The sequence below is a fragment of the Nocardia arseniciresistens genome (genome assembly GCF_046764875.1).
In the GTDB taxonomy this organism is placed as follows: domain Bacteria; phylum Actinomycetota; class Actinomycetes; order Mycobacteriales; family Mycobacteriaceae; genus Nocardia; species Nocardia arseniciresistens.
Map to the genome: position 1 here is coordinate 57,672 of NZ_JBKORD010000015.1, position 115,343 is coordinate 173,014.

101 protein-coding genes (2 of these 101 cut by a window edge) are annotated in these 115,343 nt (G+C 65.5%); 49 read left to right on the plus strand and 52 right to left on the minus strand.

What is annotated here, in order from left to right; genetic code table 11:
• On the plus strand, positions 1 to 668 hold the 3' portion of the coding sequence (locus tag ACLMAJ_RS26275) for a GNAT family N-acetyltransferase (RefSeq protein WP_412016668.1). 64 nt of this gene lie to the left of the window's left edge; the window shows 668 of its 732 coding nt (coding positions 65-732); its start codon lies beyond the left edge, outside the window; its stop codon occupies positions 666 to 668.
• Between the two features lie 74 nt (positions 669 to 742).
• Here ACLMAJ_RS26275 and ACLMAJ_RS26280 read toward each other — a convergent pair whose 3' ends face one another.
• From ACLMAJ_RS26280 to ACLMAJ_RS26305, 6 genes are all read right to left on the minus strand, one after another.
• Positions 743 to 1,939 (minus strand): N-acetylmuramoyl-L-alanine amidase, encoded by a 1,197-nt coding sequence (locus ACLMAJ_RS26280; RefSeq protein ID WP_412016504.1) that lies wholly within the window; start codon positions 1,937 to 1,939, stop codon positions 743 to 745.
• 181 nt (positions 1,940 to 2,120) lie between these two features.
• Complete coding sequence (trxA, locus tag ACLMAJ_RS26285; protein ID WP_412016505.1) at positions 2,121 to 2,453, minus strand: thioredoxin; 333 nt, start codon at positions 2,451 to 2,453, stop codon at positions 2,121 to 2,123.
• Between the two features lie 35 nt (positions 2,454 to 2,488).
• Positions 2,489 to 3,475: a thioredoxin-disulfide reductase gene (gene trxB / locus ACLMAJ_RS26290; protein ID WP_412016506.1), complete on the minus strand. Its 987-nt coding sequence runs from the start codon at positions 3,473 to 3,475 to the stop codon at positions 2,489 to 2,491.
• A gap of 96 nt (positions 3,476 to 3,571) precedes the next feature.
• A complete protein-coding gene (locus ACLMAJ_RS26295) occupies positions 3,572 to 4,306 on the minus strand; it encodes a hypothetical protein (RefSeq protein ID WP_412016507.1) in 735 nt (244 codons plus the stop codon).
• 137 nt (positions 4,307 to 4,443) lie between these two features.
• Entirely contained in the window at positions 4,444 to 5,004 is a 561-nt protein-coding gene (sigM, locus tag ACLMAJ_RS26300; protein ID WP_412016669.1) for an RNA polymerase sigma factor SigM, read from the minus strand.
• Between the two features lie 347 nt (positions 5,005 to 5,351).
• Complete coding sequence (locus ACLMAJ_RS26305) at positions 5,352 to 9,062, minus strand: murein biosynthesis integral membrane protein MurJ (RefSeq protein WP_412016508.1); 3,711 nt, start codon at positions 9,060 to 9,062, stop codon at positions 5,352 to 5,354.
• Positions 9,063 to 9,112: 50 nt separating this feature from the next.
• Here ACLMAJ_RS26305 and ACLMAJ_RS26310 point away from each other — a divergent pair, with 50 nt between their 5' ends.
• On the plus strand, positions 9,113 to 9,454 hold the full coding sequence (locus ACLMAJ_RS26310; RefSeq protein ID WP_412016509.1) for a hypothetical protein: 342 nt from the start codon (positions 9,113 to 9,115) through the stop codon (positions 9,452 to 9,454).
• 395 nt (positions 9,455 to 9,849) lie between these two features.
• Here ACLMAJ_RS26310 and ACLMAJ_RS26315 read toward each other — a convergent pair whose 3' ends face one another.
• Positions 9,850 to 12,504 carry a DUF6049 family protein gene (locus ACLMAJ_RS26315; protein ID WP_412016510.1) on the minus strand — a complete coding sequence of 885 codons (2,655 nt, stop codon included), beginning with the start codon at positions 12,502 to 12,504 and terminating at the stop codon, positions 9,850 to 9,852.
• Positions 12,501 to 13,037, minus strand: coding sequence for an NUDIX hydrolase (locus ACLMAJ_RS26320; RefSeq protein ID WP_412016511.1), 537 nt, complete (start codon positions 13,035 to 13,037; stop codon positions 12,501 to 12,503). The genes ACLMAJ_RS26315 and ACLMAJ_RS26320 overlap by 4 nt, the downstream gene beginning before the upstream one ends.
• Before the next feature lie 387 nt (positions 13,038 to 13,424).
• Here ACLMAJ_RS26320 and ACLMAJ_RS26325 point away from each other — a divergent pair, with 387 nt between their 5' ends.
• Complete coding sequence (locus tag ACLMAJ_RS26325) at positions 13,425 to 14,888, plus strand: CCA tRNA nucleotidyltransferase (protein WP_412016512.1); 1,464 nt, start codon at positions 13,425 to 13,427, stop codon at positions 14,886 to 14,888.
• 27 nt (positions 14,889 to 14,915) lie between these two features.
• On the opposite strand, the gene ACLMAJ_RS26330 is transcribed toward ACLMAJ_RS26325, so the two are convergent.
• Positions 14,916 to 15,734 (minus strand): hypothetical protein, encoded by an 819-nt coding sequence (locus ACLMAJ_RS26330; protein WP_412016513.1) that lies wholly within the window; start codon positions 15,732 to 15,734, stop codon positions 14,916 to 14,918.
• 181 nt (positions 15,735 to 15,915) lie between these two features.
• Between ACLMAJ_RS26330 and ACLMAJ_RS26335 the strand changes: the two genes are divergently transcribed.
• The 3 genes from ACLMAJ_RS26335 to ACLMAJ_RS26345 are packed head-to-tail and all read left to right on the plus strand — an operon-like array spanning position 15,916 to position 18,252.
• Entirely contained in the window at positions 15,916 to 16,671 is a 756-nt protein-coding gene (locus tag ACLMAJ_RS26335; RefSeq protein ID WP_412016514.1) for a LamB/YcsF family protein, read from the plus strand.
• Positions 16,672 to 16,684: 13 nt separating this feature from the next.
• Complete coding sequence (locus ACLMAJ_RS26340) at positions 16,685 to 17,401, plus strand: 5-oxoprolinase subunit B family protein (protein WP_412016670.1); 717 nt, start codon at positions 16,685 to 16,687, stop codon at positions 17,399 to 17,401.
• Positions 17,398 to 18,252 carry a 5-oxoprolinase subunit C family protein gene (locus ACLMAJ_RS26345; RefSeq protein ID WP_412016515.1) on the plus strand — a complete coding sequence of 285 codons (855 nt, stop codon included), beginning with the start codon at positions 17,398 to 17,400 and terminating at the stop codon, positions 18,250 to 18,252. Before ACLMAJ_RS26340 ends, ACLMAJ_RS26345 begins: the two co-directional genes overlap by 4 nt.
• A 15-nt stretch (positions 18,253 to 18,267) precedes the next feature.
• On the opposite strand, the gene ACLMAJ_RS26350 is transcribed toward ACLMAJ_RS26345, so the two are convergent.
• Positions 18,268 to 19,881 (minus strand): DUF4185 domain-containing protein, encoded by a 1,614-nt coding sequence (locus ACLMAJ_RS26350; RefSeq protein ID WP_412016671.1) that lies wholly within the window; start codon positions 19,879 to 19,881, stop codon positions 18,268 to 18,270.
• Positions 19,882 to 20,045: 164 nt separating this feature from the next.
• Between ACLMAJ_RS26350 and ACLMAJ_RS26355 the strand changes: the two genes are divergently transcribed.
• Positions 20,046 to 20,642 (plus strand): hypothetical protein, encoded by a 597-nt coding sequence (locus ACLMAJ_RS26355; RefSeq protein WP_412016516.1) that lies wholly within the window; start codon positions 20,046 to 20,048, stop codon positions 20,640 to 20,642.
• Positions 20,643 to 20,647: 5 nt separating this feature from the next.
• On the opposite strand, the gene ACLMAJ_RS26360 is transcribed toward ACLMAJ_RS26355, so the two are convergent.
• Together ACLMAJ_RS26360 and ACLMAJ_RS26365 are read right to left on the minus strand one after the other, a co-directional pair.
• Positions 20,648 to 21,946 carry an MFS transporter gene (locus tag ACLMAJ_RS26360; RefSeq protein ID WP_412016672.1) on the minus strand — a complete coding sequence of 433 codons (1,299 nt, stop codon included), beginning with the start codon at positions 21,944 to 21,946 and terminating at the stop codon, positions 20,648 to 20,650.
• A gap of 541 nt (positions 21,947 to 22,487) precedes the next feature.
• The gene (locus ACLMAJ_RS26365; protein ID WP_412016517.1) at positions 22,488 to 22,949 is read right to left on the minus strand and encodes an NUDIX hydrolase; all 462 of its coding nucleotides are present in this window, start codon (positions 22,947 to 22,949) and stop codon (positions 22,488 to 22,490) included.
• A 259-nt stretch (positions 22,950 to 23,208) separates the two neighbouring features.
• Between ACLMAJ_RS26365 and ACLMAJ_RS26370 the strand changes: the two genes are divergently transcribed.
• Both ACLMAJ_RS26370 and ACLMAJ_RS26375 read left to right on the plus strand, forming a co-directional pair.
• Positions 23,209 to 24,000, plus strand: coding sequence for a pirin family protein (locus tag ACLMAJ_RS26370; protein WP_412016518.1), 792 nt, complete (start codon positions 23,209 to 23,211; stop codon positions 23,998 to 24,000).
• A 100-nt stretch (positions 24,001 to 24,100) separates the two neighbouring features.
• The gene (locus tag ACLMAJ_RS26375; protein ID WP_412016519.1) at positions 24,101 to 24,589 is read left to right on the plus strand and encodes a DUF4190 domain-containing protein; all 489 of its coding nucleotides are present in this window, start codon (positions 24,101 to 24,103) and stop codon (positions 24,587 to 24,589) included.
• Positions 24,590 to 24,593: 4 nt separating this feature from the next.
• Here ACLMAJ_RS26375 and ACLMAJ_RS26380 read toward each other — a convergent pair whose 3' ends face one another.
• Positions 24,594 to 25,100 carry a hypothetical protein gene (locus tag ACLMAJ_RS26380; protein WP_412016520.1) on the minus strand — a complete coding sequence of 169 codons (507 nt, stop codon included), beginning with the start codon at positions 25,098 to 25,100 and terminating at the stop codon, positions 24,594 to 24,596.
• Positions 25,101 to 25,248: 148 nt separating this feature from the next.
• Between ACLMAJ_RS26380 and ACLMAJ_RS26385 the strand changes: the two genes are divergently transcribed.
• The 3 genes from ACLMAJ_RS26385 to ACLMAJ_RS26395 all read left to right on the plus strand — a co-directional run bounded on the left by ACLMAJ_RS26385 (position 25,249) and on the right by ACLMAJ_RS26395 (position 28,589).
• Positions 25,249 to 26,100, plus strand: a complete 852-nt coding sequence (locus tag ACLMAJ_RS26385; protein WP_412016521.1) for a Scr1 family TA system antitoxin-like transcriptional regulator — start codon at positions 25,249 to 25,251, stop codon at positions 26,098 to 26,100.
• 10 nt (positions 26,101 to 26,110) lie between these two features.
• Complete coding sequence (locus ACLMAJ_RS26390) at positions 26,111 to 26,497, plus strand: DUF397 domain-containing protein (RefSeq protein WP_412016522.1); 387 nt, start codon at positions 26,111 to 26,113, stop codon at positions 26,495 to 26,497.
• A 64-nt stretch (positions 26,498 to 26,561) separates the two neighbouring features.
• The gene (locus ACLMAJ_RS26395; protein WP_412016673.1) at positions 26,562 to 28,589 is read left to right on the plus strand and encodes a M13 family metallopeptidase; all 2,028 of its coding nucleotides are present in this window, start codon (positions 26,562 to 26,564) and stop codon (positions 28,587 to 28,589) included.
• A 24-nt stretch (positions 28,590 to 28,613) separates the two neighbouring features.
• Here ACLMAJ_RS26395 and ACLMAJ_RS26400 read toward each other — a convergent pair whose 3' ends face one another.
• The 8 genes from ACLMAJ_RS26400 to ACLMAJ_RS26435 all read right to left on the minus strand — a co-directional run bounded on the left by ACLMAJ_RS26400 (position 28,614) and on the right by ACLMAJ_RS26435 (position 37,638).
• Positions 28,614 to 29,690, minus strand: coding sequence for an ABC transporter ATP-binding protein (locus ACLMAJ_RS26400; RefSeq protein WP_412016523.1), 1,077 nt, complete (start codon positions 29,688 to 29,690; stop codon positions 28,614 to 28,616).
• A 28-nt stretch (positions 29,691 to 29,718) separates the two neighbouring features.
• On the minus strand, positions 29,719 to 31,047 hold the full coding sequence (locus ACLMAJ_RS26405; RefSeq protein WP_412016524.1) for an ABC transporter substrate-binding protein: 1,329 nt from the start codon (positions 31,045 to 31,047) through the stop codon (positions 29,719 to 29,721).
• Between the two features lie 19 nt (positions 31,048 to 31,066).
• The gene (locus ACLMAJ_RS26410; RefSeq protein WP_412016674.1) at positions 31,067 to 31,858 is read right to left on the minus strand and encodes a carbohydrate ABC transporter permease; all 792 of its coding nucleotides are present in this window, start codon (positions 31,856 to 31,858) and stop codon (positions 31,067 to 31,069) included.
• Positions 31,859 to 31,933: 75 nt separating this feature from the next.
• Positions 31,934 to 32,860: a carbohydrate ABC transporter permease gene (locus tag ACLMAJ_RS26415; RefSeq protein WP_412016525.1), complete on the minus strand. Its 927-nt coding sequence runs from the start codon at positions 32,858 to 32,860 to the stop codon at positions 31,934 to 31,936.
• 177 nt (positions 32,861 to 33,037) lie between these two features.
• Complete coding sequence (locus ACLMAJ_RS26420) at positions 33,038 to 33,943, minus strand: L,D-transpeptidase (protein WP_412016526.1); 906 nt, start codon at positions 33,941 to 33,943, stop codon at positions 33,038 to 33,040.
• A gap of 359 nt (positions 33,944 to 34,302) precedes the next feature.
• Entirely contained in the window at positions 34,303 to 35,745 is a 1,443-nt protein-coding gene (locus ACLMAJ_RS26425) for a cytochrome P450 (protein WP_412016527.1), read from the minus strand.
• Between the two features lie 18 nt (positions 35,746 to 35,763).
• Positions 35,764 to 36,990 (minus strand): serine hydrolase domain-containing protein, encoded by a 1,227-nt coding sequence (locus ACLMAJ_RS26430; RefSeq protein WP_412016675.1) that lies wholly within the window; start codon positions 36,988 to 36,990, stop codon positions 35,764 to 35,766.
• Between the two features lie 111 nt (positions 36,991 to 37,101).
• On the minus strand, positions 37,102 to 37,638 hold the full coding sequence (locus tag ACLMAJ_RS26435; RefSeq protein ID WP_412016528.1) for a DUF6764 family protein: 537 nt from the start codon (positions 37,636 to 37,638) through the stop codon (positions 37,102 to 37,104).
• Positions 37,639 to 37,865: 227 nt separating this feature from the next.
• Between ACLMAJ_RS26435 and lppU the strand changes: the two genes are divergently transcribed.
• On the plus strand, positions 37,866 to 38,507 hold the full coding sequence (lppU, locus tag ACLMAJ_RS38040; protein WP_423246480.1) for an LppU family putative lipoprotein: 642 nt from the start codon (positions 37,866 to 37,868) through the stop codon (positions 38,505 to 38,507).
• Positions 38,508 to 38,570: 63 nt separating this feature from the next.
• Entirely contained in the window at positions 38,571 to 40,037 is a 1,467-nt protein-coding gene (locus ACLMAJ_RS26450; RefSeq protein ID WP_412016531.1) for an MFS transporter, read from the plus strand.
• A gap of 44 nt (positions 40,038 to 40,081) precedes the next feature.
• On the opposite strand, the gene ACLMAJ_RS26455 is transcribed toward ACLMAJ_RS26450, so the two are convergent.
• Positions 40,082 to 40,756 (minus strand): chymotrypsin family serine protease, encoded by a 675-nt coding sequence (locus ACLMAJ_RS26455; RefSeq protein WP_412016532.1) that lies wholly within the window; start codon positions 40,754 to 40,756, stop codon positions 40,082 to 40,084.
• A 562-nt stretch (positions 40,757 to 41,318) separates the two neighbouring features.
• Between ACLMAJ_RS26455 and ACLMAJ_RS26460 the strand changes: the two genes are divergently transcribed.
• From ACLMAJ_RS26460 to ACLMAJ_RS26500, 9 genes are all read left to right on the plus strand, one after another.
• Positions 41,319 to 42,137 (plus strand): MlaE family ABC transporter permease, encoded by an 819-nt coding sequence (locus ACLMAJ_RS26460; RefSeq protein ID WP_412016533.1) that lies wholly within the window; start codon positions 41,319 to 41,321, stop codon positions 42,135 to 42,137.
• 4 nt (positions 42,138 to 42,141) lie between these two features.
• The gene (locus tag ACLMAJ_RS26465) at positions 42,142 to 43,005 is read left to right on the plus strand and encodes an MlaE family ABC transporter permease (protein ID WP_412016534.1); all 864 of its coding nucleotides are present in this window, start codon (positions 42,142 to 42,144) and stop codon (positions 43,003 to 43,005) included.
• A 7-nt stretch (positions 43,006 to 43,012) separates the two neighbouring features.
• Positions 43,013 to 44,530: an MlaD family protein gene (locus tag ACLMAJ_RS26470; protein WP_412016535.1), complete on the plus strand. Its 1,518-nt coding sequence runs from the start codon at positions 43,013 to 43,015 to the stop codon at positions 44,528 to 44,530.
• Positions 44,527 to 45,555, plus strand: a complete 1,029-nt coding sequence (locus ACLMAJ_RS26475; RefSeq protein WP_412016536.1) for an MCE family protein — start codon at positions 44,527 to 44,529, stop codon at positions 45,553 to 45,555. Before ACLMAJ_RS26470 ends, ACLMAJ_RS26475 begins: the two co-directional genes overlap by 4 nt.
• Positions 45,552 to 46,550 (plus strand): MCE family protein, encoded by a 999-nt coding sequence (locus ACLMAJ_RS26480; RefSeq protein WP_412016537.1) that lies wholly within the window; start codon positions 45,552 to 45,554, stop codon positions 46,548 to 46,550. Before ACLMAJ_RS26475 ends, ACLMAJ_RS26480 begins: the two co-directional genes overlap by 4 nt.
• On the plus strand, positions 46,547 to 47,638 hold the full coding sequence (locus ACLMAJ_RS26485; RefSeq protein ID WP_412016538.1) for an MCE family protein: 1,092 nt from the start codon (positions 46,547 to 46,549) through the stop codon (positions 47,636 to 47,638). The genes ACLMAJ_RS26480 and ACLMAJ_RS26485 overlap by 4 nt, the downstream gene beginning before the upstream one ends.
• On the plus strand, positions 47,635 to 48,738 hold the full coding sequence (locus tag ACLMAJ_RS26490) for an MlaD family protein (RefSeq protein ID WP_412016539.1): 1,104 nt from the start codon (positions 47,635 to 47,637) through the stop codon (positions 48,736 to 48,738). Before ACLMAJ_RS26485 ends, ACLMAJ_RS26490 begins: the two co-directional genes overlap by 4 nt.
• Positions 48,739 to 48,743: 5 nt before the next feature.
• Positions 48,744 to 49,913 (plus strand): MlaD family protein, encoded by a 1,170-nt coding sequence (locus tag ACLMAJ_RS26495; protein ID WP_412016676.1) that lies wholly within the window; start codon positions 48,744 to 48,746, stop codon positions 49,911 to 49,913.
• Positions 49,914 to 50,022: 109 nt separating this feature from the next.
• Positions 50,023 to 50,808, plus strand: a complete 786-nt coding sequence (locus tag ACLMAJ_RS26500) for a hypothetical protein (RefSeq protein WP_412016540.1) — start codon at positions 50,023 to 50,025, stop codon at positions 50,806 to 50,808.
• An 87-nt stretch (positions 50,809 to 50,895) separates the two neighbouring features.
• Here ACLMAJ_RS26500 and ACLMAJ_RS26505 read toward each other — a convergent pair whose 3' ends face one another.
• The 7 genes from ACLMAJ_RS26505 to ACLMAJ_RS26535 all read right to left on the minus strand — a co-directional run bounded on the left by ACLMAJ_RS26505 (position 50,896) and on the right by ACLMAJ_RS26535 (position 57,682).
• Positions 50,896 to 51,504, minus strand: a complete 609-nt coding sequence (locus ACLMAJ_RS26505; RefSeq protein WP_412016541.1) for a ribonuclease H family protein — start codon at positions 51,502 to 51,504, stop codon at positions 50,896 to 50,898.
• Positions 51,505 to 51,514: 10 nt separating this feature from the next.
• Positions 51,515 to 51,985: an SRPBCC family protein gene (locus ACLMAJ_RS26510; protein WP_412016542.1), complete on the minus strand. Its 471-nt coding sequence runs from the start codon at positions 51,983 to 51,985 to the stop codon at positions 51,515 to 51,517.
• 127 nt (positions 51,986 to 52,112) lie between these two features.
• Entirely contained in the window at positions 52,113 to 53,309 is a 1,197-nt protein-coding gene (lhgO, locus tag ACLMAJ_RS26515; RefSeq protein WP_412016543.1) for an L-2-hydroxyglutarate oxidase, read from the minus strand.
• A 55-nt stretch (positions 53,310 to 53,364) separates the two neighbouring features.
• Positions 53,365 to 54,105, minus strand: a complete 741-nt coding sequence (locus ACLMAJ_RS26520) for a hypothetical protein (protein WP_412016544.1) — start codon at positions 54,103 to 54,105, stop codon at positions 53,365 to 53,367.
• A 361-nt stretch (positions 54,106 to 54,466) separates the two neighbouring features.
• Positions 54,467 to 55,258 (minus strand): TIGR03084 family metal-binding protein, encoded by a 792-nt coding sequence (locus ACLMAJ_RS26525; protein WP_412016545.1) that lies wholly within the window; start codon positions 55,256 to 55,258, stop codon positions 54,467 to 54,469.
• A gap of 100 nt (positions 55,259 to 55,358) precedes the next feature.
• Entirely contained in the window at positions 55,359 to 56,714 is a 1,356-nt protein-coding gene (locus ACLMAJ_RS26530; RefSeq protein WP_412016546.1) for a DUF445 domain-containing protein, read from the minus strand.
• A 650-nt stretch (positions 56,715 to 57,364) separates the two neighbouring features.
• Positions 57,365 to 57,682 (minus strand): hypothetical protein, encoded by a 318-nt coding sequence (locus ACLMAJ_RS26535; protein ID WP_412016547.1) that lies wholly within the window; start codon positions 57,680 to 57,682, stop codon positions 57,365 to 57,367.
• 480 nt (positions 57,683 to 58,162) lie between these two features.
• Between ACLMAJ_RS26535 and lon the strand changes: the two genes are divergently transcribed.
• The 3 genes from lon to ACLMAJ_RS26550 all read left to right on the plus strand — a co-directional run bounded on the left by lon (position 58,163) and on the right by ACLMAJ_RS26550 (position 62,894).
• Positions 58,163 to 60,544, plus strand: a complete 2,382-nt coding sequence (gene lon, locus ACLMAJ_RS26540; protein ID WP_412016678.1) for an endopeptidase La — start codon at positions 58,163 to 58,165, stop codon at positions 60,542 to 60,544.
• 211 nt (positions 60,545 to 60,755) lie between these two features.
• Positions 60,756 to 61,826 (plus strand): DNA polymerase IV, encoded by a 1,071-nt coding sequence (locus ACLMAJ_RS26545; RefSeq protein WP_412016679.1) that lies wholly within the window; start codon positions 60,756 to 60,758, stop codon positions 61,824 to 61,826.
• Positions 61,827 to 61,898: 72 nt separating this feature from the next.
• Complete coding sequence (locus tag ACLMAJ_RS26550) at positions 61,899 to 62,894, plus strand: oxidoreductase (RefSeq protein ID WP_412016548.1); 996 nt, start codon at positions 61,899 to 61,901, stop codon at positions 62,892 to 62,894.
• 75 nt (positions 62,895 to 62,969) lie between these two features.
• Here the strand turns inward: ACLMAJ_RS26550 and ACLMAJ_RS26555 are convergent, their stop codons facing one another.
• The gene (locus ACLMAJ_RS26555) at positions 62,970 to 64,514 is read right to left on the minus strand and encodes an MFS transporter (protein ID WP_412016549.1); all 1,545 of its coding nucleotides are present in this window, start codon (positions 64,512 to 64,514) and stop codon (positions 62,970 to 62,972) included.
• Positions 64,515 to 64,639: 125 nt separating this feature from the next.
• Here ACLMAJ_RS26555 and ACLMAJ_RS26560 point away from each other — a divergent pair, with 125 nt between their 5' ends.
• Positions 64,640 to 65,371 carry a TetR/AcrR family transcriptional regulator gene (locus tag ACLMAJ_RS26560; RefSeq protein ID WP_412016550.1) on the plus strand — a complete coding sequence of 244 codons (732 nt, stop codon included), beginning with the start codon at positions 64,640 to 64,642 and terminating at the stop codon, positions 65,369 to 65,371.
• Between the two features lie 3 nt (positions 65,372 to 65,374).
• Here ACLMAJ_RS26560 and ACLMAJ_RS26565 read toward each other — a convergent pair whose 3' ends face one another.
• A complete protein-coding gene (locus ACLMAJ_RS26565) occupies positions 65,375 to 67,225 on the minus strand; it encodes an ABC transporter ATP-binding protein (protein ID WP_412016680.1) in 1,851 nt (616 codons plus the stop codon).
• A 308-nt stretch (positions 67,226 to 67,533) separates the two neighbouring features.
• On the opposite strand from ACLMAJ_RS26565, the gene ACLMAJ_RS26570 reads away from it, so the two are divergent.
• Entirely contained in the window at positions 67,534 to 68,481 is a 948-nt protein-coding gene (locus tag ACLMAJ_RS26570) for a DNA-3-methyladenine glycosylase family protein (RefSeq protein ID WP_412016551.1), read from the plus strand.
• A gap of 108 nt (positions 68,482 to 68,589) precedes the next feature.
• Here ACLMAJ_RS26570 and ACLMAJ_RS26575 read toward each other — a convergent pair whose 3' ends face one another.
• Together ACLMAJ_RS26575 and ACLMAJ_RS26580 are read right to left on the minus strand one after the other, a co-directional pair.
• On the minus strand, positions 68,590 to 68,796 hold the full coding sequence (locus tag ACLMAJ_RS26575; RefSeq protein ID WP_412016552.1) for a hypothetical protein: 207 nt from the start codon (positions 68,794 to 68,796) through the stop codon (positions 68,590 to 68,592).
• Positions 68,796 to 69,083, minus strand: a complete 288-nt coding sequence (locus ACLMAJ_RS26580) for a hypothetical protein (protein ID WP_412016553.1) — start codon at positions 69,081 to 69,083, stop codon at positions 68,796 to 68,798. The genes ACLMAJ_RS26575 and ACLMAJ_RS26580 overlap by 1 nt, the downstream gene beginning before the upstream one ends.
• Positions 69,084 to 69,522: 439 nt before the next feature.
• Here ACLMAJ_RS26580 and ACLMAJ_RS26585 point away from each other — a divergent pair, with 439 nt between their 5' ends.
• From ACLMAJ_RS26585 to ACLMAJ_RS26600, 4 genes are all read left to right on the plus strand, one after another.
• A complete protein-coding gene (locus ACLMAJ_RS26585; protein ID WP_412016554.1) occupies positions 69,523 to 70,437 on the plus strand; it encodes a helix-turn-helix domain-containing protein in 915 nt (304 codons plus the stop codon).
• A complete protein-coding gene (locus tag ACLMAJ_RS26590) occupies positions 70,434 to 70,631 on the plus strand; it encodes a DUF397 domain-containing protein (protein ID WP_412016555.1) in 198 nt (65 codons plus the stop codon). Before ACLMAJ_RS26585 ends, ACLMAJ_RS26590 begins: the two co-directional genes overlap by 4 nt.
• A gap of 13 nt (positions 70,632 to 70,644) precedes the next feature.
• A complete protein-coding gene (locus tag ACLMAJ_RS26595; protein WP_412016556.1) occupies positions 70,645 to 70,866 on the plus strand; it encodes a DUF397 domain-containing protein in 222 nt (73 codons plus the stop codon).
• A gap of 225 nt (positions 70,867 to 71,091) precedes the next feature.
• Entirely contained in the window at positions 71,092 to 71,229 is a 138-nt protein-coding gene (locus ACLMAJ_RS26600) for a hypothetical protein (RefSeq protein ID WP_412016557.1), read from the plus strand.
• Between the two features lie 49 nt (positions 71,230 to 71,278).
• Here the strand turns inward: ACLMAJ_RS26600 and ACLMAJ_RS26605 are convergent, their stop codons facing one another.
• From ACLMAJ_RS26605 to ACLMAJ_RS26615, 3 genes are read right to left on the minus strand one after another with little or no spacing between them, the layout of a single operon-like run.
• Entirely contained in the window at positions 71,279 to 72,025 is a 747-nt protein-coding gene (locus tag ACLMAJ_RS26605) for a succinate dehydrogenase/fumarate reductase iron-sulfur subunit (protein WP_412016558.1), read from the minus strand.
• Between the two features lie 2 nt (positions 72,026 to 72,027).
• The gene (locus ACLMAJ_RS26610) at positions 72,028 to 73,968 is read right to left on the minus strand and encodes a fumarate reductase/succinate dehydrogenase flavoprotein subunit (protein ID WP_412016559.1); all 1,941 of its coding nucleotides are present in this window, start codon (positions 73,966 to 73,968) and stop codon (positions 72,028 to 72,030) included.
• A gap of 16 nt (positions 73,969 to 73,984) precedes the next feature.
• Positions 73,985 to 74,815, minus strand: coding sequence for a hypothetical protein (locus ACLMAJ_RS26615; RefSeq protein ID WP_412016560.1), 831 nt, complete (start codon positions 74,813 to 74,815; stop codon positions 73,985 to 73,987).
• 392 nt (positions 74,816 to 75,207) lie between these two features.
• On the opposite strand from ACLMAJ_RS26615, the gene ACLMAJ_RS26620 reads away from it, so the two are divergent.
• A complete protein-coding gene (locus ACLMAJ_RS26620; RefSeq protein WP_412016561.1) occupies positions 75,208 to 76,416 on the plus strand; it encodes a thiolase family protein in 1,209 nt (402 codons plus the stop codon).
• A 69-nt stretch (positions 76,417 to 76,485) separates the two neighbouring features.
• Here ACLMAJ_RS26620 and ACLMAJ_RS26625 read toward each other — a convergent pair whose 3' ends face one another.
• From ACLMAJ_RS26625 to ACLMAJ_RS26640, 4 genes are all read right to left on the minus strand, one after another.
• A complete protein-coding gene (locus tag ACLMAJ_RS26625) occupies positions 76,486 to 76,773 on the minus strand; it encodes a hypothetical protein (protein ID WP_412016562.1) in 288 nt (95 codons plus the stop codon).
• A gap of 206 nt (positions 76,774 to 76,979) precedes the next feature.
• Entirely contained in the window at positions 76,980 to 77,945 is a 966-nt protein-coding gene (locus tag ACLMAJ_RS26630; RefSeq protein ID WP_412016563.1) for an alpha/beta fold hydrolase, read from the minus strand.
• A 446-nt stretch (positions 77,946 to 78,391) separates the two neighbouring features.
• On the minus strand, positions 78,392 to 80,341 hold the full coding sequence (locus ACLMAJ_RS26635) for an acyl-CoA dehydrogenase family protein (protein ID WP_412016564.1): 1,950 nt from the start codon (positions 80,339 to 80,341) through the stop codon (positions 78,392 to 78,394).
• Positions 80,342 to 80,567: 226 nt separating this feature from the next.
• Positions 80,568 to 81,749: an AAA family ATPase gene (locus ACLMAJ_RS26640; RefSeq protein WP_412016565.1), complete on the minus strand. Its 1,182-nt coding sequence runs from the start codon at positions 81,747 to 81,749 to the stop codon at positions 80,568 to 80,570.
• 172 nt (positions 81,750 to 81,921) lie between these two features.
• On the opposite strand from ACLMAJ_RS26640, the gene ACLMAJ_RS26645 reads away from it, so the two are divergent.
• The 3 genes from ACLMAJ_RS26645 (at position 81,922) to ACLMAJ_RS26655 (ending at position 83,650) form a co-directional block, all read left to right on the plus strand.
• Positions 81,922 to 82,206, plus strand: a complete 285-nt coding sequence (locus tag ACLMAJ_RS26645; protein WP_412016566.1) for a hypothetical protein — start codon at positions 81,922 to 81,924, stop codon at positions 82,204 to 82,206.
• A gap of 433 nt (positions 82,207 to 82,639) precedes the next feature.
• Positions 82,640 to 83,242 carry a C40 family peptidase gene (locus ACLMAJ_RS26650; protein ID WP_412016681.1) on the plus strand — a complete coding sequence of 201 codons (603 nt, stop codon included), beginning with the start codon at positions 82,640 to 82,642 and terminating at the stop codon, positions 83,240 to 83,242.
• A gap of 3 nt (positions 83,243 to 83,245) precedes the next feature.
• A complete protein-coding gene (locus ACLMAJ_RS26655; protein ID WP_412016567.1) occupies positions 83,246 to 83,650 on the plus strand; it encodes an RNA-binding S4 domain-containing protein in 405 nt (134 codons plus the stop codon).
• Between the two features lie 10 nt (positions 83,651 to 83,660).
• On the opposite strand, the gene ACLMAJ_RS26660 is transcribed toward ACLMAJ_RS26655, so the two are convergent.
• The 5 genes from ACLMAJ_RS26660 to ACLMAJ_RS26680 form a co-directional block, all read right to left on the minus strand.
• Positions 83,661 to 84,797 carry a cation:proton antiporter gene (locus ACLMAJ_RS26660; protein WP_412016568.1) on the minus strand — a complete coding sequence of 379 codons (1,137 nt, stop codon included), beginning with the start codon at positions 84,795 to 84,797 and terminating at the stop codon, positions 83,661 to 83,663.
• A complete protein-coding gene (locus ACLMAJ_RS26665; RefSeq protein WP_412016682.1) occupies positions 84,794 to 85,171 on the minus strand; it encodes a hypothetical protein in 378 nt (125 codons plus the stop codon). The genes ACLMAJ_RS26660 and ACLMAJ_RS26665 overlap by 4 nt, the downstream gene beginning before the upstream one ends.
• A 92-nt stretch (positions 85,172 to 85,263) precedes the next feature.
• Complete coding sequence (locus ACLMAJ_RS26670) at positions 85,264 to 87,000, minus strand: fatty acyl-AMP ligase (RefSeq protein WP_412016569.1); 1,737 nt, start codon at positions 86,998 to 87,000, stop codon at positions 85,264 to 85,266.
• Complete coding sequence (locus tag ACLMAJ_RS26675) at positions 86,997 to 92,357, minus strand: SDR family NAD(P)-dependent oxidoreductase (RefSeq protein WP_412016570.1); 5,361 nt, start codon at positions 92,355 to 92,357, stop codon at positions 86,997 to 86,999. Before ACLMAJ_RS26675 ends, ACLMAJ_RS26670 begins: the two co-directional genes overlap by 4 nt.
• Positions 92,354 to 92,596, minus strand: a complete 243-nt coding sequence (locus tag ACLMAJ_RS26680; protein ID WP_412016571.1) for an acyl carrier protein — start codon at positions 92,594 to 92,596, stop codon at positions 92,354 to 92,356. Before ACLMAJ_RS26680 ends, ACLMAJ_RS26675 begins: the two co-directional genes overlap by 4 nt.
• A gap of 131 nt (positions 92,597 to 92,727) precedes the next feature.
• On the opposite strand from ACLMAJ_RS26680, the gene ACLMAJ_RS26685 reads away from it, so the two are divergent.
• The gene (locus tag ACLMAJ_RS26685) at positions 92,728 to 93,678 is read left to right on the plus strand and encodes an MBL fold metallo-hydrolase (protein ID WP_412016572.1); all 951 of its coding nucleotides are present in this window, start codon (positions 92,728 to 92,730) and stop codon (positions 93,676 to 93,678) included.
• A 42-nt stretch (positions 93,679 to 93,720) separates the two neighbouring features.
• Complete coding sequence (locus ACLMAJ_RS26690) at positions 93,721 to 96,405, plus strand: helix-turn-helix transcriptional regulator (protein WP_412016573.1); 2,685 nt, start codon at positions 93,721 to 93,723, stop codon at positions 96,403 to 96,405.
• 76 nt (positions 96,406 to 96,481) lie between these two features.
• On the opposite strand, the gene ACLMAJ_RS26695 is transcribed toward ACLMAJ_RS26690, so the two are convergent.
• Positions 96,482 to 97,459 carry an NAD(P)H-dependent flavin oxidoreductase gene (locus ACLMAJ_RS26695; protein WP_412016574.1) on the minus strand — a complete coding sequence of 326 codons (978 nt, stop codon included), beginning with the start codon at positions 97,457 to 97,459 and terminating at the stop codon, positions 96,482 to 96,484.
• A gap of 346 nt (positions 97,460 to 97,805) precedes the next feature.
• Between ACLMAJ_RS26695 and fadD5 the strand changes: the two genes are divergently transcribed.
• Positions 97,806 to 99,377, plus strand: coding sequence for a fatty-acid--CoA ligase FadD5 (gene fadD5, locus ACLMAJ_RS26700; protein WP_412016575.1), 1,572 nt, complete (start codon positions 97,806 to 97,808; stop codon positions 99,375 to 99,377).
• Between the two features lie 61 nt (positions 99,378 to 99,438).
• Positions 99,439 to 100,044: a cysteine hydrolase family protein gene (locus tag ACLMAJ_RS26705; protein WP_412016576.1), complete on the plus strand. Its 606-nt coding sequence runs from the start codon at positions 99,439 to 99,441 to the stop codon at positions 100,042 to 100,044.
• A 41-nt stretch (positions 100,045 to 100,085) separates the two neighbouring features.
• Here ACLMAJ_RS26705 and ACLMAJ_RS26710 read toward each other — a convergent pair whose 3' ends face one another.
• Positions 100,086 to 101,510: an aminotransferase-like domain-containing protein gene (locus tag ACLMAJ_RS26710; RefSeq protein ID WP_412016577.1), complete on the minus strand. Its 1,425-nt coding sequence runs from the start codon at positions 101,508 to 101,510 to the stop codon at positions 100,086 to 100,088.
• A 64-nt stretch (positions 101,511 to 101,574) separates the two neighbouring features.
• Between ACLMAJ_RS26710 and ACLMAJ_RS26715 the strand changes: the two genes are divergently transcribed.
• Complete coding sequence (locus ACLMAJ_RS26715) at positions 101,575 to 101,913, plus strand: cupin domain-containing protein (protein ID WP_412016578.1); 339 nt, start codon at positions 101,575 to 101,577, stop codon at positions 101,911 to 101,913.
• On the opposite strand, the gene ACLMAJ_RS26720 is transcribed toward ACLMAJ_RS26715, so the two are convergent.
• Positions 101,872 to 102,513 carry a TetR/AcrR family transcriptional regulator gene (locus ACLMAJ_RS26720; protein ID WP_412016579.1) on the minus strand — a complete coding sequence of 214 codons (642 nt, stop codon included), beginning with the start codon at positions 102,511 to 102,513 and terminating at the stop codon, positions 101,872 to 101,874. The genes ACLMAJ_RS26715 and ACLMAJ_RS26720 overlap by 42 nt on opposite strands.
• 132 nt (positions 102,514 to 102,645) lie before the next feature.
• Here ACLMAJ_RS26720 and ACLMAJ_RS26725 point away from each other — a divergent pair, with 132 nt between their 5' ends.
• Complete coding sequence (locus ACLMAJ_RS26725) at positions 102,646 to 103,356, plus strand: class I SAM-dependent methyltransferase (RefSeq protein WP_412016580.1); 711 nt, start codon at positions 102,646 to 102,648, stop codon at positions 103,354 to 103,356.
• Between the two features lie 9 nt (positions 103,357 to 103,365).
• Here ACLMAJ_RS26725 and ACLMAJ_RS26730 read toward each other — a convergent pair whose 3' ends face one another.
• Positions 103,366 to 105,738, minus strand: a complete 2,373-nt coding sequence (locus ACLMAJ_RS26730) for a flippase-like domain-containing protein (protein ID WP_412016581.1) — start codon at positions 105,736 to 105,738, stop codon at positions 103,366 to 103,368.
• 211 nt (positions 105,739 to 105,949) lie between these two features.
• On the opposite strand from ACLMAJ_RS26730, the gene ACLMAJ_RS26735 reads away from it, so the two are divergent.
• Entirely contained in the window at positions 105,950 to 106,849 is a 900-nt protein-coding gene (locus ACLMAJ_RS26735) for a polysaccharide deacetylase family protein (RefSeq protein ID WP_412016582.1), read from the plus strand.
• Between the two features lie 52 nt (positions 106,850 to 106,901).
• Entirely contained in the window at positions 106,902 to 107,765 is an 864-nt protein-coding gene (locus tag ACLMAJ_RS26740; RefSeq protein ID WP_412016583.1) for an SDR family NAD(P)-dependent oxidoreductase, read from the plus strand.
• Positions 107,766 to 107,780: 15 nt separating this feature from the next.
• Here ACLMAJ_RS26740 and ACLMAJ_RS26745 read toward each other — a convergent pair whose 3' ends face one another.
• Together ACLMAJ_RS26745 and ACLMAJ_RS26750 are read right to left on the minus strand one after the other, a co-directional pair.
• A complete protein-coding gene (locus ACLMAJ_RS26745) occupies positions 107,781 to 108,566 on the minus strand; it encodes an SDR family NAD(P)-dependent oxidoreductase (RefSeq protein ID WP_412016584.1) in 786 nt (261 codons plus the stop codon).
• Positions 108,553 to 109,344 carry a 2OG-Fe(II) oxygenase gene (locus tag ACLMAJ_RS26750; protein WP_412016585.1) on the minus strand — a complete coding sequence of 264 codons (792 nt, stop codon included), beginning with the start codon at positions 109,342 to 109,344 and terminating at the stop codon, positions 108,553 to 108,555. Before ACLMAJ_RS26750 ends, ACLMAJ_RS26745 begins: the two co-directional genes overlap by 14 nt.
• 802 nt (positions 109,345 to 110,146) lie before the next feature.
• On the opposite strand from ACLMAJ_RS26750, the gene ACLMAJ_RS26755 reads away from it, so the two are divergent.
• From ACLMAJ_RS26755 to ACLMAJ_RS26775, 5 genes are all read left to right on the plus strand, one after another.
• Positions 110,147 to 110,932 carry a GntR family transcriptional regulator gene (locus ACLMAJ_RS26755; RefSeq protein WP_412016586.1) on the plus strand — a complete coding sequence of 262 codons (786 nt, stop codon included), beginning with the start codon at positions 110,147 to 110,149 and terminating at the stop codon, positions 110,930 to 110,932.
• A gap of 51 nt (positions 110,933 to 110,983) precedes the next feature.
• The gene (locus ACLMAJ_RS26760; protein WP_412016587.1) at positions 110,984 to 111,955 is read left to right on the plus strand and encodes an oxidoreductase; all 972 of its coding nucleotides are present in this window, start codon (positions 110,984 to 110,986) and stop codon (positions 111,953 to 111,955) included.
• Positions 111,956 to 112,542: 587 nt separating this feature from the next.
• Positions 112,543 to 113,511 carry a DUF5996 family protein gene (locus ACLMAJ_RS26765; protein WP_412016588.1) on the plus strand — a complete coding sequence of 323 codons (969 nt, stop codon included), beginning with the start codon at positions 112,543 to 112,545 and terminating at the stop codon, positions 113,509 to 113,511.
• Positions 113,512 to 113,638: 127 nt separating this feature from the next.
• A complete protein-coding gene (locus tag ACLMAJ_RS26770) occupies positions 113,639 to 114,037 on the plus strand; it encodes a hypothetical protein (RefSeq protein ID WP_412016589.1) in 399 nt (132 codons plus the stop codon).
• 5 nt (positions 114,038 to 114,042) lie between these two features.
• A complete protein-coding gene (locus tag ACLMAJ_RS26775; protein ID WP_412016590.1) occupies positions 114,043 to 114,714 on the plus strand; it encodes a TetR/AcrR family transcriptional regulator in 672 nt (223 codons plus the stop codon).
• A gap of 95 nt (positions 114,715 to 114,809) precedes the next feature.
• Here ACLMAJ_RS26775 and ACLMAJ_RS26780 read toward each other — a convergent pair whose 3' ends face one another.
• Positions 114,810 to 115,343, minus strand: partial view of an alpha/beta fold hydrolase gene (locus ACLMAJ_RS26780; RefSeq protein ID WP_412016591.1) — the 3' portion only. It continues 285 nt past the right edge of the window; 534 of the gene's 819 nt are visible here — the last part of the coding sequence; the start codon falls outside the window, past its right edge; it ends in the stop codon at positions 114,810 to 114,812.

A 115,343-nucleotide genomic window follows, 5' to 3' on the forward strand; every position in this document is an offset into this window, starting at 1 on the left:
GTTGTGTGTTCTGGGAGATCGACCCCGCTGTCGCCGAGAACTCGCGGGAGTTCGCCGATCCGGTCTTCGAGAAGGAAGCCTGGCTCTCGACGGTGATGCTGGAATGGGGCTCGTGCGGGCAGGTGGCGAACGTGAACGGCAACGTGGCGGGCTGCGCGTTGTACTCACCGCCTAGCGCCGTGCCACGCGCCACCCTCTTCCCCACCTCGCCGGTAAGCCCGGACGCGGTCCTGCTGACCACGCTGAGCGCCGAATGGCCCTATCCCGATGCCGATGTAGGTCACCGGCTCATATCGGCCGTGGTGGCCGATCTGGTGCGCCGTGGCGTTCGGGCGCTGGAGGCCTTCGGTATCCGCACCGATCCGCCGACCAAGGCGATGTCCGATCGAGTACTCGGGTCGATGACCCTGATGGAGCGCATCGGTTCACCGGTCCGTGAGTCGGGCTCGGCGAGTGCGGCGACTCGGTGCTCGCCCGAAACGTGCATGATCAACGCCGACTTCCTGGAGGACGTCGGCTTCGAGGTGGTGGCGCAGCATCACCGGTTCCCGCGGCTGCGTCTGGAACTCGACTCCGACCACGGCTGGAAGGAAGACGTGGAACGGGCGCTCGATCAACTGCTCGCGGCGGCGGCGCTGACTGTCCCCTTCCGGATCGGCGCGGCCTGACCTCGGGCCACAGACGACTACGCCCCCGCTGACGGAAGTCGGCGGGGGCGTAGCTGTTCGGGAACCAAATTTCACTACACGCGGTCGGCCGCGGCCAGTTCTTCGGCAAGTAGTTCTGCGAAAGTGTATGTGCCCGTTGGTTGATCGTCCTGGCCGAGCAGATACAGCCGCTTCACCGAAATCAGGATGGCCTCGGCGATCACGTCGCGCATCCGCGGGTTGGTGAGCACCGTCGCGTCGTATTCATTTGTGAGATAACCGATATCGACCTGCACGGTCGGCATCTTGGTCAGGCGCAGCAGGTCCCAGGTACGGGCGTGAAGTCGACAGTCCTGCAACGACGTTCGCGCGACAACCTCACGCTGGATGAAGCCGGCAAGCACCTGGCCGATCATCGACACCGAGCCGTGCGAGTTGCCGAAGTGGAAGCTCGCGACGCCGTTCGCCGACGGGCTCGGGTTGGTCCCGCAGCGCAGCGAGATCATCAGGTCGGCATCGAAGGCGTTGGAGGTATCGGCCCGTTCGGCGTCGGAGGGGTTCGCGCCCCACGGCCGGGACAGGAAGGTCTCCATGCCGGTGGCGGCCATCCGGCCCTCCAACCGGCTTGCCAGATCCCACAGGATCTCTGACTCGTAGACGTCGCCGTATTCGGTGGGCACCGGATGCCCCTTGTCCTGGCCACCGAGACCGGGATCGATGACGATGCGCTTCCCCGTCAGCTGTGGCCCGGCCCGGTGCACCACTTCTTCTTCGGCGATGCGGTGCGGATTGCCGCCGGTGACGCGCGCACCGAGCAGTTCCAGCGACCGCAACGTGTCCGGGCCGCAGATGCCGTCAGCGGCCAGCCCGATCTCTCGTTGGAACGCCGTAAGGCCCTCGTGGGTGTGCGGACCGAAGTAGCCATCGACGCGGTGCACGTAGAAACCTAGGTCCTGCAGCCTGCGCTGCAAGGTCGCCACGTCGTCACCGTAGAGCGGCGCGGACAGCTGATAGATCAGTGTGCGGGCACCGAGGCGATAGGACGCCTCTTTGATGGCTCGATAGGTGGCAGGTCCGACAATGCCGTCGACAAGCAGTCCGCGGTGCTGTTGGAAGGCACGAACCGCTGAGTCCACCTGCCGGTCGAAGGACGCGTCGGTGTCCTTCCAGTACTCACGCGCATCGGCGTGATCGGTGCCGAGGGTGTGCAGATGCAGAAACCCGAGACCTGCCAGGCTGCTCCGAATCTCGGCGACGGCCGGACCGGTATCGCCGTGACGAAGTCGGTGCATGCGTGAGAGCCCTTTCCTTCCGTCAACCCAAGTACTCACTCGTGCGACGGCGTACACCGTTCGCACAAGCGGAGGTCCGGTCGATTGTCTCAGACCCGGACGGGAATTCGACAATTCCCGGATCCAGGCATCCTACGGCGCGTCGTTGGATAACGGCGGCCTTTGGGGACTCGAATTCGCGTCAGATGACGCCTTCGAGCTCGCGCAACAGGGCGGCTTTGCCCTTGGCTCCCACGATCTGCTTGACCGGCTTACCACCTGAAAACAGCATCATAGTTGGGAGCGAAAGGATCTGATAATCGCGGGCGGTGCCGGGGTTCGCGTCCACGTCCAGCTTGGCGACGGTCAGCTTGTCCGCGTACGCGTCGGCGATCTCCTCCAGCACCGGGGCGACCATCTTGCACGGGCCGCACCAGTCGGCCCAGAAGTCCACGAGTACGGGCTTCTCGCTGAGCAGCACGTCATCGGCGAAGGACGCGTCGGTGACGGTGACCGTATTGGCACTCTTGGACATGGGCTATCTCCTTGCGATGGAAAAAAGTAATGAGATCAGTTGGCGGGCACGGCAACCGGGCTGCCCGCGTGGTCCAGGGTGTTGGCGCTGATGTCGCCCTGGTCGGCGAGCCAGCGCTCGGCGTCGATCGCCGCGCGGCAGCCGGTGCCCGCGGCGGTGATCGCCTGCCGGTAGGTGTGATCGACCAGGTCGCCAGCGGCGAAGACGCCGGGCACCTTGGTGGCCGTCGACGGGTGCAGCACCTGGACGTAGCCCTCGTCGTCGAGTTCGACCTGGCCACTGACCAGTTCGCTGCGCGGATCGTGGCCGATCGCCACGAACAGGCCGGTCGCGGGCAGCTCCGAGGTCTCGCCGGTGCGGGTGTCGCGCAGCGTCAGGCTTGCCACACTGGTGTCACCGTTGACCGAGGCGATCTCGGCGTTGAGCAGGAACTTGATCTTGTCGTTTGCCTTGGCCCGCTCGAGCATGATGCGTGAGGCACGGAACTCCTCGCGGCGGTGCACGATGGTCACGCTCGCGGCGAACTTGGTCAGGAAGGTGGCCTCCTCCATCGCGGAGTCACCACCGCCGACCACGACGATGTCCTGGCCCTTGAAGAAGAAACCATCGCAGGTGGCGCAGGCGCTGACGCCGCGGCCGAGCAGTTTCTGCTCACCCGGCACATTGAGGTAGCGCGCAGCCGAGCCCATGGCGAGGATCACGGCGTAGGCCTGATGCGTCTCGTCGCCGACGGTCACGGTCTTGATCGGACCGCTGAGGTCGATCGCGTCCACGTCCTCGGTCCGGATGTCCGCGCCGAACCGCTTGGCCTGCTCGCGCATTTCCTCCATCAGGTCGGGGCCCATGATGCCGTCACGGAAACCGGGGAAGTTCTCGACCTCGGTTGTCGTCATCAGGGCGCCGCCGAATTGGGTCCCTTCGAACAGGAGCGGCTGGAGCTCGGCGCGGGCGGCGTAGACGGCCGCGGTGTAGCCGGCGGGTCCGGAGCCGACGATGATCAAGTCGCGAACTGGCGCACTCATGGGGCCCTTCCGAGGGAGAAAACAGGACGTGTCGATTAACAACAGCCTAAACGTTGTTGTTCCCGCGCAAGGGTGTGGTCGAACGTCTCGACCGCTTTATCCGATGTCGGTGAGGGCCAACTGTTGCGGATCGTCGGTGGTGCAACCGATCCCGACGACGATCGCGGTGATCTTGTGCGGACGCGGGCCGGTGACCAGGATCAGCACCGAGGCGTTGCCGTGGAAGGTGGTGTTGGTCGAGCCCAGGACGGTGCGGTCGAGGCCGTTGGCGCGCACGCAGCGGTTCAGGGCCGCCTGGCTGCCCAGCGGACCGGTGACGTCGTTGCGGCCGAGCACGCTGAGCGCGGCGGTGGTGTTCAGATTGTCACCGAGTTCGAGTTCGACATTGCCGGTGGTCGGCTGGGCGGTCGGGGCGTCCTCGTTGCCCCCGAACATCGACAACGCGCCGGCGGCGGAGGCGACGATCACGACGGCGGCCGCCGCGGCGGCGAGCCAACGGAGTCTGCGGGGGCGGCGATCGTCGAGGGAGATCGGTGCCGCGATGCCGTGCGGGCGGACCTCCGGCTCTTCCTCTTCATCGAGCCCGCCGACGAATTGCTCCAGCCGAGCCGCCACGTCGGCGGGCATCGCATGGATGATGTGGTCGTCGCGGCCGAGCGTGCGTAGCCCCTCGCTCACCTCGTCGAGTGAATGCAGATATCCCAGGGCCTCCGGGTCGGCACGTACCACGGGCCACAATTGCTCTCCCAGATCCGGTGCGAGGTTATCGGCATGAAGATCGGCGAGCAGTTCGGCCGAGAACGGAGGCTGCGGAACGGATCTGGTCGCCATCGCACCTCCGGTTTTCTCATCTGACGTCGTGGATGTCCGACATCGCGCTTATGTGTCATTGCGATGGTCCCACCGCAGGTGCGGGGGACAGCATGTATATCGTCTAGTGGTTCGTCACTATTAATGACGCATCTCAACTACTTCCGGTTCCCCGGATCCCGCAAAAATTCCAGGCGCTCTTGCAGGCGCTGTCTCGCGCGTGCACACCGGCTCTTGATCGTGCCCTCCGGCACCCCGAGCATTGCGGCCGCTTCCGCCACGCTATACCCCTCCAGGTCGATAGCGACGAGCGCCGTCCGCTGGTCAGGCGGCAGGGAGAACAGCGCGCGGTCGATGACGAGCGACATCTCGAGCTCGGCCATATTGTCGCGTTCGTCCCTCGGTTCGGGCATGTTCTCCGGCGACAGCGAGATAGCGCGCCGCGTCTTGTTGCGCCTGATCCGGTCCAGGCAGGCATTGACCACGATCGCGTGCAGCCAGCTGCGCACCTCCGCCTCCGCGCGGAACGAGGCGGCAGTGCGGTGTGCGGAGAGCAACGCGTCCTGCAGGCAGTCGGCCGCGTCCTCGCGGGTGTAGGACGTGCGCAGCGCGGTCTGCCAGAGGTGATCGTTGTGCCTGCGCAGCAGCTCCGCGAAGGCATGCCGCTTGCCACGGACGTGGGCGTGCAGCAATTCGATGTCGGTCAGCTCGTCAGGCACGAACGAGCGCTCGCGGTACGCGACCGGCCGCGATGTTCCCCCACGGGACTCGTCGTTCAGTTCGGACAAAAAGGCCAACCCCTTGGACAGCGCTCACGATGGCAAACGGACACAAGCGACCGCTACCGGAGTCTCTCGCAGCATCCAGGACCGAAACACCAGAACCCGGGAAGCTCCCCTGCTGAGAGCGCGGAAACAGATCATATCGTCAGTCGCGATTGGGCAGCAAGCAGACCGATCGGGACGCGAAAGTCCGTGAGGCTGATGGCAACAGAGCCGGAACACCGATCTGCGGCGGCGCGGTGGCAGACACGTGCGCGGCGGACGGCGAAGACGATGCGCGGTGGCTAGGGCGCGGCGTCGAAGCGAATCTCAGCGATCGAGGTCTGGAACTGACCACCGGAGTTCCCGAGTCCGGTGATCCAGACGAGCACATAGCGTGCGGATTGATCGGTGCGCACCGGAATCTCGGTGGTGCCGTCCGTCAAGCGCGCGGAGCCGATCAGTTGGGTCTGGTCGAGGGTCGGCGATGCGGTCGGTGAGGTGCGGATCTCGACCGCGGTGCCCGAGCTCGGCGAAACGATCGACACGTTCGTCAGCTTCGCCGGGCTCGGCAACGTGGCCAGCAGCCCGATTCCCTTCTTGAGGGCCGGGAACTGCTGGAAGTACTGATCCGTGCGCCAAAGGGTGGCCGGATCATGATCGAGGACCGCTTGCACGCCGCCGAGGCCGTCGGGAGTGCCCTGTGGGGAGAACACCGACACATGGGTGACCGAGAGCGGCACGCCGCCCGCCGGGGTCGGCGTCGACCCCGGCGGAAGCGCTGGTGCGGGTGCACTATTCGTGGTGAGACCGATATTGCGCTGCTCGTTGAGCGGTGCGTCGGAGGCACCCGGCGCGAAGACGCTCACCATCCACCAGATCACGATCCCGACGACGAGCGCGGCAAGGATGCCGAGCCCGACCATGATCCACATCATCCGCTGCGAGCGTTCCCGCTCGGCCGCGAGCAGCTCGGGATCGGCCAGCGATTCGTCGACACCGCTCGGTGGGCGCTGACCCAAACGCAGCACCGGGATGAAGTCGGTCTTCTGATCGACCACCGATGCCTGCTCGAGCACGTGCTGCACCGTCGCCGCGGTGCGGACACCCTTGTTCGATTCCAGCGAGCGCACGGCGACCGCGGAGATCTCGAAGGGCACCTCGGGGCGGATCTGTCGTGGCTCGACGGGAGTGCCGTCCGGGCCGAAATCGGCCAACCGCAGTCCGCCGACTGTCGCGGCCGTGCCGGTGACGCCGGAACGGATCGGCCAACGCGCCGTGATCAGCGAGTAGAGCATCGCGCCGAGACCACGCACGTCCGATTGCGCGTCGGAATCGCCGAGAGTGCCGGGGAAGGCGAGCACTGCGTCGCCGGATGCGCTGATCCGAATCCGATCCGGCGAGTCGATCGATAGCGATCCACCACCCCGATGGGCAAGTTCGGCGGCCGATGCGAGGGCACGGACCGCTCTGGCCGCGCCGATCGGCGATGGCACGGTCTCCGCCATCTCACGTAGCGACCGGCCCGGTGTCCACTCGGCAACCACGATGCCGCCGGAACTGCCGCGCACCACGTCGAGGACCCGTGCCAGACCCGGCGAGTTGATCCGGCCCAGGCGCAGCGTGCGCGACAGAATCGCCTGCGGTCCATCGTGGCCGGAATTCTCACCCGACTTCTGATCGGCGTCCACGAACGTCAGCGCGACCTCGCGGTCGAGCTTGATGTCCAGGGCCTGCCAGAACTCGAGCCCGCGCGAACCGCCGTGACCGGCAAGCAGCCGGTACCGGCCGCCCGCGACCGAGGCGCCGGGAATCAGCTTGGGGCCGCGCGGATTCCGACGACTACCCGGGTCGCCGCCCATGGGCGGCAATTGGGGTGGAATCGGAATCATGCCGGTGTCGTACATCGGATCACGTTCCGGAGCGTGGAACTTGTCCTCGCTCGATGCCGGTCTCGCACCACGATCAGGAGGACCGGTATCGGCCTCCTGATTCATATGTGCGGGATCCGACGGGTCCCCGGCAGGCGGGACATCTGTGGAGAGCCCGCCTGCCGTGGCCGCAGAAGAATCAGCGGCCGGGACGCCGCCGCCCACCGCCGCGTCGTCGCTCACCCTTGGTCCTCCTTCGCCCTTATATGTCGAGGCTGCGGCGTATTCGCCACTTGTGCTTGTCTGCCGAACAGGGTACGGGAACTCACCCTTGCCGGTGATGTCAACGGCATCGCCTCTGATCACGGGTAGGACCATGGTTTGAGCATCCATGTATGGGTCGAATTGTGGGTACGCGTACGGATCGGGCCTACGGAACACTTGCGTGGCGTAGATGTCCTCGGCCGGGCTGTCCAGATCGAGGTCGGGGGCAGGTGGCGTGAGGCCGAGACGCCGCGAGATGGCGACGGTGATGCCGACAATCTCGGGGATCCCGGCGAGTCGCATCAGCCCGAAAGCCACCGAGAACATCACGATCGCCGACACCGCGACGCGCATCAGCGAGCCGAGCCCGCCGCCCAGCCGATCGAGCCCGAGCACCTTGTCTACGATCAGCATGACCGCGCCGCCTGCGACCGAGGCGAGTACGACGCGCGTCACCGTCCTGCTGACGTTGGCCATGCGCAGGTCGCCGAGACTGCGGTGCAGCAGATAGCCGCCGATCACGGCGCCCGCAGTGAAACCGAGGCCGGTGGCGACACCGAGGACGATGACAACCTCGTCGCTGCTGCTCGCGACGAGGGGCGCGAGCGCCGAGAACAGAATCTTCACGCCGGTGATGCCGAGGATGATCCAGGTCGGCGTCCACGCCTGCTCCCTGGCGTAGAACACGCGCAGGTGAATCAGCACAAGCGAATACGGGATCAGGGCGAAGGCCGACCAGCTGACCGCGTGGCCGAGGCGAGAGGCATCGTCGGCGAACCGTGCGTAGCCGAACAATCCCTCGCCGACTTGCGGGCCTGCCAACGTCAGGAAGGTGACGACCGGGATCAGGGCGATCATCGTCAGCCTGGTCGCCACCGAAAGGTCGTCCACCACGGCCGGTGTGTCGTTCGCGGCGGCATTGCGGCTCAGGCGCGGCATGATCGCGGTGAGCAGTGTGACGCCGAGAATGCCGTAGGGCAGCTGTAGGAGCAGCCAGGCCTGCGAGTAGATGGCCGGACCGGCCTCATCGGCGTGCGAGGAGATGTTGTTGGCGAAAATCAGGCCGACCTGACTGATCAGGACGTACAGGATGATCGCGCCGCCCATGGTGCCGAATTGCCTGAGCCTGGCGTCGACGCCCCACAGGGGCCGCAGGTTGATGCCTTCCCTGCGGATCGCGGGCAGCAGGCTCACCGCCTGGGTGATCACGCCGAGCGTGACACCGACGCCGAGGACGAGCAGTTTCGGATCGCTCATCCGCACCGGGTTCAGGGTGATCTCGCCCGGTGTCAGTGCGTAGAGGCCGAGGGCGATGAGCACGACGAGGTTGTTCAGCACCGGTGCCCACGCGCCGGGTTTGAATACCTGGCGCGTGTTGAGGATCGCAGTCAGCAGCGCCGACATGCCGTAGAAGAGGATCGCGGGCAGCAGCAGGAAGGTCAGCGCGGTGGTCAGTGCGGTGTTGACCTTGCCGTCGGAAGAGACGAAGACATGTGTCGCAAGGATCGGTGCGGCGGCGGTGGCAAGCAAGGCGGCCGCGGCGAGGACGGTGAAGGCGGCCGTCACCAGTCGCCGGACAAAGGCGGTGCCGCCGTCGGCGTCCTCCTGTTCGGCGCGGACCAGCGTCGGGACCACCATGGCGGTGAGCACCGCACCGAGTACAAGCTCGGTGATCATGTTCGGGATCAGGCTCGCTGAGGTGAACGAGCTGGCGATGGCGGGGCCGAGCACCGTGAGCAACAGCAACTGCTTGCCGAATCCGGTGATTCGACTGACAAGCGTCGCAATCGCGATCGAACCGGAGTCGCGAAGCAGCCGCGCGTTCGCGCTCTGCTTCGGTTGCGCGGCGGTATCCGTCGCGGACCTGGGCTGGGCCGCCATCTCGCGGGTGTTCGGGCGTCTGTCCGCCGTGGCGCGCTGGGCAGGCGCCGGTGGTCGCTGCCGTTGCTGCGGCGGGTACGACTGCGGTCGCGCGCGCGGTGGTGGCGGTGGTGGTGGCGCGAAACGTTCGGGCGGCACCCGCACCGGCTGAGCCGGTGCGGGGCGCGCCTGGTTCGGCGGCAATGGGCGCGCCTGGCCTGGGGGCGGTGGTGGCACCGGGTACTGGCGCTGGCCCGGGTGCGGGTGCGGGCGCGGTGCAGGACGCTGCGGAGGCGGTGGCTGTCGCGGCATGGGTGCGGAAGGCGGTGCTGGTGGTTGTCGCGGCATGGGCGCGGAAGGCGGTGCTGGTGGCATCCGCTGGCCCGGTCGCGCCGGCGGCGCGGGATGGCTGATCCGAGGCATCGGCCTGCCCTGCTCACCGTATGGGTCACCGGAATTCATATCCGGATCCTCGGCGTCCTGCAAACGACGCTCCCAAGGCGCTGCGGGAGCGCGGCGGGCCGGTGGCCCGTCGCGGCGATCGCCTGGTCGATGCTGATGAGCGGATAAGTCATCGTCGCTCATCATGCCTCCTGTACCCGCCGGAACAGTCGCATCCCGACAGTCCGGCGAGCAGCGTTTCGAATATTCCGCTCACCGTGACCCCCGAGTTCTACCGCAACATGATTCTCCACCACTGTGCCATCGCGCACTGCTGGACAGCCAATCGATGCAGGTGAGACCGCTTCGCGCCGGGCATATGAGAGCGCTCCGCGCAGGGCAGGTGGCGGCCCTTCGCGCGGGTCTCTCACGGTGCCTCCTGTTGCTCCTGTTGCCGTAGTACTCGTTGCCGCGCACGCCGGTACCTATTCACCCGGCGCCGGGTGACCGGATCGAAACCCTCGTCGGCCGGATCCGGCTGTCCCTTGAACCGACGCCACAACCGACGTCCGGCCAACAGGAACAGCAGTATTCCGGCACACGCCGTAATTATTGCCAAGGCCTGACCGTATGCGTTCGAACGCACCGAAACCGAGGTGGGATTGCCGAGCGGTATTCCATCGGGCGTGGTAAGCGAGATCGGAATGACCAGGCTGCGACTGTCGGTGACCTCGGTCGGGATCTGGAACGAACGAGTTCCGGTGGGCGGCAACACTTGTTCACCGATATCGGTGATCTTCGTCTCGGCGGGCGCCTCGATCCGGAACTTGATTCGGATCGCGACCGGCAGCTCATTGCGGGCAACCAGCAATAGCGGGCTCTGCTCGGAGGCGAGGGTGTACACGCCGCCCGGTGGCAGCACAGTGACCGATCGATAGAGATTGTCGAGGGTCTTGGTGGTCTGGTCGAGCCGTCGCTGGGCGAAAGTGTCCGGCTGCGCCGCGTCGCCGGTCCGTCGATCGGACAGACTCAGCGTCCGCAGTAGGTCCTCGCGCAGCGGGGCCAGGAAATCGCGCGGCTTCGGCTCGGCCTCGGGCAACTCGACGAGCGAGCGCATCAACTCGGTGATCCGGCGTCCTTGGTCGCGCACCGGAAGCACGAAGCGGCCCGGCACCGCGTCCTCGGCGGCCTGGGGCAGGTAATCCAGTTCGTAGGGTTGCCCATCCGGCGGTTCGGCGAGCAGTTCGTGCAGCGCGCGCGGTGTGGCGAGGCTATTGCGCATCAGCAAGTCCACCTGACGCAGCAGCGCCGCCGCCTCATCCAGGTTGGCTCCCCATTGCTGCGGCGGTACGAGCAGCATCGAGCGCGGCCGATTCGGCTGTGGGTTCAGCGCGGTCCAGGAGATGGCGCCGAGCGCGTCCTGCAACCGTGCGATCCGCGAGTCGTTGGTGACGTCGTAGCGCACCTTCGCGGGCGTGAACGAGGGTGTCGGCGGATTAGAGCCGACCGCGGCGAGCGCCGTCGCCGACCAGATATCGAACGTCGCGGCGTGCATCACCGGATCAGTGGCAGGGCCGGCGGGCGGTGCCGGGTTGCTTGGGTTCGCGCCGGTGTTGGGCACCGCGCTGGTCGGCGCCGGCTCGGATACTTGGCTCTCGGCCTCGTTCGTGCCGGGCAACGAGGTAGTGATCTCCGGCAGCCGGACAACGTCGGGTGCCCCGGAATCCGGCACCACCATGTTCGAGGCGCTCAGACTCGTTGTCGGCTGGCCACCGGTGGTGCGCCCCGCTCCGGCGGTCGCCGGAGTTGAATCGGATGAATCGCCCGAGCTCGCCGAGCCGACCGTGACAGCGGCGGTGTCGGCGAGCACGGCGGTGCCGAAACCGTGGCTGCGCAACAACATTCCGGCGCTCGTATCGATACTGCCGGAATCGGGCATGCTCACACCGCGCACCGACCTGGTGGACAGGATCGAGTCGACGATGTCGGCGGGCGCGTCCAGCGCCCGCGCCGACAGATCCGGATCGTTCACCGCGGCCAGCGCCGTGACATCGACCTGCGCGAAGGGCAACGCCACCGTGCACACCGACGAGGCGAGCGCGCGCAATCGGTCCAGCCAGGTCTGCGCCTGCTCCTCGCCGGTGCCCGGCCTGGTCGCACCGTCAGGGTCGGACGGACTCGCCAGCACCCGATAACCCTTGGTCATCGACTCCACGGTGCCCAGCAGATCCGGATCCACCGCCACGCACACCGCGGTGGCCAAGCTCCGATCGTGACCGTTGTTCGCGCCGAGCGCGGACTCCAGCGCGCCGAGCAACTGATCGAGGCGACCGCCCTTGCCCAGCGACGCGGCCAACTCGTCGTCGGTGAGCTCCGCCTTCCCATTCACCGAACCCGGGATGCCCGCGACGAGTCGTGGTCGGTCGGCAAGCGGCCACAGCAGCGTTGTCGCCACCGGAGCGTCGGACGCGGCGGGTACCGCCGGTTCCGCGGCGCTTCCCGACTCGGCATTCGCCGTGGGCGGAACACCGAGCACCGGCAGCAGGAAGCGGGCGTCATCGAGCCTGGCCTGACTGCCGTATGCCGGTTCACCATTGACATTCAGCAACAGCGGATAGACGCCCGGCTGGGTGATATCCAGCGACGATGTGCTGTCACCACCGCCGGGTCGCAGCGCGATGCTCGTGGTGAACTGCTTGCGCTGACCGGGGCTCAGCCGCTCGACGACATCCTCGAACGGACCCGCAACGTCGTAGTTGGCCTGATCGAGGCGCAAAGTTGAGCGCAGCAGGCTCGGCGAGGCCACCGCATTGGCGCGCTGCACGCGGACGATGACGTTGTCGACAACGCGGTCACCGATATTGGTGATGGTGCCCGACACCGTCAACATGGAATCGCTGAGCGTGGTCACCGCTGTCGGCGTGACCGAATCCAGTGACAACTTCAAGAATTTCGGCGTCGTCGACCCGTTCGACCCGGTCGGTTGTGCCGTCGCCTGCTGCGTGAGCAACATCGGTGCCACCGTCGCCGAGCTGAGAATGGTCAGGACCGCCACGATGATCCGGAACAGTCCACGCGTCATCGCTTGCCGGTCTCCATCCGGTCGATCATCCGATTCGCCAGTTCGGCCAGCCGCCGTTCGTCGGCATAGGCCAGTCGAGAATCCAGCTCGCTCAACGGAACCCACGCCACCTGGGTGACCTCCACGTCGGCGTCGGAAAGTTCGCCACCGACCGATCGCAGCAGATAATGATGCACGGTCTTGTGTACCCGACGACCCTCCGTGACGAACCAGTAATCGATGCTCCCCAGTTCCGCGACCACTAATCCGTTGATTCCGGTCTCCTCGGCCACCTCACGGATGGCCGTCTGCTCGGAGGTCTCACCCTCTTCGATATGTCCCTTGGGCAACGACCAGAGCAATCTGCCTCGGCGATCGGTGCGCCCGATGAGTGCAGCACTCCGCTTTTCCCGGGGACCATCGAGCCCGTCGACGACCAACCCGCCGGCGGAAGTTTCCCGGACCGTACGCATGCGAGGTTTCGCCGCATTGGCGGCCGAACCGCGGCGCCGAGGCTGGCGGCGTCGACTGTTCGCACGATCGGCCGGAGACACCCAGCAATCCTACTGTGCGTAATTTGCAGCGCCTGCGGCTGTGCTTGTTTGGCGACGCCTTCGGCGTCGCGTGTTCGCGGCCCCCTTGGTCTCGCTTCCGAGCAGTCGAGACTCGCGCCTTCGGCGCATGCGCTTCGACTACTCGGAAGCGAGACGTGCCGCGAACTCTAGGGCTCGGTCTCGCTTCGCTCGGAAGACGGGGTCGTGGCGAGTGGGCGCTTTTGGTGGGGATGGTCGCGACCCTGATGGCTGCTTGCCACTGTCGTGCTGGACACGCGTGGGCAACAGTCGGAACGGCGCTGCTATGCGTAGGGCCTTATATATCTGGGGGTGCTGCGTGGGTTGCGCTGGAATATCGGTTGGCAGGGCTCGGTAAGCTGCTGATTCGTGGTTTCGCCCCAGTCTGAGGATGCAGTAGCGCAGGATCGACGTACCCGATTGCTAGCCGCGGCCGCGGTCACCCTCGGGAGGTTGTCCGACGTATTGACGCCGCTCGGTGAGTTGTTCGCTGCGCGCGGATATGAGCTGTACCTGGTCGGGGGCAGTGTGCGCGACGCGGTGCTCGGCCGACTCGGTACCGACCTGGACTTCACTACCGATGCGCGGCCGGAGCAGGTGCAGGAGATGCTGCGCGGCTGGGCCGATCATCTGTGGGATACCGGCGGCCTCGCGTTCGGGACGGTGAGCGCGGCGAAGGACGATCAGCAGCTGGAGATCACCACCTTCCGCAGCGAGGCCTACGATCGGGTCTCCCGCAATCCCGAGGTGACCTTCGGCGACTCGCTCGAGGGTGACCTGGTGCGCAGGGACTTCACGGTCAATGCGATGGCCGTGCGGATCGGGGCGGACGGATCGATGGAGTTCGTCGATCCGCTCGGTGGGATGGACGCGTTGCTGGCCGGGATGCTGGATACCCCTGCGGCGCCGGAGGATTCGTTCGGCGACGACCCGTTGCGCATGCTGCGGGCGGCCCGCTTCGTCGCGCAGCTCGGCTTCGAGCTGCATCCGAGGGTGCGCACCGCGATCGCCGCCATGGCCACCGAGATCGACCGGATCACCGTCGAGCGGGTGCGCACCGAGCTGGACAAGCTGATCGGCGCCGCGCATCCGATCGACGGCATCAACGTCATGTGCGAGACCGGGCTCGCACAGCGGGTGCTGCCCGAGGTACCGGAGATGAAGCTGGAGATCGACGAGCACCACCAGCACAAGGACGTGTACTGGCACTCGCTGACCGTGCTGGAGCAGGCCATCGACCAGGAAGACGGCGATCCCGATCTGGTGCTGCGCTGGGCCGCGCTGCTGCACGACATCGGCAAGCCTGACACCAAGCGCAACGAGGCGGGCGGCGGCGTCAGCTTCCACCACCACGAGGTGGTCGGCGCGAAGATGGTGCGCAAGCGGATGCGCGCGCTGAAATACCCCAAGCAGTTCACCGAGGACGTGGCCCGACTGGTGTTCCTGCACTTGCGTTTCCATGGCTACGGCAAGGGGCAGTGGACGGATTCGGCGGTGCGCCGATACGTCACCGACGCGGGCGATCTGCTGCCTCGCCTGCACAAGTTGGTCCGCGCCGACTGCACCACCCGCAACAAGCGCAGGGCCGCTGCGCTGCGCGCCACTTACGACGAGCTGGAATCGCGGATCTCCGCGCTGCGGGAGCAGGAGGATCTGGAACGGGTACGGCCGGATCTGGACGGCAACGCGATCATGGAATTGCTCGGCCTTTCCGCTGGTCCCGATGTCGGCAAGGCGTGGCGCTTCCTGAAAGAGCTGCGCCTGGATCGTGGACCGCTCAACCGCGACGAGGCCGAGGCCGCGCTGCTGGAATGGTGGAAGACGCAGGGCTGATTCGGCTGCGCCGGTTGATCGGGCGCGTCAGAAGATGATCAGCGTTGTTCCGGTGACGATGGCCGAGCGGATCTGCGCAAGATCGAACGACCCGGTGATCTGCGGCAGTTCGACCTGGAACCGGACCAGGTCGCCCTCGCGGCTCGCGTGCGCGATGCGCGCGTTGTTCGGCAGACTCTCGACCAGGACTTCGGGCGCGGTCAGCATTCGCAATGGCACTCGGATGCCGAGCCAGTTCGCCCTGCGAATTTCGACGGTGAGCAGGTTGTCGTGCACCTCGGCGTCCACCAGCGCGGTGATCAGCCTGCGCCGGTGCGTCGCCTTGATCAGCCCGCTCTCGGCGTCGACCCGTAGCTCCCAGTCGAGCGGCTGCGTATTCAGCCAGCCGACCAATGCTTCGGTGGTTACGGTGCCATCGAGGTCGAGTTGCTGGGTCCGCACTTTCGTCGGCACCCCGGGAATCAAGCGGACGCCGTGCGCGATCACGGTCACGGATTCGATCGGGTGATCGTCCCAGCGCATCCTGGACAACACCGTCTTGGTCTGGAAGTGCGCACCGCGACGACGAACCTTCAACACCTGCAACGTCGCGTGCAGATCGTGTCCGAGCAGCGTGGCGCTGACCTCCTGACCGCCGAACCGGCTCAGGATGCCCTCGCTGAGGACGGTCATCAGCACATCCGGCATCAGCGCTGTGACCGCGCCCGCGCCCAGGTCGGCCACCGGATCGACCCAGGCGGTGGTGAAGGATGCCCACTGCTCGAGCCAGGACTGGTCGAAAAAACGCTTGCCGAGATCGACGGCCCGTAATGGTGACCATGACGTCGGATCGAAATACGTGGCCATGATTGCTCTGAGGGTACTTGCCATCGGAGAACATGCCCATCCGAGCGGGCTCTGCCACGCGGGCGATTTTTCCGTGTCGACCAGGGGTGATGCCGCCCAGACGAGTACGGCGGCTCGAACGTGGCACGCTGAAGTGTGACGCAGGTCTTAGTTGGATCGACCGGATGCCGGAAGGAAGCACATGACGTTGGATCTGAACAGCGATCTCGGCGAGGGATTCGGCGCGTGGACGATGGGCGACGACGCGGCGATGCTGGACATCGTCACCAGCGCCAATATCGCCTGCGGCTTCCATGCCGGTGATCCGTCGATCATGCGCCGCACCTGTGCACTCGCCGTCGAGAAGGGCGTCCGGATCGGCGCGCACGTCGGGTATCGCGATCTCGCCGGATTCGGACGACGTGCGATCGCCATGGAACCGGCGCAGCTGCGCGATGAGGTGCTCTATCAACTCGGCGGTCTCGATGCGTTCGCGCGTGCCGCCGGTGACCGGGTGCGTTACGTGAAACCGCATGGCGCGCTGTATCACTCGGCGGCAGCGGAGCGAAAGCTAGCCGACGCGGTGCTTGCCGCGACGGTCGAATTCGATCCCGAGCTCACGCTGCTCGGACCGGCAGGCACTCACCTCGAGCGCGCCGCCGTCGACGCCGGGATACGTTTTGTCGGTGAGGGTTTCGCCGACCGTGCGTATACGCCGACCGGTGCCCTTGCCGCGCGAGGCGTGTCCGGCGCGGTGCTACAGCCGAACGAGGCTGTCGCCCAAGCGGTATCGATCGCGATGTCGGGTACGGTGCGGACCGTCGACAGGTCCCGGCAGGTACCGGTGTCCGCCTCGAGCATCTGCGTGCACGGCGATTCGCCTGCCGCGGTCGAGATGGCCGGACGCATCCGGGCCGCCTTGGACGATGTCGGCGTTCCGGTAGGGCCGTTCTGCTGAGGCCGGTGCCATGATGGATTCGGTTCTGAGCGAAACCCCTTCCGGTCCCGACCCGGATCGGCTGATTCGTGCGGCGGGCGACCGAGCCCTGCTGATCACTCCGATCGAGCATGCCGATATCGCGGAACTCGTCGCGGCATTGCGGCGTCGGCCGATCTCAGGTGTCCAAGACGTGCTTCCCACAGCGGAAACAATTCTGGTGACGCTGCTTTCGGTTCCGGACGCGCAACTGGTGCGCCGAGAGCTTGCCGCGCTCATAGCCCATCTGTATCAGTATGGGCGCAAGCGAGATTCGCGCATTGTTTCCCGTGGAACACTGCCGGATAGCGACATCGAGGACGACGCGGTGCTGATACTGGTCCGATACGACGGCGCCGATCTCGATGAGGTGGCGCAGTCGCTCGGGCTGAGCACCGCCGAGGTCATCGCCGCGCATACCGGAACGGTGTGGCGGTGTGCGTTCGTCGGGTTCGCTCCCGGCTTCGGCTATCTCGAGTCACCGGACGGTCGGCTGACAGTTCCGCGACGGTCAGCGGCGCGCACCACGATCCCCGCGGGCGCGGTCGCACTCGCAGGCGGGTACACCGCGGTGTACCCGCGCAGCACCCCAGGCGGCTGGCAGCTCATCGGCAGCACCGATCTGGAGATGTGGGACCCCGACAGGGATCCTCCCGCACTCATTCGGGCGGGAGCCGCAGTGCGATTCGTGGAGGCAGGCACGCGCCGATGATTGTCGTCGAACAGGTAGGGCCGCTGGCGACCATTCAGGATTTGGGGCGGCCGGGATGGTTCGATTCGGGTGTGGGGCCGGCCGGTGCGGCCGACCGCGCCTCGTTCCGACTGGCCAATCGACTGGTCGGCAATCCGGAGGCGTACGCGGGAATCGAAGTGCTGCTAGGCGGATTGGTATTGCGAGCCGACCGGCATCGCACCGTCGCGGTGACCGGTGCGCCCGCCCCCGCGACCGTCGACGGCACTCCGGTCGGACACGCGACGGTGCTGGAACTGGCCGCGGGACGAACACTTCGGCTCGGTCTCGCGGGCGCGGGTCTGCGTAGTTATGTCGCGGTGCGCGGAGGCATCGATGTGCCGCCCACGCTCGGCTCGCGCAGCCGCGACACCCTATCCGGAATCGGCCCTCGGCCACTGCGTTCCGGCGACCGGTTGCCGATCGGACCCGCGCCGCACACGCTTCCGAGTGTCGAGTTCGCCCCGATGGCCGAGATGAACACCGACACGCTGACGATCCGAGCCGTCCTCGGCCCACGTGACGACTGGTTCGTCGATGCCGGAGCACTTTTCGGTGGCGAGTGGACCGTATCGACCGATACCGACCGGGTCGGCGCCCGACTGGATCGGCATGCCGGTCCCCCACTGCGCCGCAGTGTCACGCACGAATTGCCTACCGAGGGTATGGCGCTCGGTTCGATTCAGGTGCCCCCGAGTGGTCAGCCGGTGGTGTTCCTCGCCGACCACCCCATCAGCGGCGGCTACCCGGTGGTCGCGGTCGTCGTGGATGCCGATATCGACGCCGTTGCCCAGGCGCGTCCTGGACAGGCTCTGCGGATCCATCGCGCCTGACCTCGAATTACGGCATCAGCGCGGCGGATTCAGCTCGGCGTGCATGAGATACACGTTGTAGCTGTCCCACGCCGAAATGGTGAAGTAGAGATCCTTCTCGGTCGACCACGGATGGATGAAGCCGCCGTAGGACTTCGGGTAATCGGTGGTCGAGACCAGCGGCACCGCGTCGGTCCACGCGCCCTGCGGCGACGCCGCCGAGCGCATCACGATGGCTCCTCGACCCGAATCCAGATAGACCATCTGCCATTGCCCCGACGCCTGGTCGAAGCGCACCGACAATTCACTGGCCATCCCGAGAACCAGTGGAGTGGCCTGATTTTCGGCGGCAGGCGCCCATGTCCCGCCGACCCAGTACTGGTAGGCCGACTTGTTGAGCACCTCGGCTTTGGGCACCCTGGCGAGCCCGATCACGCCGACGCGGCCGTTGGGGGTGCCGAACATGTAGACGTAATCGCCCTGCGGCACCATGGCCGCCACCTGGAAGCGACCGACCCCGAAGAAGTTGTCCCACTTGGCATGCTGATCTTTGGTCCAGGTGCGACCGTTGTCATCGGAGTAGGCGAGGCCACCGTAATTGGTCGACCACAATCCCGGGATCCTGCTCCAATTGTTCACCGACATATAGCTCATGTACTGGCGACTCCCGATCGCGAACCCGGAGGTCGGGATGGTGGTCGTCTCCCAATTCTTGATCTTGCGGCTGCCGAGAAGTTCGGCGGCGTGGCAGCGGCTGTCCTGCACCATCGTGTCGATGCTCAGGCCGTTGTCCAGGTCGTGGTCGGTGCTGTAGCCGAGCACGTTGCTTCGCCAATCCTGGTTTTCGCCACCGGCGCCACTACCGCCCCAGCCGGTGCCGAAGGTGTCGCCGAAGACCACGGCGACCTCACCCGGTTTCGTTTCCCACATCAGACCGAGATCGGTGCCGTCGACCTGCCAGCGCATGTCGGTGCGGTTCGGTGAACCGTGCCCGGTCAGCTGCTCGACCAGCCGCACCGAGTCAACCCGTGGCGTGGCGACCGCCGCGCTGAGCGGACCGGGCTCCGCCGGGTGCACCGCCGGCGGCGGCGCGGCCTGCGGCGGATCGCCCTCACCGCCGGGTACCGGGATGGGAATGGGCTCGATCTCGGGCTTGATCTCGATGCGCGGCAGCACGATCGGCTCACCCCAGCCGGAGCCGCTTCCGGAGCCCGATCCGGAACTCGAGCCAGTGTTCGGCGCGGGGGCGGTCTCCGGTGCCGCGCCCGGATGCGGCTCGGGATCGGTTTCGCTTGCCGGTTCCTGTGGTTTGGGCGAGTCGCGAATATCCGGGCACGGATTTCCACACGGGTCAGCGGGCAGCGGCACCGGATCGATCCTGGTGTTGTCCTGTGGCGGATCGGGCACCGGGACCGGTGTGAGTTGCGGAATCGGTATCGGGATATCGATCTGCGGCGGCAACAGCACTGGTGGTGGCGGTGGGGCGTTCGGGTCCGGCTCCCGGGCGAGTGGATCGAAGCCGGTCTCGCCGCAGCTGTTCACCGGTGGCGGCGCCCACGGATGCGGCGCCGCGCGAACGACGGGCGCAGACGCCACCAGCAGTCCGGCAACGAGCACGCCGAACAACGCGGGAGTGTAGGGAGGGGGCATGCCGATTCGGGATGTCACCTTCACCGTGGTTCTGTCGTCACTTCGCGGAGGCGGGCCGGAACGCTCGCGACCTGTTCGACAGAAATCTCATGTTTTGTTGCCTCCCTGTCGAATCGGGTCGCCGGAAGATCAACTTACCGGACCACGGTGTCCGAATGCGGGACGTGAGCGAATTGAATCGATACCGCACCGAAGGGAACCGAAAGCAGGCCCGCTGCGTCCAAAAAGATATGAACGAGATCGAGTACGTGTTCGGAACGGGCGACGGCACGGTCCATATCTGGTCGACCGAGGCGGATTTGGAGCTGGCACGCTCCGGCATCGCCGATGCTCTGCAATTGGATTTCGACGGCGACGGCCTTACCGATGATGCGCTATGGGATTCCCACGGCACTGGAATCGCCGACGTATCGGCGCTCGATTTGGACGACGACGGCGTCCTCGATCATTTCTATACCGACCCCTCCGGCCTCGGTACCTGGAATCACCTTGTCACCGGCGCGGCGTCCGATGCGGGCAGCGAGCAGCTCGCGTGGATCGAGCGAAGTGGTGCGGAGGAGGAACTCGGTACGGCGTCGCAACACGTTCTCGACCAAGGGCTGGGCAACGAGGAATCGGACTCCGGCGCGCCGCTCGAACATCCGACGGCGTGGTCGGATCCCCTGGCACCGTTCGACCAGGTCGGCGCATTGCACGACCAGCGCGCCGCAGCGGGCGACCATGTCACCGAGCAACTGAATGTCGACGACGGCACGCGGTGAGCCGTTCAGCCGGTTATCGGCTTACGCCGTGAATTGAGTGCGATGGCCGCTATTCCGGCGCAATATATTCCGGCGCCCGTCACCACAACGGCAATCGAGCGCCCGTCGGCAGGGATCACCAGCGCGGTGAGTGCGATCGCCAGCACGAACCCAATGTTGAAGACCGTGTCCTGTAGTGCGAATACCTGACCGCGCCTGGTGTCATCGATATCGATCTGCATGGTCGCGTCACCCGTCAGTTTGATCGTCTGTCCCGCCAATCCGAACAGGAACGCACCGACGAGCAGCAATTGATGTGCGCGATGTGCGCCGGGCCCTGCCTCGGCAACCGCGGTCGGCATGACAAATGCGAATTGGACGAGCGTCGCGGTCAGCAGCCCCGCGATCACCGTCCTCGGCCTACCGAGCCGAGGTATCAGCACCGGTGCGACGATCGCCGCGAGCAGCATCCCCGCCGCGGCGGCGCCGATGGCGACCCCGAAACGTGTCAGCCCATTGTTCATGGTGCTGCCGTCGGCCGGAGCCTGGCGCAGTACCAGCACCATGATCAGCGTGTTGGTGCCGAACACGATCCGGTGCGCGCCGATACCGAGCATCGCGGTGGTGACATGAACCGATCCCCAGACCGCCGCGGCCCCGTGGCGCAGACCGGTGGCGATCGCACGTACCGCGCTCTCCTTGGCCATCGCCCCAGGATCCGGGCCGAGCACCCTGGCATCGAACCCCGCGGCAAGGACAGCACCGATCACCGACCAGATGCCACTGATCGCCACCGCGAGCGCCGAGGCGGCATCCCCCGCGCCGATCAGGCCGATGATCGATACCGCCGCCGCGGCACCGATGCCCGCACAGGCCGAAGCGAACGTGGCGAGCACCGAATTGGCGGGTACCAGCCAATACTCGTCCAGCACCCGCGGCAGCGCCGCCGACACGCCCGACAGCACGAATCGACTGATCCCGACCACCGCGAGCGCAAGCAACAGCAGCGGCTTCTCGCCCGCACCGGCAAGCAATCCGAGACTGACCGCACCGATCAAGATCGCCCGCAGCACATTCGCCACCAGCAACACCGCGCGCCGATCCCAACGATCGAGCAGCGCCCCCGCATACGGACCGATCAGCGAATACGGCAGCAAAAGCACCGCGAAGGCCGCCGCGATCGCGAGCGGATCGGTTTCCCGCTCGGGATTGAACAGAATGGCCCCCGACAAAGCCGCCTGGAACATGCCGTCGCCGAACTGACCAGCGAACCGCACCAGCGCCAACCGCAGCACGCCGGGACTCTGGCTCAACGCGCTCCGCAGCGATAAGTGTCGCTGGGCCGCGGGCACAGAGCTCTCGGAGCGACCACCAGACACGGTGTTGATTTTGCAGCGCCCGCGGCGCCGCGTGTTCGGGGGGCTGTGTTTTTTGGCGACGCCCGCGGCGTCGCGTGTTCGCGGCCCCCTTGGTCTCGCGTCCGAGCGTCCGAGACTCGCGCCTGCGGCGCATGCGCTTCGGACGCTCGGACGCGAGACGGGCCGCGAACTCTAGTGCTCGGTCTCGCTTCGCTCGGAATACGGGGTCGTGCCTAGTGGGCGCGTACATGGGGACCGTTGCGACTTTGGGTGGAGCGCTGCAAAGCGGTCGGATGTGGGATCACCGTGACTGGTTGTGGCGCGTGAGTGGGGACGTTGCGGCTTTGGTGGAGCGCTGCAAAGCGGTCGGATGTGGGATCACCGTGACTGGTTGTGGCGCGTGAGTGGGGACGTTGCGGCTTTGGTGGAGCGTTGTGATCGGTCGGATGCGCGATCGGTCGTGGCGCGTTGGTGGGGATGGTCGCGACTTTGTTGGATGCGCTCGAGGTCAGGAAAGGTGGACCAGCATGCTGACTGTTTCTCGCATGTCGGGGGCCATCGGGAGGTTGTCCAGGGCGGTAGCGTCGATCCATGCGTGGGCGTCGTGCTCGCCGGGAGCCAATGCCACCTGGCCGGGCTCCGCTTCCACCACGAAGCTGTACTTGCGCACCCTGGACTTGGTTCTGGTGGCGTAGTCGAACCCGCCGAGGAAGTCGGTTATGGCGCGCACTCGCAGGCCGGTCTCCTCGAACAGCTCACGTACCACGCACTCGGCGAAGGTTTCGCCTGATTCGACTCCGCCGCCGGGTAGTTCGTACATCCCGCCGCGGTAGTCGTCGGGTACCCGGCGCACTACCAGGAGTTTGCGGTCGCGGAACACGGCGACGCCGATGACGAAATCGGAGATGCCGTCCCGGCGCGCCGCGTCGCGCAGGTGGCGTTCGATGTCGGCGAGCTCGTCTGGTCGCATCTGGTCGTCACCTCCGGTTCCGTTGTGGCACAACATGTTATGAGGGCGGCAACCGGGTGGATAGCCTTCCCGATTCGGTGTCGGGCCGGTCGGAACAATGAGGCGACCTACCGGTTGGTTCTGCTCGCCTGCCGTTCACCCGCTGGTCGCTCGCGTAAAATGCCGGTGCAGGACAATTTACTAGGAATTCGGAGTACCGCGACTTAAGTGCTCCTACCCTGAAAGGCGATCGGTGCACGGTCCCGAGAGGAGGGCCACGATGTCCACACTCACGACACCACACATCGATGTCCATCGTGGCGGCGACCGCATGAAAACGCGCGTGTCCTGGCTGGATTCGAAGCACTCGTTCTCCTTCGGTGAGCACTACGATCCCGATAACACTCACCACGGCCTGCTGCTCGTCAATAACGAGGACATCGTTCGCCCCGGTCAGGGCTTCGAAACCCATCCACATCGGGACATGGAGATCGTGACCTGGGTGCTCGGCGGCAGCCTGGTGCACCAGGATTCGCTCGGCCACAGCGGCATCATCTACCCAGGTCTCGCCCAGCGGATGAGCGCGGGCACCGGCATCCTGCACTCGGAGAAGAACGACTCGTGGCGCCTGGAGGGCAATGGCGCCGAACACGATGAGCCCGTGCATTTCGTGCAGATGTGGGTGGTGCCCGATGAGCCGGGGCTGGATCCGGGCTATCAGCAACTCGAGATCGACGATGTACTGGCGGGCGGCGGCCTGGTGACGGTGGCCTCCGGTCTGTCGCGCTACCGCGATAAGACCGCCATCGCGATCGCCAGCAGCCATGCCGCATTGCACGTGGCCAGGATGGCGGCCGGGGAGCCCGCGGAGACCGAGCAGGCGATCGACCTGCCCGACGCGCCTTATCTGCATCTGTTCGTCGCGCGCGGCGAGGTCGAGATGGAAGGTGTCGGCCCGCTCTACGAGGGGGACGCGGTCCGCCTGACCAGGTCCGGTGGCCAGCGGGTGATCGCGCGCAGGCCCTCGGAGGTGCTGGTATGGGAGATGCACGCGCGCCTCGGCGCGCAATGAGGTACGAGCGGCATTCGCGGCATTAACATCCCAGAGTAGGGAGCGCGATCAGTAGGGGACTGCCGTGTGCGCACGCCCCCGCAGGACTGAGAGGAAGTCCATGTCGCAATATCCACCGCCGGGCCAATATCCACCGCCGGGCCAGTACCCACCGCCGGGTCCCTACCAGGGCCAGCCCAACTATTGGCAAGAGTCGCCCAAGGGCAAGGGCCTGGCGATCACCACACTGGTGCTCGGCATCATCGCCATCCTGAGCTGTTGGACCCTGGTCGGCGGCTACCTCTTCGGCACCCTCGCGATCATCTTCGGCCTGATCGCGTTCGCGAAGACACGTTCGGGCGCGGCGGGCGGCACTGGCATGGCCGTCACGGGTCTGATCCTCGGCGTGATCTCTTTGGTCGCCGCGATTCTGCTGTCGATTGTCGGCTGGAGTTTCTTCGTCAATTCCGGCGGCAAGGACTTCCTGGACTGTGTGAACAAGGCGGGCGACGATCAAACCAAGGTCGACCAGTGCGCGCGGGACTGGAATCCGACGCTGGAGAACAAATACAGCGTGACCATCACGCCCCCGCCCGCACCGACCCGCTGACCCCTCAGCGGCCGGCGCAGGCCCGGGTCGCGGCGACCACCTCGGCGAGTTCGGGGCGAAAGTCGCACTCGGGCGGCGCGATCCACGTTCGGTAACCGCTGTGTTCGTCCGCCGGTGAGGGCAGCACGATGTTGCTGCCCGGCAGCGCGACCGAGGCGCAGACCCGGAACAGGTCCGAAAACAGGGCCGTATCCAGGTAGGAGTTGTCGGTGGGGCCGGTAAGGAAGGTCCAGCGGCCCGAGCGCGGATGCGCGATGATCGGACCGTTTCGCTCGGCGAGGCGCTCGCGCACCGGCCCGCCGAGCACCGCGGGCATCACCACCGCGCCGACCGCGCCCACTTCCAGCATGATTCGCCCGAGCACCGGATCCACCACACCGTAGAGCCTGTGGTCCTTGCGGTAGCAACGGCAGCGTGCGATGGCGTTCTGGATCGCCGCGAAATCCTGCGCGGCCGTCAGCGGCTGGACGCCGGGTCTTCCGGACAATCGGGGGCTACCTGAGATGCTCATGACGAACCTCGCCTCGATGCTCAATGGATCGAAATGAAGGTGGATCGAAATGAATCGTGGAACGGCCGCTGAATCCGACCCTAGACCTGTGCAACATGCTTGACAATAGTCACACGCCGGAGACTCGAGCGGCGTACCATCGCCTGTCATGGCACCCGCCTCGCCGACGGTTGCCCGCTGGGAGCTGGTGCTTCGCCTGCGCGAGCTACGCGAACAACGGGGCTTCGATTCGGCCACCTTCGCCAAACGTGTCGGCTTCACCGCGGCCAATTGGTCGCACGTGGAGAAGGGCCGCCGTGTATTGACCGGCAAAACCATCGGCCCGGTGCTGGAATTGCTCGAGGTCGACGCCGAGGAGCGCGCCGAATTACTCGCTCTGCTCGAGGCCAGCAAACAGCGCGGTTGGTGGGCGAAATCCGCCGCGCTGATCGGCCCGGAGTTGCAGCGGCTCTACGGTATGGAGTCCGGCGCGCAGAGCATTCGCAGTTACGACAGCCTGGTCGTGCCCGGCCTGCTGCAGACCGAGGACTATGCCCGCGCGCTCATCAGCGCCGACGTGATGATCCGGCCGGTGCAGGTCGAGCAACTCGTCGCCATCCGAATGCGTCGCCAGGAGCGGTTGCGCGACAGTGACCCGATCGAGCTGACCGCCGTGATCGGCGAGGGCACCCTGCTACAGCAGACCGGTGGACCGAAGGTGCTCTACGGACAGCTCGAGCATCTGGCCGCGCTCATCGCCGAACTCGACACCATCGAGGTGCGGGTCATCCCGTTCGCCGCTACCGCGGGGGCGGTACTCGGCGGTTCGAGTTTCCATCTGATCGATTTCGAGGGCGAGCAGCTGCCGACCTTCGGCTGGGCGGAGAGCACCGTGTTCGGTGGTGCCGTCGACGACCCCGAAATGGTGCGAGATCTGAGCTTCGCGTACGTGCGCGCATTGGAGCAATCGCTGGACCGTGCTGAGTCATTGGCCCTGATCAGCAGGTATGCCGGAGTGTAAAATTCTGCCCATGGCCACCATTGCTACCTCCCGGTCGGTTTTTACCGGCTGGTTCACATCGACTCGATCCAACAACGGCAACCAATGTGTCGAGGTTTGTTTCGATGGTGACGCGGTTCTCATCCGTGACAGCAAATACCGCCGCGATCCGGCCAGCCGCCCGGCCGAAGAGCCCATCATCATCGTCACCGCGAGCGAATGGACCTCGTTCCTCGACACCCTCGACCCCGGCCGCAGCCACAGCGATCCGACCGCGATCACCACCACCGTCGCCGATGCCGGCCACACCACGCTGCGCTGCGGCGATATCACCCTCACCTACACCCCCGAAGAGTGGACCGCCTTCCTCGCAGGCGTCCGCGACGGCGAATTCAACCGCGCCGACGTGTCGGTCTGAGCCACTCCCCCTGGCCGCACCCTGGCCGGGCGACCCTCGGCGCCCGATCGCTCGGATCGGCATACTGGATATCGTGACTTCCGAGCTGACCAGTCCTTCCGGCATTGATCTGTCCTACCTCGACGCGGGCGTGCGCGTGCAGGACGACCTGTTCGCGCACGTCAACGGCGCGTGGCTCGATACACACCAGATACCGGCCGATCGTGCGGTCGACGGTGCCTTCCGGACGTTGTACGACCAGTCGGAGCAGGATGTCCAGACGATCATCCAGGACGCCGCGGCATCGAAATCCGAGCCGGGCAGCGATGCCCGCAAGATCGGTGATCTGTACTCGAGCTTCATGGACACCGAGGCCGTCACGGCCGTCGGGCTCGCGCCGATCGCGATCGAGTTCGCGGCGATCAAGGAGGCCACCGACCGAGGTGCTTTCGCCGCTCTGCTCGGCCGATTGCAGCGCACCGGCGTCGGCGGCGCGCTCGGCTGCTACGTCGACACCGACGACAAGGACTCCAACCGCTATCTGGTGCACGCGACTCAGTCCGGGATCGGCCTGCCCGACGAGTCCTACTACCGTCAGGACGAATTCGCCGAGATCCGCACCGCGTACATCGCGCACATCGGCCGCATGTTCGCACTGGCCGCCGCCGATCCGCAGCTCGCGGGCCTGCTGCCCGACGACCTGGGCACCGTCGGCCAGCGCGTGTTCGAGCTGGAGCGCAAACTCGCGGCCGGGCACTGGGATGTGGTGCGGCGCAGGGACGCCGAACTCGGCTACAACCTCACCACCTTCGACGCGCTCACAGCCGACTACCCCGAATTCGATTGGGCCGCGTGGACCTCGGCCCTCGCCGACGGCGTCACGGCATCGGGACCCGAGCTTTTCGCGGAACTGGTCGTACGCCAGCCGGACTATGTGCGTACCTTCGCGCAGACCTGGGCGACGGAGTCGACCGCGGACTGGCAGGCATGGGCCGCATGGCGGGTGATCCGCTCGCGCGCTGCGTACCTCACCGACGCGGTGGTCGAGGAGAGCTTCGACTTCTTCGGCCGCACCCTCACCGGTGCGCAGGAGAACCGGGAACGCTGGAAGCGCGGTGTCTCGCTGGTGCAGGACCTGCTCGGCGAGGCTGTCGGCAAAATCTATGTGGCCGAGCACTTCCCGCCGGAGGCCAAGGCGCGCATGGTGGAGCTGGTCGCCAACCTACAGGAGGCCTACCGGCGCAATATCGCCGATCTGGCTTGGATGAGCCCCGCCACCAGGGCAGCCGCATTGGCGAAGCTGGAGAAGTTCACGCCGAAGATCGGCTACCCGGACAAGTGGCGCGACTACTCCGATATCGTCATCGATCCCGCCGATCTGGTTGGCAACTACCGACGCGGCTACGCCGCCGATCACGACCGCGACATGAACAAGCTCGGCGGCCCCGTCGACCGTGACGAATGGTTCATGACACCCCAGACGGTGAACGCCTACTACAACTCGGGAATGAACGAGATCGTCTTCCCCGCAGCGATTCTGCAGCCGCCGTTCTTCGATATGCACGCCGACGACGCCGCCAACTACGGCGGAATCGGTGCGGTCATCGGCCACGAGATCGGGCACGGATTCGATGATCAGGGCGCCAAGTACGACGGCGACGGCAACATGATCGACTGGTGGACCGACGACGACCGCACCGAATTCGGCAAGCGGACAAAGGCTCTGATCGATCAGTACAACGCGCTCTCGCCGAAGGAACTTTCGGACGAGCACACCGTCAACGGCGAGTTCACCATCGGCGAGAACATCGGCGACCTCGGCGGGCTTTCCATCGCGCTCGCGGCCTACAAGATCTCGCTGGCGGGCGGCACTGCCAGGGAGATCGACGGGCTCACCGGCCTGCAACGTGTCTTCTTCGGCTGGGCCCAGGTGTGGCGCACCAAGGCCCGCACCGAGGAAGCGATCCGCCGCCTCGCCATCGACCCGCACTCTCCGCCCGAATTCCGCTGCAACGCAGTGGTGCGCAATATCGACAGCTTCCACGAAGCCTTCGACGTCAAGCCCGGCGACAATTTGTACCTGGAACCGGCCGAACGCGTTCGTATCTGGTAGGCATCCGAGGCGAACGGGGCCGACTCAGCACAGGCGCAGCTCGGTGGCCCCGTCGAAGAAGAAGATCTCGTCGAGCTTGGGACGCAGCCGCAGGTGATCTCCGAGTGCGACCTGGAAGCGGCGGTCGACACGGGCAACCACCTTGCCCGAGCGGCTGTTCCACTCCTCGGTGATGCCGTGGCTGTAGATGAAGGACTCGGCGCCGAGCTCCTCGAGCAGTTCGGCGGCGACCGCGAGGCTGTCGGGCTCGGTGGTGACTTCCCAGGATTCGGGGCGAACGCCCACGACAACGCGGTCGGTCTGCACGCTGTGCGGCAAGGGGATTCGCAGATCACCGAGGACCGCCGCGTTGTCGCGCACCGGCGCGTCGAGCAGGTTCATGCCCGGTGAGCCGATGAAGCCCGCGACAAAGGTGTTCACCGGGTTGTCGTAGAGCTCACGTGGCGCGGCGATCTGCTGCAGCTTGCCGTCGCGCAGCACCGCGACCCGGTCACCCATGGTCATGGCCTCGACCTGATCGTGGGTGACGTACACCGTGGTTGTCCCGAGCCGCTTCTGCAGGGCCGCGATCTGCGATCGAGTGCTCACCCGCAGCTTCGCGTCCAAGTTGGACAGCGGCTCGTCCATGCAGAACACCTGCGGGCGACGAACGATGGCGCGGCCCATGGCGACTCGCTGGCGCTGGCCGCCGGACAGTTTCGCGGGCTTGCGATCGAGCAGCGGTTCCAGCTCCAGCATCCTGGCCGCCTCTTGGACCTGAACCATGGTGTCGGCCTTGCTCATACCAGTATTGCGCAGGGCGAAGCCCATATTCTGCGCGACGGTCATGTTCGGGTAGAGCGCGTAACTCTGGAACACCATCGCCACATCGCGGGCCCGCGGCGGCAGCCCGGTGACATCCTTGCCGCCGATCAGGATTCGGCCCGACTCGACCGACTCCAGCCCGGCGAGCATCCGCAGACTTGTCGACTTGCCGCAGCCGGACGGGCCGACGAGGACGATGAATTCCCCGTCCGCGATATCGATGTCGAGGCTATCGACAGCAGGCGTCGGCGCGCCGGGATACAGATGCGTCACCCCGTCGAAGTGCACTGTTGCCATGCTGTCGATCTCCTGTCCGTTCGGCGAACTACTTGGGCAGCTTCGGAGTGATCTGCCGGTCGATAATGGCTTGTAGCTGACTGGCGACATTGGCGAAAGCCGTGGCCGGGTCCGCGTTCTGGAGCCCGATCTGCTCCAGCCCTGTCCCGATGATCTGATCGCCGCCCGGCACGAACACCCGCGCGTAGTCCTGTGACTTGGTCACCGAAAGCTGCTCGATGGCTACCTTCGAGTTCGGGCTCTTCGCAAGGAAGTCCTGCTCGCTCGGGTCGGTGACGGCCGATTTGCGCACCGGCATGTACCCGGTGCCCTGCGAGAAGTACGCGGTGTTAGCGGAATTGGTGATGAACTCGATAAATTTCAGCGCGTTCACCTTTCGCTGATCGGAGATGCGCGCGGGCACGGCAAGCCCCGCGCCACCGGTGGTGACGCCCGGCCCGTTCGGGTGCGGTAGGAACGCGGTGCCGAATTGCAGCTTGCCCTCGGCGTTCTTCTGGATACCCTTCAGGTCGCCGGTGGAGGCGATGGTGGAGGCGATCACACCGGTGCCGAAATCGACGGCGATCTGCGGCTTGATGCCCGCGTACTTCTTGGTGTGGATCATGTCGCGCAGGAACTGGCCGGCCGCAATGGTTTTGGGGTCGGTGAACTTCAGGGTCCACTGATCGGAGTAGGCGCCGCCGAAGGTCCAGTTGGGGCCCTGGAAGGTCCAGGCCAAGTAGTTCTTGGCATCGCCCCAGCCGTGCGCGAGCTTGCCGTCGCCGACGACCTGCTGCAGCTTCGGGCCCCACTCGTCGAATTCCTGCCAGCTCTGCGGACCGCGGTCCGGCAGACCGGCCTTCGACCACACGTCCTTGTTGTAATAGAAAAGTGGCGTCGAGCGGGCGTAGGGCAGTGCGTAATGCTTGCCGTTGAACACATAGTCCGCGGCCAGCGAATCGACATAGTCGTCGAGCTTTACTCCGGCCTCGCCGAAATGGCCGTCCAGTGGCTCGATGGTGCCGTTGAGCGCGTAGTTGAACCACCAGACATCCGACAGCACAACAACATCCGGCAGCTCGCCGCCGGAAAGGGCCGCGTTGAACTTCTGCGACACTTCCTCGTAGTTCTTGCCAGCGTCGACCAGATTGACCTTCAGGTCCGGGTGCTCGGCCTGGAACCGGTTGATCAGCTCGGCCTCGAGTTCCTTCGAGGTGCCAGGGTGATTCGACCAGAAGGTGATGGTGTTGGCGTCGCCGGACTGCTTGCCGCCACCGCCGCTGCCCGCACACGCGGTGAGCGCCGCACCCGCGGCGACCGCGCCGGCCAAGCCGATGAATCCGCGCCGCGACAGTGCGGGGAATTGTGAAGTGGACACGTGGTATCTCCTATATCGGCTAACCCTTGACCGCACCCGAGGTGAGGCCTTTGATCATGTGGCGCTGAAGCAGCAGGAACACCAGCAGAATCGGCAGCATCGTGAGCAGCGTGCCCGCCATCACCGGCCCCCAGTTGGTGACGCTCGGGTTCTCGGTGTTCTGCAGCAGGGTCAGGCCGACCGGCAAGGTGGCGACCGTGGTGTCGTCGGCCATCAGGAATGGCCAGAGGTATTCGTTCCATTCGCTGACCAGCGTGACAACGGCGAACGCGACCATGGTCGGCCCGGACATCGGTAGCACCACCCTGGTGAGCAGCCGCCACCAGTTGGCGCCGTCCATCCTGGCCGCCTCGATCACCTCGGCCGGTAGCGAGAGGAAATGGTTGCGCATCAGGAAGGTGCCGAATGCGACGCCGCAGAGCGGAATGATGATGCCCTGGAAGGTGTTTCGCCAGCCCAATTGTGCGATCAGTGCGTAGTTGGAGATCACGGTGATCTGGTTGGGCACCATCAGCGCGGCGATGATGACGAGGAAAACCACGTTCTTGCCTGGAAAGCGCAGGAACACCAGCCCGTAGGCACTGAGGATGCCGAGCACGAACTTCACTGCGGCGATGACACCGGTGACGAGCAGCGAGTTACGCAGGAACGTCCAGAACGGCAGCGTGGTGGTGGCTTCCTCGTAGTTCTCCGGATGCCAGCTGTGCGGCCAGTACACCGCGGGCTGGGTGTAGATGTCCGGACGCGCCTTGAACGAGGTGATGATGATCCAGAACAGCGGAACACCGACGATGATCAGCACGCACAGCATGGCGGCGTAGCCGAGCACCTTCACGAGCAATTGCCGCTTCTGGTACGAAGACGTGGTCGGGCCAACGTATTTCACTCACTCGCCCCGATCCATGATCCGCACCTGGATCAGCGTGATGGTCAGCAACACCAGGAACATGATGGTGGCAACCGTCGCGCCGTATCCGGCACGGAAGTTGCGGAAGGATTCCTCGTAGACCTGGTAGACCATCGTCGTGGTCCCGGTGCCGAGTGGTCCCCCTCGTGTCATCACGTTGATGATGTCGAAGACCTGCAACGAGTTCAGCAGCACTGTGATGGACAGGAAGAACGTGGTCGGGCGCAGCTGCGGCAGTAGAACTTTGGTGAAGGTGGTCCACCGGCTCGCGCCGTCCATCTCGGCAGCCTCCATCAGATCGGCCCGAGTGCCTTGCAACGCGGCAAGATAGATGACGAAGGTGTAGCCGAGGTTCTTCCAGATGTAGGTCACCGTCACCATGAACATCGCCCAGTGTGGGTCCTGGTAGAAATCGGGAACCTTGTCGACGCCGATGCGGTGCAGCACATCCTGGACCAGGCCGAAGCTGGGGTCGAAGATGAACTGGAACGCCACACCGATGGCGGCGCCGGAGATCACGAACGGTGCGAAGATCGCCGAGCGGACGATATTGCGGCCGAAGAGCTTACGGTCGAGCAGCAGTGCGAGCGCGAGGCCGAGGACCATGCTGCCGACGACGGCGGCGAGGGTGAAAACCACTGTGTTGGTGACGATCTGCCAGGAATCCGACCGGCCCCACCACTCGCGGTAGTTGTCCAACCCGATATAGGTGACGAAGGGGTCGGAGATGTTCCAGTCGGTGAAAGACAGCCGGATGTTGTCCAGCAGTGGGCGATAGACGAACAGCGTCAGCAGCGCGAGATTCGGTACCAGCAGCACCGCGAACAGCGCGTAGTCCTGCCACGGCCGACCTCTTAGACCGCGACCTCGGGGCTGCGGAAGTACTCGCTCGGGACTGGATCGCACAGCGCGCACTCTACGGATACGAGCAAACGACCGGTTAACATCAACCGCCGCCCCGCTGAACTTTCCGAACACCGACCAAGTGAAGCAAAAGCCGAACACTACGTCGGACTTTTGCCCGAATTGATCGTAGTGTTCGGCTTTCGGCTCGTTTGGGGGCGGGCGAAGGTGAGGGCTAGCTCAGGCGTTCCAGTCGCCAAAGCCGTCCCGGGAGTTGAGGGTGCCGCCGTTGGTGTTCTGGACGATCACCGGGTCGCCCTTCTTGGTGTTCTCCATGAACCACTTGGCGTTCTCGGTGCTCACGTTCAGGCAGCCGTGGCTGGCGTTCGAAACACCCTGCTGGCCGACCGACCACGGCGCGGCGTGCACGAAGATGCCGCTGTTGGAGATCCGTGTCGCGTACTCGACCTCGAGCTTGTAGCCCTCGGGGTCGGTGGTCGGGACGCCGTAGGTGGACGAATCCATCGTCATCTTGCGCAGCTGCTCGCCGACGTAGTAGATGCCGTTCGGGGTCTCGTGCTTGGTCTTGCCCATCGAGGTCGGCATTTCCTGCACGACCTCACCGTTGAGCGTGATCGTGATGGTGTGCGTGGTGTCGTCGGCGGTGCTGATCAGCGCGTCGCCGATCCGGAAGGCGCTGCGGGTTTCCCCGGCCTGCACGGTCACGTCGGTGTTGGCCGGCCAGAAGTCGTTCGGCCGGAAGCGCACCTGCTTGTCGTTGAACCAGGTGAAGTGACCGGGCGCCGCGTTCGACGAGGTGACCTGGATGGCCTTCTCGGCGGTGGCGTGATCGGTGACCGGGTCCTGGAAGTTGATGATGATCGGCTGCGCGATACCGACGGTCTCGCCGTCGGCGATGTTGATCGACGGCGGCGCGAAGTTCGGCTTCGTCGTCGGATCGGTGGCCGCGGCGGATGAAGAGCCGCTTCCGCCGGGCAGCAGTGGAGCGGCTTCGGCGGGCGCGACCAGTACGGCACCGGCCGTCGCGATCGCCGCGGACAACAGGACGCCCTGCCTGATCCGCCGGGCTAGCTGCGCCCTCCGGTCCGAAGATGGCAACGACCTGGTGTTCAAAGCGACATGCATAGGTTTCTCGTCCATTCCATATCTCGATCCGCGTAGCGGAAGGAGATCTTTCATAGGCGCGGAGCCTCTGGAGGCACCCCACGAATGTGTCGCGGAACCAAAGAGGCGGTCCCGCGGTGAAGCGCGGAGCCCATAACATTGCTCCGCGGGGATTTTGACGCACCCGCCCCTGAGGTCCATTCCTACCGTCGGGCGCGGTTCGAAGCCAGTCGCGTTTCAAATTGATTCACCGTGACCATGTGATGTGATGTGCGCCACATATGCCCAGTGTGGTCACCGACTTTCGAGAAAGTTCCCGGTCACATCGGCGAGTCCGGGTGCGCGCGCGTAGCAGATCGCCGGGGAGGTTGCCGCTGACATCAAACGGGTTCGTGACGTAAATCACCCATAACGTCGAATGGGATCGACCGTCGCGGACCGGTCGCGATGTTGTGCGGCACCGATAATGGCGTACGCCCACGCGCGAACCGCGGCGCCAGCCGCAGCCGGACCCGGCCGAGGATCGTGGCAAGAACTATCCGCAGTTCGTAGTCGGCGAGCGACGCTCCGACGCAGCGCCGGTGACCGCCGCCGAACGGCGCGAACTCGAACGGCCCGTAGCGGCGCTCGAGGAACCGCTCCGGCCGGAACCGCTCGGGCTCGGCCCACACTCCCGGATCGGAATGCAGTAGCGGCACCGCGACGCCCATCGTGTCCCCCGCCGCGAGCGGGACCCCCAGCAGCGTGAACGGCGCGGTGACGCGGCGAAGCACAATGGGCACCGTCGGATGCAGGCGCAGCGTTTCCTGACACACCGCGTCGAGGTAGGGCAGGCGGGCCAGCTCCAGCGGCGTGGCATCACCACCTGCGGCTTGTATCTCCGCGCGCAGTCGGCCCAACGTCTCGGGTTCCCGATGCAGGTGAAACAGCGCCCACACCATCGTGGTCGCGGTGGTCTCGTGCCCCGCGACCAGCAGGGTGCGCAGCTGTTCGCAAAGATCGACATCGGAGATCGTGGTGCCGTCGTCGTAGCTGGTTGTCAGCAGCATCCCGAGGATGTCGGCCGATGCGTGGTTGGTAGCGCTGTTCCGCCGTCGGGCGACATCGGCGAGGATCAGCGCGTCGAGCCGGGTGCGTGCCGCGAGGAACCGGTCCCACGGCGCCTGCCCGAACAGTCCGTGGCGCAAGACCGGCAGCAGCATCAGCGGCCCGGAGAATGCGTTGAGGAACTCGGTGACCGCGGCGGTGTAGACGGCCCGCCGCTCGCGGCTGTCCACCCCGAAGACAGCCTCCAGGATTACTCGCAGGGTGATCGCCCTCGCCGCCGCTCGTGAATCGATACGGGTGCCCGGCCGCCAAGGGGTGGATCCTGCTGCGCCGCCGGATATTTCGTTCAGCGTCGAATCGCGGATGAGTTCGCCGTATGCACGGATGCGTGGTCCATGGAAAGCGGGTGCGAGCAGTGCCCTGTCGTTGCGGTGCCGTTCGCCGGCGGCGAGAATGAGCGAGGCGGTGCCGACCAGCGGTTCGATCGGATTCGGTCGTGGCGGTTCGAGCAGCTCTGCCGGTGCTCGGAACATCTCGCGGGCGCCCGCTGGCGATCCGGCGAACAGCACCGAACCGAAGCCGGGGAAGCGCACGAAGAACCGATCGCCCTCGTGCGCACGGCGCCACCGGAAGTACCGCTCGAAATCGATCCCTGCCGCAAGCGCGTGCGCGACAACCAACCTGGGCACCCGCGGCGATGGCGCGGGGTCCAGCACTTGCTCGTCGCGCCTCGGCGTACCGGCGTCCATATCTATAGGTACGAACTTGTCGGTCACGAGGTTCGACTCACCGCGTCACCCCGGCTGCTGTTCGATCGATTCGGCGGCCACGGCCGCCGGTTGGTGTCTGCGCACCGTAGTGCTTGCGATGGCTGCGAGTCGGGCGAGCCGCGCGTCACCGAGCGCGGTCACCATGTTACCGAGCCGGTTGGTGACGAACGCGATCGACATGCCGAGCGAGGGATCGGCATACGCACCCGACCCGCCGATGCCGTAGTGGCCGAAGGCCTTTCGTGGCTGCTGCTTGGACATCAGCACCGGACGGTGATAGCCGAGGGTGAAGCGCAGCGGGATCCCGAGCACGTAGTCGCGGCTCTCGGCAGGCTGTACCTCGTTGATGGTCTCGATCGTCTCCGGCTTCAGCAACTGGACGGTTTCGATGCCCTGTTCGCCGCGATCCACCTCGACTTGCCCGCCGTTGGCGAGCGCGCCGTACATCCTGGCCAGTGCGCGTGCCGAGAACACCCCGTTCCATCCCGGCATCACCGCATCGTGCACCCGTGGATCGCGGACCAACTCGTCGAAGCTCTCCGGCATGCCGGCCTCGGCGAGCCCTCGGATCGGCCGCACCCAGGACAGCACCGATGAGGCGGTGTTCCAGCGGATTCCCGGCGGGCTCAGGTGCGGGAAGATCTTGGCGATCCGGTAGCGCTCGGATTCCGGTACCCGGAACCAGAATTCGTCGGTGCCGAGCGGCACCGCGATCTCCCTGCGCAGCACGTCGGTGAATGGATCACCGGTCACCCGCTGCACGATCTCGGCAACCAGCCACCCGAAGGTGATCGCGTGATAGCCCGACGAGCGGATGCGCCGCGGGTCCGCAGGGCTCTCGGCGAGTGCGCGCACCACCGCGTCATAGTCGAGGATGCCCTCGCGGCCCGGCACCAGGCCGCGCACCCGGTGCAGCCCCGCCCGGTGCGACAGCACATCGCGCACGGTGATGTCGCCTTTGCCGTGTGCGGCGAACTCCGGCCAGTACTCGGCTACCGGTGCGTCGTACTCGATCAGACCGCGCTCGGCGAGCCGGTGGAGCACGGTGGAGGCCACACCCTTGCCGGTGGAGAAGGTGAGCGCCACGCTGCCGCCGTTCCATCGGCGATCCTTGGCAGCCCACCCGGCCCAGATATCGACGACAGGTCGGCCGTCGAGGTAGATCGCCAGCGCGCCGCCGCCGCGTGACGGTTGGGCGAACATGCCGAAGAAATGGTCGGCCAACCGGATGAATCTCGGGTCGACGAGCATTTCCTGTGGTGCGGCCAGTCGCTTGCCTGATGGTTGGGGGCCAGAAACCACGCCGCGCACCTCCTGACCTCGGGGGGCCGACGCGGGCACGAACTCGGCGGCCGGTGATTGTCAGCCTATCGCGGCAGGCACGGTTTGCCAGCGACCGAAAGGCGTAGCAAGGCAGGTGGCGCCCGTTGCCGAACTCCAGGCGAACGCCGAGGACCCCAGGCACACCACGGCATTGTTCGCGGATTCGACCCCTGCCCGCGAACCATCTATGGCAATCGACACAGCGAGGGGCAACCCACCGTGGCCCCGGCCCCCAGGATCGGAAATCGAAGTGAGGGCCATCGCGTCCAGTCCGATGCCGATCGCGATAGGAATCCCGCCGACCCCTTCGCTCGCGCCGACGCCACCGGCGGCGCCGATGCCGAACGCGTTCGCACCCGAGCTCGCCTTCGCGTAACCGACACCGTCGTAACCCGCGGCGCGAGCCCGGCCGGAGGTGTCGCTCGTGGCCCGGCAGGCGGTGCGCCCATCGATAACGGTGACGTCGATTCCTTGGTCCGACGAGCAATGCACGTCGGTTGCTGAAGCCACTGTCGGAAGCAGTAAGGAGGTGCCCATCGCGGCGGTCGTGCAGACAATTGCGCTGATCAGCTTCACGGACAACTCCTTTCACATCGGAATTCCCACCATACTCAGATCGGTTGCTGGGAATGTGATTACGCTGGTCGTGCGCAACATCGTCGCGGCACCGAGAGTTGTCTTCGACTCGACGCGCGCGCCGTACATGGTGTATGCATGGCGTGGTATTTCAAGCTCTGCATTGTCAACTTCGGATTCTGACGGGGGTGTGAGTTCGGAGCGTTACAGCTCGGGAGGACTGTTACGTGTCTGGTCAACTTCACACGGGCCGCCTTGCGGTGGCCGCCATCGCTGCGGTTGCCGCTGTTGCCGCGATCTTTGTGGCGGGATGTGCTTCCACTATCAGCGGTACCGCACAACCCGCGATGAACAACGGAACTGTCGATGCCATATCGACGACGAGCACACCGAAGACGTCGTCCAGGCCGACCACCGGCAAGCCGACGTCGAGCAAGCCTGCGCCGACCTCGGCTGGAGGCGGCAGCACCGACTTCGAGGCCAACGTCGGTGACTGTGTGACCCTGGGCGGCACGGTGGCCGACGCCACCATCGCGAAGGCATCCTGCGGCAGTAGGTCGTCGAACTACAAGGTGATCGGCAAGGCGCCGACCAACACCTCGTGCGTCAGCGACCGCGACAACTACTACGCGGAAACCCTGAACGGAGTCGAGCAGGGCGCGTTGTGCCTCGATATCGATTGGGTCGTCGGTGGCTGCATGGATGTCGGCGGTGAGGATCCCAAGCGCATCGACTGCACCGAGCGAGGCACCCAGCGCGTGAAGGTGACCAATATTCAGCAGGGCGCCGACGATGCGGGCGCCTGCACCAGCGGCACCGGGTTCACCTACCCGTCCAGGCATTTCGTGGTCTGCGTTCAGGAGCTCTGAGGCCAGGGGTATCCCCAGCCCCGGATAGCCCGGTTCGCGTCTTTCGGCGGCTAGGTTATGTGGGTGAGCATCCCGGAGCTTCCCCGCTTGCGTTCGGCCAAGGGCCGATGGATCTTGCTGGCCACCATCCTCGGTTCGTCGGTGGCCTCGCTCGATGCGACCGTCGTGAATATCGCGCTGCCGCGTATCGGTGAATCGCTGAACACCGATGTCGCCGGTCTGCAATGGACACTGAACGGTTACACGCTCACGCTGGCGTCGTTCATCCTGCTCGGTGGATCGCTCGGCGATCGCCTCGGCCGCCGTAAGGTCTTCGTCTGGGGCACCATCGGTTTCGCCATCGCCTCGGTGCTGTGCGGCGCCGCGGTGAACATCGAAATGCTGATCTTCGCCCGCATTCTGCAGGGTGTGGCAGGCGCGATGCTCACACCGGGCAGCCTCGCGCTGATCTCCTCGTCCATCGACAGGCGTGATCAGGGTGCGGCGATCGGTCTGTGGTCGGGTTTCGGTGGTGTCGCCGGTGCGCTCGGCCCGTTCCTCGGCGGCTGGCTCATCGATGTCGCAGGCTGGCAATCCATCTTCTTCATCAATGTGCCGCTGACGCTTGTCGTCGTGCTCGTCACCCTGCGGCACGTGCCGGAGAGTCACGATCCGAATGCCGCCGCGCAACTGGATATTCCTGGCGCGGTGGTAGTTGCGCTCGCCTTGGGCACGTTGACCTTCGGCTTGATCGATGCGACGCCGCTGCTCGTCGTGGCAGGTCTACTGCTGCTCGCGGTGTTCGTGTCGATCGAGATGCGCAGCGATCACCCGCTGGTGCCACCGTCGCTGTTCGAATCGCGGGTATTCACGGCCGCGAACCTGGTCACCTTCGCGGTCTATGCCGCCCTCGGCGGTGTGTTCTTCCTGTTGGTCATGCAATTGCAGTTGGTGGCCGGATACTCGCCGCTGATGTCGGGCGTCGCAACCGTCCCCGTCACGCTGATCATGCTTGTGCTCTCCGCGCCCGCGGGCCGGTGGGCTCAGGTGCACGGGCCGCGCATCCCGATGACAGTCGGCCCGCTGCTCGCCGGCGGCGGGCTGGTTCTGATGCTGCACATCGGACCGGACACCACCTATGTGACCGATGTGCTGCCAGGTGTGCTGCTGTTCGGCCTCGGCTTGTCGGTGCTCGTCGCCCCGCTCACCGGGGCCGTGCTCGGCGCGGTGCCCACCAGCGAAGCAGGTATCGCCTCCGGTGTGAACAATGCCGTCGCCCGCACCGCGCAACTGCTCGCGGTCGCCGCGCTGCCCGGCCTCGCGGGTATCTCCGGATCGCTCAGCGACCCGGTCGAATTCGATCGTGGGTTCGGCGTCGCAATGTGGATATGTGTCGGACTGCTGGCCACGGGCGCGCTGCTTGCCGCGCTGCTGTTGCGGCAGCCGCGCAGCGCGCCTGCGCTCGACAACGTCGATTGCATGCCGCAGTGCGACCTTTCGGGCCCCACGTTGGCCCCCGCCAGCGCAGAAGGGGCCGTCAACGAAAAATGAGCGGGCCTCGCGGCCCGCTCATCTACTTTTCGAAAACCGGCGGATCAGATCGGGTTGAAACCCGCGCCGACCCCGCCACGTGCGTTGATGTCACCCATGATGGCGCTCATGTTGGTGCCGACCTCGGGACCGAAGCATGCGATCGCGAGGTAAGCGTTCACCATGCCGACCAGCGTGGTGCCGACGACGACCGGAGCACCGGAATCGCCTTCCACCACACACATCTGGGACCAGGTCTCGGTATTCGACCCGAAGACGTCGCCCCACGAGATGCCGCAGGTGTTGCCGGTGGTCCGGCCCTCCTTGCAAACGATCATCGGGAACTGGGCGGGTCCGCCGATTCCGGTGATGGTCACGTTGCCGATCCGGTTCACCGGGATGATCGCGCCCGGCGTGAACTGAATGATCGCGTAGTCCAGATCGTGATTGGAGTAGACGAACTTGCCGATTTGGCCTGCGCCGCGATCGGACTCGGCGAACACCTGAGCACCGGGGTCGCCGCAGTGTCCGGCAGTCAATCCGACCAGTCGGCCGGCGCCGTCGTACCCCACTGTGGTGACCGTGCATTCGAACTGATTGTCGATGATGATCCCCGAGCCACCGCCCACGACCGGCGGACCGGGCGCTGCGTCCGCTGCCCCTGCGCCCGTCCCGAGCAGTACCGCACCCAGGGCTACGGCGAAGGCGGCGTTGGCCACCTTGGCGAGTTTGCTGAACATGTCCCTCCAGACGTCGGAAGTCCGCACGATATCAATCTGTCGTACCCATCGTGTCAGTATTCGGCTCCGGGCGCGTCTTGTACTGGCCGTCGGTGGGAGTAGCGCCTGGAGCCCCTCATTTTTCGACATTTTAGCTAGATCGTCTCTTTCTATCGTAATAGCAAGCTTCTATAGATGACATCGTCGGCGTGGTGAGTTTGTGTTTCGGTCACAAGTTCATGGCGTCGCGTTCAGTGCTCTGAAACGAATGCGATTTTCAATGAATATTATCCGCGTAATTGCGCCGAGATACCGAAAAGGGCACTGATCGGCGCAGGCGAACTGTAACTTGTTCTAGACGATGGACGGTTAACTTTGGGACGTGTACCAACGTCCGTGCCGCGTCTCATAGCTTTTCGTGAACAGTGATGACTGTCTATGACTGCAATCACATGACGATGGTGTGTTCTGCACTACTCCGTAGTAAGGTGCGTCAAGCAAAGCAAGTCGTCGGGTTTGATTTCCGGCGTCGAGAGGGGTTAGGCCAGTGCAGTTGACCAAGAGTCCACCTTCGGAGTCACGGATGAGTGACACGGTTGATTGGGCAAAAGGCTACTGGGAAGACCACCCGAAGCGGTCACTCGAGACGTTCGGCCGGCAGATCACCATGGGATTCGCCGCCGTTGCCGAGCTGTTCATCGCAATATTTCGCCGCCGCTTTCCTTATAAAGAGTTCATCAAGCAGTGCGCGTTCATGTCGAGCGTCGCCGCGGCGCCGACGCTGTTGGTAGCCATCCCGATCGGGGTCATCGTTTCCATCCAGGTCGGCGCGGTCGCAGGCCAGGTCGGCGCGACCTCCTTCATTGGCGCGGCCAACGGTCTCGGCATCATCCAGCAGGGCGCTCCGCTGGTCACCTCGCTGATGATCGCGGGCGCCGTCGGATCGGCGATCTGCGCCGACCTCGGTTCGCGCACCATCCGCGAAGAGATCGACGCGATGCGCGTCATGGGCGTGGATCCGTTGCGGCGCCTGGTCGCCCCTCGACTCGGCGCCGCCATGCTGGTCAGTGTGCTGCTCTGCGGCTTCGTCGTCTTCGTCGGATTCTTGACCGGCTACATATTCAATATCTTCGCGCAGGGCGGTACGCCGGGCTCTTATATCGGCACTTTCTCCTCGTTCGCGGTGACCGTCGATCTTCTTGTCGCACTGGTGAAGTCGCTGATCTTCGGATTACTCGCGGCGATCATCGCCTGCGACACCGGGCTGAATACCCGAGGCGGGCCGGGTGGAGTGGCGAACTCGGTGAACTCCGCTGTGGTCAGCTCCGCGATCATGCTGTTCGGAGTGAACCTCCTCATCACCCAGATTTACAACGTACTTCTCCCCCCACAGGTGGTCTGAGCCGGTGTCATCAACATATGTGCCGCCGCTGCTGCGGCCACTTCAGCAACTGAAGAGGTTCGCGCAGAGTCCGGTAGATCTAGTCGCGCGCCTCGGCCACCAGGTGTTCTTCTTCCTGCGGTCGATCGGCTCGATACCGACGGCGCTCAAGCAGTATCCGAAGGAAGTGTGGCGGCTGCTCTCGGACGTCACCTGGGGTAACGGCAGTCTGGTAGTCGGCGGCGGCACCATCGGCGTCGTCTTGATTCTCAGCGCCTTCGGCGGCATGACGGTCGGCATCCAGGGCTACACCTCGCTCAACCTTCTCGGCCTGAGCCCGATCACCGGCGCCATCTCGGCCTTCGCCACCACGAGAGAGCTGGGACCGCTGTTGGCGGCCTTGGCATTTGCCGCACAGGCAGGCTGTCGGTTCACCGCGCAGCTGGGCGCGATGCGCATCTCCGAGGAGATCGACGCGCTCGACTCGATCGCTATCAAGCCGTTGCCCTACCTGGTGAGCACCAGGATGTTCGCGGCGATGGTCGCCATTGTCCCGCTCTACTGCCTCGGCCTTGCCATGGCCTACATCTCCTGCTCGCTGACCGTGCAGCTGATCGGCGGTACCTCCAGCGGTACCTACTCGCACTACTTCTATCAATTCCTCATTCCGACGGACGTGCTCTACTCACTGGCCAAGGCCATGCTGTTCGTCGCGATCACCACGTTCATCCAGTGCTACTACGGCTTCTTCGCCTCGGGTGGCCCCGAGGGCGTCGGCGTGGCGGCCGGGCGGGCGATCAAGATGTCCATCATCCTGGTGGTGTTCGCCGACTTGTTCATGACATTGGCGATCTGGGGAGTCAACCCCGGCATCCGGATTTCTGGGTAGGGCAAGAATGATCATCGATCCGAGTGGGCGCGGGCCCACCATGCGGCAGTTGCTCATCGCGGGCATCTGCGGGCTGGTTGTCTTCGCGCTGATCCTTGGCTTCCTGATGGCCCGCTACCGCGGCTATTTCGTGCCGAAGGTGAACGTGGTCGCCAATCTGACCACCACCGGCGACGGTCTGCCGAGCCAGGCCGACGTGAAGTTCCGCGGTGTGCTGGTCGGGGCGGTCGAAACGGTGAATGTTGCCGCGAAGGGCGAAGAGCAGAAAGTCAAGATCGAGCTGAAGCCGGAGTTCGCCGACGGCATCCCGTCCAACGTGACCGCCCGGGTGGTGCCGAGCAACCTGTTCGCCGTCACTTCCGTGGAACTCGTCTTCAACGGACCCGCCGACCAGTATCTGCACGAGGGTTCACAGATCGAAGAGGACCGCAGCAAGGGCACCCTCGCGCTGCAGGACACCTTGACCACCGTCCGCACCATCCTCGACAAGATCGACCCGGTGCAGTTCGGTCGCGTGCTCGGCACGCTGTCGCAGGCCCTCGACGGCAGCGGCAGGATGCCTGGTTCCACCGTCGAACGGCTGGACCACTGGCTCACCTCGGTCGACCAGTCGATCCCGGATCTCGGTGTGCTGCTGAATGATTTCTCCAGCTCGTTCCATGCGCTCAACCAGTCGGCTCCGGAACTGCTCGACGTGCTCGGCAGCTCGGTGAAGACCGCGCAGACGATCGCCGATCGCCGCACTGAGCTGATCGCGCTGATCTCCAACGGCGCGGGCACGGTCGACACCGTGAACGCGCTGTTCGCCCGAAACGGGGATGTCGGCAAGCGGGTGACCGAGGGCACCAGCGATATGTTCGGTGCGCTCGCCGCCGACGCGGACTCGATCCCCGAGGCGATCGAGAGCATGAACAAATCGCTGCGTAACCTCGCCCAGACCTTCCACTGGGGTCCGCAGAAGCAGATGGTGTGGAACGCGGGTGTCACCCTCACCCCATACAAGCCGTACGCCTTGGAAGACTGCCCCCGCTACGGCGCTATGCCGGGTCCGAGCTGTGTCACCGCACCGACGATCGCCGACCCCGGCTACCTGCCGGAGTCGATGCGACCGCGGGCCCTTGATTCGGCAGCAGGTCTGCCGAGATTGCCGCTGCCGGCCGGTCTTCCGGAGATCCCGGGTGTGACGACTCCGGGTGGGCCCGCGGACACCGCAGGGCAGGACGGGCCGAGGTCTTCGAGTCCGTTCGCCGGCACACCGCTGGAAGGTTTGTTCCCACAGCTGTTCCCGCCCGCGCCCGGCAGCTCGCCCGCTCCCGCGCCCGCGGCCCAGTCGGTGCCCGAGCCGGTGCCGGGGCTGCCCGCGACACCGGCAAGCACCCCGACGGCCGGGCCCATTGCGTACGAAGGAGATTCCGCGATCACCGCGCTGCTCGGCCGTCGCCCGACGACCGCCGAATACCTGTTGCTGAGTTCGGCGCTGCGTGGGGGCACCCTGCGGGTCAGCGAAAGCGGTGAGGGCAAGTGAAAATTGGCAAACCGCTACTCGGCTTCAGTCTGTTCGCGCTGGTCTCGATCCTGGTGACCGTCGTCATCTGGAACACCCTCGCGCGCGTAGTCGAAGGCGACACCAACAGCTACTCGGCCACATTCTCCGATGTACTCGGTCTGCGCGAGGGCGACGACGTCCGGATGGCGGGCGTGCGGGTCGGCAAGATCGAGAAGATCGAGCTCGATGGCAAGAACGACGCCAAGGTGACCTTCATCGTGCAGCGCAACCAGACGCTGTACGACGACACCAAAGCCCTTGTGCGCTACCAGAACCTGATCGGCCAGCGCTATATCGCGCTGGCCCAGGGCAAGGCGGCGAGCCCCGCCGCACTGAAGAACAACGCAAGTATTCCGCTGGAACGCACCGAACCGTCCTTCGACGTGTCAGCGCTGCTCAACGGATTCCAGCCGCTGTTTCAGGTGTTGCAGCCCGACCAGGTGAACAGACTGTCGGAGACCTTCATCCAGGCATTACAGGGTGACGGTGTTTCGTTGAGCGCGTTCATCACTCAGGCCGCGACCCTGGCAACGGATTTCCAGCGCAGGGACGCGATTCTCAGCGATGTGATCACCAACCTCAGCGGCGTGATGGCGGGGTTGGCCAAGCGAGGTGATGAATTGGAGACCTTGGTAACCCAGACCCGGTCACTGATCGGCGGTCTGTACGACCAGGGACAGTCCCTGCAGCAATCCACCGTGCAGATCGCGGATGCGACAAGTTCCCTTGTCGACATGATGGGATTGGTGCAGCCGAAGATGAAGGCGGCGCAGGACTCGACGAGCGCCGCGCTGACGCTGTTGATCGCCAACGGCGCCAAGCTCGACCAGGCGGCTATCGACCTGCCCGGGATGCTCTCGAACCTCGGCAAGGCCACTCAGGACGGCGCTTACGCGAACGCCTACATGTGCCGTCTCGATGTCTCGCTGTACGGCATCCTGCTTCCGCGCGGTCTGCTCCCACAGATCGGCGGCAACGGACAGTCGGCGGTGTGCCGCCCATGATGACGAAGATCAGAACCAGGTTCGGCACCAACAGGAACTTCTGGCTCGGCGTGATCGGCGCGGTGCTCATTATCGGGCTGCTCATCGGCTCGAGCGCCTACAAGATGATCGGTGTCGGCGAGAAGACGGTGAAAGCCGAGTTCGCCCAGACCGCGGGGGTGAAGGTCGGCGACAAGGTCAACGTCGCCGGGGTCCCGATGGGCCGGGTGTCGGGTGCGAAGCTCGAAGGCGGGCACATCCTGCTGTCACTGAGCGTCGATAACGATGTCGATCTCGGTCCCGACGCCAAGGCCTCGATCAAGATGGCCACGCTGCTCGGCGCCAGGTACGTGGATTTGGATCCGGGTGATGGCTCGGGTCTGAAGGACAATCGGATTCCGTTGTCCAACACCGTGGTTCCCTACAACCTGGCCGACGTGGTCGAGATCGGCACCCCGAAGTTCGAGGCGCTCGACACCAAGAAGCTGGCCACCTCGCTCGACATGATCAACAAGCAGATGGGTGATTCGCCGCAGCTCATGGCGCAGGCGCTCGACAGCGTCGGCGCGCTGGCCAAGGTGATCGACTCGCGTAAGAGCGAGGTAGACGGTCTGCTCAAGGATCTCGACCGGGTGACCCAGATTCTGGGCGACAACCGCAACAGCGTGCTGCTGGTGATCACCCAGGGCGAGGCCATCGCCAATCGGGTGATGGAGCGCCAAGGTCTGCTGCGTCAGCTGCTCGATAATGTGTCGACGCTCAGCAGGCAGCTGCAGGAGATCGGCGCCTCCAATGACAACCAGCTCGGTCCGACCATCGTGCAGCTCAACACCATGGCCGAGGGCCTGCAGAAGAACAAGGACAACCTCGACCGGCTGCTGCAGATCATGCCGGTGTCGTTGCGCCAGTTCAACAATGCGTTCGGTAACGGTCCGTACGGTGAGGTCGGTCTGCCATGGGTCTTCCCCGACAACTGGCTGTGCTTCGCCCACCTGATCGAGGGATGCCAGGGATGAACCTGAGGACCATCGCCAAGACAGTCGCGATCAGCGCCGCGGCACTCGCGGTCGGCAGCTGCTCGATCCTGCCGAGTTCGGTGAACAACGCATTGGGTAACCAGATGCACATCACCGCGGACTTCGAGAACATCGCGGGCATGTACGAGGGCAATCCGGTGACGGTGCTCGGGTTGGAAGTCGGCAAGGTCGACAAGATCATTCCGAAGGGCACCTTCGTCGAGGTCCACCTTTCGATCGACTCCGATGTGAAGATTCCGAAAGACGCGATGGCCGCGATTATTTCGCCGTCCATCGTGACTGATCGGCACATCGAGCTGACTCCGGTGTACACCCAGGGCGCCGCCATGTCCGACGGCGCGCACCTGCCGAAGGGGCGCACGAGAACGCCGGTCGAGCTGGATACGATGATCAAGACCATCGATCAGTTCGCCGCCGCGCTGAAGCCGGAACCCGGCAGCGAGGGCATCGGCCCGCTCTCGGGCCGGGTGCTCTACCCGATGGTGAACGGCCAGGGCGAAAAGATGCGCGACACCCTCAATGCGCTCTCCGGCGCACTGAAGGTCGGTGTCGACAACAAGGACGCGGTCTCCAACATCATCGTCAAGCTGAACGAGCTGACCACGATGCTTGCCGAAAATGACCAGTCCGTCCGCGATTTCAGTAACCGGATGACCCAGATGACGGGGCTGCTCGCGGATCAAGCCCCCGGCCTCGATGCGACGCTGCAGCAGCTCAACGACTTCCTCGGCAACACGAGCTCGGTGTTCGCGCAGTATCAGGACCAGTTGTCGAGCTCGCTCGTCGGATTGACCAACGTGACCGACCAGTTGCGCGCCCATGCGCGCGGTGTCACCGAGGTCGTCGATCTCGCCCCGCTGCTCATGCAGAACCTCGATCGGTCGGTGAACAGGGAAATGGGATTCATCCGACTGCACGGAAACATTCAGACCTTCCTCAACGGCGAGCTTTTGAGTGCGTTCTGTGAACGGATTCAGATGAGGTCGGACGGGTGCCGGACCGGGAAGCTCGAGGACCTCGGACCCGACCTGGGAATTACGGCGGCGCTGCTGGGGATGACCAAATGACCAACCGGCTGACGAAGAACGCAAGCCGCTCGCTGATCGCGCTGGCGGTGGCGACCGGTGTCGCCGTGACCTCCGGTTGCGGATTCACCGTGGAGAAGCTGCCGCTGCCGAAGCCGGGCGCGAGCGGCGAAACCTACACCGTGCAAGCGATTTTCGAGAATGCGCTGAACCTGCCCGACCAGGCCAAGGTGAAGATCGGTGGTTCCGATGTCGGAGTGGTCTCCAACATCAGGACCAAGAACTTCGAGGCCATCGTCGATCTGACCATCAGCAAGGACATCGAATTGCCGATCGGCAGCACCGCTGAGCTGCGTCAGGCCACGCCGCTCGGTGATGTCTTCGTTTCGGTGTCCAAGCCCAAGACGGATACGGGCACCCAGATCCTGAAACAGGGCGACACCCTGGGCCTCGACAAGACTTCGGCGGGCGCGACGGTCGAAGAACTGCTCATCTCGGTCTCCATGCTGTTCAACGGCGGCGGCGTCGCGGCGCTGAGCAAGCTGACCTCGGAGTTGGATTCCATCGTCGGTGGTCGCGGTGATCAAGTGGCACACCTGATCACCGAGATGACCGGCGTCGTGGGCAGTTTGAACGACAACACCACCAGGGTCGACAACGTGCTGAACCAATTCAGCGCGCTTGCGACGACCATCGAGACCAAGCGCTCGGAACTCGGTCAGGTCGCCGACACGCTGCCGCAGATGATCGGCGCCGTCGCGGAGAACAACCGCGCCATCGGCGACTTGCTGACCAAGCTTTCGACAACCAGTGCGGCGCTCGGCGATTACGCCAATAGCTCGAGCGGTCAACTCGGCAGTTTGCTCGACAACGTGCACCAGTTGATGGACGCACTGGCCAGGACCGAGCAGAACTTCGGACCGGCGCTCGACGCGTTGCACGAGATGAAGCCCGGTGTCGACGCGTCGTTCCGTGGCAACAGCCTCGCCGTTTACGCGACCGCGACGAACCTCGACCTCAGCGTGCTGAGCGACCCGGCGCACGGCAAGATCCATGATCTTCGTGACGTGGGGGATCTCGCGGGCAGCCTCATCACCGTCCTGCAGTTGATCCAAGCCCGAGTGACAGGGGCATACAAGTGACCTGGCTGAAGAACCTGTTCGGGCGCAAGCTGCTGTTGTCGAGCATCGGCCTGGTGCTGGTGTTCCTTATCGGCGCCACGTATCTGCTGGTGAGCGTCATGCGGGTGAACCCGCTGAAGTCCAACTACACCGTCACGGTGAATCTGGACCGGTCCGGTGGTCTACAGCCGGGCAACGATGTGACGCTGCGCGGCTACCGGATCGGCAAGGTGAGCTCGATCGAGCTCACCGACCGCGGCCAGTCCATCGCCGCCAAGGCCCAGATCGACTCGAAATACAAGATTCCGGTCGATACCGCGATCGCGGTGCAGGCGCTGTCGGGTGCGGGCGAGCAATACGTCGACTTCCGGCCCGGCAGTGAGCAGGGGCCCTACCTCCGCGACGGCTCGGTCATCAAGTTCGATCCGGAGAAGATCAAGACACCGACCCCGATCTGGTCGGTGCTCGATAACTCGAGCGCGCTGATCGCGCAGATCGACCCGACGAAGTTCGGGGCCATCCTCACCGAGCTCGACACCGCCCTCAGCGGTGGCCCGGATCAGTTGCGCGGCATGGTGAATGGGATCAGCCTTGCGATGGCCGGTTTCGATTCGCTGTTGCCGCAGACCCAGAATCTGATCACCAATCTGCGCACCATCGCTGACACCACCTCGAACGCGCAACCCGATCTGGCAACGCTGACCCACAATTCGGGCGCGCTGTTCAATCAGTTCAACAATGCCAACGCCGAATTGCAGACGATCCTCGAACAGGCGCCCGGCCAGCTGTCCTCCCTCGGCGCCGTGCTGGACAAGACCGCGGATCCGATCACGAGTCTGGCCGCCAACTTCGCCGCGATGACCAAGGCCGCGCAGTTGCGCATCCCGGCGCTACAGGCACTGTTCCCCTCGTTGAAGGTCGGACTGTCGGCGGCGGGTGTGCCCGCCCACGACGGCGAGTTCTTCACCATCGCCGACATCTGGGTCCGGCCGATCTGCCAGTACAAGCACACGCCGCTGCGCAACGAGGTCATCCAGGATGGTTCGCTGCCCAAGTGGAACTACTGCGAGAACCCACCGCCGGGGCTGCAGATTCGTGGTTCGGCGAATGCGCCGCGACCGAACGTTCCCGACAATGGCGCCCAGATACCTCCGGGTGTGGATCCGAATGAAGTGACCCTCCCGCCGGTGCGGTGAGTTCGCCGGCCGGGGATACTCGCCCGCAGAGTGCGAACGGTTCGCCGCATGCGGGCTGACAGGCAAATCGGCGCGTCTGAGCGTGCTGGGAAAGTGCAGGATTGTATCGATGTCCAACGATGATGCTGGAACCGACAACCCCGAATCGAAGAAGGACACCGGGGTCGAGGACACCACTGCCGCTGACACCGCCGCCGAGAACAGCCCGGTAGCCGACGACAAAACGGTCGGGCTCGGGAAGTCGGATACCGCGGCTGTTGCCGCGGACGAAGACGCTGTCGCCGACGAGAAGCAAGCTGACGAGAAGCAGGCCGTCGAGACCCCGAAGCAGGATAAGCCGGAGCGGGATAAGCCGGCCGCCGCCGCCAAGAGCGGCTTCGGTGTCGTCCCGATTGTCGCGGCGTTCGTGGCAGGCATCCTGCTGGTTGCGGCGGTGACCGCGGTCGTCGTGTTCTATCGCCAGGCCAGCGACCGCGGCGACAAGCTCGATGCACAGGCCGACGCTACCGCGGCCGCCTGCGAATACGGTCGGGTCATCTCCACCTACGATCCGGACACCATCGACGATTATCTGAAGAAGGTAGACGCCGCCTCGACCGGCGAGTGGAAGGACACCTTCGGCAAGCTCGGCCAGGACCTCAAGGGTGTTGTCGTCGATGCCAAGGCCAAGTCGTCCACTTACGACATGCAGTGCGGCTTCCAGTCCGGTGACAAGGACAAGGCCACCGTGCTCGTGGTGATCGGCCAGACCACCACCAACGTCAATATCGCCGCGGCGGGCAAGCCGCCGAGCCGGGTCGAACTGGTCGTGGTTGCCGGTCTGGAGAAGGACGGCGACAAGTGGCTGGTCAATAAGTTCGACCTGCCGATCCTCAAGCAGCTCGGGAACAACTGACGTAGCCGAAGCGCCTCCGGCGGTGGGATGAGCCACCACCGCCGGAGGTCTTTCGGGCGGTCCTGCGCTCCGTTCGCGCCGACGGACTCAGAACAGGGTTAATGTCTGAGGCGCCGCCGGAGCGACCGGCTTCCCCGCGGACCGCGGCCCGGCAGTCTTTTCATGTGCGGGCTCGGTGACCTCGGCGCTCGTCGTCAATTCGACCACCGTAGCCAGCTCGGGCACCGTCGGCAGTTCCGCGGCGGCCACTTCGCTGCCCGCGGCCGACACCGCGGCCTGTCTTGCCGCTTCGCCCGCCAGCTTGTCGGCCTGCTCGTTGTAGTAGTTGCCGACATGCCCACGGACCCAACGGAATCGGACCGGTCCCGGCCGGGTCGCGATGGCTCTGTCGATCTGCTTGATGAGCTCGACATTCTTCACCGCGCCTCCGGTGGAGGTGCGCCAGCCGTTGACCCGCCAGCCCGAGATCCACTCCGAGGCGCACTTGATCGCGTACAGCGAATCGCTCTCGATGAACAGGGGTTCTTCGCCGGGATGCGCGAGTATCGCCTCCAGCACCGCGCGTAGCTCCGCGACCTGATTGGTCCCTGAAGCCGCTCCCCCGTTTCGTGAGGAGCCCTGATGATTGACCCACGCCCAGCCGATGGCGCCACCGGGGTTGCGGAGGCAGGATCCGTCGGTGCTCACGATGATCATGGCTGGCACCCTACGCAATCCGACCGACAAGATCGGTACCGTGGAATTCCTCTATCTCCCTTCGCAACTGCGACTCGGTTCGTCGCAGCGCCGATTTCACGGCGGAGTTGACCAGACCGAGGCACAGGCGGCCGAGGAGGCCGCTCGGTGGAGCGTACTCCGCCTCGGAGGTGAGCACCGACCGTCCATAGCCGAGTGGATCGAACCGCAGCGTCAATGTTCCCGACAATCGTCCGCGCAGCGTGTAGCCGATCACCACATTGCGCCGGTACTCGGTGATCTCGCAGACCACGGTCGGACGCCACAATGGAACGCGGGCTTTGGTCGTGTACAGCGCGCCGAGGCCGTGGTCGATCTCGCCCGTCGGCTCGAAGCCGGCCACAGCGAACATCCAGTCCGGTACGAACAAGTGGTTGTCGGTGTAGGTGAAGGCCACTTCGATGGGCGCTCCGACGTCACTCGCGTACTTGATGTGGCCCATAGGCCCTCCCTGCTCCACGGCTGTCGCTAAAAGTACTACAGCTCTCCTCTTTATTGGAGCGGTTGCCGGGGAATTGGTTGGTCCGGATCGCGACCGGCCGGTCGCCCGGGTTCGCGGCGGCGTCCGATCAGAGTTGGCCGACCAGATACTCGGCGATCGGCATGGCCGAGGTCGCCGCCGGTGACGGCGCATTGAGCACATGGATCGACCGTGGCGTGCGCTCGATCATGAAGTCGTGCACCAGGGTGCCGTCGCGCAGTACCGCCTGCGCCCGGATACCCGCCTCGCGTGGCCGCAGGTCCGCCACCGTCAGCTCGGGACAGTAACGTCGGCATTCGGCCAGGTAGCCGCGCTTGAACAGCGAGTTGCGCAATTCTCGCGCCCCGGTCCGCAGATGCGCGCGAGCGACCCGATGGACGCCGGGGAAGCCGAGCACCTCCCGCGCGTCGCGCGCATCGATGCTGCCCTTGCGGTAGCCCTCCCTGGCCAGGCCGAGCACCGCGTTGGGACCCACGGTCAGTTGTCCGTCGATGGTGGGGCTCAGGTGCACCCCGAGAAATGGCAGATTCGGATCGGGGATCGGATAGATCAGCGTCCGAACAAGTTCGGCGCGCTCCGGCGGTAATTGGTAGTACTCGCCGCGGAACGGCACGATGCGGAAGTCGGTGCGCAGACCCGCGAGCGCGGCCATCCGATCGGCCTGCAGCCCAGCGCATACCACCAGCGTGCGTGCGGTCCAGGAACCCGACGGACCCGAGGCGGTCACCGCGTCATCGGTCTCGGTGATCGCGTCGATCTCGGCGCCGAGCACGATCCGGCCGCCCGCCGCGCGGATCTCTTCGGCCATGGCCGTGGTGATGCGGGTGTAGTCGACGATGCCGGTACTCGGCACGAACAGTGCGCCGACTCCCGTCACATGCGGTTCGCGGCGGGTCAGTTCGGCCGCGTCGATCAGTTCGACATCGACGCCATTGGCGACCGACCGTTCGTGCAGCGCGAGCATCCGCTCGTACTCGGCGGCGTCGGTCGCGACAAGCAGTTTTCCGCACACGTCGAACGGAATGTCGTGCGCCGCGGCGAAATCCTTTGTCCACTGCGCGCCTCGCCTGCACAGCGTGGCTTTCAGGCTGTCGGGCGGGTAGTAGATGCCGGAGTGGATGACGCCGCTGTTGTGCCCGGTCTGATGTGTGGCGAGCGCGGCGGCCTTCTCGACGAGTACCAGGCTCGCCCCCGGATGGCGTTCGAGAATCCGATGCGCCGTCGCCACGCCGACGATCCCCCCACCGACCACGCAAAAGTCTGTTCCGCCCGATGAGTTACCCATGTGCATACGAAATCAGTTGTCGCCGTGAGCTGCCAGCCCGGGTGTGCGCCTCCGGTCACACGTCGATGGTGCTCGGCGCTGTCTTCAGGCTGGGGCGTGGTGCCGAGTTCATCGGTGCCACTGCGGTTTCGGGTACCGCGGTATCGGCCGTCATCGCGGGCACGGACTCCAGCGGCACGGACTCCTTGGCCGGCGCGGGGTACCGGTTCAGGTGCAGTGCGTGTTGCCCGAGGCCCGGGTCGGAAAACGTCACAGTGACTTGGCCGTGAGTGTCGAATTCGGTGCGCAACCGGGTGGTTGCCGCCGGGTCGACATCGACGCCGCGCTGTTCCTGGATCGGCGCGGACAGCAGGAAATCCGACAGTCCGGTCAATGCGTTGGTGTCGACGGTGAACGCGATGGTGTCGGCACGGATCGACGCCAGTTGCGCACCGACATAAGTGGTTCCGAGTCTGAGTTTTCCTGCCAGCCCCGCCGTGTGGACGGCCGGATCGGCATGCGGTTCAGCGATATTCGAGGACGCGGCAGGGGTATCGGCGGCCGGGGGCACGAGAAGTGCGGGGAGATCGCGGCTGCCGCTGCTCAGCAGCGTCTCGGACACGGTGGGGCCGGTGTCGGCGGTCGTGTCCTGAACGGTTGAGGTGGGTGGTGACGAGAGTTCGCTACCGGTGCGATGGGTGTCGGCCATCTGGTTCACGATGTAAGCACCGGCGACAACGGTGAGACTGAGACTGGCCGTGCCCGCGAGCACGATCGCGGCATGTCTGATGATCTGGGCAGGCTTGTGTGAAGTCACGATGCTTTTCCTTCCCTCCGCCCCTGCTCCCCTTGCAGCGCGCGGCCCGCATCGTTGAAAGCCATACGCTTATCAAGGTTACGGTGTTGCCTGTGGGGCTGCCGCATCGGTGAGAGCAGCATCACAATGCTGTGCGAAAGGCGTCATCAGCGGGCGGATCCACGCATATTTTTTGCGTCATCCATGTTTCCTCCAGCCAACGGGCGGGTAAACCCAGATAGCTGGCGAGCGCCATTCTCGACTGCCAATCGGGACACCTCCGGCCAACGGCGTCCGGCCGTCGACACGTACGGCGCACCCAAGTGTGGCGCTCGCCCGCTCCCCGAATCTTTTGGTCCGGGTGGTTGGCATGGGCAGCGGGTCAGGCGAACTGGCCCGCTGCTCTGCCTTCTCCGGTACCTCCGGCAAAAGCCTGCACGATGCTCAGCCACTCCGCGGCGTCCGCGCCGATCGTCTCGAGCGCCAGATCGTCGCGATGGCGTCGCTGCGTCGCCAACAGGCAGAAGTCGAGGGCAGGGCCGGTGACGCGCTGTGTGGCGTCGGCTGGCCCCCATGACCAGAGTGTCCCATCGGGTGCACTGAGCTCGACCAGGAATTCCTCGGTCGGTGCGGTCTTGCCGTGCACCGAGTAGGCGAAGTTTCTGGTGCGCACGCCCAGGTGGGCGACGGTGCGCAACCGGGAGGTCGGTGGCCTGGTGAGGCCGAGAGCGTCGGCCACATCCTGTCCGTGTGCCCAGGTCTCCATGATCCTCGCGCTGATCATGGACGCCGCGCTCATCGGTGGGCCGAACCACGGAAGCTTGGTGCCGACGGGAACCGCGCGCAAGGCGTCGATGAGGGCGATGCGGCCACGGCGCCAGCGGTCGAGCAGCTCCGGCGCGGGCGTGCTCGCTGCCGCGTCGGCCGCCTCGTCGACGAAGGTCAGCGCCTTCGGTGCGGCCTCGACCAGCAGCTCGGCGAATCCGGCCGCATCGGTGGCTGCGACGATGGCTATCTCATCGGTCCAGGTCAGATGGCCGATCTGATGGGAGATGTCCCAGCCCGCCGCGGGTGTGGGCGTGGACCAGGCTTCCGGCGTCAGCGGCGCGACCATGTTTTCCAGGTCCGCGCATTCCGCGACGAAGTCACCGAGCAGCGCGTCGAGGTCAGCCATCTGTTTCCTTGCGGTCGCGGGCACACCGCTCTGTGCACCTTTGCGCCTCAGCATCGCAGCGGGTTCCGAAAAATGCAAGCACGCGTGCTTGTATTTGGTCCTACCAGCCGAAAAGGAGCATGTGGGTGGCGCCGACGACCAGGCCGAGCAGTGCGCCGTGCAGGTAGAGCAGCCAGGCGTCCTGCTCGACCGAGGCGTAGAACATCTCCATGAACTCACCCGGTGTGAGGGTCTGGAGTTTGCGCGCGGCGAATTCGTCGATCTTCTTCGCCTGCTCGAGTGTGAACTGCTCGTCCTCGACCAGGCTCGGCGCGAGGCCCACCGCGGCGCCGACCGCGCCGACCTTGAGGTTGTCGAACTGGCGGCGTCCGAAGGCCGCACGCACCAGCGAGGTGGTCGGGCCGAGTTGGCGATGGATCTCGTCGGCGATCAACCGCTCGAGCAGTTGACGGGTCTTGTCGCCGTTGGGGCCCTCTAGCAGTTCCTTTGACAGGTTCGGCAGCGTCAGCACCTGGTAGGCCAGGATGTGTGCGAGGTCGGTGGCCGCCTGCGGCTGTCGCTTGGCCAGCAGCGCCTGCCGCCACAGGTACTTGTAGCGCGGTTGCGGATCGCCGGGCTCGAACACCATCTTCACCGCGATGACATTGACGATGACACCGATCGCGGCGCCCGCGAGCAACACGATCACCCAGCCGGGCACCCAGCCGAGCACCGGAATGTGTTCGTGCGCGTGCAGATACAGCGCGAGCAGCAGGCCGAATGGCCCGCCGAGCAGGCCGACCCTGACCATGAACTTCAGCTCGGGTGCGGCGATGGTGGTGGTCAGGTCCTTCAGGATGGTGGGATTTTCCTGTAAGTACCGAATGACAAAACTCTTGATATCGATGAGCTGATCGACATTGTCGCCGAGCGATTCGAACGAACGCCTGCACAGCGCCGGCAGTTCGCGGTCCACCCGCTGGTAGACGAGCTGTCTCATCGCGCGCGGCATATTGCGCCACAGCTCCGGGTTCTCCCGGGTCATCAGCTCGTCGACCAGCGGTTGCACCTGTTTGCTCGCGAGTATCGCGATGTAGTCGGCGATTCCGTCCAAATCCAGTTCATGGATGAAATCCTTCGGGCTGCCGATCCGCATCAACGCCTTGTCGACACAGATACTGGCCATTTTTTCCGCGCGCGCCGGAATGAACCCCTGAAATCCGAGCCTGCGCCCGTCTCCCGAGAACGTCGGAAGCACCTGGACCCGGCGCGGGAAGTACGGATACAACACGTGCAGGCCCGGGATCCGGATACCGCGAAAAATGATCGGCCAGAACAACATCAGGACGCCGGTCCAGTTTGTGAGCCAGCCTGCCAATGCGCTGAAAATGGGAAAGGTAATCAGATCGACGGTGAACTTGGACTGCCCTGTGAGATTTTCCCAGTCGATGAATACACCGGAGGCGATCACTGACATCGCGGGGTCCCCCTAGCGCTGACCGGGTAGTGACATAGCAAGGCCCCAACATTCTCATTGGCTCCGCCGGGGTGTCAACGCGGGTCTGATCCCGGCGTCGACCGGTATCTGGATATGGCGCACCTGGTCGCCGATTCGGTAGATCCGTGGCACAGAGTCAGGGCGGCCCAGAGGTCCTCACGAACGGCGGTCCGCAGTGTCTTCGGATTTGGAGTACCTAGTAGTCGCGCCCAAGTAGCCGCCAGGTTGCAACTCGGCGGCCGCCCGGTGAGTCCGTCGAGTTCGGTTGATGCCGCGCGACTCTGCCCGGAGTCCTTCGACTGTTGGCTGAGGTACGGCCGTGTTTCGAGATCGACCTCGCCGCATTCGACACCGCGGAGGAGGCCGACCTCGTCGACGCCTACGCGCCGATCCGGCATGGATAGACCGCTTATTCATCTTTTGGAGCAGAATGCTCGAACAACTCGACCGCGAATATTCGAAACGCGCGTCGAATGGCCCGGAAAGTCGGGGCGATTCAGATAACTAGCTCAGAGTTTTAGATACGTTCTCGCCGCGATGCTATTTCGACATCGGTTGCTGAGAACCGCATTTGCTCCGCGCAACGGGACAGTGCTGCGCGCAATACCGACAGTGCCAGCTGGGCTTCCCTATTTCATGAGGAGCAACCTGGTCAGTACATACCTTTGGTGCTCCACGTCCCTTCGGAGCGCGTCCATCTTGTCGTCATCTGCAACGGTCTTCAAACCCGTCGCCTCAGCAGGCGGATGCCCCTCGTCGCCCACGGTATCGAGCAACCGATTCAGAAAATTGACAAGCATCCGAAGCCTCCATAGCCGTGTGCCGACAAATTGCCGATCAATAGGTAAATCGCCGAGCGCGATCGTTCCGTTAACACGCTGCCGGACGACGGATGACACCAGTTGTTTTCGCTGCTGTTGGCGTGCGGCCATTGTGGGGTATGTCACGCACAGAGGGTTTCGGTTGCGCACTTACCCGTATCGCTTCGCCCAGGTTCCCGTCTCGAACCTTGGTTATGAGACGCGTTGTGCACCAGCGGTTTCGGGACGAACGCAAAGTCGACGGCGGTGGGGCCGAGGCTCACGGCCTATATAGATGTCACCGGCTGGCAGGCTGGATGATCACCGGTCGCAGTCTGCCGGAGGTGTCCGGGCCCGGCTCGTGCGGTTCCTGCTGCCCGTTCGGGCCTCCGGTCCCGGCGATTTCGTCGGGGCGGGCGTATTCACCATCAGGTCGAACCGGGCCGGTCAGTGGTTGTGCATGAGAACCCGCAATTCGCCAGGAGCGAACGTCGGGGGCAGGCAGGAACAAACGTAGAACTGGCGGGGTTGACTGAGCATCGCTCAACTTTTGGAAGGGTCGAACACGTGACTACACCACAGAACCTGCCGGTCCTGTTCCTGACCGACCCGATCGTGCTGCCGGGCATGGTCGTGCCCATCGAACTGGACGAATCGGCACAGGCCGCCATCGACGCCGCGCGGGCGGCGAAGACCGAAGCGGTGCTGCTCGCGCCGCGACTGACCGAGGGCTATGCCTCCTACGGCGTCGTCGCCACCATCGAACAGGTGGGACGGATGCGCGGCGGTGCTCCGGCCGCGGTACTGAAGGCCGAACGGCGCGCGAAGATCGGCCACGGAGTGACCGGGCCCGGCGCGGCGCTGTGGGTCGAGGCGGAGCCGGTCGACACCCCTGCCGCCGATGGGCGCACCAAAGAGCTCGCCGCCGAATACAAGAAGCTGGTCGTCTCGGTACTACAGCGTCGCGAGGCGTGGCAGATCATCGACGCGGTCAATCAGCTCGCCGAGCCGTCGGCCATCGCCGACACCGCGGGCTACGCTCCGTACCTGAGCAACGACCAGAAGCGTGAACTGCTCGAAACCCCCGATGTCGCAGCGCGTCTTACCACGCTGATCGAGTGGACCAAGGACCACATCGCAGAGGCCGAGGTCACCGAGAAGATCAGTGACGACGTGCGCGAGGGTCTGGAGAAGAGTCAGCGCGAGTTCCTGCTGCGCCAGCAGCTCAACGCTATTCGCAAGGAACTCGGCGAGGACGAGCCCGATGGCGCGGACGACTACCGGACCAGGGTCGAGCAGGCCGATCTGCCCGACGACGTGCGCGCGGAGGCGCTGCGCGAGGTCGGCAGGCTGGAGCGGGCCAGCGATCAGAGCCCGGAAACCGGCTGGATCCGGACCTGGCTCGACACCGTGCTCGAGCTGCCATGGACGGTGAAAACCACCGACAGCACCGACGTTTCGGCCGCTCGCGCGGTGCTGGACGCCGATCACCACGGCCTGGACGAGGTGAAGGATCGCATGGTCGAGTACCTGGCCGTGCGTTCGCGGCGGGCCTCGCGTGGCCTGGAGGTCGTCGGTGGACGCGGCTCCGGTGCGGTCCTCGCACTGGTCGGCCCGCCCGGTGTCGGCAAGACCTCGCTCGGTGAGTCCGTGGCACGTGCCATGGGCCGCAAGTTCGTTCGCGTCGCCCTCGGCGGCGTGCGCGACGAGGCCGAGATCCGTGGCCACCGGCGCACCTACGTCGGCGCGCTGCCCGGCCGCATCGTCCGTGCGATGAAGGAGGCGGGATCGATGAATCCCGTCGTCCTGCTGGACGAGATCGACAAGGTCGGCTCCGACTTCCGTGGCGATCCGGCGGCCGCGCTGCTCGAGGTGCTCGATCCGGCGCAGAACCACACCTTCCGCGACCACTACCTCGATCTGGATCTCGACCTGTCCGACGTGCTGTTCATCGCGACGGCCAACGTCATGGAGACCATCCCCGGCCCGCTGCTGGACCGGATGGAGCTGATCACCGTCGACGGCTACACCGAGGACGACAAGGTCGGCATCGCCCGCGACTTCCTGGTGCCACGGCAGCTGGAACGCAACGCGCTGACCACCGACGAGGTGACCATCACCGATGCGGCACTGCGTGAGATCGCCGCGAACTACACCAGGGAAGCCGGTGTGCGGCAGATGGAACGGCTGGTCGCCAAGGCATTGCGCAAGGCGGCGACTCGACTTGCCGAGGTGGCAAAGGACTCGGATGCGGGCGAATCGGTGCCGACCGATCTGGGTTATGGCGCCGAACTCGGTTACGACGCACTGGTGCGGCCCGACGGCGCGGGGTCCGCTCAGGATGAACTGACGATCGACTTGGGTGATCTGAAGGAGTACCTCGGCCGCCCGCGCTTCACCCCCGACTCGGTGGAACGCACCGCGGTGCCCGGCGTCGCGACCGGCCTCGCGGTAACCGGTCTCGGCGGCGACGTCCTCTACATCGAGGCCAATGGCGCGGAGGGCGAGCGGTCACTCACCCTGACCGGTCAGCTCGGCGACGTCATGAAGGAGTCGGCGCAGATCGCCCTCACCTACGTGCGCTCGCACCTGGAAGAGATCGGCATCGAACCGTCGGTGCTCGATCGGAATATCCACGTGCACTTCCCCGCGGGCGCGGTGCCGAAGGACGGTCCTTCCGCGGGCGTCACGATGGTCACCGCATTGGTGTCGCTGGCGCTGGACCGGCAGGTCCGCGCGGATGTCGGCATGACCGGTGAGGTCACGCTGAACGGCCGGGTGCTGCCGATCGGCGGCGTGAAGCAGAAACTGCTCGCCGCGCAGCGCGCCGGATTGAAGACGGTGTTCATTCCGGCACGCAACGAGCCGGATCTGGACGACGTTCCGGCGGATGTGCTTGCCGCCCTGGATGTCCGCCCCGTCGCCGACGTGGCCGAGATCCTGGCCTACGCCATCGAACCGGTCGCCGAGCCAGCGCTGGGAGGCATGGCCTTCGCGGCTTCCGCCTGATAGATCGAAGGGGCCGTGCACGCTGAACGTGCACGGCCCTTGGCTTCGGGTTGGTCCGCCATCAGCGGGCCACATTCGCCATGAATTCGCGATTGCTGTCGCTCTCGCGCACCCAGGGTGGCCGGGCCGAATTCAGTTCTGTTTTCCGAGCCGCGCAATGGTCTGGGCGGAATACCGGCTGGTTGTCGGTGCGGTGCGGTATGACGGACATATGGCCAGATGGCTGTTGCACGTCGATCTCGATCAGTTCCAAGCGGCGGTGGAGTTCCGTCGCCGCCCGGAGCTGCGTGGTCTGCCGGTCATCGTCGGCGGCAACGGCGACCCGACCGAACCACGCAAGGTGGTGACCTGCGCGTCCTACCCGGCTCGCGCGTTCGGCATCCGTGCCGGGATGGCGCTGCGCAGCGCGCAACGGAAATGTCCGGAAGGGGTCTTCCTGCCGCTGGATATGGCCACCTATGAAGAGGCCTCCGACGAGGTGATGTCGCTGCTGCGGACATTTCCTGGGCGGGTCGAGGTGTGGGGCTGGGACGAGGCGTTTCTCGCCGCCGACACCGATGACCCCGAGCACCTCGCACGCGAGATCCGCAGTGCCATAGCCGAACTGGATCTCACCTGTTGCGTCGGAATCGGTGACAACAAGCTGACCGCCAAACTCGCCACCGGCTTCGCCAAATCCACCGGAAAATCGTCGGCGGAACCGGCCGAAGGCGAGGGCGCGGCGGGGGGCGTCTTCCGGCTCACCGCGGCGAACTGGACCGAGGTGATGGCGCATCGACCGACAAATGCCCTGTGGGGCATCGGAAGTCGGATCGCCGCCAGGATGGCCGAGCTCGGCATCGAGACGGTCGCCGACCTGATGGCGTCGGACCGTCATCGCCTTGCCGCCGAGTTCGGTCCCAACACCGGCCCGTACCTCTGGGTGCTCGGACACGGTAAAGGCGATGCCGATGTGACGACCGAGCCACGAGTGCCGGTGGGCCGCAGCAAGTCCGAGACATTCCCGCACGACCTCACCGATCCGGAAGAAATCCGCGCTCAGGTCGCGCGCTTGGCCACCGAGGTGGCCGAAGAGATGGCCGAGGCGGGACGAATCAGTGCCAGGGTCTCGGTCACTGTCCGCACCAAAACCTTCTACACGCGCAGCAAACAGGAGAAACTCCCTGAGCCGACCGCCGATATCGCCGGGATCGTGGCGACCGCGCTGCGCATCATCGATCGCTTCGATCTCGACCGCCCTATCCGTCTGCTCGGGGTCCGTCTCGAACTCGTCCCGGAATGAACGGCTGCCGCGACCCTCGGTTCGACCGCGAGTTCCGGCCCGCCGCGTGTGGACGCTCGTATGCTCGTCGGCATGGAGTTCTGGGCGATGGTTGCACAAGAATCGGACAGCGGGATCGCGCTGGAGCGCCGGCTGGTCAACGAGGATTTCCTCGGACCTGGCGATGTGACGATCAAGGTGCACTACTCGAGCGCCAACTTCAAGGACGGGCTCGCGATCACCCCGGGCGGTGGCGTGGTCCGGAAATACCCGATCATCCCCGGTATCGACCTCACCGGTGAGGTCGTCTCCTCCGAGGACGACAGCTTCGCGCCCGGCGATCTGGTGGTGGCGCACGGCTACGACATCGGCGTCTCACACCACGGTGGTTTCGCCGAGTACGCCAGGGTGCCCGCCGACTGGGTGGTCAGGCTCGACGGCCTGAGCCCACGCGACGCCGCCGCGCTCGGCACCGCCGGTTTCACCGCGGCATTGAGCGTGCAGGGCCTGCTCGATCGCGAGCTCACTCCGGAGACCGGCGCGGTGCTTGTCACCGGTGCCACCGGCGGTGTCGGCAGCGTTGCCATCGATATCCTGTCCGGTCTCGGTTTCGAGGTGATCGCCTCCACCGGCAAGACCGACGCCGCCGACCTATTGGCCGAACTGGGCGCCAACGAGGTGATCGGCAGGCTGCCGGAGGACCCGGACGCAAAACCGCGCCCGCTGGCCAAGGCCAGGTGGGCTGGTGCGGTCGACAGCGTCGGCGGTAAGTCCCTCGCCTACATTCTCAGTGCGACCGGCTACGGCGGTGCGGTAGCTGTCAGCGGCCTCACCGGCGGCGCCGGTCTCCCCACCACGGTCATGCCCTTCATCCTGCGCGGTGTCGACCTTCTCGGCATCGACTCCGCCTACGTCCCGATCGAAAAGCGCCGTGCCCTCTGGACGCGCCTCGGCAACGAACTTCGCCCCCGGCATCTTTCGACGATCGAGCACTTCGCCCCCATCATCGAAGCCGAAAGGGTGCTGCGCTCCATCCAGGGCGGCACCCACTCCGGCCGCACGGTCTTCGGGGTCGCGGGCGAATTCTGATCACTGGACTCGATCACCGAAGCCCGGCCCGATCGGGGATTCCGATCGAGCCGGGCCTCGGTGTATTCGGCTGGGCTACTTGGTGTTTGCCCGATCGACACAGAGGTTTTCCGCGACAGGGTCTGTTTCCTCGGTCTCGGGTTCCGGGGCGGATTTGCCGTTGCGCATGACGAACAGGGCCAGCACTGCTGCGGCGAGGACACCGGCGCCGCCGGCGATGAAGCTGGCCGACATGGCGGTGGCGAAGGCGTCGCGGGCCGTGGTGACCAGCGCGCTGTCGCCGGTGCCGGCGGCCACCGCGAGTGCGTCGCCGATGGATCGACGAGCGGTTTCCGGAGCGGACTCCGGCATGGCAGCGGTGAAGGTGCTGGACAGGACGCTGCCGAGGACGGCGATGCCGAGCGCGGCGCCCGCCTGCTGGATGGTGTCGTTCAGTGCGGAGCCGACGCCTGCCTGTTCGGCGGGCACCGCTCCCATCAGCGCGGAGATGGCGGCGGGCTGCGCGAGCCCGGCGCCTGCGCCGAGTACGACCAGCGCGGTGGCCAGTGTGCTGAAGTCGCTATCGGCCGACAGGTTGGCCAGCAGCCCGAGACCGACGGTGCTGGTCAGCATGCCGGTCACCGCGAGGGTGCGATTGCCGACCTTACCGCCGAGGCTCGCGCCGATGCCGTTGAACGTGATGGAGGCGAACAGCATCGGGATGAAGGCAAGTCCGGCCTTGGTCGGTGAGTAGCCGAGCACGAATTGCAGGTACTGGGTCAGCACAAGCAGCAGACCGCCATTGGCGACCTGAACAAGAGTCAGCGAGAGGCTGCCACCGGCGAAGTCGCGGTCGCGGAACAGTCGCAGCGGCACCATCGGATGCTCGACGCGCTTTTCCCAGACGACGAATGAGACCAGGCTGATGATGGCGATGGCCGAAGTTGCCAGCGTGCCGATGTGATCGAAACCGCCGGTGGGGAATTCGATGATGGTCCAGACAAGCGCGGTCATGCCGATCGCGGACAGCAGCGCGCCGGGTACATCGGGCTCGGTCCACGGTCCCTTTGATTCCGGCATCAGTACCAGCGCGGCGACGACGGCAATGGCGGCGACCGGGATGTTGATCAAAAACGCCGCGCCCCACCAGAAGTGCGCGATCAGCACGCCACCCAGGACGGGCCCGCCGACGAGTCCGAGCACCGAGGCGGCGCTCCATGCGCTCATGGCCTTGCGCCGCTCCGCGTCGTCGAACACGGTGATCAGGATCGACAGCGTGCTCGGCAACACCAATGCGCCGCCGATGCCCATTACGGCGCGCGCGGCAATCAGCTCGGCGGGGTTGGCGGCCAGCGTTGCCACCACGGAGGCAAGCCCGAAAAGGGCGAGTCCGATGACCATCACCCTGCGCCTGCCGAACCGGTCGGCCAGGCTGCCCGCAGTGAGCAGCGTGCCCGCGAAGACCAGGATGTAGGAGTCGAGGATCCATTGGATGTCCTGGGCGCTCGCGTTCAGATCCTCGGTCAGCGACGGCACCGCGACGGCGAGCACGAAGTTGTCGATGATCAGAACCAGCGTGCTCAGGCACAGCACGATCAGAATCCACCAGCGCCGCGGGTTGCGCGCTTCATTCGTGTCCATCGGAAACTCTCTCTCACCGGCGATGCGAACAATGTTCTCGAGTTGCGAACACTGTACGCATAGAACTTGAGCGTTCGCAATAGAGAACGTTGTGCGCTATGCTGACGGCGTCGAAAGGAGACGACGTGCCCGTCGAGAAGCAGCCGGTCGGATCGGTCTGGACAAGGCCGCGACGCGGCAGGGAACAGCCCGCGCTGACCAGAGAGCAGATCGTGGCGGAGGCTGTCGCGCTATTGGATGCCGAGGGGATGGAGGCACTGAGCATGCGGCAACTCGGTGCCCGCCTCAATGCGGGCGCCACCTCGCTATACCGGCATGTGGCCAACCGCGACGAACTCATCGAATTGGTCGTCGACGAGGTATACGGCGAGATCCGGGTGCCGGAGATCAATGACCCGGCGCAGTGGCGCGCGGCCGCCGAGCAGTGCGCGGCAAGCCACCGGGCCATGATCCTGCGGCACCCGTGGATGGCCTCGACTCTCGGTCAGGTCGGCCTGTCCTACCTCGGCCCGAATGTCATGCGGCTCAACGACCGCATGCTCGCGCTGTTCGAGGTCGGCGGCTTCGCCCCAGTTGAAAGCAGCGACGCGATCGGCGCTCTCATCAGCTACGTCATCGGCATCGGGATCAGCGAGGCCGCGTGGCTGACCTTGCTGGCCCGCAGCGGACAGACCGAATCGGAACTGATCGCCAACCTGCGGCCCGCCGCCGAACAGGCCGCCCATGACTACCCGAGATTGCGGCAGGCGGATGTGCGAGGCGTCTGGGATCAGGACCCGGCGATCGCGCGCGACCGCCAGTTCCGATACGGGCTCGATCGGATCATGGAGGGGCTGGAGTCGCGGCGCGAGCGCTGAGGGTCATGCGGCGGCGGTGACGGGATCTTCCGCGAACTGGGTGCGGTACAGCTCGGCGTAGCGCCCATCGGCGGCGAGCAGCTGAGTGTGCGTGCCGCGCTCCACGATTCGGCCGTCCTCCAGCACCAGGATCTGGTCGGCGGCGCGAATAGTGGATAGCCGGTGTGCGATCACCAGGGCGGTCCGCCCCTGGAGTGCTTCGGAAAGCGCCTCCTGGACAGCGGCTTCCGAGGTCGAGTCCAGCGAGGCGGTCGCCTCGTCGAGGATCACCACGCGCGGCTGCTTGAGCAGCAGTCGTGCGATGGTGAGCCGCTGGCGTTCGCCGCCGGAGAGGCGGTAGCCGCGTTCACCGACCACGGTGTCGAGTCCATCCTGTAGCGACTCGACCAGCATGCGTAACCTGGCCCGCTCCAGGGCGTCCCACAGCTCGGCCTCGGTGGCCGCCGGCCGCGCGAGCAGCAGGTTGGCGCGGACGGTGTCGTGGAACAGATGTCCATCCTGGGTGACGAGGCCGACCGTCTCGCGGATCGAGGTCGTGGTCAGATCCCGCACGTCGGTGCCGTTCAACCGCACCGCTCCGCCGTCCACGTCGTAGAGCCGGGAAACAAGCTGCGCGATAGTGGATTTACCCGCGCCCGAACTGCCGACCAGTGCGACGAGTTGACCGGGCTCGGCTCGCAGCGACACATTGTGCAGCACCTCGACACCGCCACGACTGTCCAGCGTCGCGACATCTTCCAGTGAGGCCAGCGACACCTTGTCAGCCGAGGGGTAGCCGAAGGTGACGTTGTCCAGCTCCACCGCGACCGGGCCATCGGGCACCGCGACCGCGTCGGGCGCGTCCTCGATCAGTGGCTTCAGATCGAGCACCTCGAAGACCCGCTCGAAACTCACCAGCGCCGCCATGATTTCCATCCGGGCGCTCGCCAGTGCGGTCAGTGGGCTGTAGAGCCTGGTCAGCAGCAGCGAGAGCGAGACAACCGCGCCCGCGTCCAGCTGCCCACGCAGCGCGTACCAGCCGCCGAGTCCGTAGACCAGCGCGAGCGCGAGCGCCGAAACCAGCGTCAGCGAGGTGACGAACACGGTTTGCAGCATCGCGGTGCGCACGCCGATATCGCGCACTCGGCGGGCCCGCAGCGCGAACTCGTCGGACTCCTGTTCCGGGCGGCCGAACAGCTTCACCAGGGTCGCGCCCGGCGCGGAGAACCGCTCGGTCATCTGCGTGCTCATGGCCGCGTTGTGACCCGCGGCCTCGCGTTGCAGCCCGGCGAGCCGATTGCCCATTCGACGTGCCGGAATCACGAACACCGGCAGTAGCACCAGCGCGAGCAAGGTGATCTGCCAGGAGATCCGCACCATGACCGCGAGAGTGAGCGCCAGCGTCACCAGATTGGTCACCACGCCCGACAGGGTGTCGCTGAACGCCCGCTGGGCCCCGATCACATCGCTATTGAGCCGACTGACCAGCGCGCCGGTCCGTGTCCTGGTGAAGAACGCCACCGGCATCTTCTGCACGTGATCGAACACCGTGGTGCGCAGATCGAGAATCAGACCCTCACCGATCCGTGAGGACAGCCACCGAACGACCACGCCGAGCGCGGCGTCGAACACGGCAATCGCGCCGATCGCCAGCGCGAGGGTGACCACGACGCGCGGTGCGGATCCGCCGACAATGTCATTCACCACCCGCCCCGCCAATACCGGCGTCGCCACGGCAAGCAGCGCGGAAACCACGCTGAACAGCAGGAACGCACTGATCCTTCGCCGATGTGGCGCGGCGAACCGCAGGATCCGCTTGGCAGTGGCCAGCCGAAACGGCCGCTCCTCCTGGGGCGCGTTCATTCGCCGATACATCTGGCTGTAGGCCACCGACTCGATACTCACGTCGTAACTTCCTCTCGCTCCCCACCCATCAAACCTCTGGCCACCGACACTAAGACCTCAACAAAGGTTCAGAGCAAGCCATTGCGCCGCATAGCCTCCTGTTCCGCGCTCAGCGAAACCGCTGTACCTGTGCTCATTCGCCGACCGACAAAGCCGACACCTGGTGCAGTTCCTGCTCGACGAGTGAGGTTTTCGCGCACCCGCCGCGCCATTCACGGCTAGCGCGGTAATTCGACACCGGCGAGGCGACGCGAGGTCACGCCGCGCACAATGAACGGGTGCGCAAACAGTTGGTCGAGCCGGGTGTGAGCCGAGACGGGTCGACTCGACTGGTTTCCGCCGGCCGGCCCATCGACCTCGCGCCCACCCTCGCTCCGCTGTCGCGGGGGCGCGGCGACCCGTGTCATCAGGTGAGTATCGACGGCGCGCACTGGCACGCGTCGCGGATGCCGACCGGCCCGGTCACCTACCGACTCGTCCAGTCGGACGCTTGCTCGGTGCGGGCACACGCGTGGGGTGCGGGCGCCCAGGAGTTCCTCGATCGCCTCGACGGCATGCTGTGCCTGGACGAGGACCTGTCGGAATTCGTTCCCGAACATCCGAAGCTCGCCGAGGCGCACCGCCGATTTCCCGGTCTGCGCATGCTGCGCACCGGCCTTGTCTTCGAGGCGCTGGTCCCCGCGGTCCTGGAACAAAAGGTGCACACCGTCTCCGCGCGCGCCTCTTGGCGAAAGCTGGTGCGGCAGTTCGGTGATCCAGCGCCCGGCCCCGCGCCGGCCGACCTCCGGCTACCCCCGGATGCTGATACCTGGCGCCGCATACCGTCCTGGGCCTACCATCGCGCCAACGTCGGCCCGCAACGTTCGCAAACGATCGTCCGTGCGGCCCGGCTCGCGGACGCACTGGAACGGGTGGCCGCCCACGATCCGGCAGAGGCCGCCCGCCGCCTGCGGACGGTGCCGGGGATCGGTGTGTGGACCGCGGCCGAGATCGGCCAACGTGCCCTCGGCGACGCGGACGCGCTGTCGGTCGGCGACTTCCATCTTGCCGCGATCGTCGGCTGGACCCTGTTGGGCCACGCCATCGACGACGACGCCATGGTCGAATACCTGGAACCGCTTCGTCCGCACCGCTATCGGGCCATTCGCCTGCTGGAGATCAGCGGTCTCGCGCACAAACCGAAGTTCGGCCCGCGCACCCCACTCACCGATCACACCTGGCACTGACCCGCTACTACCCCGCATCGGCGGACGCGCCCCGCACGGCCCGCGATCGGTGTCGGGCACGAGCGAAGTGTGGCGTCATCGCTAACGGACGTTCGTGCCGGTCGGCGATCAATACGGCAGCGCCCGCTGATCCAGCACACACCTGCCCGCTTCGACGAGTGTGGTGCGGGCTCTGCGGCGGACTCGGCAGCGATCGACGGTGCAGTCGATGTGCAGTTGCATTGCGGCGTGGGCTTGTTCGTTGGTCATGATGCCGGGGTCGCGCCCGCAGATCAGCAGCCCGGCGACGTGCATGTTCAGGTTGGTCTGTTGCATTACGCGACCTCTGCCCGAAGCACGGCGGACCGGAGTCGGCGCTGATGTTGGGCGGGTGGCTCATCCCATGGCGATTGCCGAACGGCCATGCCGACGGCCTCCAGTGCGGTGAGGCCGACCTCGTCGGCGAGCGCACCGATCGTATCCAGAAGGGCTGGCACAACTTCAGCAACCTGCAGTGCTGCCACCGCCTGCGCGCAGGTCAGTGTGCGCCCGGGCAGATAGGACACCACCCAGTTCTCCTGACCTACGCTGCGGGCCTTATGCGAGGTCAAATCGCTGGTCATCAAGGACGACGCTATGACATGTACAGCCATGACTCCTCGTTCCTAAGTGCGATTCAGTTTGTGTGCCCGGAGCTTTCGCAGCTGGAGGGGACAGGGCCTGCTCGGCTCCGGGCACACTTCCAGCACACCATTGGGGCGGTGTCGGGGCGACGTCCTTGGTGGATATCCAAAGATTTGGGGCGAATTCCCAGCAAGAAATCCAGTCGGGAGGGGAGGATTCTCCATAGTGGACGAATGAGCCCTCTGCCCAAGCAAAGTCACGGGGAACCGAGCTTGTGGGTCGCCCTGGGTGTCCCTTGGGTGAGCATCCGAGCGCAGAACGGAGCGTGCTGTGTCAGCGAGTTCAGCAGAAGCGTCAGCGAGTTCGGCTAGAGCGTCATCGAGTTCGGCGGGAACATCGGAAAGGTCGGAAGCATCGTCGACCGGAGCCACGAGTTCCGTGAGAGCGTCAGCGGGATCGGACCGACTATCCGCCGACAGCGCCTCGTCTACCCTGCCGAGACGTCAGCTTGGCAGATATCTCCGTGACTGGCGCACCCAGGCGGGCCTCACCATCGCGGGGGCGTCCAAGCTCATGGAGTGGGGCGCAAGTACTTTGCAGCGCTTGGAAAAAGGCCAGGCCGACCGCATCCGCACTATAGATATCCAAGAGCTGTGCCGCATTTACGGCATACCGGACGAGCTCGCCGACGGTCTCAAGGGGCTCGCCCAGCAGGCGGCGGTCAAGAGCTGGTGGCATGCCTATGGCGACCTGATCCCCGAAAACTTCGATGTCTATGTCGGTTTGGAGGCCTCCGCCCAGCAGCTGAGCTCCTACCAATCCGAACTGGTCCTCGGCCTGCTACAGACCGCCGAATACGCCATGGCGCTTAATAGGCTCGGTTACCCCGGCGACTCCGAAGCGGAGCTGGATCGACGCGTCCAGCTGCGCCTGCAACGTCAGGCCTTGATCACCAGGAAGGTCTCCCCCGCGACCGTCGATGTGGTGCTCAACGAGTCGGTATTGCGCAGGGTGGTCGGTGGCGCCAAAGTGATGGCGGCGCAGCTACGTCATCTTGCCGATTTCAGTACCCGCGAAAACGTTTCACTGCGTATCCTGCCGTTCGCGGCCGGTGTTCCGCTCGGAGTTTCCACCGGACCGTTCACGGTTCTGGAGTTCGGAACCGATAGCAAGGGCCAGCCGATCGAGCCGCCGGTGGTTTACGCGGAGGGTTTCACAGGGGATCTCTACCTCGAAAGACGCACTGATGTACGGCGGTACGATCGGGCTCACGAGTGCCTCCGGCGCAGCGCGCTGGATATTCAACCCAGTAGGCACCTGTTGCGGCAGGTAGCGAAGGAGTATGTGGCATGAGTACGGATCTGGTTGGTGCTCGATGGTTCAAGAGCACGCGCAGCGGCGCGGGCAAGGATTGCGTGGAAGTGGCATTCCTCGACAGCGGCCGGGTCGGCGTCCGCGACAGCAAGAACCCCGGTGGACCCGCGCTATTGTTCGGCCCGGGAGACTGGGACAGTTTTACTGCACGCGTGGCGAGTGACCAATTCTGAAGGAGTCCGAATCGTGAGTATCAATCGTGGCGCGCAGGTTGATCTGGCAGGCGCGGTTTGGCGCAAGGCAGGCACCGGCGCGGGTAAGGACAGTGTCGAAGTCGCCCTGCTGGAGGATGGCCACGTCGCCCTGCGCGACGGCAAGAACCCCGACGGTGACGTACTGATCTTCACCCCCGGCGAATGGGCTGCGTTCACCGCGGGTGTGCACGACGGCGAGTTCGATCGCCCCTGAGAGATGAGGCCGGGCCCGGCGGCAACCCCGCCGGGCCGTGCTGAATTCGCCGTGCTGGAGTGACGAGCGTTGCGTTACCCGCCGTCCGTTGTTGATCACGAAACGGCAGAGATTCGGCAACGAAAGTGTGTTTGCCCCGGCGAAATACCGGGTAGACAACAATTTGTGGATCGTGGGCTGAAAATTACCCACCCCCGGTACAGGAAATTGCGGCCGGGGGATTGGGTGGAATGGCTGATCGTCGCGCTGCTTTTCGCAGTGTCGGCGGTGGGGGTGTTCGTCCTCACCGGCTCGTTCTTGTCGGCGTTGTTCGTCGGAGTGCTGGTGTGGGTCGTCGCTGTCGGAGTAGTAGCTATCTTGTAAGGGTGCGCCGACCGGCCGGGTGTCGACCCGGCCGGTTGTCCCGTCGCGATCAGCGTCGGAACAGCTTGTTGCCCAACCAGACCAGTGGGTCGTACTTCTGATCGGCGACTCGTTCTTTCATCGGGATCAGCGCATTGTCGGTGATCTTGATGTGCTCCGGGCACACCTCGGTGCAGCACTTGGTGATGTTGCAGAGTCCGAGGCCCTGCTCGTCCTGCGCGAGGTCACGGCGATCGGCGACGTCGAGCGGATGCATCTCCAGTTCGGCGATCCGCATGAGGAACCTCGGCCCGGCGAAGGCGGCCTTGTTCTCCTCGTGATCGCGAACCACGTGACAGGTGTCCTGGCACAGGAAGCACTCGATGCACTTGCGGAACTCCTGCGAGCGCTCCACATCGACCTGTTTCATCCGGTAGTCACCGGGTTTCAGATCGTCGGGCGGCGTGAACGACGGTATCTCCCTCGCCTTCTGGTAGTTGAACGACACGTCGGTCACCAGATCCCTTACTACCGGGAAGGCGCGCATCGGGGTGACGGTGATCAGTTCCTCGGGCTGGAAGGTCGACATCCGTGTCATGCACAGCAGCCGTGGTCGCCCGTTGACTTCGGCCGAACACGAACCGCATTTGCCCGCCTTGCAATTCCAGCGCACCGCGAGATCGGGGGCCTGGGTGGCCTGCAGCCGGTGGATGATGTCGAGCACCACCTCACCCTCGTTCACCTGTACGGTGAAATCCTGCAGCTCACCACCATCGTTGTCGCCGCGCCATACGCGGAAATCGGCGTCGTAACTCATTGCTACGCCTCACCTTTCGCGGCAGTAGTCGAACCGGCCGGATGAGCGGCGAGATCGTCAGAGTTGTAATACTTTTCGAGCTCGGTCAGCTCGAAGAGCGCGAGCAGGTCACCGCGCATCGGCAGCTGCTCTTCCGGCGTGACCCGTACCGCCGGCACCGTCTCGCTCGCATCGGCGGGGTCGATCGAGCACACCAGCAGCCTGTTGCGCCAGTCGGCGTCCATCCCCGGATGGTCGTCGCGGGTGTGCCCGCCCCTGCTCTCGGTGCGCAATAGCGCGGCTTGCGCGACACATTCGCTGACCAGCAGCATGTTTCGCAGATCGAGGGCGAGATGCCAGCCGGGATTGAACTGTCGATGGCCTTCGACAAGCACCCCGGCGAACCGGGTACGCAGTTCGGCGAGGCGTTCGATGGCCTGCTCGAGTTCGTGCTCTTTGCGGATGATGCCGACCAGGTCGTTCATTGCCTGCTGCAAATCGGTGTGCAGGGTGTAGGGGTTCTCCCCCGCGCCAGCTGCGGGCGGATCGAACGGTGCGACAGCGGCGTTCGCTGCCGTGGTCAGATCGGCGTCGGCCACGGCCGGTCGCTCGCTCAGTTGCTCGACATAGTTCGAAGCGCCCATGCCCGCCCGTCGGCCGAAGACGAGCAGGTCCGAAAGCGAGTTGCCGCCGAGCCGGTTCGAGCCGTGCATACCGCCCGAACACTCGCCCGCCGCGAACAACCCGGGTACGGTCGCCGCTCCGGTGTCCGGATCGACCTCGATACCGCCCATGACGTAGTGGCAGGTCGGACCGACTTCCATCGGCTCCTTCGTAATATCCACATCAGCGAGCTCTTTGAACTGATGGTGCATCGATGGCAGTCGTCGCCGGATCTCCTCGGCGGGCAGCCGCGAGGCGATATCCAGGTACACGCCTCCATGTTCGGTGCCGCGACCGGCCTTCACCTCCGAGTTGATCGCGCGGGCCACCTCGTCACGTGGCAGTAGGTCCGGGGTGCGGCGCGCGGAATCGTTGTCGCGCAACCACTGATCGGCCTCTTCCTCAGTCTCGGCGTACTGCCCCTTGAAGACCGGCGGAATGTAGTCGAACATGAACCGCTCGCCCTCGGAGTTCTTCAGCACTCCACCGTCGCCGCGCACACCCTCGGTGACGAGGATGCCCTTCACACTCGGCGGCCAGACCATACCGGTCGGATGGAACTGCAAGAACTCCATATTGATCAGCGTGGCCCCGGCCCGCAGTGCGAGCGCGTGCCCGTCCCCGGTGTACTCCCAGGAATTCGAGGTCACCTTGTAGGACTTGCCGATTCCACCGGTGGCGAGCACAACGGCGGGCGTTTCGAACAGCACGAATCTGCCGGATTCACGCCAGTAGCCGAACGCGCCCGCGATCCGATCGCCATCCTTGAGCAGCTCGGTGATGGTGAGTTCGTGAAAGACCTTGATGCGTGACTCGTAGTCGCCGCTTTCCGCGAAATCCTCTTGCTGCAGCGAGACGATCTTCTGCTGCATGGTGCGGATGATCTCGAGGCCGGTGCGGTCGCCGACGTGGGCGAGCCGCGGGTAGGTGTGGCCACCGAAGTTGCGCTGACTTATTCGGCCGTCCGGGGTCCTATCGAACAGCGCCCCATAGGTTTCCAGCTCCCATACCCGGTCGGGCGCCTCCTGGGCGTGCAGCTCGGCCATGCGCCAGTTGTTGAGGAATTTGCCACCGCGCATGGTGTCTTTGAAATGGGTTTGCCAGTTGTCTTTTTCGTTGGCATTGCCCATCGAGGCGGCGCATCCGCCCTCGGCCATCACGGTGTGTGCCTTGCCGAACAACGACTTGCACACCACCGCCACGGAAAGGCCGTGTTCCCTTGCTTCGATTACCGCGCGCAGTCCGGCGCCACCGGCACCGATAACGACGACGTCGTACTTGTGCCGTTCCACTTCTGGCATGGCCGCGAATACTCCTTCAGTTGATGAACCGCAGGTCCGAAATCGTCTCGCTGGCAACCAACATCACGTAGAAGTCGGTAAGCACCAGGGTGCCGAGAGTGGTCCAGGCCAGCGCCATATGGCGGGTGTTCAGCTTGGAGACCTGGGTCCAGAACCAGTACCGCACCGGATGTGCGGAGAAATGCTTGAGTCGCCCGCCCGCGATATGCCTGCACGAGTGGCACGACAGGGTGTAAGCCCACAGCAGGATCACGTTGGCGAGCAGCACGATATTGCCGAGACCGAAACCGAAACCGCCGGTCTTGCCGTGGAACGCGGTGATCGCGTCGTAGGTGTTGATCAGCGAAACCACAATCGCCACATAGAAGAAGTAGCGGTGCGCGTTCTGGATGATCAGCGGCAGCCGGGTCTCGCCGGTGTACTTGGCGTGTGGCTCGGCAACGGCGCAGGCAGGCGGGGAGAACCACACCGCGCGGTAGTAGGCCTTGCGGTAGTAGTAGCAGGTGAGCCGGAAGCCGAGCAAGAACGGCAGCACCACGAAGCCGAGCGGCACGATTGCGGGTAGGTCGCCGAACGGCGTGCCGAAATGTGTCGATCCCTCCACGCACGAGGTGCTCAGGCACGGCGAGTAGAACGGCGTCAGGTAGTGGTAGTCCGCGACCCAATATGCCGTTCGCACAAACGATCTGATCGTCGCATAGATGAGGAAGGCGCCGAGGCCGAGCACGGTGACGAGCGGCGGCACCCACCATCGATCGGTGCGTAGCGTGCGCTCGGAGATTCGAGCCCTTGCCTTACTGAAGACGCCCGTCCCCGTTTCCGGGGTGGCGGTCGGTGCGGCACTCACTGGTGGATGCCTCGCTGATCTGCTGTGCGGATGGTCATCTTTACCCTCCGCAATTGAATGTGATGCTGAGCACCATACGACACCTTCCGCATGACTCGAGCGCGGTCCCGGCAATACCGACCCGCCGTAATGGCCGTGATTTGCGCCACATCGACTAGCTCGCGAGTGAGCTGCCCGCGGCGACGAACCGACCGCAATGCATCGAACTCGGCTTGAACAGAACGTGATTCGAGTGGGTTTCTGACAAAGGAGACTCCGGGTCGAATAATCGGCCGTTCGATGGTCACACGGCGGCAATAAATCTGTGGTGACCTGTCCCAGAGATCTACCCGCTGACGTGGCCTGATGCGTGTGTCGCACCGGCCCGGCGGGCCGGGGAAGGAGTCACCACCATGAGACGAGCCGCGATCGTGGCGCCGGCCCGAACTCCGAGCGGAGTCGAGGGTGGAGCGTTATCCGGAATGCCACCGGAATGGCTTGCCTCGGCCGTCCTTTCCGCGGTCATCGCTCGGTCCGGAATCGACCCGATGCGCATCGAGGATGTCGCGATGGCCTGCATTGATAGCGGCGCGACCAGCACGCCCGAGCTGAGCAGGCTCGCGGCCCGCGGCGCCGGGTTGCCCTTCGCCGTTCCGGGTTTTCTCACCGATCGCCGCTGCGGCAGCGGCCTACAGGCGGTGATCACCGCGGCGATGATGGTGCAGACCGGTGCCGCCGATGTGGTGGTCGCGGGCGGGGTGGAATCCGCCGCCGGCAATGGTGACCTGATCCGGGGCGATCTTGCCAATGCCGAAGACCTGGCCCGCTATTACGGGATCGGTAGGGTCGAAGCCGATGATTTCGCGGTGGCCAGCCATCACAAGGCCGCCCGCGCGTGGCGGCAAGGCCACTTCAGCGCCGAGGTGATTCCGGTCGGCGTGGTGCAGGAGGGCCACGACTGGTCCGATTCCGTCACCGACACCGCGGCACGGCATCAGATTTTGCGTGACGAAGGTGTGCGAGCGGATGTCTCGACGCGCACCCTGGCCGAGCTGCGCCCGCTGATCTCCGATGGCGTCGTCACCACCGGGAACATGAGCGCTCATCGGCACGGTGCCGCGGCCTGCCTGGTCGTTGCCGAAGATCGGCTCGAGGACCTCGGCCTGTCCCCGATCGCCTATCTCGTCGGCTGGGCAGCCGCCGGATGTGATTCCGGCGCAGCGACTCTGGGTGCGGCGCCCGCCGTCGCCAAGTTGCTCGGCCGGACCGGCCGCACCCTCGACGATATCGATCTGGTCGAGGTCAACGAGGGGTTCGCCGTCGAGGTGCTCGCGCTGGCAAGGGAATGGGATCTCGATACCAGCGACCGGCTCAACGTCAACGGCTCGGCGATAGCTCTCGGCCACCCGGTCGGTGCCACCGGCCTGCGCATCATGACCACGATGCTGCACGAATTGGCGCGCACCGAGGGGCGCTACGGGCTGGAAGCGATCGCGCTCGGCCACGATCACGGCATCGCGGCCCTCTTCGAATCGGCGGGCACGACTCCGGTCGCGACCGCGCCGCTCGGCGCCCGCTTTCACGGCTCTCGTCCCCGTCGATTCGGCAGACACCGAGCCTGAGACGCACGGTAATGCCGCCCGATGCTGCTCCGGGCGGCGACCAGCAAGTACTGCTTGTGGGTGCGCGGTCTACTTCGTGCGCGGGCGGGAGTGGAAGCCGAGGCCCTCGTCCTGCGCGCCCATCCAGGCCGCCTCGTCCGACTTGCTGTCCGGGACATAGATGGTGTCCTCGGGTCGGCGGGTGACCTCCGGCGGCGGCGACTGCTCGAGCTCATCGGCGTCGATGACGAGCCGCTCGAGGTCGTTCTCCAATCGTCGAACGGTGTTTGCGTCGCCATAGTTGGAGCGCAGTGCGCCGATGGATTGCCGGAGCTGGCCGACGGCGTAGCGGAGTTCCGCGATATCGCTGCGGGGCATCGTTACCTCCTGTGTTCCTTGGCGGACATACGAACTCGGTGCACAGCGGTCTTTCCAGAATCTGCCTCGGAACGTGCCGCACCAAGCTGTGTGACTCACCACACAACGTGATCTCCAACACAGTACGTGAGTAATCGTGATTTGGCTCGTCGGGATGTGATTCGGCGGTTCGCTCAAATGTTGCCAGGGCGCGGATCGGCGCCGGCTCAGCTGACCGCGGCGTACTCCGGCCCCTGTCCGCGCATACCGGCGAAGACTCGCTCGACGAGTCCGACGATGGACTGCGCCACTTCCTCCGCGCGTTCCATCATCACGTTGTGGCCCGCGCCCTCGAGTCGGACGAGCTCGGATCCGGCCAGTTGTGAGGCGAGCACCACCGAATGCGCGAACGGCACCACGATGTCCGCGGAACCGGCGAGCACCAGTGCCGGGATGGTGCCGAGCCGGTGCAGCGTCGCGGTCTCGTCGAAGTTGATCAGCGAGACGAGGAAGCTCGACATAGTCAGCAGCGGGGTGTCGTTCAGCATCGCCGTCGCGACCGCGATCATTCTCGGGTTGACCTTCCTTGTTCCGAAATTCGCCTCGCGAATGATCGGCTCGCAGATCCGGCGGGACAGCCGCTTGGATGCCTGCATGACCCGCGGTGCCCGCAGCACGGCTACCTGTAGCGAGCTCACCGCGCGACGGTGCAGGAAGCGGCCGAGGCCGACCTCGGTGATGCCGTTGGCGGCGCCCGCGATCAGGCCGACGCCGACCACGCGAGTGCCGATCGCCTCGGGGAACAGGCGGGCGTAGGCGAGGGTGACCATGGCGCCCATGGAATGGCCGACCAGGATGATCGGGCCGGTCGGAACCACCGCGCGCAGCACGGCGTCGAGGTCGTGCCCGAGTTGGTCGATGGTGTAGCTCGCGGGATCGGCGACGCCCGATTCCCCGTGGCCGCGATGGTCGTAGAAGACCATCCGGGTATCGGATCCCCACTGGCGCAACAGTTCGTCGCGCAGGAAAAACCAGGATTCGGTGCGCAGGCAATGTCCGTGCACGAAGATCACGGTCAGCGGCGCGGTGTCGGTTCCGAAGGTGCGGACCGAAATCGGGATGCCGTCGTCGGCCGAGACCGTTATGCGGTGGCCGTCATGGTCGGCGGCGAAGCGGGCGATGATCGTGGACATAAGGTTCTCCTGGACTATCGGGTCACCTTGGGACCTAAGTGCTCTTGCCCGGTTGTCGATAGTTGTTTCCTTCGCGTTAGCGCCTCATACCTGCCGTTATGCACACGATGCGCAACTGACGCCGGTGATCGACATCGCCCTGGGCCTGCTCGGACCTCGATCGGCGAATCTACGAAAAGATAGGTCAAACGCTAGATCCGCGTAGACGCGCATGATCGCCTGCTCGGCTCGCCGAGTATCGGTGGGTCGGCCGGTTCCCTAGAGCCCCCTAGATTTTGTTATCGAACGGTCATCCCCGCCATATCGACCTTCTTCGTATATCTAGTTATTTTCCAAGACTCAGGCAGAAAGTGCGATCGACCGCACCCGAGGTCGCGCTGGTGGTTCGGGCTTACCGGCGCGACGTCGATGTGCGGCCGATCGAGGCCGCGACTACCCGTGCGTGATTACGCGTGGGTTCTGGTGGAGGGCAAGAACGGGCGTATCAGGTTCGCCTCGGTCGACGGACCCACCTGCCATTCGGAGATCCACGGCCCGGTGCCCTCGCTGGGATCGAGCACGCCGTCTTCCAGCCAGCGGTAGCGACCATCGAGCACGCCGCGGGTGCGAGCGCTGTCCTCGTCGTCGGTGTTGTCCCACAGTGCGTCGAACAGTTCGCGCACCCGCACTCGTGACTGTCTGCTGAACGTATCGGCGAGTTCCTCCGCGGCCGTGGCTTCTTCGGCGCCCGCGGCGCGCAGTGCCTTGGCTCGTACGCACGCCGCCGAGATCGCGAACAGCTCCGCGCCGATATCGACGATCCTGCCGAGGAAGTTCTGCCGGTACTCCAGACCTGCCTGCCAGCGGCCCATCGCGTACATCAGCGATCTGGCCTGCTTGCGTGAACTGCGCTCGACGAAACGCAGATGCCGTGCCAGCGGTCCGAATTCGGCATAGGTCGCGGGCACGGTGCCCGCGCCGACGGCGAGCTGCGGGAACCACTTGGCATAGAACCCGGTCGCACCGACCGCGGCCTTGGCCTTGGCCTTGAACTCCGCGTTGCGATCGACGAGCGCACCAGCGGCCGACATGTGCGCGTCGGCCATTTCCCTGGCGATCAGCAGTCGCATGATTTCGCTCGAGCCCTCGAAGATGCGGTTGATCCGCAGATCGCGGACCAACTGCTCTGCGCCGACCGCACGTTCGCCGCGCGCCTTGAGCGAAGCGGCCGTCTCGTAGCCGCGCCCACCTCGGATCTGCACGAGTTCATCGGCGATCCGGCAGCTCATTTCGCTGGCCCAGAGTTTCGCGAGCGCCGCCTCGATCCGGATGTCGTTGCGGCCCTCATCGCACATCGTCGCGGACAAATCCAGCGACGCTTCCAGCGCGTAGGTGGTGGCCGCGATGAACGAGAGCTTCGCGCCGACGGCGGCGTGCTCGCCGACCGGCCTACCCCACTGCACCCGCTGGGTGCTCCATTCCCGCGCGATCTTCAGCGACCACTTCGACGCTGCCGTGCACAGCGCGGGGATGGCGAGGCGGCCGGCGTTGAGCGTGGTGAGCGCGATCTTCAGGCCGTCACCCTCGCGGCCGACCAGGTTGCGCTTGGGGACGCGGACGTTGTGCATCCTTGTCACGCCGTTCTCGATGCCGTGCAGGCCCATGAACGAATTACGCCGTTCCACCGTGATCCCCGGCGAATCGGCCTCGACGATGAACGCCGAAATGCCGCCGCGATGCCCCTCGCTCTTCGGCACCCGTGCCATCACCACCAGTAGTTCGGCGACGACGCCATTGGTGGTCCACAGCTTGACGCCATTGAGCTCGTAGGCCTCGCCGTCCTCGGTCGGGGTCGCGGTGCTCGCCATCCTGGCCGGGTCGGAGCCGACGTCGGGTTCGGTGAGCAGGAAGGCGCTGACCGCGCCGGCCGCGCAGCGTGGCAAGAACTCGGCCTTCTGCTCGGCGGTGCCCGCCAGCTTCAGCGGCTCGGGGACACCGATGGATTGGTGCGCCGAAAGCAGCACCCCGAGGGCGGGGTGCGCCGAGCCGATCAGCATCAACGCCCGGTTGTAGCCGACCTGGGAAAGTCCCTGGCCACCATGCTCTTCCGAGATCTTCAGGCCGAAGCAGCCGAGTTCGGCGAGGCCCTTCACGTACTCGTCCGGGATTCGGGACTCCGCTTCGATCACGGCGCCGTCGATCTTCTCGCAGAACGGCCGGAGCCGGGCCAGGTAGGCCTCGGTGCGCGCGGCGTCCTCGTCGCTGGGTTGTGGGTAGGGGTGAATCAGGTCGAGCCGGAAGCGCCCGAGGAACATCTCCTTGGCGAACGATGGTTTGACCCAACTGGTTTCGCGAGATTCCTCGACCAGTGTCCGGGCCTGTTCTTCGGTCGCGTCGACTTTCGTGGTGGTCGCCATGGAGTTCCTCCTCGGAGGTGATCAGGGTCACATTCGAGTGTAGAAACTTTAGTTACCCGCCGGTAGGTCTATCGGCCCATGGATTTCTGATCGACGCAGCCGCACGAAGTCCGTCCTTGGACCGCCCATTGCCGTAGCGAAGGCCAAAGGTACGCCGCGCACGGTCGGAGCGGAGGCGGAGGTACGTCGCGCATGGCCGGAGCGAAGGCGGAGGTACGCCTATTGATCAGACGCTGCGCAGATAGCGACCGAAGTGCGGCACCGTGAAACCGATGGTGCCGCGCTCGGCCGAATAGATCAGCCCCTTCTTGATCAGTCCGTCGCGGGCAGGCGAAAGCGAGGCCGGTTTGCGGCCGAGTTCGGTGGCGACCGCGGCGGTCGCCACCGGACCGTCGTCTCCTGCCAGATCCGCCATCGCGCGCATGTATTCGCGCTCGGCAGGTGTTGCGCGTTCATAGCGAGAGCCGAAGAAGCCGACGGCCAGTTCCTCCTCGGCGGTCGGCGCGGCCACCTCGACATCCTGGATGCCGATCGGGCTCTCCGGCGCCTGATCCCAGGCCGCCTTGCCGTAAGCCTGCACGAAATAGGGGTAGCCGTCGGCCTTTTGGTACAGCGAATCCAGTGCCTCGTCGGTGAATTTCACTTCTTCACGCTCGGCGGGCGCAATCAGCGCCTGGTCCGCCGATTCGCGGTCCAACCTGTCGATGCGGTGATAGCTGAACAGTCGCTCCGAGTAGCTCTTCGACGCGGAAAGCACCGCGGGCAGATGCGGAAGGCCCGCCCCGACAACTATGAGTGGCGCTGCGTCCTGGCTCAATTCGTGGCAGGCGCCGCAGATGGCGGAGATGTCCTCGGGGCCGAGGTCCTGCATCTCGTCGATGAAGATCGCGATGCCGACGCCGATGTCGCTGGCGAGCGCGGCCGCCTCCTTGAATAGTTCGATGAGATCGATTTCGATATCGCCGGAATCGGCCCGACCGATTACCGCGGGCACGTCGATGCCCGGCTGCCAGCGCTCCCGCATGCCCTTGTCGGCGGTGGAGCGCAGCGCGAAAGCCTTGAGGATGCCGAGGAAGTCGTCGACCCGCTCCGGATTGCGGTGCGCCATGGCGATCGCGCGGACCGCCATGTGCAGTGCCGAGGACAGTGGACGGCGCAGTTCTTGATCCGGGCGCGCCTCGATTTTCCCGGTGCCCCAACCGTGGGAGACCGCGGCGGAGCGAAGTTGGTTGAGCAGCACCGTTTTTCCGACCCCACGCAACCCGGTGAGCATGACGCTGCGCTCCGGCCTGCCGCGCGCGACGCGTTCCAGCACAATGTCGAAAGCAGTGAGTTGCTTATCGCGCCCGGCCAGTTCGGGTGGGCGCTGTCCGGCTCCTGGGGCATACGGATTCCGCACGGGGTCCATGCCCACACACCGTAGCGTGTCATCTCCTATAAATCTGCGGATGTCTACCACGCGTCCTAGATATTGCTAGCGTCGCTAATCGAGGGCTTGGTTTATTGCACTGTTGCTATCACCGCGAAAATCTCTACGCTGGTGGCCGTTCGGTCTACGATCCAGCGCGGGACGGAGGGGCATGTCCGAGGAATCCGCTCCAGACAACTCCGCTGAGGTGGTCGCATCCTGGAACGTGCCTGCCGGAGCGACGGTGGCCGAACGCATCCGCTCCAACATCCTGGAGGCGATCGAGAGTGGTCTCGACGATCCGCAGCTTGTCGCCGATCTGGCGGTCGGGCCGCTGGTCATAGCGCTCGGTCGGCTCGAGCTCGAACTTGCCGAGGCGCGCCGCCGTATCGACAGACTGGAGCGGTCGTCGGCCGAGCGGCCCGGCGATGATCTTGGGCGAGCGTCCGAATTCTGATCGCGCACTACCGGATCCGCCCGCGACTTTCGATTGGATAACGGGTTCGCAATCGCCGATATCGTGTCGTGATCAGTCGGGCGTGTCGCCTTTTCGGCCGCTCGTACAGGCAATTTGCCGAGACCACAAAACGCACTGGCCTGTGCGCTGGACAACACCGCGCCCGCATCGTAATCTCTTCGTGACTTCATGGAGTCTGTCGCTTCGTAAGAGAAACGGCGCCAGGGAGTCACCGCCTAATCGGCTGTCGGGGCCAACATGTCTCGGTCGTCGTGCCGGGGACCTACAGGTTTCGTCTGAGGTAGGGCCGATCTTGGCCCGTCAGCTGATCCGGTCGGCGGGTGAGTAGGAAGATCGGAGACTCAGCTCGGTGGGTAAACACAGCTTGCAGCGGGATTCTCGGCTACCGAATTCCGTCAAGGGTGCCCTCGTCATGGGCGCAGTGGCCGCATCGACTGGTGCGATGCCCGCGATCCCGGCGATGGCCGCAACCATCAATATCCCCGGTATCGGAGACTTCGACGTCCCGGTCCCGCAGGGGTTCGAGCAGCCGGTTCAGCAGCTCAACCAGCAGATTCAGCAGGCGATGACCGCGATGCCCGCGCCACAGCAGGGCATGTCCGCACCGCAGATGCAGTTGCCCAGCTTCGGTGCGCCCAATCTTCAGGGGATGTTCCAGGCAGCCCCGGCGACTCCTGCGAACATCGCATTCGACGCCGCCAAGACCAAGGTCGGCGCCCAGTACTCCTGGGGTGCCGCAGGACCCTACAGCTTCGACTGCTCGGGACTGGTCCAGTGGGCCTACCGTCAGGCCGGAGTCGATCTGCCGCGCACCAGCTTCGAGCAGTCGCACGTCGGCGCGCCGGTGGCGTTCCAGGACCTGCAGCCGGGTGACATCGTCGTGACCAACGGCGGCGGCCACGTCGGGATGTACGCGGGCGACGGCAAGCTGCTCAACGCGGTCCAGTCGGGTGACCCTGTTACCTACACCACCCTGCGTCCCGACATGGTCGTTACGGCGCGCCGTATCGTCTAACGGGTGGCCCAAGCCGTACCCGGCACCAAAACCGCCGCGACACAGGCGCGAGTCGACTCGTGGACGTGGGCGGTGCGTCTGTTCAAAACGAGGTCCGCGGCCGCTGAGGCGTGTCGTGGAGGGCACGTCCGCGTCAATGGCGCCGCGGCCAAGCCTGCCCAGCCCGTACGCCCCGGCGATGAGGTTCGCATCCGCGCCGGTGGTATCGAGCGCATTGTGATCGTGGAGCGAATCGTCACCAAACGTGTCGGTCCCCCGATTGCCGCGCAATGCTTCATCGACCACAGCCCGCCGCCGCCGTCCCGCGAGATCCTCGCGACGATGCCGCGCCGCGACCGTGGTTCCGGTCGGCCGACCAAACGTGAACGCCGGGAGACCGATCGGCTACTCGGCCGTGAAGACGACTGAACCCCGGCCGCTACTTATCGGCCCTCGTGGTGCCCGCGATCCGGCTCGCCGCTAGCGCGGCCGCGGCGATCGTGCACAGCGCACCGAGCATCAGAGCCGATGATTCTCCAGGTACCAGGACGTGCAGCTGCGTGCCGACGGTTACCGCCGCGACCGGCACACCGATCTGTGCCGCAGCGAGCGCGCCGAGGGGGAGTGGCTGCCCGATGGCTCTGGTCGCCAGGTGCACGAGGACGGCTCCCGCGCCGAGGAGTAGTCCGAGCCCGATGAGTCGGGGGTGCTCGCCCAACTCGCGCAGATTGAGCCGAGCGCCGAGCCAGACGAAGAACAATGGACCGAGAAAGCCGTCGTTGATGGCGAAGAGCTGCCTGGCGACCCGGCGAGGTTCCCCGATTCCGGCAACCGCGAGCCCGGCGGCGAAGCCTGCCAACATGATCGACACATGAGTCTGGGTGGCCAGCGCGCACAGCGCGAAGAGTGCCGCGAGACTCACCCGCAGCTCCAGTGCGAAGGAGCGGTCCTCCGATAGTCGATGCACGCGGCGTCGGGTGCCTGAGAGCTCCAGCTGCCGCAAAACCAGGAACAGGGCGGCGGCCGCCGCGGCGACCGCGATGGCGCCGATTGCCGCGCGGCCCGCGTTGGCGGGATCGATGACGAGCGGCAACGCGACCACACACGCGGTATCGGCGATGGCGACCTGGGCCGTCAGCGCGAGGACCGGCCTACCATGCATGCCGAGTGAGTCGATGATCGGTAGCGCCAGCGCTGCCGACGAGGACGCCATGAGCACCGCGTAGATGGCGCCGTGCCCGGTGCCGAACCAGTGGGCTATACCGAAACCCGCTGCCACGGCGCGTAATCCGACAATCACGGCACGCAGGCCACCGATCCCGAGTGCCGTTCGCACGACAGGATCCCGCACCGGGACGTGGGCCCCCGCCACGAACATGACCACCGCGAAACCCATGTCCGCCAGGAAGGTGAACATCGGATCAGAGGTGTGCAGTACACCGAAACCGGTACTGCCGAAAATGATTCCGGCGACCAACTCACCCAGAATTACCGGTAGGTGCCAGGACCGGCGCAAGGCGAATATCGGTCCGCACAAACCGAGCGCGATGACAAGGGCCAGGGTCGAGAACGTCACCGCAGGGCGGCGATTTTCGCGGGAATCTCGATGTTCTCGTCGGCCCAGTGGATGGCGCACACCCGGTGGTAGCCGTCGGCGATCACCATCGGTACACCGGTGCGGAAGTCGCCGCGCACCAGCAGGATCGGCGAAAGTGCAGTGCCGTTATTGATCTTGATGAGATCCCGTCGAACGTGCGGATTCTCGGCACCGAGCAGTTCCAGTCCGGCGGCACGCAGGAGGTCCTTGGCCTTCTTGTGCACGATCGGCGCGTCGCGCAGTTCCGCGACGACGGCGTCGACGACTTCCGGTTCGGCCAGCAGCTCCAGGTAGTCCGCCGCCGCGGGATAATCATGTTCCTCGGGATGGTCTTTCCAGGTCACGGAGATGATTTCGGTCGCCATAGGCCTCATCATCGCGGCCGTGGCATCCGATAATGGGGATTCGCGCGCATCCGTGTCGCCGTCTCGTGCTATTCGAAGCGCTACGTCCGGCCCGGTGGTGGGCGGGTGCCGACGACGGCCAGATGTGGCAGTCGTCCCGCGCCGTACAGTGCCCGGCATTCGCCGCGCCGCAGTTTGCCGCTGGAGGTCTTCGGGATCCGCCCTGGCTCGACCAGGACCACCGCATCCGCGCTCACCTGGTGGGCGGCGGCGATGGCGACTCGGATCCGCTGTGCGAGCGCGGTTAGTTCGTCGGCTTCGGTGGGGTCGGCTTTCGCTAGTTCGGCGACCACGACCAGGTTTTCGCGGTGGTCGTCGTCGTGTCCGAATACCGTCACGTGACCGGGACGGACCTCGGGCGCGCACGCGGTCACCGTCGTCTCGATATCGGACGGGTAGTGGTTGCGCCCATCGATGACGATGAGATCTTTGAGCCGCCCCGCGATATAGAGTTGCCCGTCGTACCAGAAGCCGAGGTCGCCGGTGCGCAACCAGGATGCGGTGCTGCCGGGCAGGCGGAGGCCGAAGCTCTCCGAGGTCGTATCGGGGTTGTTGTAGTAGCCCGCACAAACATTCGGGCCCGCGACCCAGATTTCACCGACGGTCGCCTCGGCGACCTCGATCCGCTCGACCGGATGCACCACCGCGACACGTTGGCGCGCCGCGGTCCCGCAGCCGACGAGTGGGACGCCATCGGGTGACGTGGCCGCATGGCCGTGTGCCAAGGCCGCACGATCGAATCGGAGTGCGACGGGCTCGTCCTCGGGTGCGCACACCGTCACTGAAAGTGTCGCCTCGGCCAGTCCGTACCCGGGGGTATGCGCCCGGTTGCGGAAGCCTTGGGCGGCATACGTTTCGGTGAAGTCTGCCAGCACATCGGCGCGGATCGGTTCGGCGCCGTTGAGCAGCGTCTCCAGTCCGGATAGGTCCAATCCGTCCCGCTCCTCGGGTGTGGTCGCCGAGACAGCGAGGGCAAGACCGAAGTTGGGCCCGCCCGTGGCGCCTGCCCGGTAGTCGCTACAGGCACGCAGCCAGCGGATGGGCCTTTTCACGAATTCCGCGGGCGCCACGGTCACCCCGTGCACCCCTGAGTACAACGGTAGGGACAGGGCGAAGACGAGGCCCATATCGTGGAAGAACGGCAGCCAGGTCACGATGGGGCTGTTTCGCGTCGCGGGCACCGAAGACCACAGCTGTCCCAGTGCCGCAGCCAAATTCGCATGGGTGACCGCGACTCCGGCAGGTGTCCTGGTGGAGCCGGAGGTGTATTGCAGGTAGGCGAGATCAGCGCGGAGTGTATCGATGACCGGATTCGGCACCGCCGCCGCGACGGTGACATCCGCCGGTAGTGCGAATACGCGGCCGAGTGCCGGGCCGAAGAGCTCTGAAGTCGTCCGGTCCGTTGCCGAGATCAGACTGAGCGATGGCCGGGCGTCGGCGAGCACGCCGTCTACGCGGTCGCGGTTGCGGATGCCCGTTGCTGGAAAGAGTGGGACGGCGACACGGTTGCTGTAGAGGCAACCCAGGAAAGCGATGACATAGTCGAGGCCGTGTGCGCACATGATCGCCACCCGGTCGCCCGTATCGGTCGAGATCCTCAGCTGCTGTGCGAGTGTTCCCGCGACCGAATGTAATCGGGCGTAGCTCAATGTGACCGGCACGCATTCGGCACCGCGATAACGCAATTCGGTATAGGCGTCGGCGTCGGGTTTGATGCGAGCCCACTCGGCGACCCGGACGGCCAGCTCGTTATGTGGCGGTCCGGTAGCCGGTGTCACGTGACCCCAGGAGGATTCGTCCCGGCGACCCGGTCCGCCAAGGCGGCGCCGAGTGCGGTGATGGTCGGGTGCTCGAAGAGTTCGGCAGTCGAGATTCGGATGCCGAGCCGGGTTTCCAGCCTGCGGCGCATTTCGATGCCGAGCAACGAGCTGAGGCCGAGTTCATTGAAATCGGCTGTGGGATGCATGTTTTCGGCAGGAAGATCGAGGGTGGCACCGAGCACCATACGGATGGCCGCGTTCAGCGACTCGGCCGGATTCTCTTCGACTCGAAGCGGATTCGAGCCAGCCGCGTCGATCGGCGTCGATTCGGCACTCGCTGCGGACTTTCCGGCGGCGGCGAGCAAATCTCTGAGCCGCACCGCGATCGGAGACGAATCGGAAGTCGGCGCGTAGTCGAGCGCGAGAAGGTAGTCGCCGTCGTAGTGCAGCACTTGCGCCAGCAGCTCGGTCCCCCGAGCTGCGGTGAACGCGGAGATTCCCGCGCGGCGCATGTGTGCGGCCCCACCGGCGGCTCGAGCGAGCCCGGATTCCCATACGCCCCAGCCGATACTCGACACCCGACGGCCCGGATGGGCGAGAGCGAGCGCGTCCATCGCGGCATTGGCACCGGCATAGGCGGCCTGCCCGGGTGCGCCGAGTGCGCCGGTGGCCGAGGAGAACAGCAGCACGAAATCGGTGGGATCCGCCGCGGTGAGTTCGATCAGATTGTTCGCGCCGCGATGCTTCGGCGCGAACATCCTGGCGAGCTGCCGACTGCTGACGGCGTCGAATGCCGCGTCCTCCAGGCTTCCCGCAGCGTGCACGATGCCGCGGATCGTCGAGCCGCATTCTCGAATATCGTTGAGCGCGTTGCCGAGATCGTTTCGATCGGCAACGTCGCACCGAACAACGACGATCCGGTCCTCCATACCCTCAAGCAGTGCGGGCACCGGTCGGGGAGCGCGGGTCAGCACCACCACATCGTGCGCCCCCGCGTCGAGCAGCCAGCGCACCGCGACGGCACCGAGCGCACCGAGTCCACCGGTGACAACGTAGGTGCCGTTGGTATCGATGGGCGCCGGAGACGTGGAACGCAGGCGCGCGGGGATGAACCGGCGAGTGGCCGTGCGGCCGAGTGAAATTCGCAGCTCAGAGGGCACAAGGGCGGCTTGTTCGGCGGATATGTCGACGATGATGCCGCGCAGTAGCGCGGTGCTCTCGGCGGAACCATCGCTCCACACCAGCCGTACGTCTCGTCCCGATTCGAGCTGAAGGGAGCGCACCAACCCGGCGATCGCCATCGGCACCGAGCTGTCGCCGCCGCCGGTCTCGGCCGATGCCGGGTTGAAAGCGGGCATGCTGTGGTCGGGGAGCACGACCGTCAATGAACCTGTGGCATCGACGGCTTGGACGCGCTGGATCACATCGAGGATGCGCCCGACGGTCGAGACGGTGCCGGTGCCGGTGAATCTCTTCAGCTGTTCGGCATCGGGCTCGGACGGCCAGACCAGCACTACCGCGGTGCGGGCCGCCATTGTCCGGCCCGCGAGCACCGCGGAGACGATCGGCCCCGCCGCGTCGGGCTCGCGCGCGACCCGCTCGGTGGGCAGCGTGCGGTCGAGTTCCCTGGTCAGCCGAACGGCCGACATTGATTCCCCGATCACGAGCGCCCGTTGCGCACGGCTGGATCCCGATGCCGTGCGGCCTGCCGACGTGTCGGTCGCCCATCCGAGTTGCACCGGATCCCAAGTCTCTCGACGGAAAGGGCCGGTGGCCGAATTGAATTCGATCCGCGACCGGTTTCCGTTCAGCGTCGCGAAGTGCACCGCGACACCAGAAAGGGCCAGTACGGGCACACCGTATTGGTCGGTGCCGACGATGTCACCGGTCAGGCCGGTATCCGTGCGTTCACGCACAATCGCGTGCGCCTCGAGCACCATCCGATCCGATTCCGTGGACAGCCACGCGGATTCGAGGCCGATCGGCAGGGGGACCGCATCGGAGGGAAGACCGTCGAAGCCGGCCGCGGCGAGCAGGTGCAGGCAGCCGTCGAGTGTCGCCGCGCGGTGCAGCGGCGCGGCATCGAAAGTGCCCAGTGCGCAACCATATCCGGCCTCGATGACACGCAGTGCGCGGAAGGCCGGTCCGTATTCGAGCTGTCGGCGGCGCAGGGCGTCGTAGAACACCTCAGGATCAATCGCGGACATACGATGGCGCGCAGCACGATTCGCGTCGACCACGCGCATCCACGCGACAATGTGCGCAGGCGTCGGGCTACCGGTGGGCCGAGCCGAAGCGAGTGTCCCAGCCCCTGTGGTCTCCGCTCGTACAGTTCCTGTTTCGGCGTCCTGCCGGTAGGTAACCGTTGGCAGCGCGGTCAGGTCGGTTTGTTCGTGCACCACGAAGTCGCCGAGCATCGTGGCCGTCGTTCCCCGCGCCGACGAGTGCGCCACCTTCAGCAATCGGCGCAGCCAGAACACCGCTGGCACTGTCGGCACGCCATGCACTACGTGGTCTTTGAGATCGTCGGCGGGGAAAACGGATTCGCCGATGCGAGCGTCCTCGTCGTTTCCGGTGTGCCGCGCGAGGGTGCTGGAATCGACGGGTGTGGCGACGGCGCCATCGGCCACGACCGGCGGGTGGCTATCGGGCGCGACGGGAATGCGGCGGTCGGGCGCGCTGATCAGCGGGAATCGCTGCTTGATCCAACGCCGAGGCGGCGGTGTCGAGGTGAATGGCCCGTGCGCGGACCAGTCGACTGATCGGCCCTCGATGTAGAGATGCCCGAGGCCGGCGATAAAGGTCGCTGCCTCGTCGTCGCGGCTTGCGACCGGGTAGGCCGAATCGCGGAAGTCGTCATACTCACGGACTGCGGGTATGAGCACGGAATGAGGTGCGATCTCCAGCACGGTGGAAAGTCCGTCGGTGGCGGCCCGCTCGAGAGCGGCGGCCAGTTCGACTGTCTTGGAAGCATTGTCGGCCCAGTAGTCGGCGTCCATCTCCGCCGCGGCAATCCTTTTGCCTCGGTGCGCGGTGGAATAGACGGGCGTGTGCGGCGCCAGGGGGTCGAGGTCGTGGAGCGCGTCGGTGAATTCCGGCAGCACCGCGGCAACCTGTGGGCTGTGCGCGGCGAAATCCACGGCGATCCGCTGCGCGAACAGTCCACGGCGCTTCGCCCTGCGCACAACGGTGTCCACGTACTTCGGTGCGCCGGAGACGACAACCGAACGCGGCCCGTTGATCGCCGCGATGCCCACCATCGCGCGCAGCGGTTCAACCAGACTCGCCGCTTCCTCCGGCGCCGCCTCCACCACCGCCATCGCCCCGTGGCCGTCGAGTTGCGCCAATATTCCGCTGCGTCGCACGATGACTCGCGCCGCATCCGACAACGACAACGCGCCGCTGACGGCCGCTGCGGCTACTTCGCCGAGGCTGTGGCCGAGGACCGCGTCCGGCGTGACACCCCACGATGCCAATAGTTTCGCCATCCCCACCTGGAAGGCGAACATCGCGGGCTGCACGAGTTCGGTGGCGGCACTGCCGTTGCTCGCGGTGGGGGAGCCGAGCGCGAACCCCTTGCGGGGAGTCCAGATCCGCGGCCCGCCCGCATCGGCAATCGCATCGGCCGCCGCCGTGACGGACGAGGCGAATACCGGATAGCGTGCCGCGAGCGCCCGCCCCATTTTCGTATGCTGGCCACCCTGTCCGGAGAACAGGAACAAGACACCACCCCGCCGCCGTACCGAACCGGGGCCGAGCACACCGGTGCCGTAGTCGCCGCGGGCCAGCGCCCGCAGGCGACGGACCGCCTCGCCGGTATCCGAGGCGACGACTGTGGCCCGAGTATTCTCCGGAATCAATCGCGCGGTGGCCGAACCGAATTGCCGCAATGAGCCGGAATTGTCACATGCCGCGTCAGCAGTGCGATGTGCTGCGTCAACAGTGCCATGTGCCGCGTCAGAGGTGCCATGTGCTGTGTCAGCAGTGTCGGGCTCAGCAGTGTCGGGATCGGGATCGAGCAGATCAGCCCAACGCTGCGCACGTGCGCGCAGGTCCGCGATATCGCGTCCGCTCACCGCTATCAGCACGGGTGGTTCGCCGCCGCGTCGCGAGTGCGCATCGGCAAGGCCGCGCAGTACTACGTGGGCATTGGTGCCGCCGAAACCGAACGAGCTCACCCCGGCACGGCGTTGCGCCACCGGGGTATCGCCCCACTCGATGGGTTCCGTCGCGACGCGCATTCCGCGCTCGGCGAGTTCGAGCAGCGGGTTTTCGGTGTGGAAGTTGATGGTCGGTGCGATCACGCCGTTGCGGATGGACAGTGCCGTTTTGATCAGGCCGGTCACGCCCGCGGCCGCCTCCAGATGGCCGATATTGGATTTGACCGATCCGATCCAGGTCGGTTCGCCGCGACCGCCGTGCAGTACCGCCGCGAGCGCACCGATCTCCACCGCATCACCCAATGGTGTACCGGTGCCGTGGCATTCGAGGTATCCGGCGGTACAGGGGTCGAGCCCGGCACCGGCCCACGCGGCGCGCACGGTGTCCTGCTGGGCGCGGCCGTTCGGCGCGTAGAGACCGTTGGCGCGTCCGCCCGAGCCGACCGCGGATCCGACGATCTCCGCGTACACCCGGTTGCCTTCGCGCAGCGCGTCGGCGGTGCGCTGCAAGATGATCACACCGCAGCCATCGCTGCGGGTGTAGCCGTCGGCCGCGGCGTCGAATGGTTTGCAGCGACCGTCGCGCGCGAGGAACCCGCCCTCGGCCAGGTAATCCGAGGTATGCGGTAGCAGCGTGAGGTTGACACCGCCCACGATGGCGAAGGGCACCGCTTCGTCGGCGAGCAAGCGCAGCGCGAGATCGACCGCGGCCAGCGAGGACGAGCAGGCGCTGTCCACCACCAGGCTCGGTCCGTGCAGGTCGAGCACGTAGGACAGCCGATTGGCGATAATGCTCAGCGCGGATCCGGTCACCGCGTAGGGCGCATCGTTCCCGCCGTGTCCGAGCACCGAGATGCCGTGGTCGTAGGCGCAGGCACCGAAGATCACCGCGGCCGCGGAACCCTTTGTGCGATAGCCGATTCCCGCGTCATCGATGGCCTCGACCGCGACTTCGATCGCAAGCCGCTGCTGTGGATCCATCAGCGCGGCCTCCCGGCCGGAGATGGCGAACCAATCGTTGTCGAAGGATTCGACATCGTCGAGATACCCGCCACGGCGCGCACCGAGCCGTCCGGCCGGTGGCTCGCCGGTGGCGTCGGTGCCATCGAGCAGCATTCGCCAGAAGTCGGCAACGCCCGCGGCACCGGGAACCCGGCAGCCGATCCCGACGATGGATACCGGCGCATGCGGCCGGTTCGGTGTGGTGGTTGTCATGGCACCGCGAGGTACTCGACCAGTTGCTCGATATCCGGGTGGTCGAACAGCGCGGTGAGTGAAACCTCCACGCCCATGGCATCTTCCAGGTGTGCCGTGAGCCTGGCGAGCTGAAGTGAGCTCAGTCCCATGTCGCTGAACGGGGTGCTGGTCGATACGGCCGCCGCATCGATTCCGAGCAGACTGGCGATCGCGGCGATGGCGGCGATGGTGAGCGCGGTCCGCGGACTGGACACCATACGTCTCGCCCCCCTTCGACCGGAAGTTGCCGCCCCAGAAATTATGCCGCAGAAATCTCCATGGGCAAGGTCGGGAATTGTCTGGCCTCCCGGTTCGTCCATCTTCCGGTGCTATCGCATACGGTGGCACGATGCCCGACAGCAGCGAGCGGACGCCGACCCTGCCCACTCTCCTGCGGTGTTGCGCCGCGGTCGCGGCCACGCCGGGCCGGTTGTTGCGGCCGCGTCGCCCCGATGCCGCATTGCTCGCGAGCCTGAACCCACAGCCTCTGCCGCCCGCGACGGCCACCGTTGGTCTCACGGTGCTGATGCAGGCCAGGATGTCGGTGCCGACGACCATCGTCGCCGAGGGGGTGCGCAGCTTGGGCGAGCTGCCGATGACGATGTCGGCCTACCTGATCGAGCATTCGAGCGCGCGGTTCCTTGTCGACCCTGCGCTGTGCTCCGGTGTGCACGATCGGGTGCTTCCCGAGCTGCCGTTCCCGATCCCGTTGCTGGTCGCGCCGGATAAACCTGTGCTCGGACTTTCCGATGCGCTTGCCGCGCGCGATATCGCCGTCTCCGCGATCGACTTCGTGATTCCGACCCACCTGCACTGGGACCATGTGTCGGGTCTGCTCGAGCTGCCCGACTCGGTCGTGGTCCGTCTCCCATCCGCCGAGCACGCCTGGGCCATGGGTGGTGAGCATGCCCCGATGGGCGTCGCTCGCGGCCCGCTGCGTGCTCGCACCTTCGATACCTTCGAGCTCGACGGGCCACCGGTCTTGACCTTCCCGCGCAGCAAAGACCTGTTCGGTGACGGCTCGGTGCTGCTGGTCGATCTGGCAGGGCACACGCCGGGCAGTATCGGCGTATTGCTCGCGGTCGACGATGGCAGTCGAGTGCTGCTGGCCGGTGACGCGGTGTGGAACAAGCTCCAGGTCGAGCTCATCAGGGAAAAAGCGCCGATGCCCGGTCAGCTGTTCGACGCCGACCGGGACGCGGCATTCGCGACCATCCACCGGTTGCACGCGGTGCCCGACGGAATCGACATCATCGCGGCCCACGACTACACCGCCGTCGCGGCGTTAGCTGCCCGATAACCGCGTTTGCTGATTCCGCGCCGGCCGCTTAGGTTGTCGTACATGCTCTACGGTCGCGCTGCGGAAATACAGCAGATCGGGAGCTTGCTGGAGCGGGCACGCCGTTCCCGAAGTGGTGCGCTTGCCGTTATTGCCGAGGCGGGCGAGGGCAAGTCCGCGTTGCTGCGCCATGCCGAGGAACTGGTTGGGGACCGCTGGCGGGTGTTGCGCTGCACCGGTATCGAAAGCGAATCCGAGCTTCCCTTCGCGGGTCTGCACCTGTTGCTCAACCCGACTTTGGATCGACTCGACGCCGTGCCTGCCCCACAACGCGACGCCCTACGGGGTGCGCTCGGATTGTGCCCGGCCGAGCAGGCCGACCGGTTCCTCGTCGGGGTCGCCACGCTGTCGCTGCTGGCCGAATTGTCCGCCGAGGGTCCGGTGCTGTGCCTGATCGACGATGCGCAGTGGCTTGATCGACCGTCCGCCGACGCACTGCTGTTCGCGGCCCGCCGGCTCGGTGCCGAAGGCATCGTGATGTTGTTCGCCGGTCGCAGCGAATTCACCGCACCCGGTCTGCCGGAACTGCGCCTCGCGTCGTTGGACGGAACCGATGCCGAAGCCATGCTCGCGGATTTCTGGCCGAACCTGAAGCTGGCCGTGCGTCGCCGGATACTCGCCGAAGCGTCGGGAAATCCATTGGCGCTGCTCGAATTGCCGCACATGGATCTCGATTCGCCGCAGCTGGGACCGCTGCCGCTGCCATCCCGCCTGGAGACCGGCTACGCGCGCTACATCGCGGACCAGTCCGAATCTGCCCGCGCCGCGATGTTGGTCGTCGCCGCCGAGGAGACCGGTGACCTCGGACTTGTGCTGCGGGTGCTGACCGAAATGGGGCTCACCGCCGACGCGCTCGCCGAGGCGGAGCGCTCCGGGATGGTGAACATCACCGGACCGTCAGTGACGTTTCGGCACCCGTTGAAGCGTGCCGCGTCCTATCACAGTGCACCTTTCACCCAGCGGATCGCGGTGCACGCCGCCATCGCCTCGGCACTGGCCGATGATCCGGACCGTAGCGCCTGGCACCGAGCCGCGGCTGCGACGGGGCCGGATGAAATCGTCGCTGCGGCTTTGGAAGTCGCGGCGGATCGGGCCCGCGACCGAACCGGTCATGCCTCCGCGGCCGCGGCGCTCGAGCGTGCGGCGGCGCTCACTCCCGACCCCGCGATGCGCGCTCGGCGGCTGCTCTCGGCGGTCGAAACCGCCATGGAAGCAGGCAGGACCGATCGCGCCCTTCGTCTTGCGGAGCAGGCCGAGCTATTGCACCTCGAGCCGAGCCAGCGTGGCCGGATCGGTGGGGTGCGTGGGCTGATCGAGTTCGAGCACGGCTCATTGCGCAGGTCACACAAGCTGTTCATGGAGGCCGCCGAGCACCTCGCGCAGGTCGAACCCGAGCGTGCCGCTTGGACATTGATCGAAGCGGGGCGCGCCGCGTGGACCGCGGGTGACCTCGACGGGGTCTATCGGGCGCGTAACCGGATGGCAGAGCTGCCACTCGGCGAGCAGGGCGCGCTACTGGTCTCCTCGGTGGACGGTCCGCTCTCGCTGCATTCCGGGAGCCGGGCGAGCGGGATAGCTCAGATCCGCCAGAGTGTGGCCTTCAGCCGCATGATCCCGCTCGAAATGATCTCGATCCGGCTGGCTTACGCGTTGCAGGCCGCGCTGATCGGCGATATGCAGGACGCGCGAGAGTTGTTGTCGGAGCTGGCCGCATTGCTGCGTGAGCGGGGCATGGTCGGCTGGCTGCCTGCCGTCGGCTGCACGCTCGCGACCACGGAAATGATCCTCGGCCATTTCCGAGAGGCCGAGTTGAATTCGACGCAGTACGGGCGGATCGCCGCCGATATCGGCCAGCCGAACCGGGTGGTCCACGCCGAAGGAAATCTGGCGATCATCGCGGCCGTCCGCGGCGACGAGCGGCGCTGCCGCGAGCTGGTCGAACGCAATTTGCGTGACGCGTCCGGCGACTACAGCGCCATCGACGCCACGCACTTCGAATGGGCGCTCGCATTGCTCGACCTGGGTTCCGGTCGCTACGAGCTCGCGTTCGATCGGTTGCAGGCGCAGCACAACTCGCCGAAGCGGGCCCGCGGCCAATGGATCGAACTGCTGTCGGACCTGGTGGAAGCCGCGGTGCGGATGCGAAGCCCGGAGCGGGCGATCGAGGCGTTGGCCGATATCGAGGATTGGTCGAGCGCCATCGACTCGCCGTGGGCGCAAGCGTTGACGCTGCGCTGCCAGGGGTTGCTGAGCGGGGAGGGAGAGCTGTTCGCCAGTGCGATGAAATTGCATGCCGACGTGGAGCGTTGGTACGACTACGCACGCACGGCGCTGCACTACGGCGAGTGGTTGCGCCGCGAGCGTCGCGCCAATGAGGCCCGTACTCACCTGCGTAAAGCGTTGGAGATCTTCGATCGCCTCGGCGCGGCGCCATGGGCCGACCGTGCACGCACCGAACTGCGCGCGGCGGGGGAGGGGGCGGTACCGGAGCCGGAAACCGATTTGGCCGCGGTGCTCACGCCGCAGGAATTCCAGGTGGTCCGACTGGCTTCCGGCGGAGCGACGAACAAAGAGATCGCCGCCCAGCTGTTCCTGAGCCCGAAAACCGTTGGCCACCATCTGTATCGAGCGTTTCCCAAGCTGGGCGTTGCCAGTCGCGTCGAACTGGCACGCCTCAACCTGCACTGATCTCCCACCGCGGTACAGCTGCCGGTGCGGCCCGCGTTTCTCCGAAAGCGGACGAGGCGAAGGGTTTCGCGTCCGGTCAGCCGACGACGACCGCTCCGGCCAGCCGGGCGGTGATGAGTTCTTCGGCCTCGGCGACCATGCGGGAGATGAGTTCCGCGCAGGTGGGGATGTCGTGGATCAGGCCCTGGCACAGTCCCGCGGACCAGATTCCCGCGTCGAGGTCGCCCTCTTCGAAGACGCGGCGGCCCCTGGCACCGGAGACGAGATCGCGGACATCATCGAAAGTGCCGCCGGACTTTTCGATTTCGACCACCTTGCGGCTGATCTCGTTGTCGGCGACTCTCGCGGTGTTGTGCATGGTGCGGAAGATGAGCTGGGTATCGCGCTCGGAGTTGGCGACGATCTGCTCCTTGACCTGCTGCGCGATCGAGGATTCCTGAGTGCACAGGAAACGGGTGCCCATGTTGACGCCGTCCGCGCCGAGCGCGAGGGCGGCGACCAGGCCACGCGCGTCGGCGATGCCGCCGGAGGCGACCATCGGAATGCGCAGTTCGCGGGCGGCGGCGGGGATCAATACCAGGCCGGGGATGTCGTCCTCACCGGGATGGCCCGCGCACTCGAAGCCGTCGATACTGACGCCGTCGACACCGATGCGCTCGGCCTTGAGCGCGTGCCGCACGCTGGTGCACTTGTGCAGCACCTTGATGCCCGCGTCCTTGTAGTACGGCAGGAACGGCTCCGGGTTGCTTCCCGCGGTCTCGACGATCTTGACGCCGCTGTCGATGATGGCCTGCACGTATTCGGCGTACGGCGGCGGGTTGATCGAAGGCAGGATCGTGACGTTCACACCGAACGGCTTGTCGGTGAGTTCCCTGGTGCGCGCGATCTCGCGGCGCAGGTCCTCGGGCGTCGGCTGGGTCAGCGCGGTGATGAAGCCGAGTCCGCCCGCGTCGGCGACGGCCGCGACGAGCTCGGCCCTGCCGACCCACATCATGCCGCCCTGCACGATCGGGTGCTCGACGCCGAAGGTCTCGGTGAACCTGGTACGCAGCATTTGCGTTTCTCCTATGCCTCGCGCGGGCAGCCGGACACCATCCGCCCTTCGGCAATGATGGTGACACGGGAATCGCCTCGCCTTCAACTCCTAAGTGAGCCGAGATTCGCACTCGAACTTCCGGTTCATGCAAGCGATACCCGAGCTTATAGCGGGCTTCATTCGGTAAAAGTGCACTTAGAGGGCGTCTCGACGGATCGAGGACCATATCCGGATCATTAACGATGATTCATATCTTGATCTCTTGATCAGCAAGTAAGTTAGTTGTTATTCTGGTCTCAGTTCAGCCCGTCAGCGCTGCCGGATATCCCGGTGGACACCTGACGGTCCGAGAGGAGTTCGTGGCATGACCACCGGTGTACAGCCGCTCGACGAGCCGACCAGGTCCCGGCGTAACCACTGGAACAACCAGATCGCATCGCACGCGCAGATGCGCCCCGACGCGGTCGCGATTCGGTTCTGTGGGGTGGACACCACGTGGCAACAGCTCAACGAGCGTTCGCTGAAGTTCGCCGACGCGCTCGCCCGCCGCGGCGTCGGCCTCGGTGATCGGGTGCTCATCCTCGCGCTGAACTATCCCGAATACCTCGAGGCGGTCTTCGGAATCACCGCCGTCGGCGCGATCGCGGTGCCGGTGAACTTCCGTCTCACTCCGCCCGAGGTCGCCTACATCGTCTCCGACAGCGGCGCGAAGGCCATCGTCACCGACGCCATGCTGCAACCGCTCGCCACCGCCGTGCAGAGCCGGACGCCCGCACTGGAGACCTGCGTCGTGATCGGCGGCAAGACCGCCGACGGCGTGTTCGGCTACGACGATGTGCTTGCCGAGGGCGGCCAGGCGCACACGCCGCTCGACATCCCCGAGGACACTCCGGCGCTGATCATGTACACCTCGGGCACCACCGGCAGCCCCAAGGGCGCGGTGCTCTCGCACTCGAACATGAATGCCCAGTCGCTGACCTGTATCCGAGCCTTGAACCTCGGTCCCGATTCCATCAGTTTCTGTACCTCGCCGCTGTTCCACATCGCCGGAATCGGCAGTCTCGCACCGGCTTTCCAGCTCGGTAGCAAGACCGTCCTGCACCCGCTGGGCGCGTTCGACGCGACCGACTTCCTCGACGCGGTAGAGCGCGAGCAGGCCACCTCGGCCTTCTGTGTCCCCGCGCAATGGCAGATGATCTGCGACGAACCGACGGTCAAGGACCGTAAGCTGGCGCTGAAGATGCTCAGTTGGGGTGCCGCTCCCGCCTCCGACACCGTGCTGCGGGCAATGGCCGATTGTTTCCCGAACGCCGCCAATGTCGCGGTGTTCGGCCAGACCGAAATGTCGCCCATCACTTGTGTTCTCGATGGCGAGGACGCGATTCGCAAACTCGGTTCGGTCGGTAAGCCCATCCCGACCATCCAGGCCCGCATCGTCGACGACGAGATGAACGATGTCGTCCCCGGCGAGATCGGCGAAATCGTCTATCGCGGGCCGACTCTCATGGCGGGCTACTGGAACAAGCCGGAGGCGACCGCGGACGCGTTCGCCGGCGGTTGGTTCCACTCCGGTGACCTGGTCCGCGCCGACGAGGAGGGTTTCCTCTACGTGGTCGACCGCAAGAAGGACATGATCATCTCCGGCGGCGAGAATATCTACTGCGCCGAGGTGGAGAACGTGCTCTTCGCGCACCCGAAGATTCGTGAGGCCGCCGTGGTCGGGCGGGCGCACGAGAAGTGGGGCGAGGTCCCGGTCGCCGTCGTCGCACTCGTCGATGCGGACGCGGAGCTCACACTCGCCGATTTGGCGCCCTTCCTGAACGAGAACCTGGCGCGCTACAAGCATCCGAAAGACCTGGTCGTGGTCGCCGAATTGCCGCGCAACGCCAGCGGAAAGGTCGTGAAAGTGCAACTGCGCAAGGACTATTCGTCCTGACTCGGCGAGATGTTTCACGTGGATCGTAGACATATGCCGCACGGATGCGTAAGGATCGGCCATGGCTATTCCCCGCATCCGCGCGGCTGTTCTCGCACTGCACTGGCAAGTGAATGTGATTCGGCCCGAAGGATTTTTCGGACCGATGCTGGCCGGTCCTGTCGCCGCCAGCGGCGTCGTACCGCGTGCCGCGACCTTCCATGATGCTGCCGCCGCGCGCGGCGTGCCGGTGATCTTCACCCGGTTCACGATTCCGGTAGGGGAGGGTGAGTTGGTTCGCAATACCGGTTTCATGCGCTCGGTCGGCGCGGCCCAGACCGATTTCCGCCCGGATTCCCCTGCCAACCAGCTTATTCCGGAAATGATCGACCAGCCGACCATGGTCTTCGACAACCAGAAACTCTCCGGCCTCGCGGGCAGCAAGCTCGCCGACTGGCTGTCCGACCGAGGCATCGACACTCTGTTCCTCACCGGTGTCGCCACCAACCTGACGGTCGAGCAAACCGCTCGCCACGGTACCGATCTCGGCTTCGTGGTCCATCCGATCACCGACTGCGTCGCCGCTGCGACTGCCGAGGCCGCCGCCTCTTCACTGGCCGACCTCGAATTGACCACGGCTGGTTGCCTCGCGGCCGATCAGGCGCTGGCGATGATCGATCGTCGCTGACCGTTGCGCGCGAACTGACGTCGATCGGGCCGCCGAGGGCGCTATATCGCGAGAGCAGGTGGTGCGGTGGTCGGCCGCGCGGGCGGCCGGTAGGTGCGCCATGCCTCGGCAAGGCGCTCGACCGCCACGCTGAGCGTCTCCAGTGGATGCAGGAAGTGGATACGCAGGTAGCTCTCGGAGCCACCCGTCGGATCCAAGCCGCTTCCGGCGAGAATCGAAACACGGTGGCGCAGCGCGGCTTGCGCGAACGATGCGCCGTCTCCGTGTGGCAGGCGAACCCAGAGGGTCTGGCCGCCCTCGACCGCGGGCGTCTCCCAATCGGGCAGGCGGCGAGCCAGTTCCGCGCGCAGATGATCGTGGCGCCTCGCGCGCTCGGGTGCCTGCCCGCGCAGCAGGCCGTCGAGACGGGAAAGCAGCTCGGCGGCCGCGAGCTGGGCGGGCAGGTTGCCGCCGAGGTCGTGCACCGCCCGGAGCCTGGCCAGCTTGGTGACGACGGGCGCGGGCGCGCGTATCCAACCCACCCGCAGTCCGCCCCAGACACTCTTGCTCAATGAACCGATCGTGATCACGGTGTCCGCGAAAGTGGCCAGCGGCGGCGGTGTCTCGTGACCAGGAAAACCCAGTTCCGCGAGAACCTCGTCATCGATCAACGGAACCCCTTCGATGGCCGCGGTTTCCGCCAGTCGCCGCCGGGCGAGCGTGGACAGTACCGAACCCGTCGGGTTCTGGAAGGTGGGGATCACATACGCGAGGGCGGGACGTTGGTCGCGTACTGCCGCCGCGAAACCCTCCAGTCCGGGCGGCAGTCCGGCAAGGACCGCCGCTTCCTCCCGGAAGGCCTCCAACGCGCCCGGGTAGGTCGGCGCCTCCACAAGTACTCGGTCGCCCGCACGGAGATAGGCCCTGGCGAGCAGCGAAAGCGCCTGTTGGCCACCGGTGGTAACCAGGATTTGCGCGGGGTCTGTCGGCACTGCGCGACCCCGGTAGTACTCGGCGACAGCGCTACGCAGGACGGGATGACCGGAGGGGTAGTAGCCGATGTCGTCGGTGGTCGCGGCCAGTGCGGGCAGTATCGCCGCATAGGACTCGGTCAGTTCCGACGGCGGCCGGTCCGGTGCGGCACAGGCAAGTGAGATCACGTCGGATCGCGGTTCGAGCAGGTCGAGAAACATCGGCTCGCTGGTAGTTCCCGGCCGGTCGGCGCGCGGGGTTCCCGCGACCCGGGTTCCGCTACCCTGTCGCCGCACGATTCGACCTTCGTCGTGCAGCAGATCGTAGGCCGAGACCACGGTGCTACGCCCGACCGCCAAGGCGGTGGCGAGGGCGCGATCCGGCGGCAGCGTTGCCCCGGGGGATAGGTCGCCGTCGTCGATCAGCCGCCGCAGCCCGGCGGCGAGCAGGGCATACAACGGCCCGCGGCCAGCCGACCAGCGGCCGAGCCGCTCCGTCACATTGATTGGATCCATAAGCAAACCAATTATGCCCGATTGGCGCTGGATCGCCGGTGCGCGCGGCCCGACGATGGTTCCCATGACAGCAGCAAGCACCACCGGACCCGTTTCGATCGCAGCGGCCATCGCGGGCCTGCCGGGTCCGTTCCAACAGCGTGAGTTGGCCCTCGTCAACGACACCGTTGTCCGCGTCGCTCAGTTGGCGGGGGAGTTTCCCTGGCACCACCACGACGAGGACGAACTCTTCCTGTGCTGGGACGGGTCCTTCCGTATCGAGTTGGCGGACCGGAATGCCGTCACGCTGCACGCCGGGGAGATGTTCGTGGTGCCGAAGGGTATTCGGCATCGCCCGGTCGCCGAGGGGATCGCGCACACACTATTGATCGAGCGACCCGAGACTGCGCAGTACGGGAACTGAGGCCAACGCGGTGACCTTCGAGTCGTCCGCGGGTGCAACCACACGCACTCGTCCGACGAGGCCGGGACCGATCAGTTGCTCGAAACGTTGGTAGGCCTCGGTCGCCGAGAGCGGTGTCTCGGTATCGGCGATCGCACCGAGCAGGCCGGTCACGCCCCATGACATGAATGTCACGGTGGTGGTGAGTTCTTTCTCGTCCATGTCGAGTCGTTTGGACAGTTGCTCGGTGAGAATCGCCGCGACCATGCGCCTGGTCGCGTGCAGCAGCACCGCGCTGCTGTTTCGTCCGAGCATCGCCTCGTACACCTCGGGATTCTCGGCGGCGAGACGGAAGAGCGTGAAGACCGGCGCCAGTGGTGCGGTATCGCGTCCGGTGCGGCACGCGGCCACCGCGGCACGCAAGTATTCGGTGCTGCTCACCAGCAGCAGGTCATCCTTGTCGCGGAAGTGCGCGTAGAAGGTCGATCGCCCTACGTCGGCGCGCTGCAAGATATCCCGCACGGTGATCCGGTCGTAGCCGTGTTCCAGCATCAGCTCGATCAGTGCGCGATGTAGCTGGCTCTTGGTACGCCTGACCCGCCGGTCGGTGCTGTCGTTCATAGCTTCGTTCCGTGCATAGGGCCTCCTGAACGCCTTGGCCTTCCGAACAGAAGGCTGGAATCCGTCCCGAACGGAACCGATTCCGCCATATTGCCTCTGGTCGATCCGGCTGTTCCTTCAGATCATGAACACATGACCCGAAACGAACAACAGTCTGCCATTACCCATTCTGACGATGCCAACGAAGTCGGCGTCCTGCTGACCAGGCCGCGCGGCTACCGCGCCTTCAAGACCGTCTTCATGCTCGGAAGAACTCGGACGCTCAACGCCGGGCTCGTCGCGTTGAGTGGTGCTTTTCCCGGTGCGTACGCGATCGATATCGGAAGCGGGCCAGGCGATCTCGCTCGCGCGCTGGTGGCGCGGGTCGGTGCGAGCGGACGCGTGATCGGCGTCGACCCGTCGCCGAAGATGGTCGCCTACGCGGCCGACCGCGCCCGCGGACTGCCGAACTGCCGGTTCGAACTCGGTCCCGCCCAGTCGCTGACACTGGCCGATGCCTCGGTCGACATAGTGACTTGCACCTTCGTCATGCACCACATCCCGGAGGCGCAACGTGGCACAGCGCTCGCGCACATGTTCCGCGTGCTGCGGCCGGGCGGCAGGCTGCTGCTCGCCGATACCCACCCGACCGGCCGCGTGCTGCCCGCCGTGATCAAGGGCATGTCTCGGTTTGCCGGGCACCGCACCCACGATGTCGCCGCGGTCGGTCGGCACGCGGATCCGCTGGCGGCCATCGATATTCGGCGCTATCGAGAAGCCCTGTTGGAGGCAGGCTTCCGGACTGTGGACTTCGCCGAGGTCAAGCCGTCGACCGGTGCACTGCTCGCTGTCAAAGAAGGGTGAACGCGGGCGCTAGATCATGTTCTTCTTGGCCAGCCAGCGCATGGTCGGCCAGCCGCAGAACACCGGCAGCCAGCAGGTGAGCACGCGGTAGAGCAGCACGGAGGGGACGGCGATGCTCGCGGGCAGGCCGAACGCGCCGAGTCCACCGATCAGCGCGGCCTCGACGGCGCCGACGCCGCCGGGTGTCGGCGCCGCCGAGGCCAGCGTGCCGCCGATCATCGTGACGATGGTGACGGTGATGAAGGTGGTGCCGGAGCCGAAGGCTTCGACGCTGGCCCACAGCGCTCCGGCCTGGCCCAACGTGATCGCGGCGCAGCCGAGGATGATGATCAGGAACCGCTTCGGATCGCGGGCCAGTTGCGCGAGTTCACCGAGCACCTCCTGCAATTGCGGTCGGACCGAATTGTTCAGCCAATGCCGCAGTTTCGGTACGAACATGAAGGTTCCGATGATGCCGACGCCGACACCGGCGGCCAGATAGAGCACGGTGGCGTCGGGCACGAAATGCGATAGATCCGCCGAGGTGCCCGCCGCGATACTGAATACGACCAGCAGGCTCAGGTGCGTGATGATCTGTACGGCCTGCTGCAATGCCACCGCCGCGGTGGCACGCACAGCGCCGAGCCCGCCCTTCTGCAGGAATCGCACGCTGAGCGCAAGGCCGCCGACCCTGGCGGGCGTTGTTGTCGCCGCGAAGGTGTTCGCCACCTGCATGATGACCAAATTGCGGTAGCTGACCAGCCCCGAGGCGCAGGCCCACAGTGCCGCCGCCGCACCGAGGTACGTCAGCCCCGACACCGCGAGTCCGAGCAGCGCCCACCACCAGTTGGCCGTCTTCAGCTGAGTGAAGAAGGTCGGCACGGCGCTGATGAAGGGGTAAGCGACGTAGACGAGTGCGAGCAGCAGCACCAACTGGATGATCTGGTTGCGGGAGAACCGGGTAATCTGCTCGGCCTGAATCTTCTCGTGGCCGGTCTGTGCGCGTACCTCGTCGCGCGCCGAGGACAGCACATCGCTCCAGTCCGGGATGGCCTTGCGTATCCCGGAAGGCATGGCGGACTTGGTCAATCGGCTTGCCGCGGTCAGCACCGTTTGCTCGCCGAGGGTGTTGATGGCGGCACGTACCGCGGGTTCCTTGCCGAAGATCGCGGTCGTCGACACCAGCAGCTGTGCGACATCCGACTGTAGCTGCGCCGGGGAAGCCCCGTATTCGGCGACGGCGAAACCGCTGAACAGTGTGGTGCCGTCGTTGATTCGGATCTCGCTCGGCCGGAGATCGCCATGCGAGACCTGGGCGCGATGCAGCGTGTCGAGCGACTTCCACACCCCGGTCAGCACATCGCCCGGCAATTCGGCGATCGGTGTTCCGCGCGGGACCGTGTGCGCGTACAGCGTCCAGCCACGGTCGAGCGCCGTGACGGCGACCGTGGTTTGCGCGGCAAGTCCCAGCTCACCGACGGCGATCGCCATCAGCGCGCGATGCTCGACCGCGCGGTGCATGGATCCGTGCAGCGCCGCGGTTTCGCTGGCGCGGAAGGTGATCCAGCGCCACAACTGGCGTAGCGCACCGAAGCTGCGCTGATTCTTGCCGAACATCTCGACCATCAACTCGCGCTCGGGACCGTCGACGGCGGCGGCGAGCACCAGCGGACCACGGCCCGCCGGATGCACAACGGTGAACGCGGTGACCGTATGCCCGCGCTTGGCGAGCAGCCGGACCGCGGCGTCGAGCGGAACTTCCAGCGCGGGCGTGCCGACCACGAGCACGATCACGGCGCCGACCAGCCAGCCGACCGCGAGACCGAACATCGCCCTTGCGGGAACCACCGCGCTGACGACCAGATGGATCGGCGCGAATGCCAGCAGCAGGAACCACAACCAGCGCCGCGGCCGGGTCGGCAGCCACGGGCTCGACACGGTCAGTACCGCGGCAAGCATCGCGATCCAGCGTGGATCGTCGAGGAACTGGGATAGGAAGGTATCGAGTCGGTCCGGCACCTGTAGATGCCATTGCGGCGTGGACAGGCCGGTACCGGTGATCGAGAGCAGCAGTCCGGCTACCAGGCCCGAGACGGCATAGCCCGCGAGCAGCTTCCACTGTCTGCCGATGATCAATTCGATGAGGATCGCGAACGGCAGCGCGAGAATCGCCATGCCGTAGACCAGGTACACCAGATTCGACTGGTCGGGGTTGAGGAACCCGACGATGTTCGACACCGACCGTTCCAACGCCAGCCATTCCGGCCGGGTGATCACCGAAGCCGCGACGACGACACCGACCCACAGCGCGGCGAGAACGACACGGATGATGTCACTGGTCCGCCGGATCAGCGGTTGCAGCAAGCTGCCCGTGACCGGGATCTCCCGCCCGTCGACTCGCATGTTGCCGCCCGTCCGCCTCTCCGCGTCTTTGCCGGTCGTAGGTGGTTCAAACGTACCGTTGCTGGCCGGTGGTTCACGGCATGGTCGAGCTTTGGGTGTACCGATGCGTTGCTCTTTCCGCGGTTGTCCATGGCCGCCATCGCATCGTGTGGCCGAGCTCACTGGATTTCGAGTTGAGCTTCACATAGGTGTGAAGCTCGAGCATGGAGACATGGACAACGACCTTTTCGACTACAGCCCGATCGTCGACCGCGCGCCGATTCACTGGCCAGGGGATGCCCGTGTCGCCTTCTATGTCGGCCTCAACGTCGAGCACTACCAAGTCGATCGGCCCTCGACCAGTATCTTCGCCGGAACTGCCGGGCTGACACCCGATCCGCTGAACTACGGCTGGCGTGACTACGGTCCGCGTGTCGGGTTCTGGCGTGTGCTCGAGACTCTCGATCGCCACCACATTCGCGCCAGCGTGCTGCTCAATTCCGATGTCGCCGAACATAATCCGCAGATCATCGAGGCGGGTCGGGCCAGGGACTGGGCCTGGCTCGCGCACGGTAAGAACAACTCGATCTTCCAGGCCGATATGTCGCTCGACGAGGAGCGCGCGTACCTGACCGACATTGTGCGGACCATCGAAAAGGCAACGGGCCGTAGGCCGAAGGGCTGGATGGGGCCCGCGCTCACCCAGACCTTCCATACTCCGCAGCTGCTCACAGAACTCGGTCTCAGCTACGCGCTGGACTGGACCAATGACGACCAGCCGTATCGAACGAATGTCCCCGGCCTGTTGAATGTGCCGTATTCGGTGGAGCTCAACGACATCGGCCTGTTCGTCGGCAAGAGCTTGACCGGGCCCGACTTCGTGCAGATTGTCAAGGATCAGCTCGACCAGCTCTACGCCGACTCCGCGAGCAGCGGCCGGGTGATGGCGTTGGCGTTGCACCCGTTCGTCATCGGGCAGGCGTTCCGCAGCAAGTATCTGGACCAGGCGCTGGAGTACGTGGCGAACCATCCCGGGGTGTGGCTGAGCACCAGTGACGAGATCGCCGAGCACTACTCGAGCGTGTCAGTGCTTGCCGAATCCGCCGGTTCCGAAGACGATCAGGTCGGATAACCGGCAGTCGGACACTCGTCCGCGCGCCGTACGCGACGCTCGGAGGGCAGTAATGGCAGTGCAGGAAAAGGATCTAGCAGGCAAGACGGTGGTGGTGACCGGGGCGAGCTCCGGCATCGGCGCCGAGGCGGCGGCGAAGCTGGTCGCGCGCGGCGCCACCGTCGCAGTGGTCGGGCGCTCCCCGGAGCGCACCGCCGAGGTGGCCTCGCGGGTCGGCGCGCAAGCCTTCCTCGCCGACTTCGCCAGGTTCGACGAGGTGCGCAAGCTCGCCGCCGAACTGCTCGACCGCTACGAACGCATCGATGTGCTTGCCAACAATGCGGGCGGCGCATGGGCGAAGCGGACCGCCACCGACGACGGCAACGAGCTGACCTTCCAGGTCAACCACCTGTCCCCGTTCCTGTTGACAGGGTTACTGCTCGACCGTCTCGCGCAGTCGAAGGCGCGGGTGATCAACACCTCGAGCATGACCTACCGGATGGCGAAGCTGAACCTAGACACCGTCAACGCGACGACGGGGTCGTTCAACCAGATGGGCGCCTATGCCGCGTCGAAGCTCGCGAACATCCTGTTCACCAGGGAACTCGCCCGCCGCACCGAGGGCACCGGCCTGGTCACCGCGGCCTTCCATCCCGGTGCGGTGGCGACTCATGTGTACGACAACGCACCGCTCGGCCTCGGCGCCCTGATCCGTTCCCCGCTGTCGCGGCCGTTCTTCATCCGGCCCGAGAAGGGCGCGGACCCCCTGGTGCACTTGGCGACGCTCTCGGATGGTGAGTCGATCAACGGCAAGTACTTCCACCGCTTCGAAAAGGAAGCGCCGAGCAACAAGCAGGCGGTGGACAAAGACCTCGCGCAGCGGCTCTGGGCGATGTCCGAACAGGTCACCGGCTTGGCGCCGAGTTCACCCGAGTAGCAGTCGGATCGGACCTCAGCTCGGCTGGTCGCCCGCACGGGAGTGCCTGCCACCGGCCGAGTTTCCCGGCTCGCCGCCGACGCCGAATACGCCGCCGGTCATCACACCTCTGTCGAGTTCGATGATCGATCGCACTACCTGCTCGGTCGGCACCGCCGAGGGAAAACTGTCGGGCGCAATCGCATTCGCGCGCACACCGAACTCGTCGAACTCGGCGGCGAGGTGGCGGGTCAGCTGATTGAGCGCGGCCTTGGACGATGCGTAGAGCGCCTGCCCGCCCGGGTATACCTCGGACCCGGCGATGCTGGAGACATTGACGATATTGCGGTTGCGCCTGCGATTCTCGGCACCGGCGTGCACCCAGGCCCGCTGCGCCAAGCGCGCCGACAACCGCAGTGGAACACCGACATTGATCGCGAAATGCGGCTCGAACTCGTCGAGTGTGGCGTCGCCGTCGACGATGCCGCGCGGTTGCCATCGGCTGTATGCCGCGTTGTTGACCAGCAGGTCCACCCGTCCGAACCGGGCAAGCGCGAGGTCGACGACCCGCTCGACCTCCCCCCGCTCCGCCAGCTCGGCCCGGATCATAAATATCCGTGAATCATTCTCCGGCACAGGTGTTTCCGGCGCGAACGGGTCGACGAACCATTCGTGCTGCGAGGGTGCGGCGGGAATCCGGTTGCGGCACACCGCGACGATGTCGTACTCGGTGTAGGCGGCACGGCAGAAGGCGTCACCGAGCGTGCCACCTGCGCCGGTGAGCAGGCAGACCCTGCGTTCCGGGAGTTCACCACTGGGCAATGCGCTCTCCTCCCCAACGTCGCAACACATCGCTCATCGGCCGGTGCAGCCACATCACCACGCTGTTGCGTGCGGCGGCATTGTTTCCGACGAACGTATGCCACGAGCGCGGCGTGCATTCGAACAACACCATCGAATTGTCCAGCGGCGGAACGGTCAGCGCGGGTACCGGGGTAACGCCCGCGATATGTTCGTACAGCGCGGTTTCGCCGCCGTCGCCCGCTTTCCACCCCGGGTTGGCGAGGTAGAACAGCACCGCCACCGCGCGCACCGTTTCGCGTGCGGTGACCGTTGAGCTCCGTGCGCCGGTCTTCAGATCGACGGCCGCATCGGGTGTCCGCACTTCGTCTTGCCCCGGCGGCGGCCCTGCGAACCAGGCTGGACTCAGGTCGCTGTGCGGCCATCCCGTCGGGCTGCCCGGCGGATTATGGTGCAGCGAAGCCTCCACGTCTCCGGTAGTCGCCACGCCTGCCACTCCCGCGATCAGGTCATGCCATTCCCTGGAAAGGAACAGTGCGAGCGGTCCCTTGGGCAGCGCGTTCAGTTGCACACCCGTCGCGCTGTATTCGTCGGAGACCGGGGTGAACACCGCAGGCTGCTGCGCGCTGACCCGCTCGAACTCCTCGGCGAGGCGTTGATAGAAATCGGGGACGAACACGTCCCGTGCGTACACGTGTGGAAACGGCCCTGTCCGGCGAATCCAGCGCCGGTGGGCGAACAATTCCGTGAACCATCGCGGCGCCGCCGGCGCATCGCGCAGTGCTTCCCCTGTCGACATCAATCCCTCCCTGATGAACCACCGCGATCCTATGGCCTGCCCGCGCCGCGGTGCACGGTGGTGGTCAGGTCCTACGGCGGTGACAAATTGTCTGAGACAATATGTCTCCAGCGCTACCGATCGGTCGTCGACAGCGGAGGGAATGCCCGGATCAGCCGACGGACCTGCGCGGGGAGGCCGCGTCTTCTCGTTGTCTGCGCACTGCGGCCAGATCGTCTGGACTAACCCGTGCCTGCGGGTCGCCGCCTCCAACTCCATTGGGCCGCTGTTGAACAGCGCGTTGCAGTAGTCCAACGCCAGCTCTTCGAAGCGATCGGGCGGCCAGGCCGAGCAGGCGCCGAATCCTGGAGTCTGCTCAGCGCCATGCGGTACGGTTCGGCGATCTCCGGCAGCAGCCCGAGTTCGTAAATGGCAAGCAGCTGGCCCATTTCGGCCGCGCGATCCCTCAGCTCGCTGAGCACCTCGAAAATTGGCTGGGCCGTGCGCAATTGGATGTCCTTGTGCAATTCGCTCGCCGACCTGCCGAGCGCGCGCTTGCCGGCGTCCGCGGCCTGCCTGCCCGCGAAGGAGACCGGCGGCGTCGCGAGCTCGGCGCTGCGAACTGCCTTGCGAACTGGAGGTTTGCCACTCGCGCCCGCCGCGCGAAGGCGGTGCGCCTACCGGCGGATTCGCCGTCCTGCTGTCGACTGGTCATGACTCACCTCACACTGTGCGCGGATCAGCCTTACCCACGTGCGGTCTGGCATAGCAGGGCTTAGACTGTCTGGGACGTATTTGGTACCGAGTCGAAAGGTGGCATCCGATGGGATCCCAGACGGTAGTCGCCGACGTTGCCGACGAGCTGGCACGCCGGGTTGCCGCGGGGGAATATCAGCCCGGGGATTTGATGCCGTCGGTCCGTCAGGTCGCCGAGGAATTCGATATGAATCGCGCGACCGCGCAGCTGACCCTCGGTCGGCTGGAGTCTTACGGTTTCGTGGAAGCACGGCGGGGCAAGGGGTTCACCATCCGTGACGTCCGGGAGGCGGGCGGCATCGATGTGTACCGGCACCTGTTCCGGTTCTCCATCCCGATGCCCGATACCGCCATCGAAATGTTTCGCGACATCGTCGAGGTGGAGCGCGGAATTGTGATGGATGCGCTGCTGGCGTACACCGACAGCGCACAGGACATCGATCCGGCCGAATTGAAGGCCGATATCGACAAGCTGGAAGCGCTTGCCCGGCTGGAGGTTCCGGACTTCCGCCAGATCCTCGCGATCGAGGTCGTGCTGGTTCGTAAGTTGCTGACCGCGCTCGGGCTGAGCATGCAGCGTGCGGTTCTGAACTCTATCGGCGAGATGGTGCTCGAGGTGCCGGAGGCGATCGAAGCCTATTTCGCGGGTGCCGCGGACCTGCACGTGCTCGTGTGGCGGGCGCTGGTCGCGGTGTGGGACTCCGGTTCCGGGCCGTCGGATGCGCAGCTGGCGCTGTTCGAGGACCTGTTCGGGATGTACCACCAGAAGGTGACTGCCCGGTTCGAGGAGCTGCTCGACAGCGCCGACGCGGCCGATGATCACGCCGACGTCGCGCACGCGGCGATGGCCTGACGGCTCTGTGTCCGGTCCCGGGATTCGCACACAACGACGAGGCGGCACACCGTGGGCAACTCGCTACCGATTCTTCCGCGCCGCTGGACGGTTGCCGATATCGCCGACCAGTCCGGCAAGACCGTCGTGGTCACCGGTGCCAATAGCGGCCTCGGCCTGCGCACCGCGGAAGCGTTGGCGAGCAAGGGCGCCCGCGTCCTGCTTGCCTGCCGCAACCAGCAGAAGGCCGCGGCGGCGCTGGAGGAGGTGACCGCGGTGGCCACCGGCCCGAAACCCGAAGTGCTGCCACTGGATCTGGCCGATCTGTCCTCGGTGCGGCAGGCGGCCGAGCAGATCGACGATACGGTCGAGCGGCTCGATTTACTGGTCAACAACGCGGGGGTGATGGCGACTCCGCGCGCGCGAACGGTCGACGGCTTCGACACTCAGTTCGGCACCAATCATCTCGGCCACTTCGCGCTCACCGGTGCGGTCCTGCCCGCGTTGCTGCGGGCCGAGCGGCCGCGGGTGGTGACTGTCTCATCGATCGCCGCATGGGGCGGGATGATCAACTGGCTCGACCCGAACTGGCGGCGTGTGTATCTGCGCTGGCCCGCCTATATCCAGTCGAAATTCGCCAATCTGCTGTTCACCGCTGAACTCGACCGCAGGGCCCGCGCCGCTGGTACCGAGCTGCTCGCGGTAGCCGCGCATCCGGGGCTGTCGGCGACCCATCTCTATGACCTGAACGGCGAAAAGGGCGCCGCGAGTGTGTTCGCCGCGATCCCGCAGGCCATTCTGTTCGCGCTTGCCCAGCCCGACAGAATGGGTGCGCTGCCACAGTTATACGCGGCCACCGCTGCGGCAATCCCCGGAAACTCTTATCTCGGACCAGGATTCGAATTCGCTGGGTATCCGCGTCGCGCGCTGCGAAACCCCTTGGCCTACAGCCGCTTCGCGGCCGGAAGACTCTGGCGACTGAGTGAGAAGTTGACCGACGTGCATTACGACTGGGATTCGACCGGGCAGGGGACGGCCGAATAACGCCGCGGTAGTGCACGATCGGAGGAGATGGCGGATAGCCACGATGGGATCCGCCATCTCCTTCAGCGATGCCCCACCGTTACGGCGGCGAGAACGAGCGCGGCGACGATCGTCATGGCGAGAACGGCGAGTATCGCCAGGTTTCGGCGCGATGGCAGCTCGACACTGTCGAGGTATGGGCACGCCTGCGAATCATGGCTACCGACTTCGCAATCGGGATTGGTGCACGAATACATACCGACCTCTCGACGATGTTTCTACTCTGGCCGCCGCCCTCCGATGGTTCAGCTGCCGATGTCCATCATCGGTGGTGCGATGGATGGCGACTCCGGGGGCTGCCAATATGTTTGGTAGCCGTACCGAGTGGGCACCCATTCGACGGTCCCGCAGTGGGTGCGCGGAATGAAGTGTACTCTGTCTCAGACAGATGTCGCAGCCGCGATCGCAGGGCCTGGAGTTGCTCGCAGCGATCGCATGGCAACATCAGGACCGCAACGTTTAGGCTGATCAATTGTCGCCACCGGAATGTTTCGAGATAAATGGCAATCTTCTGGCATAGCCACCCGAGCGGCCGTACCGTTGCGGATATGGACTCTGTCGAGCCGCTACCGGCCCTGCCGTTGGAATCTTGGCGTCCCACCAAGGAGACACTGCACCGGTTCTCCCAGATCGTGGGCAAGGTCGCGCTTGCCAAAGGTATTCGACGCAACCACTGGTGGCATACGACCTTCCGGCTCACCGCGCGCGGCTGGACCACGGTCCCGCTCGGTACCGCCCGCGACGGCCCCGTATTCACCTGTGCCTTCGATTTTTTCGATCACGTGCTGCGGATCGCGACCGATCGTGGCGTCGAGGTCGAGATCGATCTGCAACGGCAGTCCGTCGCCACCTTCTATGGCGAGGTCATGACCGGTCTGCGAGATCTCGGGGTCGATGTAGTACTGCCGCACCCGCATCCGTTCGATCTGCCGGATGCGGGCCGCCCGTTCGAGGACGACATCGAACACGCCGACTACATCCCGGAACTCGTGCAGCGGGCATTCCGGGTGCAGAGCCAGGTAGGGCGGATACTCGAGGAATTCAGCGCCACTTACTCCGGCAAGATCAGCCCCGTGCAATTGTTCTGGCACACCTTCGATCTCGCGGTGCAGCGGTTTTCCGATCGGCAGATCGAGATGCCCGCCACGGTCGATTCGGTGACACGCGAGGCCTATTCGCGCGAGGACATCAGCGCGGGATTCTGGTTCGGCGACGCCAAGGTCCCCGAACCGATGTTCTATTCCTACGCCGCACCAGAGCCCGCCGGGCTCGCGGATCGGCGCCTGCCGGCCGGCGCGCGTTGGGTCCCGTCAGGGGCTGCGCACGCGGCGTACTACCCCTACGACGAAGCGCGGCTATCCCCGGATCCCGTCGGCGCCGTACTCGAATTCTTCCAGTCCGTCTATGCGGCCGGGTCCGAGCTCGCCGGATGGGATGCCGCCCAGCTGGTCTGTTGGGGCGGCATCACCGACCCGGTGCTGGGCGCGAAGCGGTCATGGCCGGAATGGCCGGAGTGATTGTCCCGGTGTGAGTATCCGAGCCCGGCTTTACCGGCGCGGTGTCGCGGCACTCATACTTGAACGTGTTCAACAGATGGCCTAGCCTCATAGTTGAACACGTTCAAATATGTAAGGAGCTGGGACAATGAACCTCGTCGTCGCCACATACGCAACCTACGCGACCATCAGCCTGGCGCTCACGTTCTGGGTGGCACGCACCCTGCACCGCACCGGCGCACGGTTTCTGGTGGATGTCATGAATGGAGACAGCGATCTCGCCGAAGTCGTGAATCATCTGCTGGTCATCGGGTTCTGGCTCGTCAATGCGGGCTTCGTGGCGCTGGCCCTGCGCATCAGCGGCCCAGTCATCGATCCGCGCGCCGCAATCGAGGAACTCGCCATGAAACTCGGCATGGTTCTGCTAGTGCTCGGCGGCATGCACTTCGCAAACCTGATCGCCCTGAACAAGATCCGCCGCAGCAGGCACCAGGAGAAGCAGGTCACCGTCCGTCCCGTTCCGGTCGCCGCGGCCACACTAGCCTGAGTCGCATGACCCGCCCCGAGCCCGCGACCTCGCGCGGCGAGGAAACTCGCCAGCAGATCATCGACGCAGCCCTGCGCCTGTTCGAGCAGAACGGCTACACGAAGACCACCATGCGCGCGATCGCGGGCGAAGCCGGAGTCAGCGTCGGCAACGCCTACTACTACTTCACTTCCAAGGAACACCTGATTCAGGGCTTCTACCAACAGATCCAGACCCTGCATGAACAGCAGGTCGAGCAGACCACCCGCGGCGACTCTCTCACCGCCCGATGGCAGACGATGGAACTGGCCTTCGTTGACGTAGCCGCCCGTTACCACGAGTTCGGCGGCAAGTTCTTCGCCAGCGCCGCCGAGCCCACCAGCCCGCTCAGTCCATTCAGCGACGAAAGTCGGCCCCCCCGAGAAGCATCCACCGACATCATGCGCAACCTGGTCATCGGCAACGACGTCAAGGGTGACAAGCGGCTGATGGCCGAGCTACCGAATCTGCTGTGGCTGGCCCACATGGGCATCGTCCTGTTCTGGGTCCACGACCGCAGCCCCGACCAGGAACGCACCCGACTGCTGATCCGCCGAATCGCCCCACTCGTCGAACGCGTCGTGGCGCTGTCGAGACTCCGTCCACTGCGCCCCGTCCTGTACCCAGCCCTGGATCTCATCGAGGAACTCGGTAATTAGACGTATACACCGCAGAAGGATCCGTCGGCGGTGCGCACGTTGGCCCGACAGGTCGACATGGAGCCACATTGCCGTGACCGCCTCGTTCGGGACGACTAGAGTGCGCGGTCGAGAATCAAGCGGGCGAGGGCGTCGCGGTCCTCGAGCATCGCGATATGCCCGACTCCGCGAAGGTATTCCAGCTTGGCCCCCGGCACAGCCTCATACTGGTGCGCCGATGCCGGGTCCCAACGAGGGTCGGAATCCCCGAAGATCACGAGGAGGGGCTTTCCGGCGTCGATGAGGCGCTGGGGCACGGTCCGCGCGGCGATGTAGTCGCCATTAGCGGCGAGAATCGCGCGGAAAGCTCGATAAGACGTCCTTCGCAAGTCGGCCACAGCCCCGTCGGGCACCGTGATCGGGGCCGCCGCAGTCGCTGCCAGTCCGCGGCGGATCATCGAGTCGGTACGGATCGCCCACACGAGCGGACCGAAGGGTGGCGAGGCGAGCACCCGGATGATCGCCGGCCCGGGGAGAAGCGCGGCGTGACTCGGCCCCGTGCTGACCAGGACCAGCTCGCCGACCAGGTCTGGACGACGCTCCACAAGGGCGGTAGCGACGTACCCTCCGCTGGAGTGACCGACCACCTT

Coding starts and splice junctions, on each gene's coding strand:
- ACLMAJ_RS26675 (WP_412016570.1), bottom strand. CDS start 92,357: ATGACAACCACCACACCGAACCGGCCGCATGCGCCGGTATCCATCGTC.
- ACLMAJ_RS26720 (WP_412016579.1), bottom strand. CDS start 102,513: ATGAACGACAGCACCGACCGGCGGGTCAGGCGTACCAAGAGCCAGCTA.
- ACLMAJ_RS26295 (WP_412016507.1), bottom strand. CDS start 4,306: ATGGCGACCAGATCCGTTCCGCAGCCTCCGTTCTCGGCCGAACTGCTC.
- ACLMAJ_RS26775 (WP_412016590.1), top strand. CDS start 114,043: ATGACCCGCCCCGAGCCCGCGACCTCGCGCGGCGAGGAAACTCGCCAG.
- ACLMAJ_RS26420 (WP_412016526.1), bottom strand. CDS start 33,943: ATGCATGTCGCTTTGAACACCAGGTCGTTGCCATCTTCGGACCGGAGG.
- ACLMAJ_RS26370 (WP_412016518.1), top strand. CDS start 23,209: ATGTCCACACTCACGACACCACACATCGATGTCCATCGTGGCGGCGAC.
- ACLMAJ_RS26350 (WP_412016671.1), bottom strand. CDS start 19,881: ATGCCCCCTCCCTACACTCCCGCGTTGTTCGGCGTGCTCGTTGCCGGA.
- trxA (WP_412016505.1), bottom strand. CDS start 2,453: ATGTCCAAGAGTGCCAATACGGTCACCGTCACCGACGCGTCCTTCGCC.
- ACLMAJ_RS26330 (WP_412016513.1), bottom strand. CDS start 15,734: ATGGCCACGTATTTCGATCCGACGTCATGGTCACCATTACGGGCCGTC.
- ACLMAJ_RS26525 (WP_412016545.1), bottom strand. CDS start 55,258: ATGGCTGACCTCGACGCGCTGCTCGGTGACTTCGTCGCGGAATGCGCG.
- ACLMAJ_RS26505 (WP_412016541.1), bottom strand. CDS start 51,504: ATGATCATCGTGAGCACCGACGGATCCTGCCTCCGCAACCCCGGTGGC.
- ACLMAJ_RS26280 (WP_412016504.1), bottom strand. CDS start 1,939: ATGCACCGACTTCGTCACGGCGATACCGGTCCGGCCGTCGCCGAGATT.
- ACLMAJ_RS26680 (WP_412016571.1), bottom strand. CDS start 92,596: ATGGTGTCCAGTCCGCGGACCGCGCTCACCATCGCCGCCATCGCCGCG.
- ACLMAJ_RS26765 (WP_412016588.1), top strand. CDS start 112,543: ATGGACTCTGTCGAGCCGCTACCGGCCCTGCCGTTGGAATCTTGGCGT.
- ACLMAJ_RS26385 (WP_412016521.1), top strand. CDS start 25,249: ATGGCACCCGCCTCGCCGACGGTTGCCCGCTGGGAGCTGGTGCTTCGC.
- ACLMAJ_RS26590 (WP_412016555.1), top strand. CDS start 70,434: ATGAGTACGGATCTGGTTGGTGCTCGATGGTTCAAGAGCACGCGCAGC.
- ACLMAJ_RS26305 (WP_412016508.1), bottom strand. CDS start 9,062: ATGGCGGCCCAGCCCAGGTCCGCGACGGATACCGCCGCGCAACCGAAG.
- ACLMAJ_RS26725 (WP_412016580.1), top strand. CDS start 102,646: ATGACCCGAAACGAACAACAGTCTGCCATTACCCATTCTGACGATGCC.
- fadD5 (WP_412016575.1), top strand. CDS start 97,806: ATGACCACCGGTGTACAGCCGCTCGACGAGCCGACCAGGTCCCGGCGT.
- ACLMAJ_RS26740 (WP_412016583.1), top strand. CDS start 106,902: ATGGCAGTGCAGGAAAAGGATCTAGCAGGCAAGACGGTGGTGGTGACC.
- ACLMAJ_RS26315 (WP_412016510.1), bottom strand. CDS start 12,504: ATGACGCGTGGACTGTTCCGGATCATCGTGGCGGTCCTGACCATTCTC.
- ACLMAJ_RS26530 (WP_412016546.1), bottom strand. CDS start 56,714: ATGTCAGTGATCGCCTCCGGTGTATTCATCGACTGGGAAAATCTCACA.
- ACLMAJ_RS26750 (WP_412016585.1), bottom strand. CDS start 109,344: ATGTCGACAGGGGAAGCACTGCGCGATGCGCCGGCGGCGCCGCGATGG.
- lhgO (WP_412016543.1), bottom strand. CDS start 53,309: ATGGGTAACTCATCGGGCGGAACAGACTTTTGCGTGGTCGGTGGGGGG.
- ACLMAJ_RS26770 (WP_412016589.1), top strand. CDS start 113,639: ATGAACCTCGTCGTCGCCACATACGCAACCTACGCGACCATCAGCCTG.
- ACLMAJ_RS26485 (WP_412016538.1), top strand. CDS start 46,547: ATGAACCTGAGGACCATCGCCAAGACAGTCGCGATCAGCGCCGCGGCA.
- ACLMAJ_RS26335 (WP_412016514.1), top strand. CDS start 15,916: ATGACGTTGGATCTGAACAGCGATCTCGGCGAGGGATTCGGCGCGTGG.
- ACLMAJ_RS26460 (WP_412016533.1), top strand. CDS start 41,319: ATGAGTGACACGGTTGATTGGGCAAAAGGCTACTGGGAAGACCACCCG.
- ACLMAJ_RS26645 (WP_412016566.1), top strand. CDS start 81,922: ATGTCCGAGGAATCCGCTCCAGACAACTCCGCTGAGGTGGTCGCATCC.
- ACLMAJ_RS26340 (WP_412016670.1), top strand. CDS start 16,685: ATGGATTCGGTTCTGAGCGAAACCCCTTCCGGTCCCGACCCGGATCGG.
- ACLMAJ_RS26470 (WP_412016535.1), top strand. CDS start 43,013: ATGATCATCGATCCGAGTGGGCGCGGGCCCACCATGCGGCAGTTGCTC.
- ACLMAJ_RS26695 (WP_412016574.1), bottom strand. CDS start 97,459: ATGCTGCGTACCAGGTTCACCGAGACCTTCGGCGTCGAGCACCCGATC.
- ACLMAJ_RS26545 (WP_412016679.1), top strand. CDS start 60,756: ATGGCCAGATGGCTGTTGCACGTCGATCTCGATCAGTTCCAAGCGGCG.
- ACLMAJ_RS26490 (WP_412016539.1), top strand. CDS start 47,635: ATGACCAACCGGCTGACGAAGAACGCAAGCCGCTCGCTGATCGCGCTG.
- ACLMAJ_RS26685 (WP_412016572.1), top strand. CDS start 92,728: ATGCCCGACAGCAGCGAGCGGACGCCGACCCTGCCCACTCTCCTGCGG.
- ACLMAJ_RS26380 (WP_412016520.1), bottom strand. CDS start 25,100: ATGAGCATCTCAGGTAGCCCCCGATTGTCCGGAAGACCCGGCGTCCAG.
- ACLMAJ_RS26480 (WP_412016537.1), top strand. CDS start 45,552: ATGATGACGAAGATCAGAACCAGGTTCGGCACCAACAGGAACTTCTGG.
- ACLMAJ_RS26730 (WP_412016581.1), bottom strand. CDS start 105,738: ATGCGAGTCGACGGGCGGGAGATCCCGGTCACGGGCAGCTTGCTGCAA.
- ACLMAJ_RS26455 (WP_412016532.1), bottom strand. CDS start 40,756: ATGTTCAGCAAACTCGCCAAGGTGGCCAACGCCGCCTTCGCCGTAGCC.
- ACLMAJ_RS26500 (WP_412016540.1), top strand. CDS start 50,023: ATGTCCAACGATGATGCTGGAACCGACAACCCCGAATCGAAGAAGGAC.
- ACLMAJ_RS26610 (WP_412016559.1), bottom strand. CDS start 73,968: ATGCCAGAAGTGGAACGGCACAAGTACGACGTCGTCGTTATCGGTGCC.
- ACLMAJ_RS26710 (WP_412016577.1), bottom strand. CDS start 101,510: ATGGATCCAATCAATGTGACGGAGCGGCTCGGCCGCTGGTCGGCTGGC.
- ACLMAJ_RS26630 (WP_412016563.1), bottom strand. CDS start 77,945: ATGTCCACGATCATCGCCCGCTTCGCCGCCGACCATGACGGCCACCGC.
- lon (WP_412016678.1), top strand. CDS start 58,163: ATGGTCGTGCCCATCGAACTGGACGAATCGGCACAGGCCGCCATCGAC.
- ACLMAJ_RS26410 (WP_412016674.1), bottom strand. CDS start 31,858: ATGCTGTGCGTGCTGATCATCGTCGGTGTTCCGCTGTTCTGGATCATC.
- ACLMAJ_RS26565 (WP_412016680.1), bottom strand. CDS start 67,225: ATGTATCGGCGAATGAACGCGCCCCAGGAGGAGCGGCCGTTTCGGCTG.
- ACLMAJ_RS26755 (WP_412016586.1), top strand. CDS start 110,147: ATGGGATCCCAGACGGTAGTCGCCGACGTTGCCGACGAGCTGGCACGC.
- ACLMAJ_RS26400 (WP_412016523.1), bottom strand. CDS start 29,690: ATGGCAACAGTGCACTTCGACGGGGTGACGCATCTGTATCCCGGCGCG.
- ACLMAJ_RS26510 (WP_412016542.1), bottom strand. CDS start 51,985: ATGGGCCACATCAAGTACGCGAGTGACGTCGGAGCGCCCATCGAAGTG.
- ACLMAJ_RS26650 (WP_412016681.1), top strand. CDS start 82,640: ATGGGCGCAGTGGCCGCATCGACTGGTGCGATGCCCGCGATCCCGGCG.
- ACLMAJ_RS26735 (WP_412016582.1), top strand. CDS start 105,950: ATGGACAACGACCTTTTCGACTACAGCCCGATCGTCGACCGCGCGCCG.
- ACLMAJ_RS26690 (WP_412016573.1), top strand. CDS start 93,721: ATGCTCTACGGTCGCGCTGCGGAAATACAGCAGATCGGGAGCTTGCTG.
- ACLMAJ_RS26375 (WP_412016519.1), top strand. CDS start 24,101: ATGTCGCAATATCCACCGCCGGGCCAATATCCACCGCCGGGCCAGTAC.
- ACLMAJ_RS26635 (WP_412016564.1), bottom strand. CDS start 80,341: ATGGCGACCACCACGAAAGTCGACGCGACCGAAGAACAGGCCCGGACA.
- ACLMAJ_RS26705 (WP_412016576.1), top strand. CDS start 99,439: ATGGCTATTCCCCGCATCCGCGCGGCTGTTCTCGCACTGCACTGGCAA.
- ACLMAJ_RS26390 (WP_412016522.1), top strand. CDS start 26,111: ATGGCCACCATTGCTACCTCCCGGTCGGTTTTTACCGGCTGGTTCACA.
- ACLMAJ_RS26550 (WP_412016548.1), top strand. CDS start 61,899: ATGGAGTTCTGGGCGATGGTTGCACAAGAATCGGACAGCGGGATCGCG.
- ACLMAJ_RS26640 (WP_412016565.1), bottom strand. CDS start 81,749: ATGGACCCCGTGCGGAATCCGTATGCCCCAGGAGCCGGACAGCGCCCA.
- ACLMAJ_RS26715 (WP_412016578.1), top strand. CDS start 101,575: ATGACAGCAGCAAGCACCACCGGACCCGTTTCGATCGCAGCGGCCATC.
- ACLMAJ_RS26555 (WP_412016549.1), bottom strand. CDS start 64,514: ATGGACACGAATGAAGCGCGCAACCCGCGGCGCTGGTGGATTCTGATC.
- ACLMAJ_RS26580 (WP_412016553.1), bottom strand. CDS start 69,083: ATGACCAGCGATTTGACCTCGCATAAGGCCCGCAGCGTAGGTCAGGAG.
- ACLMAJ_RS26625 (WP_412016562.1), bottom strand. CDS start 76,773: ATGCCCCGCAGCGATATCGCGGAACTCCGCTACGCCGTCGGCCAGCTC.
- ACLMAJ_RS26605 (WP_412016558.1), bottom strand. CDS start 72,025: ATGAGTTACGACGCCGATTTCCGCGTATGGCGCGGCGACAACGATGGT.
- ACLMAJ_RS26430 (WP_412016675.1), bottom strand. CDS start 36,990: ATGCTCGTCGACCCGAGATTCATCCGGTTGGCCGACCATTTCTTCGGC.
- ACLMAJ_RS26575 (WP_412016552.1), bottom strand. CDS start 68,796: ATGCAACAGACCAACCTGAACATGCACGTCGCCGGGCTGCTGATCTGC.
- ACLMAJ_RS26620 (WP_412016561.1), top strand. CDS start 75,208: ATGAGACGAGCCGCGATCGTGGCGCCGGCCCGAACTCCGAGCGGAGTC.
- ACLMAJ_RS26345 (WP_412016515.1), top strand. CDS start 17,398: ATGATTGTCGTCGAACAGGTAGGGCCGCTGGCGACCATTCAGGATTTG.
- ACLMAJ_RS26365 (WP_412016517.1), bottom strand. CDS start 22,949: ATGCGACCAGACGAGCTCGCCGACATCGAACGCCACCTGCGCGACGCG.
- trxB (WP_412016506.1), bottom strand. CDS start 3,475: ATGAGTGCGCCAGTTCGCGACTTGATCATCGTCGGCTCCGGACCCGCC.